Source organism: Sessilibacter sp. MAH3, from assembly GCF_054658275.1.
In genome coordinates this window covers 230687-346029 of record NZ_BAAGIE010000001.1, presented here as the reverse complement: position 1 = coordinate 346029, position 115343 = coordinate 230687, and the positions used below count along the sequence as shown (strand labels likewise).

The following is a 115343-nucleotide window of genomic DNA, read 5'->3' as shown; positions in this document are numbered from 1 at the left end:
ACCCAGAACCTAGAATTCCTTTGACTAAGAACTCGCATATTATCGCCGTAGCCGGTGGCAGTTGCTCAGGTAAAACAACCATGGCTCGGCTGGTAGCTGAACATCTTGGTCCCGAGAACTGTGCCATTATGTATCAAGATTCCTATTATTTAGGACTCGAAACCATTACTAATTATGATCTACCCGAGGCCATTGATTTTAAATTAATGGCCGAACATTTAGATCAGCTGAGAAATGGGCTACCCATTGAAATGCCTTGTTATGACTTTACAACGCACCGCCGTAAAGTTGAAACACAGACATTATTACCAAAGCCAATAATTCTGGTTGATGGGATTTTAATTCTACACGCGCAGCAACTTCAGAAAAGTTTTGACTACAAAATTTTTGTTGAATGTAATGAGCATGAACGCCGACAACGACGTTTAATTCGCGACATTCAAGAACGTGGTCGCACCGAAGAAGAAACACTGCGCCAATTCAACGAGCAAGTTGTGCCTTTACATAATGAACTTGTTGAGCCATCAAAACATTGCGCCGATTTTATTTGCATCGCAGAGAACGATACTCCGCCGGCACAATTAGCTACTGATCTACTCGATTACTGCAAAAAAATAATTGTTTAGTGAGTTCACTTTAAAAGCACTGATTAATCGCTTGGTGAATTAATCGGTGCTTTTAAACCATAAAACCTGCCAACTCTATCCGCTTCAAACACATCAAAATCCCTTGCTAGAAAATTTTCACTTCTCTTCTGTCACTTTAAAAATTCTATCGCGCTATTTTTTCCTACAAACTTATTAAAACCTACAACCGTATTGACCTAAAAATCTGACTTTATTTCGTCGATCTTACTAAATATTTCGGCTTTAAAATAAAGAATGAATCTATCAGTACTTACTCATAAATATTTGTAGAAAATTCTGATGAATCTAGAGTTTCTAGCAACACAAAAATGTATTGTCAGTTTTAAGAATTGGAAATACTAGAAAATATGGACAAATTGCAACTCGAATTTTGAGTTTTATTCCCCAATTAAATCACGGTGGGGCTTGTCAAAGATTTCTGTAGAGTATTCGCACTCAAAAAAACAAGAAAATAAATTAAAGTAACAAATTGGCAGGAAAATAAAATGCTGAATCTAATATTGGGGAAGCCTCTCACAACAGAGCAGTGAGAGACCCATAGAACGTTAAGATGTTAGTGTTTAAATTGAATTAAACTATCACGCTCTAGAATTTCGACCGGCAATTTCACGTCTTTTACCGGCTCGTCGGGATTTTCAATGCGCCACAAAAGCGTATCAAAAGCGGCTTCACCAATTTTACGAATCGGTAAATTGATGGTTGTTAAAGCGGGAGTAACCAAATTGCTCCAATCAATGGCATCAAAACCAATAACCGAAACATCGTTAGGAACAGCGACTCCGTTTTCGTGATATAACCTTAATAAACCAATGGCTAAGGTATCGTTCGCGGCGATTACACAACTAACGGGATTATTCAGAATAGTATCGGCACAATCTTTTGGAATATTAATACCGTATTCCGTGGACACTTCCCAAGCAATTTCAATATCGTTACCGAGGGTACCTAATAGGCCTTTCTTTCTTAATCTCGCCGCAGTAGAACGATCTGGACCCGATAAAATACCAATGCGTTTATGGCCTTTTTCAATGGCTAACTGCGCCTGAAGACGCCCGCCAAGTTCGGAATCGGCGTAGACATTATCAAAACCCACAATGGGCCGCTCCGTGGTTACCACAGGGCAAGTAAGGTTTTGGTCTTCAACGGAATTATCGTGTAACGGACACCAAATTAAGCCTTCAATGGCGTATTCAAGCAACCGGCCAATGCCAATGCGCTCTTCTTCGGCGGAATTTCTGGCATCCACCAAAAATACCGAATAGCCCTTTTTACTGGCAGTATCTACAACCGCTTGAGCCATTTCGGGAAAGAAAGGGTTACATAAATCTGGGAGAACTAAACCTACGGTGTAGGTCTTTCCGGTACGAGTTGCTTTCGCTAATCGATTCTCTTGATAGCCCATCTCCTTGGCTAATTGCTGAATCTTCTCTTTCATTTCGGCAGAAACCGAACCTGTGCCATTTAAAACATAAGAAACAGTTGCCTTAGAAACACCGGCGCGTGTTGCAATATCTTGAGTTGTGATCCGTTTTTTACGCATATCGATAATAGCCGTTTTTTGAATTCAGTCGCTTTTGAGCAGGTTTTAATCAGCCACATCCGTGAAACCTCGATCTACGTAAACAACTGAGATTCACTGAATATTCGTAATTTACACTAAAAATATTCTTAAAAAAATAATGGAAGATGTAATTTTTATAAGTTTAGTCGTTAAAGAACAGCTTTTTAATATTTGAAATAACAAATTGACATAGACCTTTAATCTGGAAATATCTGAAATTGTTACTCAAATAACCTTTCTAAATTAAAAACAATCTGACTCAAAGGACAAGAATTCGTGCCTAAGCTTTGTGAAACACTTAAAAATTCTCGCCTATTCTGAGCACTTATTGAAGCATGCTACGTCAATGAAAATCGTGTAAGAAAATGATTTACCCAAGATTAAAAAATACTTGGCGAACTTAATGAGATAACAGAAATTGAAAATACGATTTCCAATTTCTTCAATATTTCAATCTCTTACCATTCCTGAAATAAGTAATATATCCATATATCGCTATAAAATTTCGGTTAATCAGAGTTTTTTAAATTATTTAGCAACCGAAAATTTGGAAATTTTAGTTTTCAGATCTTTTATGGCGTGCGCATTACCGGCATAAACAGCGGCTTCAAATAAATTTGAAATTTGTAAAATTTCGTCTTTTTTCTCAGGGAATTGCTCGCAAACTCTACGTGTAAAAGCGCGATTATCTTCACCGGGTTTGCGCTCTACACCAAACTTTTTAAATTTACGGGCAAATCGATGGTATTCCCTAAGACCTGGCGCTAAGGGTCTTGGTCGACCACGCCACCAATAAACAAGTGTTAACAAAGCGACGAAACCAGCAAGACCGATGACCAACGATAAACCCGCTGCCCAAGATTTATTGCTGCCAAATAATTTACTAATTAATCCTTCTTGTTTGTCTTGATTGTAGTTTAGAACCCATTTTTGCCAATTATAATTCCACACATCCAATTGACGGCGCAGTTCGTTTAAAATACCAATATGTTTATACGCTTCTATAGACAGCGGATTATTAACGGCTCGTTGAAATACGGCGTCCATTCCTGACTCGATACGACTTGGAGCAACTGCGGAAGTGGGGTCAACTCGCTTCCAGCCTTCACCGGCTATCCAAACTTCAGCCCAGGCATGAGCATCGGATTGGCTCACCTGAATAAAGTCTTGAATGCGTTCACCGCCTTGGTAGCCGGTCACAACTCTTGAAGGAATGCCCGCGGCGCGCATAAAAAAAACAAAGCTACTGGCGAAGTGTTCGCAAAAACCACGCTTAGTTTGAAATAAAAATTCATCAACGGTATTTCTACCCAAAGCAGGAGGTTCTAAGGTGTAGGTAAAGTCACGGGTTATGTGATTTAAAAATCGATTCACAATTTGCCAGTCATCCGTCGCTTCTCGACGCCATTGCTGCGCTAACTCTCGGGTTCGAGGATTAAAATCCTCCGGCAATTGCAGTTCGAGTTGACGAAGCCATGCGGGCAATTCAACGGCCAAATCGTATTGCAGGTTAGATTCAACCGTGTAGCGATAACGCTGATTAACAGCGCCTTTTTTAATCCACGTAAAAGTACGCGTCAGACCAGTCTCTTCATGGGAAATATTGGCTAACGGCAGACTAAAAAGCCACGGTTGATTGGTTGGTTCGAGAATGACTTCGTATTTTATGGTTTCTGATTTGGGCTCAGCCCAACTGTACCAAGGTTGATGTTCTTGCGCGCCCTGCTCTACCCAATCGACTAATTCTGCACCGGGATAGGTTCCCCAGCGACTTGGAACCCAGGCACGGCCGTCGAAATGGGAAAACACCAAACCACGCCAATAAAGATCTCGATTCGCAGGAACATCGCCGTCAAAGGTTGCGGTGAATGCCCGGCCACCACTTTTCGAAAGCTTGCTAAAATCGCCCGGCGACATTGAATTGCTTACACCGGTAGTCGCATTATCTTTAGGTAAGGGTACAGCCCACAAAGAACCAATGCGTGGGAATAATAAAAATAAAATCAACATCACAGGAATGCTTTGCAAGACTATTTTTCCGGCCATAGGAAACGCTTGCGCCATGCTGTTTAAACGTTTGTCTTGATACAATGAAATCTGCGCGGCTAGCAACAAAATTAAACAGAACAAACCGTAGAGAAAATCGAATACCGTCTGTGAAAATAAAAATTGAATTGATGTCGTAAAATAACCTAAAAATATAACCGTAATGACATCGCGTTTTTTATGCATTTCCAACAACTTGAGCATTACCGAAACCATCAGTAACGCCACCATTGGATCTAAGCCATAAAAAGTACCGTATTGATAAAACAGCGCTACGGTAAAACCTACCGCCAAAACCGCTTTAATCCAGCGGTTTGGGAAAATCCAAGCACCCCGGTACAGCTGAATTCGCCAAACTAAAACAGCCACCAAACCAATCATTTCCCATACAGGTAAACGCAGTGAATGCGGAATCACTACAGCAACCAATGACAATAATAACCACGCCATGCAGTTTCTGGGTATATGTTCGATTTTGGCCATGTAAATTAACTTAATCTTTAAACGTGTTTTAACTAAAGGAATCTCTGATTAACTTATTCATGATTTAATCAGAGGGGAGAAATTGAAAATGCGATTTCCAATTTCTTCACAATTTCAATCCCTTACCGTTCTTGAAATTGGCGACACATCTTGGTGTTGCAAAAAACTCTAGGTCAATCAGAGTTTTCTAAATTAAAAAATCCAGCTGAGAGTTCAATCTAAAGAATCGGCTCTCAATAAACCAGTTGTATCGCTAGTGTTTTTTAAGGCTGTTCTGTAAAGCTTCGGCTTCGAATAACGCTAAATGCTTTAAGACGGTATTTAAATGCTGTTGACCACGATCGGGAGATAATTCTACGCCTGGCAATCGCAACCCATAATCGGCGTTATTTTTCTCGGCATCCACGGCTAAGTAGGTTAAACGAGACAGGCGATTTTCTCTGTCGAGTCCGACTAATAAATCCCAATCGAGCCATAATCGTGAATCAACAAAAGCACTGTAATTTTTGGTGAGCATACCTTGGCCACGAGCGTATTGTTTCCAGGCGACGTGTTTTAATGAGTCGCCCTGTCGAAATTCGCGCAAGCTGTTAAAGTCTTCACCGCCATGAATGCTGTGCAGTTTACCTTCGTTTTTATTGGTAATAGCTTGTGGCATGGGGCCGCTGGCCAGCGGTTTTGGATAGGTTAAAATATTTACGTTTAAATCAACCAAGCTCCAACATCGCCAAAGACCCAGCGGATGGCGAGATTCAATGACTAGCCTAGGCGGTTTAAACCAACCGCGGTATTCCGTCGGAATATACACGGTAATTCTTTTTTCGGTATCTTTAATAAAGTCTTCAACAACCACACTGCCCTTTGGCCAACTAAATTGCACGCTGTAGCGATCGACTCGTCCGGGATTAAACAGAAAATTAACTTCGGAAGATTCTCCGCAAAAAACCGGTGTGGCACTTAAAAAGCGAATTTCACTTTGATGAAGATTTTTAAAGGTGTGCAATATACACACATGAAATATCGCTAATAAAAAATACGAAAAAGCTAATGCCAAATTATTTTCGTAATTAGTACCTGCCAACCATACCAACGCAGTTGATAATAAATATCCCCAACCGGCCACGGTTGGTAATATAAAAAGTTTACGCTGTGTAAGTTGATGAGATAGTTGCGCGGGAATATTACGTTCAAGAAGTCGCTCAAATTGCGCGCGAAAGTATCTGCGCGGGTTAAGCGAAAACGTCGACATTTTCCAGTACTCGCTCTACCAATGCGTAACCACTTTGCCCCGAATAGTCTGCGGCATCGCGTACTCTGTGACCAACAACCGACGGCAGAAGAATTTGCAGATCTTCGGGCACAATGTGGCTACGCCCGTGCATTAACGCCCAAGTGCGAGCACAGCGCATTAACGATAAAGCGCCACGGGTTGAGAGCCCGTAGGAAAACTCCGACGAGGAGCGCGTATAAGCAATTAAACGTTGAATATAGTCGAGCAAACTCGGTGACGCTTGCACCTTAGTAGCTGCGGCGTAAATCTTGTCGAGCTTATCAACGGTCATTAAACATTTTAAATCTTTGATTTTGGTTCTGGGATCTTCGCCGGCTAATAACGCCCGCTCTACGGTCGCGTCGGGATAACCCAAACTGATACGCATTAAAAAGCGATCAAGCTGTGATTCTGGCAGTGGAAAGGTGCCATCTTGGGAGCTGGGGTTTTGTGTGGCAATAACAAAAAACGGATGTGGTAATTTTTTCGCTTCGCCATCTACCGTAATTTGCCCTTCTTCCATGGCTTCAAGCAAAGCACTTTGGGTTTTCGGTGATGTTCGGTTAATTTCATCGGCTAATAACAGTTGTGTGAATACTGGGCCGGGATGAAATTCGAATTGTGCGGTGCTTTGGTCGAAAATTGAAATACCGGTGATATCAGACGGCAACAAATCACTGGTGAATTGGACACGAGCGTATTCAAGTCCCAAAACCTTTGCCAAGGTCTGCGCCAAGGTGGTTTTGCCCATACCCGGCTGATCTTCAATTAACAAGTGACCTTTACTGAATAAGCAAGCCAACGCCATTTTTATTTGATGTTCTTTACCATGAACAATCTTACTGATCTCTGCTACCAGTGAATTAACTAATGCTTCCATGAATACCTAATCGTTTGCAGTGAAATCTGAGCGTAAGGATTATCGGCCAGAGGCCTCTGCTCGCCAAACCCAAAGTTTGACAGCTTTTACAATCTTAGTTGCCATTAAGCCGAGAAAGACGTCGTTGAACAAGGAAAAGAGAATGAACTCGTGAGATTTGCGACGAGTTTTGGCTTTTTATTCCACGAATGTTGTGTCTAGAAAATATTTCTTAACCGAAGAACTAACCAAGCCAGTTATAATCGTCATACACTTAAACTCAAGAGGTATAAACTTTGTACAGCGGTAAAATTCCTCCCGTCGCTTGGGCTTATATAGCATTGATCATCGTCTCGATATTACTGCCTATTGCTGTGGGCGTGATGATCACCAAGCTCTATCGTGTATTCCGACCAATTCAGAAAAATCAATTGCAGGGATTGGCCGCCGTTGGTCATAGCGAGCGCGATGGATTTTTTAAGATGGTTTTTATTGGCTGGTTGATCTGCTTGCCAATTTACATTGTGGTTTATCAGGCTTTTGCGAGTTAACGACGAACGCTGAAAAATAAAGAGAAGAGAGAAGAGAGAAGAAGAGAAGAAGAGAAGAAGAGAAGAAGCGAAGTTGCGCCTTATAGACTGCTCTAGAAGGCGCAAATCTGAGACCGAGATCTAATGATTAACCATTCAGCGCTGCTACGCCGCGCTCTAGATCTGTAATTAAATCTTCAATGCTTTCGAGTCCTACCGAAATTCGAATCAAACTTTCTGTGATCCCGGCAGTACGCTTATCATCATCGCTTAAACGACCGTGAGTGGTTGTCGCAGGATGAACGATGGTAGTTTTGGCATCGCCTAAATTCGCCGTCAAAGACATAATTTTGGTGGCATCGATAAATTTCCATGCCTGCTCACGACCACCAACAACACGGAACGATAAAACACCGCCAAAGGCTCGTTGTTGCTTGGCAGCCAGCTCATGGCCCGGATGAGATGCTAGACCCGCATAGAATACTTTTTCGATAACCGGATTGGTTTCAGTGGTTTTTGCGTGCAGCCAGTTCGCCAGCGTTAAAGCATTCGCGCTGTGTGCATCCATTCGTAAGCGAAGAGTCTCTAATCCTTTTAAAAAAACCCAAGCGTTGAAGGGACTCATGGTTGGCCCACAGCTGCGCACAAATGCCAAAGCTTCGTCCATATCGGCGGCATTACCCACAATCGCGCCACCCACACAACGGCCTTGACCGTCTAAATATTTGGTCGCCGAATGTACGACGATATCAGCACCTAAACTTAATGGTCGCTGCAACGCCGGCGTACAAAAACAGTTATCAACCACCAGCTTGCAACCGCCTTTGTGGGCGATTTCAGCCAACCGAGCGATATCCACAACATCACACAAAGGATTCGATGGTGTTTCGATAAACATCAAACGAGTTTGATCGGTAAGTGCCTGCCGCCACTGATCGTAATCTAGAGGATTCACAAAGGTTGTGCTGACACCCATTTTGCCCATGTATTTGTTGAACAAAACCGACGTGGTGCCAAACACACTGCGTGAACAAATCACATGATCGCCAGATTTCAAAAGCGCCATGCACAGAGTAAGAATCGCCCCCATACCCGACGACGTCGCAACTGCGGCCTCGCCACCTTCAAGCGCCGCGATGCGTTCTTGAAACACACGTACGGTTGGGTTGGTGTAACGCGAATAGACATTACCCGGCTCTTCACCTGAGAAACGGTTTGCCGCCGCCTGAGCGGATTCAAACACGTAGCTGGACGTGGTAAAAATTGGCTCGCTGTGCTCGCCTTCTTGGGTGCGACGAATTCCCGCGCGAACCGCAAGGGTGTCTATACCAGCGTCACGCAGAAAGTGTTCATCGTCAAAAATATCGTCAATCATTTGAATAAAATCACTTGGTCATTCGATGTTCAAAACCAGTCTTCAGCGCAGTAATTGCGAGAACCGGTCCGATGGTAAACGCACTCAGAACCGCTCAAAATTCTGCTACATAGACGAGTCGCTGCTTTCGTTATGAATGCCAATCAGCGCGTCTTCTTGACTGGACTGTAAGTTTTTATTCGACATGGCCGAATCATTACGGGCTGCGGCCAACTTGTCGAGATAATCTTGGTCAACGTCATCGGTAATATATTCACCCGTAAATACTGCCGATTCGAACTCTTCAATATTCGGATTACCGTCATGAGAAGCGGCAACAAGATCATCAATATCTTGATAAATCAACCAATCAGCACCAATCTCTTTACGCACATCTTCTTCCGATCGGCCATGAGCAATCAGCTCAGTGGCACTCGGCATATCAATACCGTAGACGTTTGGAAACTTCACCGCAGGTGATGCGGAAGCAAAATACACTTTTGCCGCACCCGCTTCACGAGCCATTTGGATAATTTGTTGGCAGGTGGTGCCTCGCACAATGGAGTCATCCACCAACAACACGTTTTTACCTTTAAACTCTAGATCGATGGCATTGAGCTTTTGACGTACCGATTTTTTGCGTTGTTGTTGGCCGGGCATAATGAAGGTACGACCAATGTAGCGATTTTTCACCAAACCTTCGCGGAATTTAACGCCAAGATTTTGAGCAACCATCTGGCCCGCTACTCGGCTAGAATCGGGAATCGGGATCACCACGTGAATATCGTGATCGGGGCGCTCGCGAACTATTTTCGCGGCTAAACGTTCACCTTGGCGCAGGCGTGACTTATAAACAGAAACACCGTCCATTATGGAGTCGGGTCGAGCAAAGTAAACGTGTTCGAAAATACACGGGCGCAAGCGCGGTGCTTCGGCGCATTGCTTGGAATAAAATTCAGCATCTTTGGTGATAAAAATAGCCTCACCGGGAGCGACGTCTCGCAGCAGTTGATAGCCACTGGAGCTAAACGCGCAGCTCTCAGACGCAATCATGAACGATTTGCCTGCCGAGGACTTTCTGTGACCAATAACCAATGGTCGAATACCGTTAGGATCGCGAAAGGCCACAATTCCGTAGTCGGCGATCAACGCAACTACCGCATAACCACCTCGCACCCGTTCGTGAACTCGGCTAATTGCTGTAAAGATGTCATCGGGGCTGGGCTGGAGCTTATTGAGCTTTTGTAATTCGTGGGCAAAAACGTTTAGCAGAACTTCTGAGTCAGAATCGGTATTGACGTGGCGTAGATCGGTTTTATAGATGTGTTCTTTCACTTCCTCGGTATTGGTTAGATTACCGTTGTGTGCCAATCCAATACCGTAGGGTGAGTTTACATAAAACGGTTGCGCAAGCGCAGGCCCGGAGTTACCGGCTGTTGGATAACGGACATGACCGATACCATATTTACCGACCAAACGTTGCATGTGGCTTGAGCGAAACACATCACGAACCAAACCGTTTGCTTTTTGTTGTGCAATACGGCCATCGTGACAAGTCATGATACCGGCGGCATCTTGACCTCGATGTTGAAGCATAGTCAGCGCATCATACAAATCCAAATTGACATTTGTATGGCCTACAACACCAACAATTCCGCACATAGAACTACCTCTATAAGTTTTACAGCTCAGTCTGAGCTGGTTAGAGCAAATTAAACCAGATCACAGAAAGCGGGTTTTACCCCAAAATCGACGAATATAAACCTTTGATTGCATCCACAATCTCTTTAAACCAGCTTTCCATTTTTAAAAACTGGGGAATCAAAGCCGATTCCTGCCACCAACCGTCTTGGTCGATGGGAATGTAGTCAGGTAGAGTGATAAGGATCGCCAGTATCACAACAACTGCTCTTAATAAGCCAAAGAGTAGTCCTAAAAATCGATCAGTACCGCTCAGTCCGGTAGCATCAACGAGTCCGCTGATTAATAATCTTATGATGCTGCCAACGATAAGCGTGGAGAAGAATAAAATCGCAATCGCTACTATGTCTCGCAGTGATGGCGTTTCAATATGCGGCGATAACACTTCGGCCAGCGGTTGATGAAACAAAACAGCGATTATTAGCGCGGCCGACCAAATGACTAGCGACAAAGCTTCCTTTACAAACCCACGCCAGAGGCTGATCAATCCAGAGATAACCAAGGCTGCAACAATAGCCCAATCGGCCTCATTCATAGCAATTCCAGTGACTTATTTCTCAAACAATACGGGGATTCAAAGTGGCCATACTCAAGAAAGCTCGCGATTCTAACAGAGCGGTCACAAAAATCATCAAAAAGCTGAACTTGCTGCACCGTTATCGGACAAGATTTTCCTCGAATAATGTGCTTGCTTTAGGGTTGATAGCGCATAATTAATGAGTCGATACGATATGCGGCGTCGATTTTTACTTTAATGTCTGAGGCGTCATTGCGATTAATATTGGGACCAACTAGAACGCGGTACACGGTTTTGTTATCGCTTTGAAAAGGTCGAACAAACGCCTTGAAGCCGTCGTCGATAAGCTTTTGGCTGTACTCCTGGGCACGCTCGCTGTTGGAAAAACTACCCACCTGCAAAACCCAGGCTTTTGGCAGGCCATATTCATCGAGTGAGGGGTTTCCGTCGGTTTCGTCAGCAGGTGGTGAAATAGATTGTTTTGGTTCAGAGATTTTTGGCGGCACTGATAGGGTTTCGGAAGAGCTAGTATTAGAGCCAGAGTTTTGCTGAACCAAATTTGGCACGTCTTCCGGTTGTTCTGGGACAGGTTGAAAGAGCTCATCAGGGTTTTCAACCGTGTCGATTCCCAATGGCTTACTTGGCTCTGGAATCGGTTCAAACTCAAATTTCGGAGCAATGGGCACTTGGGTGGTAGTATCAATCTCCGGTTCAACTTCACGAAACAGCAAACTCGGCAAAAAAATCACGGCGACGGCACCAAGCACCGCGGCACCAATAATTCGTTGTTTTACACCACTATCCAACGCTCTTTTCCCTCTTTAAGTTTCGGGTCAATCTTGCTGAAATTTCCGACATTTGACAGCTGGATACATAGCAATTAAACCTCAACATTCAGTGCCCGCATTCCAGCTTCAACGGTGTAGAACGAACCAAAGATATAAAGTTCGACAGGATTGGTTCCGTTATCGCTCAGATGTTCGAGTTTAGATAAGGCGGAGTCCAAGGATGACTTGAAGTCGTTGAAAACAACCAACTCCACCTGAGGATCAAGCTTTGGCCTTAATAACGTTGCTGTGTTTTCCGGTGTAGATGCTCGGCTATTATCTTCAAGAGTTGGCAGGAACCATCCTAAAAACAATCCTGCCAAGGGTTGAAAAATTTCGGCCAAATCTTTATCGGCCATGGCAGCACATAGCGCGAGCCGCGCAACCTTCGGGCTTTTCTCAATACGACTTGCCATACTTCGTGCTGCGGCCGGGTTATGTGCAACATCTAAAATAACCGTCACATTACCAATCTGAACGCGATGATTGCGGCCAGCCAATTGCAAATTTTGAACAGTTTGCACAAGAGCTGGTTCTGCTGGCAATTGACCCAAAAGCGCCAAGCCAGCAATGGCTGAGGCAACACTGCCAATGGGCAAATTAGGAGCCGGAACAGAAATTTCTAGCGTATCACTGGCGTCTTTTTGCAACGATATCTGCAAAATGCCGTCATTAACGGCGTAGCGAAATCCGCTAAAGCAATCGTAAAGCCGAGCACCGCATTGATCAGCATAAGCGCTGATCGACTGAGGAGGATCACAGTCGGCGCAAATCGCCGGTGTGTTCGCTCGGAATATTCCCGCTTTCTCTCGACCAATCGATTCTCTGTTATCGCCAAGCCATTGCACATGATCAATATCAATAGAAGTAACAACGCACAAGTCTGCATCGATGATATTGGTGGAGTCTAATCGCCCGCCGAGCCCAACCTCTAAAACAATAAAATCAACCTTGTGCTCTTTGAACAAGTACAAAGCCGCTAACGTAGAAAATTCAAAGTACGTTAACGAGATATCGCCTCGGGCATTATCGATGGCGGCAAATGCAGAGAGAATATCGGAATCCGTCGCCGAGGCGTTATTAATACGAATGCGTTCGTTATAGCGAAGTAGGTGTGGAGAGGTAAAACAACCAACGGTTTTACCTTGGGCAAGCAACAAAGATTCAAAGCTTTTAACGCAGGAACCTTTGCCGTTAGTTCCAGCAATAGTGACGATTTGCACTGGCTGCGATTTTAATCCAGCAGTATCAATCGACATATTACTGGCAACAGCAGCAATTCGGTTGAGACTCATGTCGATGGCTTTCGGATGGAGCGTTTGCTGCCATTGCAGCCAACCATCAAGAGTCTCGTAACGCATGAACTGAACTAACCTAGAGAAGAATTCTAATTAGGAAGCGATGGCAACGCCGGTAAACTTAGAGAGCAAACTCGCGACTCGATCACGCATATCGTTGCGATGAATGATCATGTCAATGGCGCCATGCTCCAGCAAAAACTCACTGCGTTGGAATCCGGCCGGAAGTTTTTGACGAATGGTCTGCTCAATAATCGCAGGACCCGCAAAACCTGCACGTGCGCCCGGTTCAGCCGCATTGATGTCGCCCAGCAATGCCAAAGATGCCGATACACCGCCATAAACGGGATCGGTCATGATCGAAATATAAGGAATACCTTCTTGCTTTAGTCTCTCAATAACGGCACTGGTTTTGGCCATTTGCATCAATGAAATCAGCGCTTCTTGCATGCGCGCACCACCGGTTGCCGAAAAGCACACCAATGGTATTTTTTCTTTCAAAGCCAACTGTGCCGCACGGGTGAAACGCTCACCAACCACGTAACCCATAGAGCCGCCGTGAAAAGCAAATTCGAACGCTACCGCAACTACCGGCATGGTTTTTAAAGTACCACGCATTGCGATAAGCGCTTCTTTTTCACCGGTGGCTTTTTGTGCTTCGGTTAAGCGATCTTTGTATTTTTTAATATCTTTGAATTTCAAGCGATCAATGGGTAATACATCGGTTGCCAATTCTTCGCGACCATCTTGATCCAAGAAAATATCGAGGCGACGACGAGCGCCAATGCGCATATGGTGATCACACTTTGGACACACATCATTGTTGCGCTCAAGCTCTGGACGGTACAAAACCGCTGCACATTTAACGCACTTTTTCCAGAGGCCTTCAGGTACCTTGCTGGTACCGCGCTTACGCTGAGACATGATTACGTTGGGTTTAATTTTTTCTAACCAACTCATAATTTTTCTGCTTTAAAAATTAACTTTTACTCAAAATCAACACTTGAAGAATCAAGCGCCTAATTATTCAACCGGAAGCAATTATTGCTCGTCGATGGCCTTACGAATAGGTTCGATAAGATCACCAACAGCTTGTGCAATCATTTCTGGACTTTCGTTTTCTAACTCGCCCATTTTGGCAACTAATAAACTTCCTACCACAACGCCGTCGGCACTTTTGCCAATGGCTTTCGCAGATTCACCGTCTTTGATGCCAAAACCTACGCAAATCGGCAAATCAGTCATCGTACGCAATTCATTGATGCGTTGATCAACTTCAGCGATGTTTAAATGGCCGGCGCCGGTCACGCCTTTTAAAGACACATAGTATAAAAAGCCCGAAGCCATGGAGACAATTTTTTCTGCTCGCTCTCGTGGCGTGGTTGGCGCTAATAAGAAAATATTTTCTAATTCGGCGGTTTTTAACTTATCAATTAATATTGGGGCTTCTTCTGGTGGCAAATCAACCGTTAACAAACCATCAACACCCGCGTTTTTTGCGTTTTCTGCAAAAACCTCGGCGCCCATGCGCTCAACCGGATTCGCATAACCCATCAACACAACGGGCGTATCCTGATTAGTTTCGCGAAAACTTTTAACAACAGCCAATGTATTTCTTAAACTGGTTTTATGAGCTAGAGCACGCTCATGACCGCGCTGGATAACTGGACCTTCTGCCATTGGGTCAGAAAAAGGCACACCAAGTTCGATAATATCGGCGCCCTTCTCTACCAGTTTGTGCATGGTTAGCAAAGTTACGTCTGGGTTTGGATCGCCATTAACAATGTAGGTAACCAGTGCTTTGCGGCCTTCGGCTTTGAGATCACTTAAGCGTTTCGAAATTCGATTCATAGTAGTGAATGCTTAATAATATTTTGGGGTAGAAGCAGCTCAATGCAGAGCTGCTCACTGAATATGCAATACGAAAATCAGACGACAATACCGTCGATTTCGGCAACGGTGTGAATGTCTTTGTCGCCACGACCCGATAAGTTAACCACGATTGTGTGATCTGGCGTCATTTCACGAGCCAATTTATCGGCATAGGCAACGGCATGACTGCTTTCAAGCGCAGGGATAATACCTTCTACTCGAGTTAGCATTCTAAAGGCATTAAGCGCCTCCTCGTCATCAATGGCGCCATAATGCACGCGACCGAGGTCTTTCAACCAGCTATGCTCCGGGCCAACACCGGGATAATCAAGACCGGCAGATACCGAGTGGGTTTCGATAATTTGGCCGTCTTCGTCTTCCATCAAATAGGTTCGATTGCCGTGCAAAATACCCGGAATGCCTTCATTTAATGGCGCAGCATGCTTACCACTTTCTAAGCCGTAACCGGCTGCTTCAACACCGTACATGGCTACGGTTTCGTCGTTCAAAAACGGATGGAATAAACCAATTGCATTCGAACCGCCACCAACACAGGCCACTAAAGCATCTGGTAAGCGTCCGGTAAGCTCAAGGCATTGGCTGCGCGCTTCACGACCAATAATGGATTGGAAATCACGCACCAATTGCGGATAAGGGTGTGGGCCAGCGACGGTGCCGATAATATAAAAAGTATTATCAACATTAGTTACCCAATCGCGCATGGCTTCGTTCATTGCATCTTTTAGGGTTTTAGAGCCTGAAGTTACGGGAATAACCTCTGCGCCCAGTAGTTTCATTCGATACACGTTCATTGCCTGACGTTTAACGTCTTCGGCGCCCATGTACACAATACATTCCATACCCAAACGAGCGGCGATAGTTGCGGTAGCAACACCGTGTTGACCGGCACCAGTCTCGGCGATCACACGTTTTTTGCCACTGTGTTTCGCTAGCAGCGCTTGACCAATGGTGTTATTAACCTTGTGCGCGCCGGTATGATTTAAATCTTCTCGTTTAAGATAAATTTTTGCACCACCGGCGTTCTTGCTCCAGCGCTCTGCAAAATACAACGGTGAAGGACGACCCACAAAGTAAGCAAGATCTTTATCGAACTCGGCTAGGAATTCTGGATCGTTCTTTAGACGCTCGTACATTTCGGTCAGATCGTCTAAAGCAGAAATTAGGGTTTCGGAGACAAAACGACCACCGTAAGGGCCGAAATGTCCGGTTTTGTCGGGGAAAGCGGCGTAGTCAACATTAGCTGACTGAACTTTAGCCTGGCTCATAGCAAAATCTCGAAATAAAAATGAATACTAACGAAGTTCAGTTTTAGATTAATTTTGGAATGAACTATCGCCAGGGCGGATGTTTAACCGAATTAATAAACGACATCATTTTAGTGACGTCTTTTTGACCGGGAGAACTTTCTACCCCGCCGCTCACGTCAACGGCGTAGGCTTCGGTGCTTGCTAGCGCACCAGAAACGTTATCGGGATTCAAACCACCGGCCAAAATAAGTGGGTATTTACAATAACGAGGGAATCTCTGCCATTCAAAACTCTGCCCTGTACCACCCGGAACTCCAGGCTTATAGGCATCGAGTAAAAAGCCACTGGCGCCTGTGTATTTATCCATCAAAGCTTCAACTTCTAGCCCTGGCGCCATGCGAAACGCCTTTATGTAGGGTCGAGAGAATTGAGCGCAATATTCAGGGGTTTCGTCACCATGAAACTGCAATAGGTGCAGAGGAACTTTCTCTAGAGTGGAATTAATAACATCAACAGAGGCATCAACAAACAAGCCAACCACAGTGGTAAAAGGACCAACTTTTAAAGCGATCTCTCTGGCAGTGTTAAGATCAACAAACCGAGGACTTTTGGGGTAAAAGACCAAACCAATAGCGTCAGCACCAAGCTCAACTGCTGATAAGGCATCTTCAACATTTGTCAGACCGCAGATTTTGACTCTTGGATTTGCAGACATTAAGAGATGCATTCCTCTAGGTATACAGAATGGGCAGACAACCAAATTATTCGACTATTTACACAGTTGTGCCTCAGAAAGCCGGCAATACTAACAGATTCTCATAACCGAATTCTACGAATAATCACAACAGTCTTTGGTGATTACCCTCAAACGAGAGCATTTCCCGCTCTGTACGAGTATGCGTGTGGGTTATAGATTTTTACTGCAAGTTTATAATACCGCACCCATAAACCGTTATCAGAGGTTAAGCACACAACCGGTGCGGAAACCTAATTAACCTATTCTTAATTAATCCAAGTACCTCTAGAGTTTCTTCTCTATTTTTCTGACAAAGTTTTCAACTTTTGACTGTGTGAGCCTCTCACTGGAGTAGAGCGATAGCATTGTGAAACTGCAATTCTTTGTGCAGGTTCCAACCAATGCTGTTTTAAGAATTCTCCGAACTGGACGCCTTAAAATAAAGAAATCAACCCACCAAGGTGAACCTAAGGTAGTAATTACTTTAACTTCTTTTAAATGCGTTAACTTAGGCGCTATGGGACCAAAATCGGCGGCATGTTGATATGCATAACCAGGAGCCCAAACACGGTCAAACCAACCCTTTAATATTGCAGGGAATCCAAACCACCAAGTTGGAAATAATATAACTAAAGATTGAGCGTTTTTGAGCTGAGCTAGATCTTGCCCAAGAGCTTCGCTATCAAATTGTGGGCCGTAATAGCTTTTCCTTTCACTTGTTGTTAATACGGGATTAAACTCTTCTCTATAAAGGTCTTTGACCGTTACTTGGTAACCTTTAGATTCCAGGTGCTCAACAGACTTCTGAGCTAAGAATTTACACAAGCTGTTATCAAGTGGATGTGCTACAACCATTAAACAATTCACGAATATTTCCCTGTGTCTCTAGCCGAACAACCAAGCGCGCTAATTTGCGAAGTACCTTAAAGGATGGGTAAGAAAGCCCGGTCCTGGAATCGGAGTTGGAATAGCAAAGTGCGCCGGATATTCGACATGAACCAAATAAAGACCGTGTGGAGGCGCAGTAACACCACCGGCGGTACGGTCTTTTGCATCTAGAACTTCTTGCATCCAACCCAACGGTTTCTCACCAGCACCAATGGTTAACAAAACACCAACGATGTTTCGAACCATATGGTGTAAGAAGGCGTTGGCCTGAATCTCAATGATGATAAAGTCGTGCATCACCCCAATATCGATGTAATGGACTCGTCGAATGGGACTGACAGCTTGGCATTGTGACGCTCGAAATGAGCTGAAGTCGTGCTCACCCACCAACAATTGCGATGCTTGATACATAGACTGAATATCGAGTGTTCGCTTATCCCAAGTTACCTTCTTGTTGAAAATACCCGGCCGCGCTGGCGTGTTTTGGATGATGTATCGGTAGGTTCTACTGCCCGCGGAAAAGCGCGCATGAAAACTCAAATCCACGGATTTCGCCCATTTTACGGCAATTTGATCCGGTAATTTTGTGTTAACACCCAGTGTCCAAGCTCGCTCGGGTCGATCAACGGTTAAATCGAAATGGATCACCTGACCGCTGGCATGCACTCCAGAATCTGTTCGTCCCGCACAAACCAAACTTATTGGTTCGTTAGCGATATCACTCAAAGAGTCATGCAGTGCTTGCTGCACGGTTTGCGGATCGTGCGGTTGAATCTGAAAACCTCTAAAAACTGAGCCGTCGTATTCAACCCCCAGAGCAATTCGCCTGACATTAGCAGGTACTGTCATACCGGGTAAAATCTCGCAATTGGGAGAGTACTCTTTACGTGCAACCATGTGACTTGGAAATATATTGATAAAGTGATCGGGAAAGTTATTGAGAAAGCTGTTGATTGGCTGATTGGCGCGATATACCGACAATGACATATCCAATCCTGTAAGACGATTTTGTCGCGCTGCTATAAAAAAATACCCCAGACAAGCTGGGGTATTTTTAATTCAGCAATTTAACAAAAAATCTACGACGGTATTTTAGCCATTAAATCTTCAGCTTCTTGCTTTTGTTGATCGTTACCTTCACTCAAAACTTCATCCAGAATATCTCTAGCGCCATCAGCATCACCCATATCGATGTAGGCTTTAGCAAGATTCAGTTTGGTGTCAGATTCGTCGGTTCCCGCTAAAAAGCTCATTTCGGTATCGAGCTCGTTAAATTCAACTTCAGCCGAATCATCTAGGTTTTCATCTTGAATTGATGCAAGTGCTTCATCAAATACATCGTCAGACAAGTCCTCTAAATCGATGTCTTGTTCTGAAAGCTCAGGAATATCGATCTCAGACTCGGCAACATCAAGATCTTCTAGGTCAGAATCGAGCTCGGCATCGATGGTTTCTAACTCATCATCAATAGCAAGACCTTCATCTAAATCCAATTCAGAGTCTAACTCGAACGGATCATTACCTTCTAAATCATCTAGCTTTTCGTCAGCATCAACAGACTCAAGCTCATCTTCAATGTCAACGGAGGATAAGGCTTCCATCTCTTCATCTAAAGCTTCTAAATCAAGAGAGTTTTCTAGATCTGAAAGCTCCAGCACGCTGTCGTCTTCGATGGATAACTCTGGAGTTTCTTCAAGGCTCACCACCTCGTCGGAGGTGTCACCATCAAGCAAAGGTTCTTCAGCAGACTCATCGGCTTGTTCGTCAAAAGCAAGATCATTGTCAATGTCGGCAAACATGGAATCATCCAACTCGCCGCCATCCATACTTTCAAGATCTAAGCCATCGTCCAAATCGATAGATTCTTCTTCGAAGGCTTCTGTAGTTTCAAAAGAGTGTGGAGCATCAAAAGATTCTGGCGAGCCAAGATCTAAATCGTCGGTCGCAAAATCGAGTTCATCTTCGACAACATCGGTAGGCTCTTCAAAATCTAATTCTAGACTATCGACATCATCTAACGCTAAATCGGATTCATCCTCAGAAGTCTCTGGCTGATCATCCAACGATAAGTCCATTGAATATGGAGCAGATAGAGAGTCATCGGACATATCCAAATCGTTATCGTCCAAACTCGTTTCTACGGTATCGACGGAGGCAGTCGCCTCCTCATCCATATCGAGATCAAGGTCGAATTCGTCAAGTTCCGAATCGGTATCGTCTGTAGTGCCCGCAAAATCAAGAGATGCACCTAAATCGTCAGAAGCAGGTTCAGAACTATCTGCATCTAGATCTAAATTGAAATCAAAAGAGTCGTCTTCTAGATCTGGTGACATGTCTATCTCACCAAGATCCATACTTTCAGGCTGATCTAGTGACAAGGATGCATCGTCTAGATCGCCGTCAAAATCTGTGTCAAAAGAAAGGTCTTCAAGTTCATTTTCACCAAGACTGGAATCAACTTCATGACCATCATCAATGCTCACAGATTCCGTGTTTTCATTGGTAAAATTATCGAAATCCAAATCTAGATCGAACGATAAATCTTCCGCTTCTTGATCCACCACAAGATCTTCTTGTGCTTCATCTAAACTGGAAAAGTCGGAATCTAAATCAAAGCCGTCGGCTTCAGCAACTTCGCTATCAGAGCTTGCGCCAGTAAAATCGGTATCGATATCGAAGCTATCAAAATCGAGATCATCGACCTCTTCGTTTTTGGTGTCGTCACCGGCCATTAGATCGAAGTCGAAGTCATCATCTTCGGTTTCTTGTTCAGTAGACGAAAGCTCGTCCAACAAACCGGATTCAGAATCTTGATCGCTATCACCTAATGCACTGAAATCTATCTCACCAAATCCGTCGGCCTCATTATTGTCGACATCCAAATCCAAACTACTGAAGTCTTCCGAGGCCAAGGCCGCGCCAGCAGCCACCATTCCAGCATAAGGAAGTGCGTTGGTGAATTGTGAGCGCAGTTGGTTGCCACGAACAATTCCTGAATTATCTCCAGATTCGTGAACCTTTTCGAACTGCTGATCAAATTTTTCAAGATTGCCGGATTCTGCGTATACCTCTAATAATTTCACTCTCGCATCAACATTGCCAGGTTCGGCCATTAACGCGCGTTTAAGCATATCTTCGGCTTGATCGTACTTACCGTAGGCGATGTAAATATCGGCTTCCGCGATGACTTCTTCTGGATTGATATTTGCCAAAGCTTCTTGAGAAAGTGTCTCTTCGTCATCAGACAAGTTAGGCTCTGTAGTATCGTCGTTATCCGCTAGACGAACTGTTTGATCATCAAAATCATTAGCAAAACTATCATCATCTGGCATTTCCAGATCATCGATATCATCTTCGGCTCGATCCGATTCGAAAGGATTTACAAGCTCTTCTTCAGCTATCGCCTCTTCTTTTTCGGCTTTTTTAGCCATCATTCGGCGAACAAGCAAAAGCACCAACAACAGCACGCCAAGCAGTGCGGCGCCTACAACGTAAAGATTGTCGAAGATGAAATCTAAAAAGCTAGGTTGCTTTGCTGGAGGCGCGGTAACAACCGTGCGTGGATTTTGTTGCGGTGGCGTTTGTACAACAGGTGCTGGAGCTTCAGAGACTTCAGAGTCGTCACTGACATACTCAGCGCCATTTTCTCCGTCTTCGACATCAGAACCAACATCCGACGAACCATCAACCGATGTCGTGGGCGATTCGGAATTGGCTAACTCATCATCAACGTTAGAAGCATCTTCAGAATTGGTTTCAGAAATATCTTCAGAAGACAAACCAGATTCGTCTGTAGGAATCTCAGCATTAGCGTTATCTGCCGAGGTCAACTGCAAAGCACGCAGCTGATCGTTAGATACAGAGAGCAAGCGCTCCATGGTTTCGATTTGCTGTTCTAAATCGGAAACGCGGCTTTTTAATTCGGTATTCTCTCTCTTTGAAGTATCGAGCTGCTCAAGAGTAATTGCTAACTCATTCTCCAGTGAAGAAACTTTTTGCGAGTCGGCACCACGGGCAGAGCCCGAATCTGAGGTGTTCAACGGGCTTTCATTAACGCCCAAAGAAACTCGGCCTTCAACAGAGGTACTTGTCTTTGATAGTGTGCGAGTTGGTGCAGTGGCACTCAAACCAGGACCATAGCTCTCGCCGGAACTCCATTGACTGTTCTGAAAGGCAACTTCATTTACGGCTTGGGTCTGACTTAATCCGCGCAGGTCCCCTTCAGAAGGCAATCGTAGAACCTGTCCTTTTCTCAACAGATTGATGTTGCCGTTGATGAACGCTTCTGGGTTCAGACGTTGTATCGCTATCATCGTCTGTTGAATGCTAAATTCTGAGCTTGGACGGTGGGTTGCAGCAATTTCCCATAGGGTATCGTCAGACTGAACCGGGCCGAAGGTACCGCCCTCGCCGCGATTAACCGGCGCAGCGCTGGTGTTAGCCGCTGCCGTCGGAGATGTAGATCTTGTTACAGGAGCTGCCTGCGAAGTGGTGGTTGTTGGAGCAGTCGATGTTCGCGGCGCTTGAGTAGTTTGAGTATTGCGAGTAGCCGCGGGAGCTTGCACAACTGGACTAGATTGAGCACTAAAGACCGGCAAATCGAGCAGCAAAGTGTACTCTCGAAGTACGCGACCGCTTGGCCACTGACTTTCTACCAAGAAATTTAGGAACGGCTCGCGAACAATTTCAGTAGAAGTTACTTTTACGATAGGGCCCGAAGGATTATCTAAAACAACCTTAAATCGAAGATTATTTAGAAAGAAACTGCGATCGACCCCAAGTTTAGAAAACTCTTCGTTTGAAGCAATACCTACCAAAACTTCCTGATCGGTAAGATCACGAACTTGAAGCAATCGAATTTCAGCATCCAAAGGCTGATTCAGTGTTGAATTGACCTTAATCTCACCAAGACCTAACGACAGTGCTTGTTGAGACAGGCCAACACCGAGAAAAAGAAAAGTTAACCCCAGCTTACCAAGACGCATTGGACGCCCCTTTTGTTGTATCCATAGCTTCCCGACTAATTACAAATTAGCTTCAGGTGTGTTGTTTGAAACGCGAAAAATCACACCCAGGCACATACCTGTGGAATGAAAAGTTAAAGTAATTTCTCAGATAAATCTCGAATTCGCATTCACTTATACACGTAAGTATTCATTATAAATAGGATTTTCGCAATATTTGAGAATTTAAGCGTGGGCAAAAACGGTTGTTTCTTGCAATTATGTTGACCTAATGCACATTTTTTCAATGTCGGCCGATGAAGCTACTGCCCGGTATGAATTTTTAAATTTTTCGTAGCTAATTAATGAGACTCAAGACTCGTAATAGAAATGTCAATCGATTTGGTAGATATGCTTGAGTACTTTTATCTCAAGCATATCTAAATACATCCACTAAAAGTTATAAAGCCACTGCTTAACGGCTTTCGACTAGGATGCGTAGCATTCTTCTTAACGGTTCAGCAGCACCCCAAAGTAATTGGTCACCAACTGTAAATGCGTTTAAGTACTGATCACCCATACTTAGCTTACGCAAACGACCCACAGGAATATCCAAAGTACCGGTTACTTTAGTGGGTGTAAGTTCAGCCATGGTGGTAGCGCGATCATTCGGAACGACTCGACTCCACGCATTAGAGTTTTCGATTAACGCTTCAATGTCAGACAAATCAACATTTTTAGTTAATTTCAGCGTAATTGCTTGGCTGTGACAGCGCATCGCACCAATTCGAACACAAGTACCGTCAATTGCCACCGGAGTTTGTGTTGCTAAGATTTTGTTGGCTTCTGCTTGAGCCTTCCACTCTTCTCGGCTTTGGCCATTATCGAGTTGAGTATCAATAAACGGTAATAAGCTACCTGCCAAAGGATGGCCGAATTCAGCGGTAGGGAATTCAGCAGAGCGCATTGTTTGAGCAATTTTCTTGTCAATATCTAATATAGCACTTGCAGGGTCATTCAACAGGTCAGAGACCGAATCTCTTAAAACACCCATTTGAGCAATGAGCTCACGCATGTTTTTAGCGCCAGCACCACTCGCTGCTTGGTAGGTCATAACACTCGCCCATTCAACCAAACCTTCTTTGAATAGACCGCCCAAACCCATCAACATCAGACTCACGGTACAGTTACCGCCAATGAAGTCTTTTACGCCATTGGCCAAACCATTTTTGATAACATCGGCGTTAACTGGATCTAGAACAATGATCGAGTCTTGAGACATACGCAACGCAGAAGCGGCATCGATCCAGTAGCCTTTCCAGCCAGCAGAACGTAACTGCGGATAGATTTCTTTTGTGTAATCTCCTCCTTGGCAGGAGAGAATTACGTCCATATCTGAAAGAGCATCAACAGACATTGCGTCTTGTAGCGGTGGAATCTCCTTACCAATATCAGGCCCCTTACCTCCGGGGTTTGATGTCGTGAAGAAAATTGGCTCGATGTCCGTGAAATCGTTTTCGGATAACATTCTTTCTACAAGAACAGAACCAACCATTCCTCGCCAGCCAACAAATCCAACACGCATAGTTTTAACTCTCTCAAATAACATCAATAGATAAAAAAGGGGCGCAATTTTAGCACCTGTACTTGCTTGCGGCTATGAATTGTAGGCGTTGAATGTAAACACTGGGCAATTTGATCATCACATTTATTGATAAATAGGCAATCAAAAAATGCTCAGTACAGATAAAGACGCTAACCACGCAGCCCTTTATTTCATCGAAATAACTGCACTTTTGGGTAGATTTTAGCTTTCGAGCCAAACCTCATCGGCCCACTGCCAGATCGACTCCCAGATATCTCCGCTAAAATCTTGGTCTTCTATTCGCCAAAACTCCACTTGATCGGCAAGCGTCACAACGTAGAAACCGTCCTCAACTCTGCACAGGGGCAAAAGATCTCTGGGTAACCCCAATTCCCAGGCTTGCGAAGCCATTTCGGGCAAATAGGTATGCAATTCAGGGTCACTGAGAGTAACCGGCTCGATTGATCCAACCTCCATGTGACTTACAGAGATTAAGAAATCCCTGAACTCGGCGGGAAAAGACACCAACATTTCTTCTTGGGCATCGACGATATCATCCATAGTTGCCTGAGGAATCGGTAATAAAGTGCTTTGAGAAATGTTGGCCAATTTCTCTAAAACATCTTCTTTCATAATCATAAGTAGAACTTTCTTGCTGGTATAAGAGATTAAAGGGAATAGAAAACTCTGATTAACCCGGAAGCTTTCAGGTCTCGGATTAAACCTTAGATGCGTTAATCAGAGGTTCCTATGAGTTTTGTACAAAAAATCGATAAGCTCAGAAATCCAACCTTGAGATAACAGGCTTCGCAAGCTAAATGAGCTTAAAAGGACGACTGCAAATTACAAATTAAATAAAAGCGAATGTAAACAAGCCTATTTACCTGAGATTCTGCAAGAGCAAATTCGCACTGAATAAACGCAGCATTGAATCTGAACCAACCAGAACTTAAGAACTAGACCACGCACAGCGGTAATCACAATTTTTAGTGCAAACACTATTGGAACCTCTGATTAACGCATCCATGATTTAATCAGAGAACACATCCTTGTGTCGCGAGAAACTCTAAGTTAACCAGAGTTTCCTATTTTTAAAAGTAGGCCGCATCCAAGGAGAATTCTGTTAAATTGGCTGGTCTTACGCAATGTTATACAAACGTTAAGAGTTTTAGCTAACGTTGCTGAAATTTTTTAAAAAATAAACAGTCGTTTTAAGCATCAAAAAGACGGGTAATTTATTCACTCTCTTTACCTTCAAAGGCAGGTCTCAAACAGCGAATTGGAAGGAATTTCCCTCTTCGAAGAGTCTTCAAGTCAGTTAATCAGCAGGTGAAGTATTAAGCAACCACTATAAAAGTTATAAAAGACCATAAAACTGGTTGTAATCGTTCAAACAACTAATTACTTTCTGTCAGTGAAACTCTTCAAAACCGATTTGCTTAAATACTGGAACAATAAGGCGTTGACTATGGAACACAAAGTGCCAGCTACAGGTGACTCAGGTAGCAGCGAAGATAAACCTCAGCGATTCTTGGTAATCGAAGATGAAAAAGACATCGCCGACTTAATCCAATTACATTTAAGCTCAGCTACCACCCATGTCGAGAGTTCCCAAGACGGTCTAGAAGGACTCAGAAAGGCGACTACCCAGCGCTGGGATCTTATTATTTTAGATTTACAGCTTCCGTCAATGGATGGTCTGGAAATTTGTAGACAACTACGCAGCAATTACAATTATGTACCCATTTTAATGCTGACCTCCCGCTCTACCGAGCTCGATAGGGTACTTGGCCTTGAGTTGGGAGCAGATGATTATCTCACCAAACCTTTTAGCATTTTAGAGCTCAACGCGCGCATTAAAGCACTTTTACGTCGTGTAAACATGCTAAGCGACCCTAATCATGATTCCGGCGATGTCATAGTACGCGGCGACCTTATTCTTGATAAATCACGCAGAACCGTATCGTTAAGCAACAAACCTGTTGATCTCACGGCTAAAGAGTTCGATTTATTGTGGTTTTTCGCATCTCACCCAGGAAAAGCCTTTACGCGACTAGAACTTCTACAAGAAGTTTGGGGCTATGGTCATGAAGGTTACGAACATACTGTTAACTCTCACATTAACCGCTTGCGCGGCAAGGTTGAGGCTGATCCGGCAAACCCACGCTTTATTCACACGATTTGGGGTGTGGGCTATCGCTTTGAAGTGAAAGATGCTTAACTGATCATTCTTTAAACACGCCAAACCACAGCACACAGTAAGGAATTAGTGATGTTTTCTAAACTGCCTCTGCACGGAAAACTAACGGCAATGTTAATTGCCTTTACGCTTTTCGCCACAGCATCAATTCTTGCTCTCACCCTCTGGAGTAACAGCCAATATCACGCTGAAATTACTCAATTGCTGAACAAAGAGCTGGCTAGATACATCATTGAACACCAAGAAGCCTTATTTGATAAAGACGGCGAGGTGAGAAAAGAAGCTCTCACCGACACCGCCATGCATACCATGATGATTAACCCGCTGGTTGAGGTCTACCTACTCGATCCAAACGGAAAAATTTTGGGCCACGCGTTACATACCGACGACGTTCAACTTACGCGAGTAAATCTTTCTCCGGTTTCGTCTTTTTTAGACGGCAAATTAAACGGCCCCATTTACGGAGATGATCCCAGAGTGCCCAGCCAACAATGCATATTTTCGGCGGCACCCGTATTTTTAAATGGCGAGTTAAAAGGCTATTTGTACGTTGTCTTATCTAGCCAATCCTTCCAATCTATTGCCGAACAACTTACAACCAGCTACATCTTAAAAGTCAGCTTGGGTATTGCTGCCGCGTTGATGATCGTAATGGTTATTAGCTTGTACATTGGCTTTAAACGCATCACCAAGCCACTTAAAAATCTTACCGAACAAACTCGTACCTTTTTTACCGAAGAGAAATGCGCGCTACCAAAAGATAAAGGTGTTCTTCCCCAAGATGAACTGCTTGCCCTAGAGGCAAGTTTTGGAGTGATGCAAAAACGAATTAAAGATCAGTTTAAAGAAATGCAGCAAAGTGAACATTTGCGCAGAGAGCTTATCTCGAATATTTCTCACGATTTACGTACCCCGCTGGCATCCATTCAAGGCTACATTGAGACGGTCATATTAAAGCTGGATCGACTCGATAATCAGCAGAAGAAAGACTATCTAAAAATTGCGCTTCGACACAGTAAACGCTTGGGCAAATTAATTTCAGCGCTGTTTGAGCTCTCTAAACTCGAAAGTCGCAGCATGGCCGTTGAAAAAACACCGTTCTCGATTGCCGAGCTCATTCATGACATTGTCCAGGAATTCGACCTACACGCCGCGAGAAAAGGCATCACGTTTAAACTCAATCAAAAAACACCTAACCTTTTGGTGATGGGGGATTTGAGTCTAATCGAAAGAGTTTTTCAAAATCTCATCGATAACGCACTGCGCCATACACCCGACGGTGGGCAAATCAACATCAATTTATCTGAACGAGAGAATTCTGTTTTGGTGTCAATCCAAGATACCGGAGTTGGCATTGCCAAGGATGAAATTCCGTTTATTTTTGATCGCTATTATAAAAGTTCGAATTCCGCATCGAAACAGGCAGGTACTGGCTTGGGCTTGGCAATTGTGAAAAGAATTTTGGAGCTGCATAACAGTACGATCAATGTTAATTCAGAACCCAACAAAGGTGCTTGCTTTACCTTTCCTCTTCCACTGGTTGCCGCGTAATCAGTAACTGTATAAATCAACCAGAAGTTGCGGGGCGTGAGCCGTTCGCTCCCCGCATTTGCCGGTGTCGCTTTAATAACTCAATAAAATCAACGCATGGAATTGGGCGGCTGAAGAAATATCCCTGATATTCATCACATCCAAACTCGCGAATAATATCCAATTGGTCGTTCTCTTCAACACCTTCTGCAACTACTTTTAGTCCCAATAACTTACCCATATTTGCCATGGATTGAACCAAGACCTTATCGCTGCGATCGACGCTGATATCGCGCACAAAACTCTGATCAATTTTTAAGGTAGAAACAGGCAAGCGTTTTAAATAACTAATGGAAGAATAACCCGTACCAAAATCATCCAAAGAAAAACTGATTCCTTCTTTACCCAGCATGTTCATCGTTTCGACGGTATCATCCACGTTACCGATAACAACACTTTCTGTCACTTCTATATCGAGAGTCTTTGGCTGTATTGGAATGTGCTGCAATATACTTTTTACATCCTCCACAAAACTTGGATGCCTAAATTGTCGAGGGCTGATATTGACGCTCAAACGCATCTCTGGAAACCACAAAGACGCGGCCTGCCAGCTTTGAAGATTGCGACAAGCCTCCTCAAGAATCCATTTCCCCACCTGAACAATTAATCCCGAGCTTTCTAATATTGAAATAAACTCACCGGGACTTCGATAACCTAATTCAGGATGCTTCCAACGCAGTAACGCCTCCGCGCCGGTCAAAAAACCCGTCATAACATCTACTTTAGGTTGGAAAAATAGCTCAAATTGCTCAAGCGCCAGCGCTTTATGAAGCTGCGTTTCTAACAAAATTAGCTTACGAGAATATTCCGCCATGGTTTCGTTAAAAAGAGCAATGCCGTCGCGACCGGTCTCTTTAACCTGAAACATCGCTGTGTCCGCATAGCTCAGCAGCTCATGAACACTGACATTACCATCCGGAAAAATAACCGCCCCAACACTTGCGGTGATGCGAAGCTCTAAATCTTTGTGAAAAATAGGTTGTGATATTTGTGCACGAATATTTTCACCAATTTTAACGGCTTTTTTCTCGGCGCTAGCAAAACCAGTGTCTAAAACCGTTAACACGGCCACGAATTCATCGCCGCCCAAGCGCGAGACAACATCACCTTCGCGTACACAAGCAGAAAGCCTTCGAGACACTTCTTGTAAGACGATATCGCCCACGGGATGACCTAAAGAGTCATTAATATTTTTAAACTGATCTAGATCTATAAATAATACTGCACCGAAATAATGATGACGTGCGGCGCGATGAATTTCGTTTTCGAGCCGATCAACCAATTGAATACGATTCGGTAAGGTTGTTAAAGGATCATGGTAGGACATAAATTCGATATCAGCGTCTTTCTTTTTACGGTCGCTAATATCCGACGAAACAACCAATACAACAGGCTGATTTTCATAACGCAATTTTACATAATGACTCTGCCAAACTTGCGGATTACCAAAACTGTCAACCCAACATTCTTCAGCTACAAAAATACTACGCCCTTCTTCTAAAACTGTACGATCATGCTGGGCCACACCAAGCAGCTTTTCTGCGTCTTTATCAACCACTTCAGAGAATTTTTTGTTACACACTTCATCAACAGACAAACCAAATGTCGCCGACCACGCCGAATTCGCATAAAGAATTTGTCCATTCGCGTTGCGAACACACAAATACACCGGTAAACAATCAATTAATTGACGAAGATGCAATTGGTGGTGCGCAAGTCGATCTTTTAGATGACCTTCAGATTTAATGACAGAAGCGAGTTCTGACAGCAAATGATTCGCAGAATTTGCCAAATCACCAAAGCTGTCTTGCCGGTTATCAAAACTTGCGATCCGATGATTTTGTGCATCGTTTAAACTCAAAGAATGCAATTCGTCTGCGAGTTTACGTGCAGGTTTAGAGTAATAGACGTAATAAAAATACACCAACAACAATAACAATAGACAATCCAATAAAACCTGAACTATAAAATCAGTAATAGCCGCCTTATACAACGGTGTATAAACACTATTCTGATCAATCTCAATGGACAAATTACCAAGATATTCGGCATTAATATCAGAATCCGTATAAAGCAGATCCCTTTTGTACAGAACGTATTGATCACCCAACAATTGCGTAAACCATATAAAAGCATTGTGCTCGTCACTGATACTTATGTACTCATACACAGGTCTGTTTAAAGCGTCGGTAATGGTGAGCGAATGAATATTACTATTGTAGGAAATTTCACTGACTTGAAACTGAGATGCACCTTCTTCGGAGAGAATTAATCGATTGATTATCAAAGATTCTATAAGCGGTAATGTTTGGTTAAACGTATCGAACCACTCTTCTCTTTCTTGCGAGAATGTTCTGTTAACCTGATACATCGCCGAGACGATAACAACTATCAAAAATAGAAGGACACCCAAGCCAATAACACGGGAATTATCATAGGACGCTAAACCAGATTTATTGGGGCTTTCCATTACAATTTTCTTCCACATTCTCCTAAACTAAGAAAGGGAGTCTGTAGCCTGAGCCGCTAAGATACGCAAAGACGAACAGTATGTTTTTCAAACCCTAAACACTTATATTTCGGAACGATTTATTCACATTTAGACGTAATTATATTTTTTTTATAATTACAAGAAAATAGTATAGTTAAAGATACTTAAACATTTCCAGCCCTTAAAATAATTTACGCGGAATATTCGTATTTATTCATCAAATATAAATTTTAAACCCAAGATTCTTTGAAAAAACAGACATTATAGGGTAACCCTTAACAGCATTTTTCTTGGTGTCAATTTAAACTCAACACAAACCTGTAAAAAATAGCATTGTAATTCGCTATAGGAATCTCGAATTATCCTCTCCATGATTCAATAGGAGAATAGAAATCGAAATGTGATTTCCGATATCTTCGTAAATTCAATCACTTATAGTTCTTGAAATTGGCGATACATCCATTTTCAGCTGAAAACTCTGGGTTAAACAGAGCTTCCTACAAATACAGACTGTTAGATAAGCCTAAAACAGCTAAATCTAAATCAGAAAAATATGCATTACCTGTTAATAACCCTTTTAATAAAATGGAGAAAATATCGATTCGTATCACGTTAACTATGAGCAATATCATTACCCATCTTTAATAATAAATACGCCACCAATCTAAATCTTCGAAATAAGAAGTTTCAGGCTTATAGACGACACGAATTTTATTGTAGGGACATTTGGGGTTACTCAATAGATCTGAAGCAAAAACATTCTGTTTGTCTTGGCCAAAAAGGCAGAAGGTTTTACATCAGCCAGATATTTTTTAGCAACCGCTTGTAATACAAGGCCTGAGCAATAAAACAAGGAATGAACCAATCTACCAAGAGAATCAGCCAAAAAAGCAACGTTGATACTTCGGACCGGCTGATTTGCCATTGAATTAAAAGATTAAAATTGAAAATACGATTTCCAATTTCTTTATTATTTTAATAATTTATGAGTGCGAAAATTTTCGATAAATACTTGTAGTATCCAAAACTCTCGCAGTAACGGAAACTCTCAATTAAGCAGAGCCTCCGTTAAATAGACGTCACAGCAACATCTAAATAAGCGACTAGCGAACCGGCTCAATAATTTTAACAACTTCATCAGTTAAATAAGATTCATTAGAGCTTGCGGGCAAATCTTTCGACCAAGGCATAGCACCCATTTCTAAATCGCTGGTATTACTATCAGCTATGCTTGATGATTCTCGATCCAGTTTCAAATTTACGAAATCAAATAAATTTAAATCCGCCAATTGCGAAGGAGCCACTCGTTGCAGTGCGCCAAAAATAGTTTCCGTACGCCCGGGGAATTGTTTATCCCACTGTTGTAACATCGCTTTGATTGCTTGACGTTGCAAATTTTCTTGTGAACCGCACAGATTGCACGGAATAATTGGAAACTCGCGCAGTTCTGCCCAAGCCTCTAAATCGCGCTCACGACAATAACTCATCGGCCGAATAATAATATTACGCTTGTCATCGGCCAGCAATTTTGGCGGCATAGAACTCAAACGTCCACCGTAAAACATATTTAAAAATAAGGTTTCCACGATATCGTCTTTATGATGACCCAAGGCGATTTTAGTCGCGCCAATTTCTTCTGCAAACCCGTATAAAGTGCCGCGACGTAATCGCGAACAAAGACCGCAGGTTGTTTTTCCTTCGGGAATAACTTCTTTCACAACACTGTAGGTATCACGTTCGATGATATGAAAATCGACACCAATCTTTGATAAGTATTCTGGGAGAACATGTTCCGGAAAACCCGGTTGCTTTTGATCAAGGTTTACGGCGATTAAATCGAAGTCGATAGGGGCTGTTTTTTGTAACGCCATAAGGACATCAAGCATAGCGTAGGAGTCTTTACCGCCAGACAAACACACCATGACCTTGTCACCCGCTTCGATCATGTTGTAATCGATAATGGCTTGCCCAACCAAACGGCGCAATCGTTTTTGCAGCTTGTTAAATTCCAAACGACCTTTACGATCACTCACCATTGTCATATCAATTAACCTAATTCATTAAGAACGTGTTTCAGCGTAACCTTGCTAGCGAGGACTGCAACCCAAGACTGCAACCCAGGACTGCAATCGACAACACTCGCCCAAATCGGCTGGCATTGCGAGCCACGCCGGATACCTATATTCGCGTCCGAGCATGACTAAAAAGCCGGCTATTTTATCGCTATTCACTGCCAATGCAACGACCAATACAACGACCAAACCTTAGCAATCACGGTGCAAAGATTTCTTTGTTAAGCCAAGATCCCTACAATAGCGTGATTTCAAAATTTTTAGGTATGTTATGTCTGTACAAGACCCGCAAAAACTCGCTGAATCTCTTATTCAAAGAGATCAAGAATTTCTATGGCACCCCTACTCTAACGCCCTTGTTCCGTCACCGGTATATCCGGTTGAGCGTGCCGAAGGCGCTGAAATCACACTGGTTGATGGCAGAGTACTGGTAGACGGCATGGCCTCTTGGTGGTCTGTTATTCACGGATACAACCATCCTGAATTGAATCAAGCATTAAAAACGCAGATCGATAAAGTCTCTCATGTTATGTTTGGCGGCCTAACCCACCAACCCGCGGTGGATTTGGCCGAAACTCTCGTAAACATGACGCCCACTGGATTAACACGAGTATTTTTCAGCGATAGCGGCTCGGTTGCCGTTGAAGTAGCCATCAAGATGGCTCTTCAGTACTGGCAGTCTCAGGGTAAAAAATCCAAACATAAATTGATGAGTCTTCGACGCGGCTACCACGGCGATACCTTTGCGGCCATGTCTGTATGCGATCCCGAAACTGGAATGCATCATATTTTTTCAGAGATTTTGGTAAAGCAAGTATTCACCGACTCACCCAGCGTGAAATTTAATGAGACCTTTGACGAGTCACACCTAAAAGATTTTAAAGAAACCATTATAAAAAATCGTGATCAACTTGCGGCGGTTATATTAGAGCCTATTGTACAAGGCACCGGAGGCATGAATTTTTATTCCCCCGAATTTTTAAAGCGCGTCAAACAATTGTGCGAAGAGCACAATGTTTTATTAATTGCCGATGAAATTGCCACCGGATTTGGTCGCACCGGTAAATTATTTGCCTGCGAATACGCCGATATTACACCCGATATTCTGTGCTTAGGAAAATCTCTAACCGCAGGTTACATGACTCTTGCTGCGACCCTATGCACCAACGAAATAGCTGAAAAAATTTGCACCGGTGACGTTCCTGTTTTTATGCACGGCCCAACATTTATGGCCAATCCCCTGGCGTGTTCCGTTGCACTAAAAAGTTGTCAACTGCTCCAACAACAAAATTGGCCAATGCAAGTCGCGCATATTCATCACATAATGATTCAAGAATTAACGCCCGCTAAATTCATAAAAGGTGTTAGCGATGTTCGATCGCTCGGTGCAATTGGTGTGGTAGAGTTGGAAAATCCGGTTACGTTACACGACGTACAAGACTGGTTTGTACAAGCCGGAATTTGGGTTCGACCTTTCGGCAAACTGGTTTACATTATGCCGCCACTGGTCATCAGCGAAAATCAATTGCGATTTTTATGTCACCAACTGTTAACCGTAGTCGAAAGAATTTGTGCGTCTCAACAATAAAAACGCCAGAATCGAGACCAATTTAAGGGATGTCTAATTAATCTATAGGAAACTCTGATTAACCTAGAGTTTCTCGCGACGCAAGGATGTGTCGCCAATTTCAAGAACGGCAAGTGATTGAAATTGTGAAGAAATCGGAAATCGCATTTTCAATTTCTGTCCTCTGATTAAATCATGAATGAGTTAATCAGAGGTTCCTAAAGAAAATCGCGTTGACTTAGTATTGACGCAAAATGCGGTGCTAATCGCTACGCTCCGATTCAACTGTAGAAAAGTTGATCAGAGATTTCTCGAACTTATATTCCCGGAGTCTTATTGAGTCATGTTTAATTTGACTTCGGCCTTAATACCACAACCGCCGTTGTACACGGTTAATGTTTTACACATACCGTTTAATAAAGAAAGTTCTGATTTATCTTCACAAAAAGACACAGATGAATGACCACGATCTGACTCTTGGCCACAAAATGATTTTAAAGGACAAGAGCCAATCATAATATCGACGGCTAATAAAGGCTCCGGCTCTACGGTTACAGTCAGAATTAACTGAAATTCTGACGTAAACTCCTTCAAAGATGACGCTTTAACACAGGTACTTTCGCAAGAATAATTAGAGTGTGAAGTCTCCGAGTTAACGCCAGACACTTTCAGTTTTGCACCGGTGCAATTAGTAATTTTGACATTTAATAATTTCGTGTCTATGAGCTCGGCAACAACTCGAAATGCATTACCCTGCTGTTCTCTTGACAAACCTCCTGCGAGCATATGACCTAAAACATGATTGGTTAAACCTTCATTGGTGAAATCCGAAGGATTTAACTGCACAGTGAGTCGCCAAGGTAAAATTCCATTCTTATGTTCACCCAATGAAATTGCGTTAATACGAGAGGGAATTTTTTGAACGATATTTTTTGGAACTTGGTAATCTTCGTTAATGGATATTTCCACCATAGAAATATCGTCTTGCTGCTCGCCATCCGGTTTGAATAATTTAAAAGCATCCATCACTGCATCAAGCGGTTTTAACGCAGATGTTGTCACTGATGCTTCTAAATTATCTTCACCAAATTGCTCGCCCGTTTCATCTTGCGCCTCAATAACACCGTCGGTAAACATTAACATGCGAGTATTTTTTTCTAGCGCATATTCAACCGTCGTGCTATCAAACTCATTACCTGCGAGTACACCCAAAGGCATGTGTTGCGATTCTATGCGTTGTACCAGTTGATTATTGGCATCAAAGATTAAAATATCGTGCATGCCACCGCTCCACACACGCATAAAATCTTGTTCGGCACTAAGTTCAAGAATCACTGCACAACAAAACATATTGTCGGGCAAAATATGCAGTAATTTACGGTTCGCCTCAGCAGCAATTTCTGCAATAGAAGCACATTTGCTAGACATCGCATAAAAAATATCTGAGACCGGCATACAACCAATGGCCGCCGACAAGCCATGTCCTGTGAAATCACCTAAAAAAATGTAGGTCGAACCGGTTGCATTAATTGAAGCCAGATACAAATCACCACTAAAAGTGGTCATGGGTGAAATATATGGGCGGACAAAATCAAGCTGAGCCATAGCCGGATTAATAACATTGGCAAATACGTGCTCAACCACAGCGTGTTCACGCTCAACCATATCTTGGTGAAACTGTAGCTCTTTATTTTTTTGATTAATATTAGAGGTCAGTGAATATAAACGACGGTGTGCGTTTAATCGGCAGATTAGAGCCGTCTTGTTAAGAGGCATTGAAAGATAGTCATCACCGCCGGACGCAAAACATTGCTCCAAGGTCTCATCATCATCCATGGATGTGATAAAAATTACCGGCAAATAAATATCTTTAATGGTTTTTTTGATAATACGGGTAGCATCCAGACCGCTCATTTCTGGCATTTCTACAGCCATTAAAATAGCGCACAGATCTTCATGCTGTACAACCATTTCAACCGCCTCAGATCCATTTTTGGCTTCTATACAAGTAAAACCAGAATCTTTTAAAAGGCGCTGTAGAAAATGACGGTTCGCTTCGACACCGTCAGCGATCAGGAGCTTCAAGTATGTCTCCAGCGCTAGAGTATTTCGAATTGCTTATCAAAGTGAGCAACAATTAATATTTTTTTGATCTGCTCAGAGCAATTCGTCAACTTAATATCAACGGCCTGATCGGCGTAATATCTTTTCATGTTTATCATCATACCCAGCGCAGAACTGTCAACATAGCGGGTATGAGCAAAGTTTAAAGTAATATTATGAAGATCATGGTCTTTGGCTGATTCATAAGCAACTCTAAACTCACGACAATTTTCAAATTCAAAACGCTCATCCATTAGCAAGTTAAGTTCACCATGCTCTTGGTCAAATTGACACTCTATAGGCATACACTTTCTCTTTATTAAGTCCGTATTTTCGTTAAGTATTCGTGTAAGTTTAAATCTTTTTTTCGAGAACCCTGTTCGTTCAATAGAATAAATAGTCCGATCAAAAGTTGCTTTTCAAGTATTTAATAATAAAAACCCATTTTCTAAACATCAACGTGCAGTTATCGGCTTTTATTAGAAAAAATTTACTGTTTAGCAGCTAACAACCTGGATTTAATGAACAAGCTGTTAACATCATCAACATTACACTTCCATAATAAATTTAAAACGTTCAAAAACTGTTTTAAGTTCCAACTTATAGTCATGAATACTTATAGCCAAAAAACTTATAGGAACCTCTGATTAACTCATCCATGATTTAATCAGAGGACAGAAATTGAAAATGTGATTTCCAATTTCTTCACAATTTCAATCACTTACAGTTCTTGAAATTGGCGACACATCCTTGTGTCGCGAGAAACTCTAGGTTAATCAGAGTTTCCTATAGTCATTAACGCTTAGAGTCATGAAAACTGAGAGTCACAAAGGCCGTGTATAAATATATCGCACATTACTAAAATAGACGTTATGCCTATTTATTAAAGTGGATAAAAATACAATCCGACGTAATTTACAGATAATTTACGACTCAACTGCTTATAACCAAATTTCAAAACCGTCCTGCCATTTAAATATATAGGACAAAGAACCTGTTCTATTTGAGGTTTTAAAAAGAAGTAACCTATGACTAAGCGCATTGTTTGACGTGTATTAACTCAGCGACTTAATAAGATGGAAATTCCAACAAGGCGGGGATTATATCTATTTTCATAATTTATGCAGCTCTATTGCAACAACTCGCAACCGTGCAACATTGTGTTGTCTATTAGCAACACAATTAAATATTATAGAATTTAGGCGATTTACATCATAAAGAAATAAAAAAACTTAATTTCGTCAAAAATTGACGGCAAATACACGAATTTGTTTTAAGCACTAAAATTTCAATAATCAAAAAATCATCTTTCAGTAACATTTAAGCTTAAAAACTAAGAATATAAAGAATAATTTTGTTCAAACAAGAAAGAAAAAATTACGCTACAGGACCAAAGAAGGATATATAAAATAATTATAAATATTAAAAATTATAGAATTTATTTTATTTAATAATGTAGCGAATTATTCTCATGGCAAATGTTTTGATCAAGAACTTAGGTTCAATCATTAAAACAGTTGAGCAAAGAATGCTGAATTAATAAGAATAATAAGAAGAAACCGAGATAAATCCGCGTTTTTTGCAGAAATGCATTTGTATCGACGCTTTCTATGCAAAGACCTTCCTGTGCAGAAACCCTTTAATACAGGGGTCTTTCAATACAGATAAGTTATTGAAATCACACAGAAATTGAAAATCGACTTTTCATTTTTAAACCTCCGATTCAATAACACATGCATTAATCAGAGGTTTAAAAAACTGGTTGATTATCTATCGATAAGGCTTATAGCGCCTGAATCGCTTCAGCCACAGCATCGCCCATCTCCGAGCAAGACACAATCGTGCAGCCTTCAGACTTAATATCGCGCGTTCTTAAGCCTTTATCTAACACCGCATTCACCGCTGCATTAATTTTTGCCGCGCTTTCTGGTGCACCCAGCGAATACTGCAACATCATTGCCGCAGACATAATGGTTGCCAGTGGATTGGCAATGTTTTGTCCAGCGATATCTGGCGCTGAACCGTGACAAGGCTCGTAAAAACCAGCGCTACTTTCATTCAGCGAAGCCGAAGGCAACATGCCGATAGAACCGGTCACCATAGACGCTTCATCGGATAAAATATCGCCAAACAAATTACCCGTAACCACCACATCAAACTGCTTTGGACGAATCACCAGCTGCATGGCCGCGTTGTCTACGTACATGTGCGTAAGTTCTACCTCTGGATAGTCTTTAGCGACTTCTTCCATGATTTCACGCCATAACACGGTAACTTCTAGTACGTTTGCTTTATCGATAGAACACACGCGCTTATTGCGAGTTTGTGCCGCTTGAAAGGCAACGTGAGCAATACGACGAATCTCAGATTCGCTGTATACATCGGTATTGAATCCTTCTCGCTCGCCCTTGTCGTTGATGCGAATACCGCGCGGTTGGCCAAAATAGATGCCGCCGGTTAACTCACGAATGATCAGAATATCCAAACCCGCTACCAGTTCGGGCTTTAGCGGTGATGCATCCACCAACTGTGGAAATGCATTCGCAGGACGGAAGTTGGCGAACAAACCCAAATCGGAGCGAATATCTAACAAGCCTTGTTCTGGACGCAAATGACGCTCGGTTTTGCCATCCCACTGCGGGCCACCCAAAGCGCCAAACAAAATACCATCGGCCTTACGAGCCTTTTCGCGAGTTTCTTCAGGATAAGGATGACCATACTTGTCGTAGGCGCGACCGCCTAACATGGCGTAGTCAAACTCCAAACCTAATTGGTCTTTCTCGTTGATTACCTTCAGAACCTTCTCGGCTTGGGCAACAATCTCGATGCCGATGCCGTCGCCTTCAATAATTAATACATTCTTACTCATAACTTGCTCTCTATTTTCAGCAGCTTTATTCAGTTGCTTACGCTTTGATCATGCCAAACACCCAAGGGGTGGTTTGCTTCGCTTTTTCTTCAAAGGCACGAATTGCATCGGCTTCTTGTAGCGTTAAACCAATATCGTCTAAACCGTTAAGCATGCAATGCTTGCGGAACTCATCAATTTCAAAGGAAAACGACTCGCCACTTGGTGTAGTTACGGTTTGAGCAGCCAAATCGACGTTCAGACGGTAGCCTTCGTTGGCGTACATTTCTGCAAATAACTGATCAACTGCTTCTGCCGGTAAAATCAGCGGTAAAAGACCATTTTTAAATGAGTTGTTGTAGAAAATATCAGCAAAACTTGGCGCGATCACACAACGAAAACCGTAATCGTCCAGCGCCCAAGGAGCGTGTTCACGGCTAGAACCACAACCAAAGTTCTCTCGGGCCAAAAGCACCTGTGCACCTTGGTAACGTGGGAAATTCAGTGGAAAATCTGGGTTTAACGGGCGATGCGAACAATCTTGATCCGGTAAGCCCTCGTCCATGTAACGCAATTCATCGAACAGGTTTTTACCAAAACCCGAGCGCTTAATGGATTTTAAAAAGTTCTTAGGAATGATCATATCGGTATCAACGTTGGCTCGATCCATTGGCGCGACCAAGCCATCAACTTGTGTAAAACTCTTCATCTTAGAACTCCTTAAAACTTACGTACGTCTACAAAGTGACCAGCAATTGCCGCAGCAGCTGCCATGGCAGGACTCACTAAATGTGTTCTACCGCCGTAACCCTGACGACCTTCAAAGTTTCGGTTAGAGGTAGAAGCGCAATGTTCACCGTTACCTAACTTGTCGGCGTTCATGGCCAAACACATCGAACAACCCGGTTCACGCCATTCAAAACCCGCTTCAACTAAGATTTTGTCCAAACCTTCGGCCTCTGCTTGGGCTTTTACCTGACCAGAACCCGGTACCACCATGGCTTGAATAACCGAGTCTGCGACTTTTCGGCCTTTAGCAACTTCAGCCGCTTGGCGAATGTCTTCAATACGAGAGTTGGTGCAAGAACCAATAAATACGCGATCAACCTTGATATCGGTAATGGCTTGGCCGCCCTGCAAACCCATGTAGCTCAAAGCGCGCTCAATGCCGGATTTTTTGACGGGATCGGATTCAAGCTGCGGTTCTGGAACCGAAGCATTGACGGGCAGAACCATCTCGGGAGAAGTCCCCCAGCTGACCTGCGGTAAAATTTCGGAGCCGTTAATTTCAACAACCTTATCGAACACGGCATCGTCATCACTGACCAAGGTGCGCCAGTAGGTTTCGGCTTGATCCCACTGCTCGCCTTTTGGCGCAAAGTCGCGACCCTTAACGTATTCGATGGTTTTGTCGTCAACGGCAACCATACCGGCACGTGCACCTGCTTCAATAGCCATGTTACACACGGTCATGCGACCTTCCATCGACATATCGCGGAACACTTGGCCGCCAAATTCCATAGCGAAACCAGTACCGCCAGCGGTACCAATCTTAGCGATAATCGCCAAAACCACGTCTTTGGCACTGACGCCTTTACCCAGCGTGCCATCCACCTTAATCAGCAGATTTTTCATTTTCTTGGCAACCAAACATTGGGTCGCCATTACGTGCTCCACTTCACTGGTGCCAATACCGTGCGCCAAAGCGCCCAAAGCGCCGTTGGTGGCGGTGTGTGAGTCACCACAAACAATGGTCATACCCGGTAAACAAGCGCCGCTTTCTGGGCCAATAACATGCACAATACCTTGGCGAGTATCGTTGATTTTGTACTCAACCACGCCAAATTCATCGCAGTTGTCATCCAAGGTCTGAACTTGAATCTTAGACACGGAATCTTCAATACCATCAACGCCCTTGGCGCGCTCAGACAAGGTCGTTGGTACGTTGTGATCTGGCGTCGCCAGAATGCTATCGGCACGCCACAAGGGGCGACCGGCCATACGCAGTCCTTCAAAGGCTTGAGGTGACGTTACTTCGTGAACAATGTGGCGATCAATGTAAATAAGCGCGGAGCCATCATCTCGATTTTGCACAAGATGAGCTTCCCATAATTTGTCGTATAGCGTCTTACCGGCCATGGGTTTCTCCAAAAAATCAGGCGAATTATTCTAACTTGCGGTTATTGTATGAAGAGAATTACCATAAAACAAATTCATATATTTTATATTTTGCATTACCAATAGGAATGCATGAGGTAATCTCGTGGATACACAGCTTCTTAAAGCCTTTTTGACCGTTGTTGAGACAGGATCATTCTCCATAGCGGCGCAACAACTGCACATAACTCAACCCGCGGTGAGTAAACGAATTGCCCTGCTAGAACAACAACTTAACTGCACCTTATTCGATAGAATCGCACGCAATATTAACCTTACCGAAGCGGGTAAAGCGTTAAGACCCAAAGCAGAAATGATATTGAGAGAAATAGAAGAAGCAGAAACGTTGATTACCAATTTATCGGGTAATATTGGTGGTGAGCTAAAATTAACAACCAGCCATCACATTGGTTTGCATCACTTGCCCAAGTATTTAAAAACATTTGCCGATCAATTTCCTCAAGTAAAACTCAATTTAGATTTTAAAGACTCTGAAATTGCGCTTCAGCAAATCTTACATGGCGAAACAGAATTGGCAGTAGTCACACTAGCCAATCAACCACATCCCAACATAGAAGAAACACAGGTTTGGCAAGATCCATTAGAATTCGTCTGTGCTCCAGAACATCCCATTGCAAAAATTGAGGATTTAAAACTCAAAGACTTAAGTAAATACCCAGCAATTCTTCCTGAACTAAATACCTATACCACTCAAGTGGTAAGCCAATTATTTGCCTCAAAAAACCTGCCCCTAGAATTACGTATGGCAACCAACTATTTAGAAACCATAAAAATGATGGTTTCCATTGGTTTAGGCTGGAGTCTATTACCCAAAACAATAACAATGGACGACAATCTAAAAATTCTCTCGCTAAATTCAGTTCATGTTCATAGAAGGCTCGGCTTAATTCACCACAAAGAGCGAACGCTCAGCAACGCTAGCCAAGCATTTTTAAAGCTGTTTAAAGAGACTGGAAAATCAAACGTCTTGCTTTAATGTCATAGAAGTTACTGATAAACGCTTCTATATTTTATTTGAGAGCAGAAATTGAAAGTACGAAACTCTATTTCTGTGCCATTTCAATCGTCTATTGTTGGTTGTCAAAATCAGTTGCTCTTAAAATCAACTGCTCTTGAATTCAGCTGTTCTTAAAATTAGCAACTACTTATTGTGTTACCAAAAACTCAGATTATTGTATTACCAAAACTCAGATGAAAGCTCTGAATTAATCAGAGATCCTTTTATATTTTTATATCGGCACTTAAATAAAACGAATATTTCACAGAAAAATCCAATAAAAAGCTCCACAATAAACGCATATATTTCTTAAACTGGTTAAAACTCTTGCTCTTGTAGTATGCAAAACACACGGGCCATTGAAAGACTCAAGCTATTGAGTGATTAAGGAACTTAAAATGCTTTCTGTTAAGAACGTTTCAAAATATTTGCTAACACCTTTACTGCTAACACCTTTCACTCTGACGACTGCACACGCAGATACCATTCTTGGTGTTTATGCCGGTATCGGTAATTGGAATCCAGAATACAGTGGTGACATTGGCAACAGCGCGCTGAATATTGAAGAATTAGGCTTCGACGACGATAACTATTCCTTTGGCTACATTGCTCTAGAACACCCTATTCCGGTATTACCCAACATTCGCTTACAACGAACCGAAATGGACACCAGCGAAACCGCCACTCTTAATCGTGCTTTTGAGTTTGACGATATCACCTTTAATGTCAATGAAACCGTCGCAACAGATTTAGACTTAAGCCACACCGATGTTATTTTGTATTACGAAATTCTCGATAATTACGTTTCTGTAGATTTAGGTATAAATGCCAGAGTATTTGATGGTGAAGTAACCGTCACCGGTGAAAATAGCGGCAGAGACACCTTAGATATTGATGCAACATTACCCATGCTGTACGGCAAAGTGCAATTTGATATTCCAGCAACGGGATTTTACGTTGGTGCCGATGCCAGCTTTATTGATATCGATGGCGACTCTCTCAGTGACATAACCCTCAGAGGTGGTTACGCATTTGATAGCGTCGTCGATTTAGGAATAGAGTTTGGTTATCGCATTATCGAACTGGAACTCGACGACCTTGATGATTTTAATACCGACATTGAAATCGATGGTTTTTACGGCGCTGTGACTTTTCATTTTTAGACGTAGCTTTTCACTTTTAACAGATACGTTAAAAAATCGCAAAATTCAATCGCCCCAAAATAAGATGCTCGATAATTTCGAGCATCTTGAACAAGATTAAAAACCATTCATAAACTCGCACAACATCTTGTTGCATATCAAACAAAGTTATACTGCGTTACTTTACAAATTATCTTTCGCGACCTTCTCTAAAATCACATACAACTCCCTAAAAATATCGTAACAAATAAAGTGTTGCGTCCCTTCCAAAAGCTAAGCCCTTGAAAATACATAATAATTACTGAGCAAGTAGTCATCCACACAGAGTTGAATGACCTCTCCCAATCAATAAAAGGCATAGCCTTTGCTGAACTGGTTTGTTAAAAGATATAGGAACTTCTGATTAATTCATCCCTGATTTAATCAGAAGACAGAAATTGAAAATGCGATTTCCAATTTCTTCACAATTTCAATCACTTACCGTTATTGAAATTGGCGACACATCCTTGTGTCGCTGAAAACTCTAGGTGAATCAGAGTTTCCTATATGCAAACAGTTTAACAAAACCTGCGGATTGCTCTTAATGAAATTACACATTGAAAGAGACATTGCGACTCGTATTCTAGAAGATTTTAATATTCTGCTCAGTAGCAACAGCAAAAATTCGTGGCAAGAGCAATTAAAACTTGCGGGACGTATAGAAGTTAAATTTTCTGATTTAACCAATGAACTCTTAGCATTACTTGTAGAACTCTACGCCAATAAAAATGCGACCAAATTCGCGGTCATGACATCCTTGCTAAATTCACGAGGTCAACCCTCCTTTGAAAGCAGCGATTTAGAAGAATTTCTAGCAAAACTCATTCAATATCTTTGCGATGATGCAATTAGAGGCTGGTTATTTTTATTAGACGGCGGTGGTTCACTACTGCCCTACGTCATTAGCCGCATCGATTACACACCCGGCGGTCAAGACGATCAGCCAAGAATACTTATAGAAATTAAAGCCAACACGCGTGGCAAACTTGCCAACAATCAAATTATTATCTCAGCACGTGATCTATCAAATTTGTCGGCAGCAGAGATTTTAGCCGAAAAAGGCTATTTAAAAGAAAGCCCAGAACTTATTGCCGAATTCGACCAAAGCAATATCAAATACCAACAATGGCGCAGTGATTTTGGCGAGCAATTCTCAGCGCTTGGTACCGGAATTTATGCCGAAGACCCAAGTGCCAATCAGCGAAAAACAGATTGGTCACAAAAAACACGGGTTATCTTATCAACATCAGGCAGTCCGGCCAGAGTTGTTAACGACGAAGCCATTTTAACCCAGCGCGAATTAACGTTAAATCAAGCCAACACGGTATTAAAGCCTTTAACTAAAAAAATCGACCGAAACTCGCCTTTTTCGCCAAGTACCGAAAAAATTATCGAACACCTTCAAACAACTTTTTCCGAGAACAGCTTTACCGAAATTCCGATGCATGGGTTTATTTTAATGTTTCACCTAGAACTGCATCATCATCTTTGGGTTCATGTCGATAATATCGAACCCTACCGTTACCAACCCGAATTAAAAGATAAATTAGTACTTCCTACCGAACATGTCGAATTAATTGATATTTTAACCGCCGAAATGGAAATATTAATGGAAGACATCGTAGAGGGAAAATCTGGCGGCACTACCGTATTGTGCAGCGGCCCACCGGGTGTTGGTAAAACATTAACCGCAGAAGTTTATGCAGAAATTATTCGCCGACCATTGTACCGTGTTCACTCAGGCCAATTAGGTTTGAATGTAGCCGAGATGGAAGCTAATTTAAAAGATGTATTAATTCGCGCGCAGCGCTGGGGGGCGGTTATGTTAATTGATGAGTCTGATGTCTACATAAAACGCCGCGACGACAATTTAACAATGAATGCTGTTGTGGGCGTATTTTTGCGCGTACTGGAATATTTTAACGGTTTGTTATTTATGACCACAAACCGAATCGATGATATCGACGAAGCCATAATTTCACGCTGTATTGCCATGATTCGTTACCAGCAACCCAACGAACAAGAACGCGCAAAAATTTGGCAGGTAATGTCACAACAATTTGGACTAAACCTCACCGAAGACATGTGCGAAACACTTTCAAACCACTTTCCTAAAACCAGCGGCCGCGACATCAAAGGTCTCGCCAAACTCGTTGCACGATTTTGCACCTATCGAAATATTGGCGCAGATATTAATATATTTGAACACTGCGCGAAATTTAGAGCAATAGATATCGCCAACCCAAACGATTAAATTAAACTGGTAAAAATTTTGCCGTTAATCTCAAAAAATGAGTCTATAAAAATCAATTGAATTAAAAATTTTTATCCAACACACTTACAGTGAAATCAATCTTACTGTGATATCAATCAGATTTTTACCACTCCATACGCAATATACTGCATGTTTATATCAGCGAACATAAGGTAATAGCAATGCGATGCTCAAATTGTGATAGCGGTATATCTTATTATTTTTTAGAGGAAGAAGGCGTTGAAGAAGGCGGAGAATTTGAATGCCCGTCTTGCCAAATTCAACTAAGACATATTGTTGATGAAGGAACCTATAACGGTGCTCAAGAAAAAAAGTTGGAAATTGTCGATGACGACTAGGGCATTTGATTTAATTTTTTAAAATTTACTTATGCCATTTTCTATCTAAAAATACATCACTTTCTCTTAACAGCTCTGCATCGATTATGTTCCAAAAAAAACGACATAAAAAAGAGCTATTGGTATAAACACTCAAAGCATTGTGGTTGTAAAACACCATTTTAGATATCTGTGTACAAGTGAAGTTATAACAACCGAATAAAGGAGATATTCATATAGTACAAAATACCGAATCTTATTAGTCTCTGTAGTTCAACAATAATAATTTGGGGAACTACAATGATGACCGCGCACACATTTAACGACGAACATATTACTTGGCAATCTTTTGGTGATTTTACTCCGGCATTTTATTTTTCAATTCTTAACATTGATGAAAAAGCCCGTATTGCCGATGTTTTGTTTAAATTGCCCGCAAAGCAACAAATTGTTTTGCATCGCCATGTGGCTTTGAATCATATCTTCGTTATTCAGGGTGATCACTTTATTTATGAGCCTGATGGAAGTGTAAAAGAAAAACGTGTAACCGGCAGTTATACTGTCTCACCTGCCAATGAAGTACCTCACAGAGAAGGTGGCGGCGATATTGATACGGTAGTTTTTTTTAGTATACGCCCAGGCGCACAAGAAGTATTGTATGAATTGCTGGACGATGACGGCGCATTGTTAGATACCGTTACGTTTGCAACGCTTGTAGCAATCAATGCAGCCAAGATGGAACAATAACCTTTAAAGTCTTTTAACGTTGAGAATTTTTTAACGTTAAGAAGCTCTGATTACAGTAAAGCCTCTGTTAATCGGAGCTTCTTATGAATTAGTTTAAGATACTAGATCAATCCATATTTAAAACCAATTCGAGCAAGCTCAATGTCGTTTTTTACACCCAGTTTTATTTTGATCTGATAATGATAGTTATGAACGGTCTTGCTGGAAATTGACAAGGCATCTGCGATGGCTTGGGCATCCAATCCATTTAATAACATTTGCAGAATTTCAAATTCTCTTGGGGATAATTCTCGAATAGGATTTGCAGGCTCTGTTAACAGCGCTATTGCTAAATCGGATGATATATCTGGGCTTATAAACTGTTGTCTTTTAGCAACTTTATAAACCGCTTCAATAATTATCTCTGCTGGGCTACTTTTGGTTACATAACCTAGTGCACCGGCACGAATGGCTTGACTGATAAATATTGGATCACGGTGCATTGAAAAAATCAAAATACGAACATTACCGTCTTTTCGAATAAATCGTTGTAAAAGCTCTATGCCGCTAATATCAGGCAAACCAATATCCAACACAATAACATCTGGATTTTTGGATTTCCAAATATCAAGCGCTCGTTGCGCGGTTTCGGCTTCACCAATTACCGTTAGATCCGGTTGATTTTCGAGTAATCGTCTGTAACCGGCTCGAACCACCGCATGGTCATCAACCAACAACAGAGTAATTTTATCCATAGGTTTGACCTGTAGTATTGGCATTGAGTTTAATCTTTGCGATTACGCAAACACCGTCGGTTTTATTTTGAATAATCTCAAATACGCCACCCAATGCCGCTACCCGTTCTCGCATGCCTAGAACACCATTGCCCGCGTTAGTTTCGTCAATATTTAAACCACAGCCATTATCGTTGATGGTGATATCAATCTCGTCGCTGCTTTTTTTAATTGAAATAATGATTTTTGTTGGTTTGCCATGCTTTAGAGCGTTAGTCAGCGATTCTTGCACAATGCGATATATCGTCACATTGGTATTATCGTCCAAGCCATCAAGTTTTCCATCAACCTCAAAAATAATACACAAATCAGGTAGTCGTCTTTGCCAACTTTCCACCAGGTAATCTAGGCTGGATTTTAATCCAAACTCCGTCAATCCTTGAGGCCTCAGTTGAGAAAGAAGATTTTGCAAATTAGCCATTATGTCTGATGTGTTCGTTTTTATTGAAACAATTGCCGGTAAGGCTTGTGGATCCGTTGATTTTAAGCGAGACGACAAAAACGTTGAATCTGCCGAAATAGCCGTTAACAGTTGGCCAAATTCGTCGTGCAACTCTCGGGCTAAATAGCGACGCTCTTCTTCTCTTACGGTGAGTAAACGTTGCGCTAAAACTCGTTGCTCGGCCAAAGTACATTCTAATCGACTGGTAAGATGATCAAAACCAACGGTAATTCTTCTTAGTTCTCTTAATTCTGGTTTGGGCATTCTAGCAGTTAGATCGCCGTTTTCTAATAAACTGATGGTTTTTAATATTTCGTCGGTTGGCTTAAGTGCTTTTCTAACCGGCAAATAAATCAATAAGTTCAAAAGCAGAATGCTCAATGTCATAATAAATACAACACTGAGCTGTTGCCAGATTTTGTTACTTTCATGATTTATATTTGGATAGGTGATCAGTTGTCCAACGACGACACCCGAATTACTGGTATGCAGTGAGCTTTCTGAACGCATATTGATATCAATGAGTTTACTTAGTCCCCAAGATATAATTTTTGGTGAAGCACTCTCGTCACCAAAACATTGATCAATAACCGTTTGATTAAAAATATTTTTAACTTCTGTACAGACACCCATGGCAGACGCAATGTCTGAAATTGAGGTTAAAGAGATATCTTCAAGACGATCTAAACTGAATTGGAATGATCCTTTAGTTCTTGTTACTTCATTTTTAAGAAGCTGCACTAAGGTATTGCCAGATTGCATAATATTCGATTGAATTCGTACCTTAGCCTGATAAAAAATCACCACCGACGCACACAAACAAACCAACAGCGCGAACACAGTAACCCGAACCATAAGAACTCTTACTAAATTCACTTCATTACCTTCGCTGGGCATGACCGATTCGCCGATATTGTGATTCATTGATTAAGGGTCTCTTCTGAACTTTGCGATGATTTTAGGCAATAAAGCGCTGTACCGCCGATATGAATAATACTGAGTCTTGTCTTGATCGTCACCTAAGTGAGTAGTATGAATTTTTCCCTCTATACTTTAGGAAATCTTCCTTTAATCAAACTGAGCAACTAAAAAGCTTAAGAGTTTCTAATATAAGTTGTGTTATCTGATGAGTATTTTTATGCGATCATTCATCTTGTAGGATGATCTTTTATGAATAATGACCGTAAATCGTCACATACCGAGATGTTTACCAAAGCACCGATTAATCGAGACTTTCTTTTACAAGACCAGACGGATGCTGAAAATGTAATCGTTGATCGCAGGTTTTAGAAACAACGGACTCATTTAATTCTAATACACCTAAAATCAACCACTGCGCTTTATGTTTTTCTTTTAACTCACCTTCGGCAACACTAATGTTCCATACGAGTTTGTTATTTGTGTAGTGTTCGACTTGTAATTCATCTCGAAAATCATCTTGATCAACTCGGCTAATATTTTCGTCAGCGGTTAATTTTAACCAAGTCGGAAAACGCGGATTTTCATTGGCAGTATTATTGAATCTGGCAAGATTATCCACGGGACGATATTCTATTCTAGACTCTTCACCGCTAACTTCACGATCTGCTCTAGAAAAATCTTTTTGCAACCGTAGCATGGTTCCCCATTTACTGATGGGCGGCAGCGCGCCAAGCTCTGGAGCGTTATCCATTTCGAGATCAAGAATATGTCGGCTTTTAACACCACCTAAAGAATTCATTACGAATAAATTAATGCTCGGAATGAATTCTTCACGGTTTTGATTTGGAAAAAATTTAATCGCCATACCAAAAGCGCGTTTGTGTTTTTGCAAGGTGCCATCTAAAGCAACCGAGGCGCGAACAATTACCGGTACGTCGATACCTTTTTTTAATAATCCCGTGTATTCGGAAGCTTTCTGAATTCGCCAAGTTCCCGAAAAACAAATGCCATTGGCCTGAAAAATTTTTTGCCCTTGAGGAAAATCGTACAAATCGCCACTGAAGCTAAGGCTGCGCCGCGCAGCTTGCAGCGCTAGGTTATCGGCTGAGTCACCAGATTGCCCGAACAGTTGTTTAGTTAAGGTGTAATAAGGTAATTGTTTATAAGGATCAGAAAAAACTTCGGTATAAATTTTCTGAAAACTGGCGTTTTCTGAAGAATGTGCATTTATCGGCGTTGATTCACGCTCTGAAGCACCAACGCCGGTAGTTAGGGTTGCAGTGAATACTAACAACCAGTACCAATTTCTAAGTTTTCTGAAATGTTTAGAAAACAGCATATTTTTTACCTTTCTAAATTGCATAATTCCAACTGCCCCTTACTTTAAGGTTATCCGATATGCAAAGAGCAGACATACTTAAAAGCACGCTCAATCGAATGCAACATATTGATGCGCCCAACCAAATTTTGGGCCGCAGTCAAACCATCGGCTGTGTGGCGGTAGAGATCACACAAAGATGCAACCTGGACTGTTCACTATGTTATTTGTCTGAACACTCTCAGTCGATAAAAGATATTCCTCTGGCAGAAGTGTTTCGGCGCTTAGATATGGTTGTTAAGCACTATGGGCGCGGAGTGAACGTTCAGATTACCGGTGGCGATCCCACGTTGCGCAAGCACAAGGAGCTGATCGAAATCGTAGCCTACGCAGCAAATATTGGCCTTTATCCAGCATTGTTCACCAATGGCATTGCCGCTACTCGAAGTTTGCTAGAAAAGCTGGCTGAGGTCGGTTTAAAGGATATTGCCTTTCACGTTGACACTACACAAAAACGCCCTGGCTATAGCAGCGAAAGTCAGTTGAACGAAATACGTGCTGAATACTTAGAAAGGGCTCGAGGTTTGGGCTTAATGGTGATATTTAACACCACGGTACACAATGATAACTTTCACGAACTGCCAGAGATCTTAAAATTTTTTCGTGACAATGCCGATGTTATAGGTCTTGCATCATTTAATTTACAAGCCGAAACAGGCCGTGGTGAATGGGGTTCTCGTGAGGCGATTGTCAGCCAAGCGACCGTTAAACAAACCATCGAATCCCTAGCGGGTAAACAATTACCTTGGGAGGCCGTACGAGTTGGTCATAAAGATTGCCACAGTTATCTGCCAACCTTGGTGACTCATGGCGAAATATTTCCGGTTGTTGAAGACAGCCGGTTGGTAGCCGATTTTTTAGCAAATTTTGCTGAACTCACCAACAGACAGTATTCAAACCGCCGTGAACTAATTGCAACGGCGCTAAAAACAGTGTTAAAAAATCCTGAATGGTGGGGCCGTGCCTTAACGTTTGGTTGGTATCACGTTAAAAATTTAACGAAGGCAATGCTTTTAAGTAAAGGCCAAGTTCATCAGTTGACTTTTTTTATTCAGAACTTTATGGATGCTAGAAATCTCGACGCCGATAGAGTTCACGCCTGCTCGTTTATGGTAATGACTGACGAAGGCCCCGTGTCCATGTGCGAGCACAATGCCAAGCGTGATAATTATATTCTTAAAACGCTTGAGGTCACCAACGAGAAAGGGCAAATCGAAATCTACGAGCCGCTCTCTAAACCAGAAACTACGCGTTCAAAAAATTCAGACATAAAATTGTTAGATACCGTTGAGATCTTCTAATGAACACTTCAAGAATTAACTTTTATTCAAAATTTTTCGTATTTATTAGCGGAATTATTTTATTGTTTAACAGCGTATTTGCTTTTTCCGAAGATAAAAAAAGCTTTAGTGCCAGCGATTACCAAGCTGCTATGCAATCTTGGGCACAACTGTTAAATACACATGTGGATGAACAAGGTCGAATCGATTTTCGAACAATTGCAGAAAATCCGCAGTCGCTATCGGCCATTGTTGAAGTTATAGAAAATTACGGCCCGCAGACGAATCCGTCTGATTTCACCCAGACAAATGCGATTTTGGCGTATCACATTAATGCTTATAACGCTCTTGCTATGAATGGCGTTATCGAACGTGGTATTCCCAAAGGCTTTACCAGCACGCTAAAACGCGCGTCTTTTTTCGTGTTAAGAAGCGTGGTTGTAGATGGTAAAAAGACCAACCTGTACCAATACGAAAACAAAGTCATTCGTCCACTAGGAGAACCCAGAGTGCATTTTGCACTAAATTGTATGGTTAAAGACTGTCCGCGATTACCGCAACAACCTTTTAGTGCAGAACATTTAGATAAAGAACTGGATGCTGCCGCCCATGAATTTTTCGATAAACCGGTGCATTTTCGCTTAGATTCAGAAACGAAACGCGCTTATGTTTCTGAGATTTTAAAATTTTATACAGAAGATTTTGTAGAATCGGGTAAGAAAAAAGATTTACCGATTTATATCAACCAATATTTGAGCGAAAAAATTCCACAAGACTATAAAGTAAGTTTTATCGATTACGATTGGCATATTAACCAACAACCGTAACCATCAATATCTTGCGATCGCAAGACATAAAAAAAGGAACTCTAGATTAACCTAGAGCTCCTTACTTGATAGTCAAATCTCTTCGTGAGTAAATTAATAAACCATTGGAACCTCTGATTAACCTAAAAATATTTAGGAACCTCTGATTAACCTAAAAATATTTAGATTATTATTTGAGAATACCGTTTATCAATGAATAATCTAATATATGGACAACTTGGCATTGGCAGTAAAATATTAACGCAAGTGTTAGATATTGGTAAGACAGTTCAAATAGAAATCATTAACAACATTAAATTTCACCCGTCTACTCTCGACAAACCACTGATTTTAATTGGTTCCGGCAGCGGATTTTCAGGCTTAAGAGCCCACTTAAATTATCGAATGCAGCGTGGGAGCGATTCGAACAATTGGTTGATATTTGGCGAGCGATTTTATTCAAAAGATTATTTCTTTAAAGAAGATATAAACACTTGGCAAGGTAACCAATGTCTCACTAAAGCACATTTAGCTTTTTCGAGAAGTACGGAACAAGAAATAATTAACGCTAAAAGTTACGATCCAACTGTAGAAGTCAATACCGGTTACATCACCGAAGTTATACAAAATCAAATTTCAGACATTCAAAAATGGTTAAATCAAGGTGCTAGTATTTATGTGTGTGGCAGCCGAGAAGGAATGGGGTTAACGGTAGACGCGGTTTTACGCGAAAAACTGGGTGATGAATTACTTGCGCAGCTTCAGAATTTGGGACGTTACCGAAAAGATATTTATTAACTCATGAATTAATTCAACATAGTGTTGGAAACTCTGGATAAATCAGAGTTTCCTAAATTTATTGAAATTCCTCGTTTAGTCTCGCTTGAGCATTTTTAAGATTCATCGAATCTAACAAAAAATTTGCGTATGGTGTATAACCACGAACCGTAAGATGAGCATTATCCCAAATAATGGGCCCTTCCTTTACGAACAAATCACAGGTTTGTTTATTTCTATCACAAAAGAATTCGCTTTTTTCAATCCAAATTAAATCATTTTCATTATCGACAAGTGCTTTTAAACTGTCTGAAATTCTCAAGCGATCAAAACGCATATTAGAATAGGCAAGCCTTGCAATACCTGAATCGTTGTTAACCAGCCCTTGGGTTTTAAAACTGAATGAAGAGAGATCTTCGAACATAACCGAACCCGTAATAAATACAGGTTTTTGTGAATACTGTTTAAGTGCCTTTGTGAATTTAAGGCCGTTTTTATAGGTAGACTCCTGCCATTTAGCCGTGACTAGAATCACATCAGCGACATCAATCAAGTCAAAACTCACATCTTCATCAAAACAAACCGTATCGGTATGAAAATCGGATTCGTTCATATCGCGCATACATTCATCGTCGAAATAAACTTTGCGAACACTCATACTTGGATCTTCTAAATAACTTAAAGCCAGAAAAGCATCTTCCGCGAATGAATCTCCAAAAATAAGAATATTGGTGCAGCCACCGGAAATATCGCAGTAGAAATCGGTATCCGATGGATAGTATTTAACGCGATAGTTACTCACCAATGTCTTTTCAGCCTCAACATCAACCAAGGGCACGCCGCCATTTTCAACCAATCTTGTACTGAAATAAGTAAGGAAACCTTCTTTTTTATGGGCAACAAAACCAACCACAAGCGTGACCATGACGCATGAAAGTATCGCGGGATGGATAACAATTGCTTTTAATACCTGCTTATTTCGTGAAGGTTTCTCGATGTATCGGTAGCTTAAATAAGACAGCGCGACAATTAAAGGCAGGCTCAATAACTTGTAAACTGCGACATTCTCCGCGTCTGCATGGTACTTAATCGCTGAAAATATTGGATTATGGAACAGATACAGTGCGTAACTTATGAGTCCAATGCTCACAAATAAACGATTGCTTAAAATAGATTTAGCAAAGGCGGTATATTTACCAAAAAATATGATCACACCTGTGCTGAATACAGGCACAAGTGTCCACCATGAAGGGTGATTAATTTGTTTAGTTAAGAATATTACCGAAGCAAGTAGCGCCAAAATTGCCACCAAAACCAATGATTCTATCAAAAACTTATGGTTAAACTGAAACTGCTCGGCTCGATTGGTTTCATACACTGCTATCAATGATCCCAGTAAAAACTCCCAACCCCGGGTATGAAATGAGTAAAAAGACAGACTTGGATTTTGTTCAGTTAACTGTACGGCTCCGTAAAAAGATAACAGTGCAAGTGAGATTAAAATCACATATTTTTGGGTAGTTTTGGCAAAAATCACCAACAAGAAAGGAAAGAAAATATAAAACTGTTCTTCAACACTCAGACTCCAAGTATGGAGCATAGGCGCATTTTGGTTAAACGGATTAAAATAATCGGTTTCTAAGTAGAAAAAATAATTCGATAAGAAGGTAAAAGTTGCTACCAAACTTTGTCCGACATTTTTTATATCTGCCGGAGAAAATGTTGATGCTATACCGATAGTTAATAGAGCTGTTGCCAATAATGGTGGAATAATTCTACGGATACGTCTGTCGTAAAATTGGATAAAAGAAAACTCGCCTTTTAAACATTGTTCATAGATTATTTTCGTTATAAGGTAACCGCTGATAACAAAAAAAACATCAACACCCAGAAAACCGCCACTAAAAAAACCAAATCCAGCATGATATAAAATCACCGGAACTATGGCTAAAGCTCTTAGTCCATCGATTTCAGCACGATATTTCAACGTATAAAGTCCTTTAATTGAAAGCAGGTCACAGTTTTAAAAGCTTTAGAATTTAATAAATTCTGGACCACCTCGTATACATTCCAGAATATTTTATGATTTCGTGTGCAGAAAAAACTGCCCGATCCCAGCGTTACAATGAGTATAACGTTGGCTTCAGCAATAATAAGCTCTTGGAATAATTAAAAAATTACAGTTTTAACTGCTAAATTCGGTTGAATCAAAATAATTGAGCGTAGGCGCTCATACAGATATCTAAATATTGTTTAAGCAGATTTATATCGACTAATAACGAAAATTTATATTCGGCACAAATACAGTTCATACTTTAAATACTCTGCCTCGTAGATACCAATCAGAGCACTTAACATCTACCTTATTTTTAAGATAAAACCAGCCCACTGTTTGTGTTACGAAAAATCTATCTTGAAGTATTTCTACACATCAAATCCACAAATGTTAAATCGTTTCTAACAGATATCTTCTAGGTCTTTTTTAAAAATAATTGGAGCAATTTATTGTATTTTGTCATAAGAAAATTTGATAAATTTCTCGGTGCTTTTTTCATGAAAAGCATCACAAATTTAGAAATTTCCATGCTGTTTAGTATCGAATAAATACTTTTTGTCGCCTAAATCAACTCTTAACTTTCAAAAAAATAACCAAGTAAATAAGTCAGAATGAATAAATTCAAGTCACCCAATATCATCAATCTAAGCCGTTAATTATCTACAACAAGTTCTATTATTTTCATAAATAACGAGCGTGGATAAATTTGGGAAATACGAAAACTTTTCGCTGCAATAGATAGGAGACTCTGATTAACCTAGATTTTTTGGCAACACAAATATGCGTAGGTAACTTCAAGAGCAGTAAGTGATTGAATTTTTGAGAAACTAAACATCTTATTTTCAGTTTCTTCTGCTGATTAAATCATGGGTAAGTCAATCAGAAGTCCCGATAGTTATTAAAAACTTCTTTCTTAACAACTTCTTTCTTAACAACTTAGGATTTGTCTGTATCGAGGATTTTTAAGATCGGCAACAAATAAATTCGTGATTAAATTAAAACTTTTAATAAACTTTACAATTCAATCTAAGTAAAATAGAAGTAATTTTTTGAAGAACATATTTATTACAGCGGGTTAAATATGTAAAAAAAGCCCATGGGTTACATGAGCTTTTTAAGAGATTTCAATAAGTTGCGTTCTGGGTTTAACGCACTTTTATTCCCACTCAATCGTCGCCGGTGGCTTGCTGGAAATATCGTAGGTGACTCGCGACACGCCTGAAATTTCGTTGATAATTCTGCTAGAGACTTTTTCAAGCAAATCGTAAGGAAGATGAGCCCAGTGCGCGGTCATAAAATCCACAGTTTCAACGGCACGTAATGCAATAACCCATTCGTAGCGACGGCCATCGCCCACAACGCCAACGGATTTTACCGGTAAGAACACGGCAAAGGCCTGACTGGTTTTATCGTACCAACCAGAATTTCTAAGCTCTTCTATAAAAATTGCGTCGGCTTCACGCAGAATGTTTGCATATTCTTTTTTAACTTTACCGAGAATACGCACACCCAAACCTGGGCCGGGGAACGGATGACGAAAAACCATCTCGTGAGGCAAGCCAAGTTCTAAGCCAATTTTTCTAACTTCGTCTTTAAAGAGTTCGCGCAGTGGTTCAACCAGTTTTAACGCCATATCCTCTGGTAAACCGCCAACATTGTGATGGGATTTAATCACATGAGCTTTGCCGGTTTTCGCCGCGGCTGACTCGATAACATCGGGATAAATAGTGCCTTGAGCAAGCCATTTTACGTTTTCAATTTTGGCGGCTTCGTCGTCAAAGACTTCTATAAAGGTGTTACCGATAATCTTGCGTTTTTTCTCGGGATCATCAACACCGTCTAAGCGAGACAAAAATAATTCTTCGGCATTGGCGCGAATCACTTTTACGCCCATATTTTTGGCAAACATGTCCATAACCTGCTCGCCTTCGTTTTTACGTAACAGACCGTTATCGACAAAAACACAAGTTAGCTGGCTACCAATGGCTTTGTGTAAAAGTGCAGCAACTACGGAGGAGTCAACACCACCCGACAAACCGAGTAACACATTATCGCTGCCGACTTGTTCTCGCACGCGAACGATAGCGTCTTCAACGATATTTTCAGCCGTCCATAACGCATCGCAGCCACAAATTTTCAAAACAAAGTGCTCAAACAGCCGCTTGCCTTGTTTGGTATGGGTCACTTCTGGGTGGAACTGCAAACCATAAAATGGTTTTTCGATATGAACCATTCCGGCTATTGGACAGGAATCGGTGCTGGCAAAAATCTCGAAGTTTTCAGGCAAGCCAATAACTTTGTCGCCGTGGCTCATCCATACGTCCAGCAAGATATTACCGCTGTGATCGATATGATCGGAAATGTCGTGAATAAGCGCATTGCTCTTCTCGATTTTTACTTGAGCGTAACCGAATTCACTTTTGCTGGAGCCTTGAACCTTACCGCCCATCTGTTCGGCCATGGTTTGCATACCGTAGCAAATACCCAAAACCGGAACATTGAGATTGAATACCAGCTCTGGAGCTCGAGGTGAGTTTTCTGCCGTAACCGACTCGGGGCTGCCTGCGAGAATTACGCCCTTGGGGTTAAAGTGCTGGATATCTTCATCGCTCATCTCCCAAGAGTGGATCTCACAATAAACACCAATCTCTCGCACGCGACGAGCAATCAGCTGTGTGTATTGAGAGCCAAAATCTAGAATCAGTATACGTTGCGAGTGAATATCTCGGTTGGTCATAGAAAAACCCCAATTACGATAACCTCAAGCACCAGTCTTGAGAGTACGTTGTGTTCAATAAACTCTTCGTGAGAAGAATTAAAATTTACGCGTTTAAAAACAAAACGGGGCCCTTGTTAGGGCCCCGATCAATCCCGAATTATATACTTATCGGCCGCCAATTGGGTAGTTCGGCGCCTCTTTAGTGATTTGCACGTCGTGAACGTGACTTTCACCCATACCGGCTGACGTTACTCGAACAAATTCTGGCTTGGTGCGCATTTCTTCGACGGTGCTCGACCCGGTGTATCCCATCGCAGAGCTCAAACCACCCATCATTTGATGAACAATAACTGACAAAGGACCTTTATAAGGAACACGGCCTTCAATACCTTCTGGAACCAGTTTTTCTACCGCGCTGCCATCTTGGAAGTAGCGATCGGAAGAACCTTGGGTTTTGGACATTGCTCCCAATGAGCCCATACCGCGATAGGATTTGTAGGTTCTGCCTTGGAACAGCTCGACTTCACCGGGCGCTTCCTCGGTTCCGGCAAACATTGATCCCATCATTACGGCACTTGCCCCAGCAACAATGGCTTTGGCAATATCCCCAGAGTAGCGAATACCGCCGTCGGCAATAACCGGTACGCCGGTGTCTTTGAGTGCTTCGGCAACATTTGCAATCGCCGATATTTGCGGAACACCCACACCGCTAACAATACGAGTGGTACAAATTGAACCGGGGCCAATACCAACTTTTACGCCATCGGCACCAGCTTCTACTAGCGCTAAAGCTCCAGCAGCGGTTGCCACGTTTCCACCAATGACTTGAAGGCCTGGGTAGGTTTGCTTGATTTTTCGAACTCGGTCTAACACATTTTTTGAGTGACCGTGGGCGGTATCAACAACAATGACATCTACACCAGCATCAACAAGCGCGGCTACTCGATCATCGGTATCAGGACTGGTACCGACAGAAGCACCCACCAACAAACTCCCCTCCGCATCTTTTGCGGCATTCGGATAGGTTTCGGCCTTACTGATATCTTTAACGGTAACCAAACCGACCAGTTTAAAGTCATCATTTACGACAAGCACCTTCTCAATGCGGTACTTATGCAACAACTCACGGATCTCGTCAGATGAGGTGCCCTCTTTGGCTGTGATCAATCTTTCTTTTGGCGTCATGATGCTGGAGACCGCCGCATCCATATTGGATTCAAAACGTAAGTCTCGGCTGGTCACAATACCAACAAGATCACCATTTTCGACTACTGGTACACCAGAGATATTGTTTTCGCGAGTCAATCTGACCAATTCCCGGATGGTTGCATCGCCAGAAATGGTAATCGGATCTTTAACCACACCCGCTTCAAACTTTTTAACAGCACGCACTTCGCGAGCTTGCTGTTCAATCGTCATGCTCTTGTGAATAATACCAATACCGCCTTCTTGAGCCACTGCGATTGCTAAACGCGCTTCGGTAACGGTATCCATAGCAGCTGACACTAAAGGAATATTCAGCTGAATAGCACGGGTTAAGTTGGTTTTTAATGAAACATTCTTTGCGGTTATCTCAGAATAACCCGGAACCAATAGAACATCGTCAAAGGTTAGTGCTTCTTGACTAATACGTAACATAGAAGCTAGAACTCCTGCATGATGCGGGTTTTACAACAATGGTTATTTATTGTTCAAAATCCGCTTGGGTGAAGCTTTATATTTTTACAGCTGAAAAACAGCATACTTAAGGGCGTATTTAAAGTTCTTAGGTTTTAACCTTATTAATTAACGGAACAATTAACAGAACGTTCAACGCAGAATTCAGGTACAACACATCTAGCATTCGATGAAAGTCATTCATCTAAAAGCTTAGATAAAAAATGCCTTTTCGTCGTCATCACCTTAAATTCCTGAGCTTTCTGACAATTCGGTCAGGATGAGCTTGTGCAAGATGATGATGTCTCGAAATTAAAAACGCGCAATTATAATGATGTGGCCAGCAAATGCCTAGGATTAGCTGCGCTCTTAGAGTTTTTACTTTTAACTAAAGTCTGAACTACCCTAGAATGCGCAGATGACGACTTTTACTACTACGCAAGCCAACACCAGTACCGCCGAACGAACAGTTCTCTCGGTCAGCCAACTTAATCGTTTAGCTAAGCATACTTTAGAACAATTACCGCTATTTTGGATTGAAGGTGAAATTTCAAACCTTAGCAAACCTTCTTCTGGCCATTGGTATTTCACACTGAAAGACCAAACTGCCCAGGTTCGTTGCGCCATGTTCAAAAATAGAAATCTGGCGGTAAAGTTCAGGGTTGAGCACGGTTCTAAAGTGGTTGTTCGAGCAAAGATTAGCCTTTATGAAGGTCGCGGCGACTACCAGCTAATCGTTGAGCATATAGAGGAAGCAGGACTTGGTGATCTGCATCGTCAATTTGAACAATTGAAACAAACACTGAATGCAAAGGGACTGTTCGATAGCAGCCACAAAAAGCCTCTGCCAGAATTGCCGTTGCATATTGGTGTAATTACTTCACCCACCGGCGCTGCGGTAAAAGATGTGTGCTCCGTGTTGCGTCGTAGATTTCCTTCTATTCCCGTCACGATTATTCCAACCGTGGTTCAGGGAAATGGCGCTGCGGCAGAAATTATCAAAGCGCTCTACTTAGCTCAAGATTGCGGCCTGTTTGATGTTTTATTGATCACACGTGGTGGTGGATCTCTCGAAGATTTATGGTGCTTTAATGATGAGCAATTAGCGCACGCTATTTATGACTGCCCTATTCCGATTGTTAGTGCTGTTGGTCACGAAATAGACTTTACGATTGCTGACTTTGTCGCCGACGTAAGAGCGCCAACACCGTCTGCTGCCGCAGAATTAATTTCTCCAAATCGCATCGAGTATCTCAACTATTTTTTGGGCTACCAGAAACAGTTAAGCAATGTTGTTTTAAGTGTCATCAAAGAAAAACATACTCAAGTAAAACAACTTCGAGCGCAGATAAATCACCCCGGAGAAAAGCTCCAGAATCAATCACAACGGCTGGATCATTTAGAAATCAGAATGCAGAGCGCTCTACAGTCTCGTATTCGTTCCGAAAAACAAACCGTTGCTCAACTGGTAAAAAACTTTAAACGTATTAACTTGCATAGCGAAATTACTCGCAAACAAGAGTTGACGGCTAAGTGTTCGAAAGAATTAACTCGTAACCTAAACATTAAATTGAACAAACTAAGAACCGAGACGATAAATATTGCCCAAAGACTCAACGCCGTAAATCCTTTGGCAGTGTTAGAACGAGGGTATTCAATGACGACATTTAGCTCGGGCGAGGTAATTACCGACAGTGAACAGGTTGCAGTTGGCGACGACGTATCGATTAAATTGGCCAAAGGAAGTATCGCCTGTACCGTCAAAACTATCGATTAGCTCTGTGCAGAAGCTTTCAATATGGGAACACTCAATACAATTAGGCCCCCAACATAGGAATCCCAGTATAGAAACCTCCTACCAATACAGTCATGATTTAACTGGGGGATGGAAATCGAAAAGCAATTTTCAAATACTTATCCAGAAAACTAAAAACTAAGCTCGATCTCTACTCTAGTGTTGTACAAAGCATCAAATTATTATTCAGCAAATAAATGAGCTATTTATGCAGGATATTTGGAACAGTATTCATTGGCAACCAACCATAGGCGATCCCAGTCTGGCAGGCTGGTCAATTGCAATCCTGTACTTTATTACCGCTGCAATGTCAGTAATGGTTTATCGAAATGCCCAGTTCATTTTTACAACCCGTATTAAATCTCAAGCCCGATTATGGATGGCAATTGCACTACTTTTGTTTTTGCTGGGTATAAATAAACAACTCGATTTGCAAACGTTATTCACAGAAATAGGCAGGGCCATTGCAAAGCAAGGCAATTGGTATAAAGATAGACGATCGATTCAAATAATCTTCGTTGCGGCTGTAGCGGTGCTGGGAACCATTGTAACCATAGCTATGCTGGTTGCTTACCGTAAATCGTTTAAAAATAACTATTTAGCCTTAGTAGGAATTGTTTTTTTAATATCCTACGTATTGATACGAGCATCTTCTTTTCATCATATTGATAAACTTATTCATTCTAGACTACTAAGCCTACAATTTAATTGGCTGTTTGAATCTGTGGGAATCCTTCTAATTTTGGCGAATTCGCTATACCTGCAATACAAACCCAATAATCACTTACCTTCAAAACAACATCCAAACTCTCGTCACATGTAAATAAAGGAATCTCTGATTAACTCAGAGTTTCTAGCGGCACAAGGATGTGTTATCAACTTAAAGAACGGTAAGTGATTGAAATTGTGAATCGCATTTTAAATTTCCGTCCGCTGATTTAATCAGAGATGAGGAAATCAGAGGTTCCTATAGTCTCTGACACAGCCACAATTTGCCCTTAATTTTTCTGATACATTTAACAGCTTATCCAGAAGCCTAACTTTGCACACTATTAACCAAGCAAAGTATGTATAAATTGCATAGAGGCTAGCTCGCAACTTTATGATTAAAATGTTTTTAACCTGCATTCTTATTCAGCTAAGACTCGTATCTTATCGCCTACCCTTGCTTCGTCAGAAAAAGCACTATGAGTGCGGAGTTGCATGCTTGGTTATGATGGCTTGTTACTACGGTAACTTTGTTGGGCTGCGTCGTGCACGCAAATTTTTGCAAGCCCAAGCCAACGGCCTTAGTGTGCGAGAAATTATTGAATGTTCATGCAAGTTTAAATTGGTTGCCAATGTAAGAGAATTAACAGTCGATCAACTCTCGCAATTAAAAACGCCATCTGTCTTGCATTGGAACAAAAATCACTTTGTGATATTAAAATCCATCAATGACAGGGAAGCGGTCATTCACGATCCAGCGGCAGGCATTGTTAGAATAGTTAATCAAGATCTTCAAAATTATTATTCCGGCATAGTAATCGACTTTGAACCGATAAATAGTTTTGAATGTGAATACCACAAACTTGCATTGAAAAAAACATAAAAAAGCGCGTCCCTCTTTTCCCGTCAATACCCGAATATACCCACCTAATACCAATGAGTAAGCCTAAAATGGTTAGCTCTAGGGTAACTACTCAAAAAATTACTTTTTTATCCCCTACCCAAGAAGGTCTTCAATAGTTTAGTCAAAACACGTAATCTTAAGCGTAAATCTATAGGCACAGTGTTGTTGACTTTTCTCGGATGGAATCGTGTATACAAGTCAATTGGATCACTCATTAAGATACTAGCGTCGGCTTCTAAAGATTTGTAAATACCTTGTAAACTAATGAGTTAGTCGACACGTCATAACCACCTATGATTAATCGCATTACATCACTCCTAGTTGATGTTCATATGTTTGATATATTCGATAAAAGCAAATTATTAAACCAATTCCATCAATTAAGAATTAAAGCAAGCAGAATTGATAATTTTTAATTATATTTAGTACCGATTAATATAAGTTACATCACAACTGCGCTATATTAGCGTCTGAAAAGTTTCGCAGTAGTAAACGCAAGGAAAAGGGTTTATTTAAACGAGGTTATGTCAAACAAAGGCTCAGTCATGAAATTCGGTCCGTTTCACTTGGACCCAACCACCTGCATTCTCTATCGAGAAGGCACCGAGCTGGCAGTAGAACCGAAACTTCTTGAAGTTTTACTGTATTTGTTAGCCAATCGTGATAGATATGTTCCTCTATCGGAATTACATGAAGAACTTTGGGCTGGACGAATAGTAACCGACACCGCTGTAAGAAGAACCATCAGTAAGCTTCGATCAATTCTAGAAGACGACACCAATAATCCTCAGTTTATTAAATCACTGCCCAAGCGCGGCTACAAAATAGTCGCAGAAATAGATTTCTGTAGTCATGCTCCGGGAACAGACGTAAAAGATGTTGATGAAACTTCCGAATTAACGTCGCAAATAGACAATAACTCCGAAAATAAGCAACTAAGCGAAAACGAACAACTTACACAAAATAATCAACACACTGTAGACACATCAATAATTAGTGCCGCAACGCCTTCGGAATACCACCGTACTGAAGCCATCACAAAACCCCAAATTGAAAAACAAACAAATCACCTACTAGAAGCTCGTGGTGGTTTTGTAAATAACAACGCAAATAAAAAAGTAAATCGTAAAAAAAAGAAACTGGGAATATTTCTAGCGTTTGGTTGTGTAATTACGTTGGCGGCCATACTAATACTGGCACAAAACTCAGAAATCATAAACCTAACGGGCAAACTCAAAGAAAAAATCACCATAGAAACAATAGAAACCTTCCCTTCTGATAAGTCATCGATGGCTGTTTCCGATGACGGTACTCAACTCGCTTTTACGGCAAGAATGTCGGAACAAATGGGATTTCAACTATTTATTAAAGATTTAAATACCGGATATATAAAACAAATTTCAAGACCTGAAGAATCAGTAATGAGCACGGTTTTCTTACAAGGCTCTCGTGAAATTGGCTATGTATCTTCAGAAAATGGAGGCTCCGTAATAAAGATTAAAAGTTTAGACAACGACTCCCCAGAGCCCACAAAAGAAATCTTTAAATCAGACAAACGTTTACGGCAACTAGATCACGGATTTAATGAAGATACGTTAGTAGTGACGGAACATGGTGTAGATATAGGAATTCAAAAGACCTTTAGCTTTAACCGAAATAACTCAAAGATCGCTTCTGAGATATTATCAAGTGATGCTATTGGAGCGTACAAATTTAACTGGGAATATTCTCCATCCAGATCACGGGCTTCATACTTTTCAATTAGCAATAAAACAGCATTCACGGTTACAGTTCATATCCTGGATTTAGACTCACAAACAGAAGAAATAATTGGTGAGCACGTAGTTTCTACTTTAAGTACTAACCTCATATATGACTCTGTTTGGCTAAACGATGACACTCTTATAATTAACGGGTCTCAAAAAATAATTGCCTTAGACGCAAATACCTTAGAATCTGAAGACCTAATCAAAAATGGCCGCAATCTATATCATAATGTTACACGAGCAAGTGATAATGAATTTTTAGCTATGCGTTATGAAATTCCAGAAAAATATACAGTTGGCCTAGATACCGAAACCCTTGCCGAATCAAGTCGTATTCCTGACCCACTTTATGCCGGAATTGTAGGGTTCGTGTTAGATAATGATTATTATTACATTCAAAATAACGAAGATTTTACTTCCAAGGAAATACTTAAAGTAACACCAAATAAAGAGTCAAAAATTATATATGATTCACCCAACTTAGGTTATATTTTAGGAATATCGAAAGACAATAACAAATTGATTGTCACAAAAAATAGACTAAATGACATAATTATAACTAACTTAAATACAGGAAATATAGATGCAAGTATACCAACGGAAGATAATTTAGTTTCGATACAGTTATCAACGGATAGATCAAAAATTTTCTTTACAAGCCAATTATTTGATGTCTGGCAGGCAGGCTACATTGATATAGAAAGTGGAGCATCACATATTATCGGAGAAAACATTTCCCTTATTCAAGAATCCAGCGATAAAGAAAGCTATTACATAATCAAAGCAGATCGAAGTATATATAAAACAGATAAAAACCTTAAAATATTAAAAAGTTACAGTTTAAAGATACCTTCCGAAGTTATTTTTAGATTCCGAGGAGCACAGATTAAAAGCGATATTTTAATGTGGAGCACCTACGAAGATAACAACCTCGTACTACACACATTTAATTTCTTAACTGAAAAGAAAACTTCAAAAAAACTTTCATCAATATTAACCGCCCCATTCTTTGTACTTTCGAATGACGGGAAGAAAATATATTATCGCGATGCCAAAAGTCGTCTAGAAATTATCGATAAAATTACAATAAACTGACCACTCTTAGGTTGCCATTTTATATAACGTAAACCTTAGATTATTCAACATTCGATAATAAATTAATCTGAAATTAACTGAGCGAAAAAAAAGTTATTTTGATAAACTTCTAATATTACTTTTTATCACATAAAACAATTTACTTTGAGGTTAAAATGAAAAAATTAAGCGCTTTACTGGTGGGCCTAACTCTAACCATTAGCGGACAATGCTTTGCCGAAACATTCCAAAAAACAGATGATATAAATTTATTTGACTTGGGTATTGGACCATCAACTCAAAGTGGCTGCGAAAATACCGATTTTAGTACTTGCCCTAGCCGGCCTTAATTAAATATTTGATCTTTGCATTTACGAAAGGGAGTAAATCAGTAACACTTATTCCCTTTCATGAGCATTAAGTAATATTTAATAGGCTTAAGTTACTGAACTCCATATATTTTTTCTAAAAAACCTGTCTAACTCAGCGTTGTTTGTCGGTTTACTTCGTTCTGAAGTACTACTCCTACTCTTTAAGAAATCAGTAAAGGTTGTCTTGTTTAATTCGATTTAAACTTGCTCAAGCGGTTTTGGCTTAAAGTCACAAACTCTTAGTTCCAACAAGATATTCTGTTATTAGTTAATAATTTTCGAATAATTAATTCTTCTTGAAGAAATTCTTTTGTTTCTGAAGCCTTGCCATAATCGAATATATCCGTACAGACAATTTTTTATACGTAAAAATTGGATACAAAAATAAACTCCTATCAAAACACCAACTGACTTTTTAAATTTCTGATCTTGGCTTATCTATAACAAACTCCACTACAGTATCTTTAGACATTTAGTCACGCACCACACTTAAAAGAAATACATAATTAAGCACTTCTAACACCATAAGAATTTACCTAAAAATAAACCTATGCAGCACAATATATAACACTAAAGAATTAATTTTTAATTTTTATTTAAAAAATATTTTTATATACGAATAAAATCTTAGGATACTGTTTGATATGCAAAAAAAATAATACTAATATGAATGTTCAATATTTATTAAACGGAGAAAAGACATGAAAAAATTGGTTTTTTTGGTGTGTTTATCAGCTATTTTTTCAAGCGCTAGCAGTTTTGCAGCAACCACTCAAAATCTAGAAACTAAAAACTGGTTCGACTTAGGAATTGGATCAGGCCCATCTACTCAGGTATTTTGTGAAGGCCCACCGGGAAGTTGTCCAGATCAACCTTAAGCTGAAGTAGCTGTCGAGAGGTATATATCAAAACCTCTCGACAAAATAGGTATCAACAAACGAGCTAGCAAAATCGAGAGAACCAACAGGCTCGATGATTTACTTGTTGATGACGAAACCCACTCAAACCTAAAGATCTGCAAGAGCGGAACGTGTCAATATAGACGACATTATCAGAAGTCGCTTTCTTCCTATTAAGAGGCAATGGAATTGCACTTTTGACGTTCATTATAGTAGTAAGAACAAACTTTTCTATTTGTCTGTGGTAATTCAAAAACCGCCATTTGACATCGCCGAGCAACTCTTATTTCTACTTACTCTACCAAAATAACCTTCACTAGTTTCATTGATTTCAGCATAACCGACTTAATAGTGTTTAGGGAATTTACTAGTTAACAACTGTTTCCGTAGATTAAAAAATAAGCGTTAGTTTTCGGCTGTATTTTAAATATTTTCGGCGTGACTGATCAGGTGCACCAACGACAATATGCATGGCAGCCCCCATTTTGTTGTCTTGACATTAACTACTTTATCCATTCTACATAGATTTTGAAGCAGTCTCTAAAGTTATATCAGTGAAATTCAACACAAATAGAAACGACGATTCAAAAAAGGCTGAACAACGTCGATCAACTGAGGTTCACAACAGGAAAAAGCAGAGAAGAAATGAGTACAAATAACGAACAGTTATTTTCAATCAAAATCGAAGTAATGAAATCCGTTTTCAAATACAAACCGATCAAATAACGGCTACGGCCGTGTATCGAAAATAATTAATATTTGTCATTTGATAAATTAAATATCAGCAGAATTTTTAGGTGTTCTTGTACGTAATGAATCTGGAGAATTTGATTCAAACGCATATTTTATGAGCAAAATGTCGAATATGATCGGGTTAGGGAGTAGCTCTAAAAAACACAATAATTTTGGTTATAGTAGAATCTCACACAGACTGCTTTTTAACCAAATTATTAAAAAATTTCCATACTCAATAAACTCTACGTATCTGTTTAGAGTAAGCCATAAAGTTGATAAGTAGAGAATGCTGGAAATTAAAAAAATTTGGAATGTCAGTTATAAAACCTATAACCTGATATTCAAAAAGTGTAATTATTACAAAAAATAATTTTAGATAATGCTGTTTATGCAGGGTTTACATAAACAAACGGATAGAAGCCCTGTTTACAATTGAATATTATTTATACTTTTTGAACAATATTAACCCAAAAAATTATAACCAAGCTATAACCTAAAACAAAAAATTTAATAAAATCAAAATCTTACAAGATAGCAATATAACTTTTTAGATAACTATCAAAACTTACAAGCAAATCATCCAGTCATTATCGCTAGTTCGCACCTACAAACGTACGATCTTTTACATCGAAGACACAACGAAAGAAAGATAGTAATAGTAGTGCTGTTCAACCACTGATAGTTTCACCCCCACTGGTAAATCTAACAGTCCTGTCTTTCTCAGTTGAGTCAAACCCAAATTAACCGCGAAAAGTAGTTTTGCGAAATCAGCGAGGTAGACGCAATGGATCAGCTAGAGAATTTTGTACGCTCGTTCGAAAAAGTTTCCGATTTGGAAGAACTCAACTCTGTGTTCAAGGATATTTGCACTCAGTTCCAGTATGTGAGTTGCGCCTTGATTAGTACGAGTGAAACAGTCGAGGAGATTAAGTCTGATCAAACTATTGGTGTGATCAGCTCGCAATTAACTCATTGGCTTACTACTCAATCTCAACACCTAATTCGTTCTTTAAACACCGGCTCGTGTCCTGTTTATTTGAAAGATGTTAAGTCCGCCATCAAGTCGCCTAATGGATTCGCAATTGCTTTAGGTGGTAGTAATTACCAACGCTCCATTGTTCTTGTTGAATTCGGCGATGAATACACTTATGAACTTATTGAGAAAGTCTCTTGGTATTGGTTGATTATTAGCCATTACGCGTTAGGCGCTTTGAGCAGATGTACTGCAAAAATGTCCGTCAACTTTACGCCTCGCGAAATTGAATGTCTTCGTTGGGTATCTAAGGGTAAAACCTCTTGGGAAGTAAGCCGCATTCTTGGAGTTAGTGAACGAACTGTTAACTTCCACATTCAGAATTGCATGAAGAAGACCAACAGTGTTAACCGTCAGCAAGCTGTTACTAAAGGTTTGATGGGCGGGATTATTTAGTTTAATGCCTTATCAATTACGGCCTTGCAAACGATAACAAGGCTGTAATCTAAGTTTATGCTAGCTCGTTTAAACACCCATATCTCTACTCAAGGAATTTAGATTATGAATGCCAAAGTTAATTTTTCTACACACTCAGAATTTCTTGCTGCCAGAGTCGGCTTAAGTCAAACAATTACCGTTGGCCGAGCCGCAAATAAAGAAGATGATTCTAAAATATATGATCGAAGTGAAATTAAATCTCTTGCAGCCCTTGAAAGTATTTTTTTGAGCTGTTCAAAGCCTGTTTCATCGAGCATCAAATAGTCGACCGATCAAATACCCTTCGATAACTGTTGATTACGTTTTTAAAATTTACACATGGTAACTCTGTAAGAACCACTCTGTGTATAGATAAGTAAACGAATTGCGATTATTGAATGTCTGAGGTTAGATTACTGGTTTTGAATCTGACCTGATGAATATACACACGCTTAAAAATTACACCAGTGTAGAAGCTTGGGAACACCACTGGCAAGGTATTTACCGGGCGCACTTTTTTGCGGCTCGTCAACGTTTAGACGCCGTTTACAATACACATTTTGCAAACCTAAAAGCGGTGAGTAAGCGTCACTGGCAATATCGCTCAGATGTTCCGAGAGATCTTTTGGCTTTGCCTAGAAGTTTATGGATACAAACAACCAAGTTACTTCCTATTGGTAAACATAAGTTATCTGCGCAAGCAGAATCTAAGCTCTCACAAAAAGAATTAGCCGTTCTAAAAATTATTGAAGATGAGCTGTTGCATGTTAATCAACTGCAAGAGTTGTTCTCTCAGCACCTATTAAAACACCCCTCTATCAACAAATCCGAATTATCCGAGCTAACGGCTACTCTTCGAAAGCTTCCTCCGGAACAATCGGAAGCCAACTTATTAAAAGCCATTAACCGTCTGCAAATTCCCCAAGAAGGTGGTCGCGAGTTTGTTATGTTTCTCGCAGTTGGTGTGTTGGGTAGAGGCGTTGTCGACAAGGCAGCTTTTGGTAGCGCCGCGGCTCTGGGTTCTGCCGCTGCCACGAGTGTGTATATCAGTAAACAATCTTTTCTCGCAGGACTTTGGCTATCTTGGACAGGCGTACCAGGTTGGGTATCTGTGATTGGAGCAATGGGGGGCTTAGGGTCCGCGCTTCTGATAGCACCGCTGCTGTCGCCGCTTACTGAATATGGTGTCAATCGCTGGCGAGCAAAGAAAATCCTTGCCGAAATTATTGATCAAACAGAAAACCGCGCGGCTATTGCTGAAAAAGATTTAGCAACATTTGCAGGACGAGTGGGAATATACGCACAGTTGATTCCTGATTTGCTACAGGTGATTAAGCATTTGCGTTGAACAAGACCAAACGCTCTTTGGCGAACTTTCGTAACCCAGACAAAGAAAAAATACTCAAGCAAACACCGAATAGGCCAGAATTTCAGGCGACACACAGAAGTGTCGCCAATTTCAAGAACAGTAATTGATTGAAGTTATAACGAAATTGGAAATTGCATTTCAATTTCTAACCTGTGGTTAACTCTGTAGCTCTCTTAATACCAGTGCAGGCGGAACAGTTACCGTTTTACGGCAAGCAAATGCCCCCAAAAGACCAATAAAGAATGCGCCTAAGATTGGCCCAAACACCCATAACAATGGATGTATTCTGGAAGTCGCCTCAAACACTAATGATTGAAGAGCAAATAAAATAAGTTCGGCACCGAACGCAGCGAGTAAACCCGAGGCAAATCCAAGTAGGGAAAACTCCAACCATAAACTGCCGACAATTAACTTACGACCGCTGCCTAAAGCGCGCAAAATACTCGATTCGTGTAAACGTCTAGCCATACTGGCGCTGACTGCTGCAATCAATACCAAAACACCGCCGAGTAATACAACCCACAAGACCAACTCCACCCCTTGACTCACCTGCGTCACGATGGCTTTGATCCGTTCGATAATCCGATCGATTTCTATGATGACTATCGTAGGGTAACGTCGTAGAAATTCGTTAATAAACCGTTTGTCATCATTGAGCACAAAGACACTGGTAAGATAAGTAGGTGAATAGTCATCTAATGCCCCTGGTGAAAATAAAAAGTAAAAATTGGGTGTTAATGCATTCCAGTCTACTGTGCGAATACTACTAACGCGGGCCTTTAGCTCTAAACCACCCAAGCTAAAGATCAGTTCGTCACCAAGCTTAATACCAATTTCTTGTGCGGTACCCGCTTCAACCGATACGCCATTTTCTCCGTCAACACTCTGCCACTGATCCCACCATTGGCCTTCAATAATGTTGTTATCTGCTGCCAAAGAGTCGGTCCAACTCAGATTGAGTTCACGACGCAGCGCGTTGGAAAGATCGCGATCTTCTTCGCTAAAAGTTTCGCCGTTTTTCCCCACCAAGCGACCTAAAACCATAGGATACAGCGGGTTAAATTCGAATTGCTTAGCGGTAAACTCTTCGATCAACGGTGCTCGCTCATTAGCACCAATATTTAAAATAAAGTGATTCGGCGCGTTTTCTGGCAGTTGCAGGCGCCATTCATCGATAAGGCTGGTTCGAACCGTAAATAAAACCATCAGTAACATGATTGCACAGGAAAATACAACAATTTGAGTGGTGCTATGGCCGGGATTACGTTGGAGATTGGAGATTGCTAAGCGCCAAGTACTCCCCGCTTTTGCGCCTAATTGACCGCTGGATCGCAGCATCGCTAGGCTTAGGCCAACCGCCACAATTAAAATGGCAATCAGTCCAACAATAACTGTTACCGTTAATTTTAGGTCTTGGCTGTAAATGGCAATTAAAAGAATCACTGCCGACAAACCAATCAATGCGCGAGTGCGCACACTCAGCTGTTCGATGTTGATTTCTCGGCGTAATACTCGAACCGGCGAAATGGTCGGTAACGGCCAGATGGGTGGAAGTGCAAAACACAACAAACAAATTAGACCGGTAAAAAATCCTAAGCCGTAGGCTGTCCAAGAAGCTGGCAACAACTCAACGCCAAATAAAGACGACAAAGACGACGCAATTAACTGATGTAAAAACTCGCCTGTAATTAAGCCCAGCGCAGAAGAAACAACACCCAACATGAGCATTTGTGTGAAGTAAAGTTTTCTAACTTTTGGCGCTCCGGCACCTAAACTTTTTAGCAACGCAACCGTATCAACATGTTTTTCGGCAAACTGCTGGGCGGCAATGGCAATAGCAACGCCTGCTAATAACACACCGATCATTCCTGCAAGCATTAAAAAGCTTTTACCGCGATCAAGCGCAGAACCGATGCTGCGTTGCGATCCTTGCAGGGTTCTGAACTGAAAATGTTCACCCAGCTCGGGCTTAATTCGTTGCTCGAATTCGTCGAGAGAACCGTCCTCGCCTGCCAACAACCATTTATAAAAAATTCGACTGCCGGGTTGGATAACACCGGTTGATTCAACATCGGCGTAGTTCATCAATACTCGTGGGCCGGTAACAGAGAAACCCTGTTGCGCATCTGGCTCATGAATAACGACCTTGCTGACTTTAAAGTCTCTGTTACCTACCGCAAGTGTATCGCCTAGTTCTATATCCAGTATGGGAAGTAATCGCGAGTCAACCCAGACCTCACCGGGCTCGGGAATACCATCGGCAAAATAAACATCGTTGCCGAGTCCAAACGGCACGTCACTGACTTCCAAATCACCTCGAAGTGGATAGCCGGGAGCAACAGCCTTGATGGAGGCAAGCTGCATGTCATTTTCGGCAAACACCATCGAGCCAAACTGGGCGGTAAAGCTTTGCTCTAGCGGCAGATCAGACACTAAATCTTGCCACTGCTCTGGAATGGAAAATCGACCGGTAACAACTCGATCGGCTGCTAAATAAGCATTGCTCTGGCGCTGTAAAGATCGATCCATTCGATCGGCAAATACGGCGATGGCAGTAACTACAGTAACCGCCAAAACGATAGCAGCCGACAAAACTCTTAACTCACCACTTCGCCAGTGGCGCCACAGAAATTTCGCCGCCAGCTTCCAGTCACTCATTCGCTCAACTCCACTCGAATTTCATCTTCATCGACCGACAAATCGGAAGTAATGGCTCCAGCATCTATGGTGATTTGCCGTAAACAACGATTGGCGAGACGCTGCTCGTGAGTAACTAGGATTAGCGTTGTACCCTGCTCGCGGTTTAGATCAAATAGCAGCTCAATGACCGTGGCGCCGGTGACGCTGTCAAGATTTCCGGTGGGCTCGTCAGCAAACAACACCTTCGGCTCACTGGCAAAAGCTCGCGCAATAGCAACGCGTTGCTGCTCTCCACCGGAAAGTTGTTTGGGATAATGGGCAACTCGGTGACCAAGTCCAACCCGTTCCAAATAATTGCGGGCACGTACCTCGGCATCAGGAGCGCCGTGCAACTCTAGCGGCAGCATTACGTTCTCAAGTGCTGATAATCCTGGTAAGAGCTGAAATGACTGAAAGACAAAACCAACCGACTCAGCGCGGACTTTCGCACGGCCTTCTTCATCCATGGCGGTTAAATCCTTTCCGTTCAGCTCAATGACCCCTGAAGTTGGAACATCAAGACCGGCGAGTAGCGCTAACAAGGTGGACTTCCCCGAACCGGAAGCGCCCACAATGGCAACGCTGGTGCCTTGTTCGACTGACAGGGATAAGTTTTCGATGATGGTTAATTGACCATCAGAGGTGGTAACAGTCTTGTTAATTTGCTGGGCTTTCAGAATACGCAAGACCGACTCCTATACGCACTAATTAATAACATTTTTAGTAATAATGACCTATTCAAAGCAAGTTACTGTGACTACAGAAACATTCGCCAAGTTCTATATTTTCCTACAAGCAGCGCAAATTGAGGTTGAGCTCTCCATTTACGCATTATTATTGAGTCTATCTAGACTAGCTATCTATAAAGAACTTTCGTCTAATTCGAAAATCAGAATGAAGGAACCTCTGATTAACCCATTTACGTTGCTACAAATGCAAAAGCTCATAAACGAGTCATTCACAGGACTCAAGCAACAAATTCAGTTATCGATAACTCTAGAAATACGAACGTTATGACCAAAACTAAGACTCCCACCAGCTTAATACCGTTGCTATACAAAACCATCATTGGCGGATGGTTGATGTTGATATCGGCAATAAGCAGTGCAGAAACATTGGTAATAGTCGGCGACAGTATTAGCGCTGGTTACGGCATAAACCCCCAAAATGGCTGGGTCAGTTTATTATCGGAAAAACTTCAACTCGAAGAGTCGGGTTATCAAACAATTAACGCGAGCGTTAGCGGCAATACAACCGGCGACGGATTATCACGTTTACCCAAGCTGCTTGAAACCTACTCGCCTGAAATTGTGGTCATAGAGCTTGGAGGAAATGACGGCTTACGTGGTTATCCGCTTAAATTGATGGAAACAAACTTAACAAAAATGATTCAACAATCGAGAGATGCTGGAGCCAAGGTACTATTGTTGGGTATTGAGATTCCACCCAACTACGGGCAGCGATATACCGATGAATTTCGCAACGTCTATCAACGTGTGGCCGAAAATGAAAATGTTATTTTAGTACCATTTATTCTCGAAAATATTGCAACGCAACCTGATTTAATGCAAAACGATGGAATTCATCCAACCGAAGAAGCTCAAGGTTTATTACTGGAAAATATTTTACCAGCATTAAAATCTATAATAGTAATTGACTAACATCAAATATGTGCTAACGAAATAGTAAAAATATACGCTTAGCAATTTTGATATTTGAATAAATTACGGAAGAAAATTATTTTGAAAGGCGTTTTACGAGAAATAATTCAGCCCATCCATAGGCAATTTATATTCGTGCATTAATATATCAGGCAACACCTGTATACATTTGCTCATCTCTAATTCGAGAAATAACCGAATAACAGCTGTGTTCCAAAGCCCATACAAGAGTTTCTTGCCAGCGCTGTGCTTTTTCTGTATCTGAACTATAAGCCCAAAGGTCAACAACTAATGGTGTTGGTGGTTGAGAACCTTCTTGGCCACTTTCTACCCACTTGCGCTTTAAATCGATATAGATTTTATTCCACACACGTGGTTCTGGACAAATTTGCTGCATGCTGCCCTCCTATAGAAAACCGAAAGTCACAGGTTTATACAGTTGCTACAAATTGGTGGCAGGAATATTAAACGCAGTCAAAATGAAAGGAAAGAAGAAAATATGACAACAATACTTCAAAATGATGACAAAAAGTTAAACGTTCGTTCTTTATTAGATAATTAACCCATGTAAATCAATAAATTAAAAACAAATTTGAATAAAACCTTAAAAAAGAAAGGATTTAACAAAATTCTGTGAATTTTTTATTGCAACAAAAACTGTATTTTCAATGTATACACATTTGCAATCATTATTTTATCACTAGTATTACTATTTAAATTAAATGCAGAAATTCAAATATGTTTTACCATTAATAAAATAAAAATTAACTCATTAAAAACATACAAGGGAAAAAGTCTGATAACTACAATCGGTTTTTTTTGCATTATTCGCAGCAATCAATAGAAATAAGTTATCGCCATTTTTAAGAGCCTAGTTATAAAAAACCAAGACTCTTACCACCAACAATTCATATCAGATTACCGTTACATCTATCAGTAGTTTCAGTAGGAGCTTATGATTAACACTTTCATGAGTTAATCAAAGAGCAGAAATTGACGGTGCAATTTTCAATTGCTTTATAATCAATACGAATTTAATTATAGGAACCTCTGATTAACCCATCCATGATTTAATCAGAGGACAGAAATTGAAAATGTGATTTCCAATTTCTTCACAATTTCAATCACTTACCGTTCTTGAAATTGGCGACACATCCTTGTGTCGCGAGAAACTCTAGGTTAATCAGAGTTTCCTATATGCAATACAAATTAAACAGAATGCAATCAACCAGAAACTCTCTATTACCGGCCACTAATTAAACTCTCTTTAAATTTAGCAACATACGTTTGGATGCGCGCCGTATTCTCAGGCCCCATTCGAATCATAAACTTTTCAAGTGGCGTCAATTTTTCTAACTCGGGATCTTCAAAAAGATACGCCACGGATTTGGACGTTAACTCTATAGGCCCAGGATAAACAGGTGCCTTTAGAATATTATCCAACGCCAAAATTAACGTATTATCAAAATTCTCGGGAGGATAGCCGAGTTGCCCATAGGTTTTTTCAAGCAAAGGTCTGAAATAATGAAATGTATCTGCAAGAGCACTCGGAGAAATAATTTCTAAACCTGCAATATAAGAATCAAATCGAGAAAAACCTTTCTCATCTAAAAAATAACGATTATCAATTTTTTTCACCGGAAAGGTAGTTTTTGGTGGTTCTACTGAAACCACACCACGAATTAATTGCCCTTGTGATAACCCGTCGACAACGGTTACCCAACGCTGGAATAATTCCGATGAACTTAACCACAGTATTTGTTGTTCGCTAAAGCCGAGTTCTTGAAAATAATTGCGAATAAAAGGATCTGCTTCAGTCAACGGTGGCAATGGCGCTCGCACCTGCTCCGGCGCTTGCAATTCAGGTGTTTCTTCTTCACGTGTTTGCACAGGAATATCCGGTGTTGTTACGGCCTCAAGCGGTGCAAAATCTTCCCTCGAAGATTCGACATCAGGTATGGCCTCGCTACCTACCGAATTTGTTGTATTGTCGTCCGGCTTGCCAGTTAAATTTAGATACACGAACCCTAGCACTGCTATCAAAAGTAAAGCCGCAATAATTAAAAAGATAACGTTAAAAGACGATTTTTCTGATACGTGATTATTTTTCAAAATCGATACCTAAATATTTTTACCGTTTATGTATACGGGCAATTATCCTGAAAGAAAACCGATAAAGGTTCAATACGAACAAAGCATTAATACTTCTGGAACCCTAAAAATTTCTCCGTTAATTTGTGATTTTTTAACAGTGAATATGGTCAACAGCATTTTTAATGCTCCTTACACGTTTTTTAATTTTTAGGATTTAAACACACCATACGCAACTGAAGAGACTCACGTGAACGAAATTCGTTCACATCAAGATGATACGCACAGTGTGCCTGTCGAATATTTTTATCGGGCCAAACACGAGTATCTACGTTAAACGCGATTGCATCAAAAACATCTTGCGGACTTGCTACAGGGGCAACCGTCAGCTTTAAATGTTTTTCACCGACGATTCTTTGCGTAAGAATATTAAACTCACCATCAAATAAAGGTTCCGGGAAATTCTGGCCCCATGGCCCTAATTCAGCCAAAGACCTTGCAGTCGCCAAATTAAAATATTCGACCTCAAGTAATCCATCCGAAATAATGGCAGCTTCCAACGCATCTGCATCAATCAGTTGTCGAACTTGCTCATCAAACATCAGCGCGAACTGCGCGTAGTTTTCATGTTTAAGCGTTAATCCCGCCGCCATGGCGTGTCCGCCAAATTTTTCAATTAATCCAGGATGTTTGGTAGCAATACTGTCAAGAGCATCGCGAATATGCAAACCCTTGATGGATCGTGCCGAGCCTTTTAACTCTCCAGTTTGGTCCGATTGCGCAAAGGCAATTACGGGTCGGTGAAAACGGTCTTTGATACGCGACGCTAAGATTCCTACCACACCTTGGTGCCAATCCGCTTGATACAGACACATTCCCCAAGGCAACTCGGTGTTTTGTAACTGGTCTAGGTTACCTAAAGATGCCAAAGCTTCTTGTTGCATAGCGGCTTCTATAGAGCGGCGATCCTGATTTAAATCGTTTAATTCCCGAGCCAACTCGGTTGCTTCGGTGTAGTCGTCGCTCATTAAACAACGAATACCTAAACTCATATCGTCTAATCGTCCAGCGGCATTAATACGTGGCGCAATTGAAAACCCAATGTCACCGGATGTTAAATTTCGACCATTACGACCAGCGATTTCTATCAACGCTTGAATTCCCGGACGCGCCTGTCCGGCTCGAATACGCAGTAAACCTTGATGCACCAAACGCCTATTCAGAGAATCTAAGCTAACCACATCGGCAACTGTGCCCAACGCAACTAGATCTAAATAATTTGCCAAGTTAGGCTTCACAATGTGCTGATCTGCAAACCAATTCAGAGTGTCTAATACCGATCGAACCTTGCTTAACACATAAAAAATAACACCCACTCCGGCGAGATTTTTACTTGGAAAAGTACAGCCTGGCTGATTCGGATTCACAATCGCATCGGCACTTGGAAGACGGTCTCCAGGAAGATGATGATCGGTAACCACAACTTTAATGTTGTGCTCTTGCGCTCGATTTACACCGTCTATTGATGATATGCCGTTATCCACCGTAACAATAACGTCTGGCGATCGCTGCGCAGCTACCTCAACAATTTCTGGGGTCAGTCCATAGCCATAATCAAAACGATTAGGCACCAAATAACCGACATCCACGGCGCCCATTGCGGTTAATGCCAGAACTGCCAGAGATGTACTGGTCGCACCATCGGCATCAAAATCACCCACAATTAATATTTTTTGCCGGCAAATAATCGCTTGAGCTAAAACCTCTGCGGCCTTATCAATACCCAATAAGCTCTCCGGCAACGGCAAATTATTGAGCCCATAATCGAGATCACTGGGATGAGTGATTCCACGATTTGCCAGTAATCGCTGCATCAATGGCGAATAATTCGACAATGAACTGTCTGGTTGAATTAACTTTCGTTTGATGACGGTATTTACAGTGCTCAAGGTATTAGATCTTCAATTATTTACGGTAGAAATTAAGAAACATTTAACAACAGTCGGCGATGAATTTCATTGCCAATATCCGCGTTAAAATTCTCCACTAAGGTTACGAATTTATCTATTTAGCGATTTTAATTGTTCAGCACAATTTTCAAGCTTTCGCTTGTTAGAAAAAGTATTTTTGCAGCTACTGGTATTTTTCACCACTTTACTTGCACTAATGAGATACACGAAGTTTGTGAGGCAAATGCTTAATTAGGCGTCTCTCTGAGAGTGTTACAGCTGAGCCGCCCGCAAGTAAGAGCATCGCCGCGCTTCTGTTTCAGACTGATGACCCAATACATTAAGACAAGGATTACCGCTACCACCAGCGGACTCTTCAATATCTAGGAGGGCACTCAGTGCGCTTTACCCCTCATTCGATGGTTATTCTCACCGCGGTTTTGTGTGCTGGTTCAAGCCTAAGTCACGCAACTGTTGTTAAACAAAGTAAAGGCGATTTTGAAGATAAATTTCGCCAGCTCGATGAAATTCTGCCAACACCTAACGTCTACCGTAGTGCTTCCGGTGAGCCTGGTATCGACTACTGGCAGCAGCAAGTTGATTACAAAATTGATGCTGTTTTAAACGAAGACAAGCGCACCCTTAGCGCAAAAGAAACCATCACCTACCACAACAATTCACCTTACAACCTCAAATACCTTTGGATTCAATTAGAGCAAAACCGCTTTAAACCTGAATCTATTGCCGAGCGCACGCTGGATTTCGCTGGAGAAGGACGTAGAGGCCCCGGTACTCGCGCCGCTGAAGGTGGCAAACCTGCCGGAGTATCGCTGGGCGAGCTTCGCCGTCAGCAATTTTACGCCGATAATGACTTGGGCTATCAGTCTCTAGAAATTACCGACTCTGAAGGCAACAAGCTTCCGTTTATCGTCAACGGCGCGCAGTTACGCCTAGATTTACCTAAAGCTCTAAAAGGCGATGAGTCGCTTACCTTCAATATCGACTACACGTTTAATATCGTCGAAGAAGACGCCGTGAGCGCTCGCGCCGGCTATGAACACTTCCCAGATGACAAGCGCAAAGGCGGCAACGACATCTTTCTGCTCGCACAATGGTATCCGCGAGTTGCAGCCTATTCCGACTACGAAGCATGGCACAACAAAGAATTCTTGGGCCGTGGTGAATTCACACTGGAATTTGGTGATTACGACGTTTCTATCACCGTTCCTGCCGATCATATTGTCTCGGCAACCGGTGAGCTGCAAAATTCGGCTGATGTTTTAACCAAAACCCAGTTAGATCGTCTTGAGCAAGCTAAAACCGCAAAACGCCCGGTATTCATCGTTACCGAAAAAGAAGCCCTTGAGAACGAAAAAGCAGGCACCAGCGATAACAAAACCTGGCACTTCCAAGCTAAGAACGTTCGCGACTTTGCTTGGGCATCGTCTCGAAAATTTATGTGGGACGCTAAAGGCTACCAACAAGGTGGTGAAGACATGCCAGAAGTATTGGCCATGTCTTTCTACCCTAAAGAAGGCGGCGATCTTTGGAAAAAATACTCAACAGAAGCCATTGTTCACACCTTAGAAGTCTATTCTCGCTTCTCTTTTGATTATCCATACCCTGTTGCCCAGAGTGTTAACGGTCCTGTAGGTGGTATGGAATACCCGATGATCACCTTTAATGGCCCAAGAACAACCTGGAATGAAAGTGATAATTCTCGAACCTACACTCAAAAGGAAAAACGCTTCTTAATTGGTGTGGTGATTCACGAGATTGGTCATATCTACTTCCCAATGGTGGTGAACTCTGACGAGCGTCAATGGACTTGGATGGACGAAGGTCTAAACAGCTTCCTAGACGGAATTGCTGGTCGCGAGTGGGATCCGAATATTCCATGGCAAGTTGAGCCTCGTGACGTTGTTGATTACATGAAATCGGACGTTCAGGTTCCGGTAATGACTCAATCAGACAGCGTTTTGCGCCTAGGACCAAACGCTTACACCAAACCTGCGGTCGCCTTAAACATTCTTCGTGAAGTTATTTTGGGTCGCGAATTATTCGATTTCGCCTTCAAAGAATACGCACAACGCTGGAAATATAAGCGCCCTACTCCGTCGGACTTTTTCAGAACCATGGAAGAAGCGTCGGGTGTTGATCTCGACTGGTTCTGGTACGGTTGGTTTTACACCACCGATCATGTAGACATTTCCATCGATAAAGTTTCTAAATTACGTTTGGATACTTGGAACCCAGACGTTGACCTTGAGCGCCTACGCCAAGAAGAAGCCGATAAACCGCCATCACGTTTTGTTGAAACCAACAAAGCCGAAGGCCGCGAATTGTGGATCGACAAAAACCCCGATATTCGTGATTTTTACGACGAAAACGATCGCTTTACGGTTACAAATAAGGAACGCAATAAATACCAGCAAGACCTTGCCGACCTAAAAGATTGGGAACGTGAAGCACTGGCTCGGGCGGTTAAAGAAGACAAAAACTATTATTTGATGGAGTTTTCTAACATCGGCGGTTTAGTTATGCCAATTCTTCTTCGTTTAACCTATGAAGACGGCACCGTTGAAGATCAATACATTCCTGCGGAAATCTGGCGTCGCTCACCCAAAGCGGTACGCAAACTGATTGTTACCGAGAAAGACAAGCTTCTTAAGTCTGTTGTTGTTGATCCGGGTTGGGAAACCGCCGATGTGGATGTTGAAAACAACCATTATCCACGTCAAATTATTCCTTCACGTATTGAAGCATTCAAAGACGAGAAAGATGAGCATCCAATTGCGCGTGATATAATGCACGACATCAAAACCAAAGTAGAACCACCAAAAGAGAAAAAGCAAAAGAAATAATGTTGCAACATTAAAAAGAGTTTGAACCCAGCATTATTTAATTACACCCTATAACGCCACTTTTTAGTGGCGTTTTTTCAATGACTTATCGTATGAAACTAAAACAATTTTCTTCTTTTATATTACTGATATTAACCACAATTATTGCTGTAACTCAGGTTCAGGCGCATCAACAGAAGTACGCAATCACCACCATTGAGTTAAACCCAAGAACGGAAAATCTAGAAATAATACATCGCTTTCTAGTGCACGACGCAGAACACGTAGTGAAACAACTCTTTAAACCTACCGCCGATTTTAATAAACAGCCAGAAACGCAAAAAGCTTTCGCCGATTATGTAATTGAGAGCTTTAAAATTAAACTTCAAGATCAAGAACCCGTTTTGGTTAACGTTGGCTTTGAATCCGACGAGAAATATTTTTGGGTCTACCAAGAAGTAGAAAAACCCGAAGCGATTCAGTTTATATCGGTTAAACAAACGGCTTTACAAGAGATATGGCCAAAACAAACTAACTTAGTCAACGTAGAAGGTTTTGGCAAAATCAAAAGTGTTGAACTGAAAAAAGGCAGCGATTGGCAGTTAATAACATTAGACAAAAACGACCAATAACAGACGTAAATTTCTCTATTGGATTTAATTTATTCGTTTTAATGTTAGCGTAGGATGCACATTCTGTTCTCCTCTCATCAAACTTTGACCAGTGATTTTAGCTCTGTATCGACTCGATTTTGAAATTCCACCAACACATCACCTTCATAATTTTGGGCATTGGCAACCACATTTAGCCAGTGTTCATAGTTATCATGAGCTTCAAACACATTTACATCAGACAGATCAACGTCATCCAGCAGAGAAATTTTGTTAAATAAATTAAGTTTCAGAGAAAATGCAAATATCTTTGCCGTTTCGTATATCGCAAGATTAGAGTCAGTACTCAGCATCTTCTTGAAATACGACTCATACAAGACTTTAGTTAAAACAATGTCATCTACCTGTACGGACTCGGCTTGTTTAAAAAATTCATACCAGCGTTTGTCTTGCGGTCGCACAAACGTTAAAAACACAGTTTCTTCTAAAAAGAACGACATCATAGACTCAATAGCGCTCTTAGATTTCAAATGCTTTACCATACGCTGAAGCGCGTAATAATCTGGCAAATGACCTGAGGAGTTATATAAGAATTGACGAACAACACCCCAGTAGTTTTCGACATACTTGTCAGGCAGAGCGGTAAGCTGGTCTTTTATAAACGAATGCGTCTCTGGATTAAGCGTAGTATCTTGTAATTTTTCATTTAACTGCTGAAAAGTGTTTTGGCAAACTTTCTTAAGAGCCTGGTTTGAAAAAACACTTTCAATTGCATTATTTTCAAGCTTAATCAATTCAATTATTACTGGTGCACGTAACAATACATCAATAGAAAGTAAATCCATTAAATTAAAATTAAATTCTCTGTTTAAGATCCAAAAAACTTCTACAGTAAATGTTTTATTCACATACAAGTCAAAAAAATGCTTAATGCTGGTCAATTGATTAGAACTAATAGACAACTGGCTCTCAATCCAATAATTCCATTCTACGTCATTGTAATCCTCAGATTTTACCAAAGCATTTGACCTACCGCTTTGACAGGCCAGCAGCGCTGAATTTAAATTATCTTGTTTAAAATAATAACCCACTATCGCCCTATCAATAACCGGCAACGACGTTGACTCAAATACGTTTGGGTATAGATCATCAACTTCCGAAACTTTTGAGGAAAAAGATTTCAGCGGTAAATCATTAATGTTCAACGATAAAAATCGACTTAAATGGCTTTCGCTATAGCAATCAAAATTAAAGGATTCATCGGTCATTTCACTCCAGTGTTCCGGCAATTTGAACACATCGGCGAGCTGTGTTTTACACTGATCTAAAGCTTCGCGAATGGGAGAATAATTCACTAAAAATTTAGTGTAATTCCAGTCTGCGACCGTTATTGTTTCAGTGTTATAAATTTCCGCAAGTGCCTTAAAGACTGCATGAACATCTGATTGCGTAAGATTGGGGCCGTTAATGGTTAACACACAGGGCATAATGGAGTTGTTATGTTCGTTTTCCAGTAATAAAACATAGCCTTCTGGTACGCCTTGAGAATTCTGGGATTTAAATATCCAAAAAACACGTACCTGTTTTAACAATCCGTAAAACGGTACAGAGACCATGCTGCAATCTTTCGCAACAGCCCCGCGCAATGTTGAATACAAAGCCGGTACTTCTTCGAGTAGGATATGTCTCGAAGCAACTTTTTCTTGAGTTGCATTATAAATTTGCGTAGCTGTAAGTACGTGCTTGGGAATAAATTGATTTAAGGTGTTATTGGTAATTTTTTGCAGCTGACCAAAACCTTTCTTTTTAGCAATATTTTCAATAATTGGTGCTAAATAAAGGCGAAAGTGATCATCAAATACATTTTGTATTTCTGTGGGCGAATAGTGTTTGCAAGAAAAATGTATCAAACCAGCAGCATTAATGGCTTTTCCGTTTTGATCGTATAAAAAAGGTGCTAAACGAATTAATTTTTTACTATTGTGATCAAATCGATCATCCAGATTTTTTAAATAAACTAAATCTTGCTCGATAGATTTAAGTTTTTTTAAATGACGCTTAAGCTTCGCGGCCTCTTCGGTTAACAGTTTATTAAGCGCTTGAAGTTTATCTTGATCGTGCCTGCCGGTGACGCTTTCCGAAAAGTGGATATGGCAACAGGTCAGCTTTTCGGTGTGACTGCTCTGTACAGACTGGCCCTGAGCTCGCAAGCGCTCAATGGCTGCGCGAAAAACAGAAACAAAATTTCTGTTATACAGAGCATTGGCCGTTGGAAAACTGGGAAACCGTTTTATTAACGGCAGCAACAAATTAAGAATTTCCGAACTTTGCGTCAAATTCATAGCGACCTCATGTTGTTCAAACACGAATAAGCGAATAATAACCCAGCAAACTTAGCGCCATAATCTTGTACTTTCGGTACACAAAAACCTCAAACCGATTACAGACGCTTTTAATCCAACATGAATACAATTTATATCAGATACTGCTACAGATTATTGGCATGAGTGCGGTAAAACAACTTAAATTCTTTTTTTAGGGGATCACTAAGCAAAAGTGCGAAGCAGATAAGTGTTGCAACGTGATCCTGAACCACGGGATCAGGCAACAATCTGGGAAATTCTCACAGGACACCGTCTTCTGTTGAAAATCTACAAACAAAGAAACTTGAGCGATCAAGAAGAGACTGGATTACTGGATTACTGGATTACTGGATTACTGGATTACACGGAGAAATTAGATTGAAAGTGGCCAGAAGAGTCCTGGCCACATTGAGCGGTTTTTTACTAACGGATATTCGCAGACATAAACTGTTGTACTGCGGAAATATCATTCGCTAGTACCTGATACTGCTCCTCACGCTCGAACAAATCGACCATGTGATGCGGTAATTCAGGATTTGCAATGCCCACCGCTTTGTTGACTGCCTCAGGGAATTTTGCAGGATGTGCCGTCGCCAAACAAACCATGGGTGTTTCTGGCGATTGATTGTTTTTACGTGCTGCTTGCACGCCAATCGCCGTGTGCGGGTCTAGTAAATATCCGGTATTTTCAAACACATCAGCAATAACCGTGGTGGTTTCTTCGTCATCCAAGCGATAACTGGAGAAACCCGCTTTTAGCTTAGCGAATACGTCATCGGGAAGCGTAATTGGCCCTGATTTAAAGTCTTCCATAAGTTGCTTGATTGCAGCACCGTCACGACCGTACAGGTCAAACAACAAACGCTCAAAGTTGCTCGAAACCATAATGTCCATTGATGGCGATAGAGAATGAACCAAACTTTGCTTACTGTGATCGTTATTGGCAATACAGCGATGCAAAATGTCGTTCTGATTGGTTGCAACAATCAATTGCTTAATGGGCAGACCCATTTGTTTGGCAAGATAACCGGCAAAAATATCACCAAAGTTACCGGTCGGCACCGAATAAGAAACCTCACGGTGCGGCGCACCCAACGCTAAAGCCGAGTAAAAATAATAAACAATTTGCGCCATGATGCGGGCAAAGTTTATTGAATTTACGGCAACCAATTGGCGGCCATCTGGCAAGAATGACTGATCAGCAAAACTGGCTTTCACCATGTTTTGGCAGTCATCAAAATTACCTTCAAGAGCAATGTTATACACGTTGTTTTCGATAACTGTGGTCATTTGTCGACGCTGTACATCGCTGACACGTTGATACGGATGCAAAATGAAAATATCAACGTTTTCGCAATGACGACAACCTTCGATGGCAGCTGAACCGGTATCGCCAGAAGTTGCACCCATTACGACGACTTTTTGATCGCGCTTTTTCAAAATATGGTCAAGAAGATTGCCTAAAAACTGCAACGCAAAGTCTTTAAACGCAAGGGTTGGTCCTTGGAACAGCTCTAGAACCCATTCGTTTTTACCCAATTGCACCAAAGGCGCAATCGCATCGTGACGGAAAGTCGCGTAAGACTTATCGATCAAACCTTTAAGCTCTTCATCGTTTAGCGTTTCGGTGACGAAAGGCTTCATTACCTTAAACGCGAGTTCTTGATAGCTTAATCCGGCCCAAGATTGAATCTCTTCTGCGCTGAATTTGGGTAAGGTTTCAGGCACATAGAGGCCACCATCACTGGCTAGGCCTGTCAAAACCACATCTTCAAAATTAAGCGTTGGCGCCTGTCCGCGCGTACTGATGTATTTCACAACTTTTTTCCCAGAAAATTAGATTACTTACCCAGTGATTCCATACGAATTTGGAAGACTTCACCAACCACTGACGATAGGTTTTGAATTTTCTCCACAGCTCGCATTAAATCTTTTTCCACAGCTCGGTTGGTCAGCAAAATAATTGGCGAGGTTTCGATAGATTCGGGCTGTTCTTTTTGGATCAAAGCTTCAATGCTGACGCCTGCATCACTTAGAATTTGCGTAATGGTCGAAAGTACGCCCGGCTTATCCAGTGCATTTAAGCGAATGTAGTAAGAGGTTTGCACTTCTGAAATCGGCAGCACTTCAAAGTTATTCAGCGCATTGGGTTGGAAGCCCAAATGAGGCACTCGGTGCTCGGGGTCAGCGGTTAAAGTTCTAGCAAGATCGACGATATCGGCAATTACAGCCGAAGCAGTTGGCTCAGCACCCGCACCTGGCCCGTAATACATAGTTGGGCCAACGGCATCGCCTTTAACCATAACCGCGTTCATAACGCCATCAACATTCGCAATCAATCGCTCTTTTGGAATTAATGTTGGGTGAACTCGCAACTCAACCGCATCGCCAACTTTACGGGCAATACCAAGGTGTTTAATGCGATAACCCAACTCTTGGGCGTATGACACGTCTTCGGCGGTAATTTTGGTAATACCTTCGGTGAATACCTTGTCGAATTGCAACGGCATACCAAAGGCGATAGACGCCAAGATCACTAACTTATGAGCAGCATCGATGCCTTCAACATCAAAGGTAGGATCTGCCTCGGCGTAACCTAACGCTTGCGCTTCTCTCAATACGTCATCAAAGGCGCGGCCCTTGTCGCGCATCTCTGTCAAAATAAAGTTGCCAGTACCGTTAATAATACCCGCTAGCCATTGAATCTTGTTGGCAGCCAAACCCTCTTTGATGCTTTTAATAACAGGAATACCACCAGCGACGGCGGCTTCAAAGGCTACAGTGACGCCAGCTTCTTTAGCGGCTGTAAATATTTCGTTACCAAATTCAGCGATTAATGCTTTGTTTGCCGTCACAACATGCTTGCCATTGGCGATGGCTTGCAAAACCAAATCTTTCGCAATGGTTGTACCGCCAATCAATTCGACAACAATATCAATTTCCGGGTTGGTTACTACCTCAAAAATGTCACGAGTAACATTAAAGGCAGAAGTATTACAGTTAGGGTTATCTCGTCTGGCGCCAATTTGTGTAATGATAATTTCACAACCTGCACGAGCGCTGATTTCAGTCGCGTTTCGAGTTAAAACATTAACAGTGCCACTTCCTACGGTTCCTAGACCGCAGATACCAACTTTTACCGGTTTCAAAATTAACTTCCTCTGGATTAACGACGCCTTCATGATGAGTGAACATTTACCTTATTTGGCGCCCGAAAAAGGGTAGGCAACATTACTTAGGCTGAGTTGCTGTGTCAAATTTAACACTGATTTATCGCGCTATTAGCTCGTCTCACGACTCTTCCAAACCTAGTCTGAGTCTTTCAAATCAGCCAGCTGATTTTTAGCTTCGATCCATTGCGACATAAATTGCGTTGACCGATGATGATGATGGCGCAACATCAAACTAACGAAATTGCCATTACGATGCTGAGCTAAATTTTCTTTGAGGTAGATTAATCGGGTAACTAGCTCATAACCCCAGTTTGGCTTTTTGTTGTAATACTGATCATAGGCATCGCAACGAGAATGAGCGCTGATCCAAAAATCTTCATCGGTATAAAGCCGAACGGCTGCATTTATAAACTCGGATTCTTTATCAGCGATAACACCTGGCCAAAGTGTCTCTTCCAACATCATCGATTCAGCACCAACTGTAGTGCTCACACTGGGTGTTGCAGCCATTGCAGCCAACACTAGCTTTCCTTTTTGCCCAGCACCAAAACGCAATGGCGCAAGACAAACACGAGCACGAGACATCGCTAAAAATGCGTCTTCTATCCAGCCGTGCACATAGAAACCCAATTTTTCATTATGCAGTTGTTTGGCTTTTGCCGGTAAATAGGCACCGTAAATATGAAGTTTAGCATTGGGAATTTGCGCTCTAATGCTTGGCCAAAGCTCTCTGAGCCACAACACAGAATCCCAATTGGGCGGATGTCGGAAATTACCAATAGAGATGAAATCGGTTCTATGTTCGTATCCGAGCATCTTTGCTAGATGAGAGTTATCGGGGTTTATGTCACCGGCACCGTATCGCAAAGGAAGGTTCACTAACCAAGACTGAGGAACTTGATAGTGGCGTTGCAATAAATCAAATTCGTCGCGTGAAATAATTAAGGATGTATCGCACCGGTGAATAGAAGCAATTTCACGAAGTGCTTTCTCGGTGTTTAAGTCAAGTTTAGAACCGTTTGTTAGTGCTTTTTGCCGAGCTTCTCGTAAGCTGTGCAAGTCTTCCGTATCCAAAATTCGTATCGCGTCTGGGCAATTAAGATCAACTCGCCATCCAAATTGCTCTTCCATCATATAACGATCGAAAATCACAACATCAGGCGACAAATCTGCAAGGTACAAATCAAAGGAAGAATTGTTTACGTCAATAGCTGAAGTTTGAACACCAATGCTCTCAAGCGGGAAAGATAACTCCGTCTTTTGTGCAGGGCTTGCGAAATGAATCTCTTCACTCACAGATTGCATAAGTCGAATGATTGCGAGCATCTGCTCACCGGCGGCTGAAGCTTTAGGCTCTGGCCACACCCAACCAATAATTAACACTCGACGAAATGCTGTTTGCTGTAGTCCACTCAATGTCGATCATTCCTTGCGCCAAGATATTAAAGAAGCCTTTCGCTGTGGCAATGTATTCAATAGGCAGTTTAATCAGACAATGTGTATTTTAGAATACAAAATAGTGCGACATGATTAGTCAGGACTGGGAAATCAATAGACCAATTAAACGGGTGATTCGCTAATTTTAAACAGAACAAGCCCAGATCAATGAAAGCACGCGCTGGCCTTAACGCAAAAAAGCCCTTAAAGGGCTTTTTTGAAGAACGATAACAGCTTTTTCAAGGCTTAGTTGGCAGAAGCAACACCAATACGCGCCGCTAACTCTTTAGCAGGTAAGTAACCGGGTAGCAAAGTACCATCGTCTAACAACAATGCAGGCGTGCCACGAACACCAATGCGATTACCAAGTGCATAGTGATCGGCAACTGGGTTGTTTTCACAAACATTCATAGCAATTTCTTCACGAGCCTTCAGTTTGTTCATTGCTTTTTGCTGATCGTCCGCACACCAAGCCGAAGCAATTTTATTGTATGACTCTGAGTTTAGCCCGCTACGTGGATACGCTAAATAACGAAGTTCGATACCCATTTCGTTCAATTCAGCCACTTCTTGATGCAAACGCTGACAGAAACCACAATCAACATCGGTAAATACGTTCACCACCCCTTTTACTTCACCTTTTGGTGAGTAAACAATCGCATCGTCGTGATTCTCGTCTAGGCGGTGAGCCAACTCTTTACGATACTCTTCGCGCTCTACTTCTTGTAGATTCACAAAACCACCAGCAACCACCTGATACATGTCAGTTGCAAGCACGTATTGGCCATCAGCACTTACGAAAAGCGTAGGGCCATTTTCAATTTTCGCTTGGTAGAGTCCATTCACCGGACTCTTCTTAACAGACTCAACAACCAGCTGCGGACGAGCTTTGTTAATGCCGGAAATTACAACCGATTCAACTTCTTTGGAAACAGACGTGTCTAACTCTTGAGCAGAAACAGTCATTGCAGCCAATGAAAAGGTAAGCGCAGACAAAGTTGCACCTAATACTTTATACAATTTTAATCTCGGCATAGACCGTGTCATTAGGGCTCCAAGACTGTGTTTTACGTTAAGAGAATTCAAGCTGCACCTCGTCCATAGTGTTTATTTATCATGAGCAAGCCTGTAAAAGACTATAGATATATTTTTACGGTTATTAACAATCGATAATTCGAGCTATTGGAACTCATGTTATTAACGAGGTTCCAAAAATTTTCCGCAAAAATTGTTTTTTTTCAAATTACTTATTTTCTTAAATTTTAGGCACAAAAAAGCCGACATAAAGTCGGCTTTTTAGAAACATCAACCTGTAACTTAGTTGAGTTTTTCTTTGATTCGAGCAGCCTTACCAGTAAGGTTACGCAAGTAGTAAAGCTTAGCTTGACGAACATCACCACGACGCTTAAGGCTAATGCTATCAACCAATGGGCTGTGAGTTTGGAAAGTACGCTCAACGCCAACGCCGTGAGAAATCTTACGCACGGTGAATGCTGAGTTTAAGCCACGGTTACGCTTACCAATTACAACGCCTTCGAAAGCCTGTAAACGCTCACGACTACCTTCTACTACTTTCACTTGAACAACTACGGTGTCACCCGGTGAAAACTCAGGAACATCTTTTTTAAGCTGTTCGTTTTCTAGCATTTGAATAATTTTGTTAGTCATTTTTTGCTCCTAACTCTTTATCGGTGTAGCTTCTCAGCTAGACCATCAATTCAGTTCTCATCAAAAACCACCGACCTAGCGGATGAGTCTTTGCGAAAATATTCTTAAGGTTTGCTTATCGAATCTAAATCGCTTGCTTGCGAGAGATATTCTTTCAGCAAAGAATTTTCTTCTTTACTGAGCTCCCTCTGCTTTAATAAATCTGGTCGTCTTTCGTAGGTTCTGATTAAAGACTGTTTTAAGCGCCACTTTCTAATACGCTCGTGATCCCCAGACAATAAGACTTCCGGAACCTGTTGCCCTTGATACAACTCTGGCCGAGTGTAATGAGGACAATCCAGCAGGCCATTTGCAAAAGAATCTTCATTTGCAGACTCTTTATGACCCAGCGCTCCTGGAATTTGGCGAATTAAAGTATCTGCCAAAACCATTGCCGGTAATTCACCACCGCTTAGTACATAGTCGCCAATCGAGATTTCACTATCGACGTAGGATTCAATGAATCGCTCGTCAATGCCTTCGTATCGGCCAGCAATTAATACAAGATTATTACTGACAGAACTTAGGTTGATAACATCGCCTTGATCTAATGGTTTTCCTTGAGGACTCATATAAACAACCTTTACGGGTTGTTCATCTTGTCTTGCCCAATCGAGAGCCGTTTCTAGTGCTCTTTCTAAAGGCTCAACTTTCATGAGCATTCCAGGACCACCGCCATAGGGACGATCATCAACAGTTTTGTGGCGATCTTGCGCAAAATCACGAGGATTAAAGCAGCGCAAATCCGCAAGGCCATCTTTGATTGCTCGAGACGTAACACCGTACTGCGTAATAGCGTTAAACATCTCTGGAAATAGTGTCACAACCGCGATTCGCATAACCAATCCGTAGCAGGTAATCTTGCGAGCAAGATTACTCGACTCTCTTTCCAAGGACTTCTAAAAATCTGGGTCCCAATCAACCAAAATCGTACCTGCATCAAGGTTTATCTCTAAGATAAATTGCCCGGGCAAATACGGTAACAGCCGTTCTCGATCATCAAAACTTTGTGCATCTGGCATAACAACAAGTACGTCGTTAGAACCAGTTTCAATCAGTTTTTTTACCACCCCTAGATCCACGCTCTGTAAAGAACCTGAATCGGCGTCACCGGCTTCAGCATTAACATGGGTTATCACTCTCAAACCCATCAACTGACTCCAGTAGTATTCGCCGTCTTCTAACGGTGACAATTGCTCGCGATCGATAGCGATCTCAACACCAGCCAATAACTCTGCGGCATCGCGATCGTCAACGCCCTTAATGTGAGCAATTAGACCTTTGCCGTGATTTTGAAACTCATCACACTCAAAGACCTTTACACCATGACGGGTTTTTAACCACCAAGGTGTGTATTGAAAGATATTTTCTCTGGGCTCGGTGTCAGACAGAATCTTAACCCAACCCTTAATTCCGAATGCACCGGCTATACGGCCAACCGGAACCAAACCAGACATACTCAGCGCGCGCTCAAAAAATTAAGCCGCAATTGCTGCTTTTTGAGATTCTTTAACCAATTGGCTAACGCGATCAGACATTTGAGCGCCTTGACCTAACCAGTATTCAACTCTTTCGTTGTCGATACGCAAACGAACTTCTTGACCACGCGCAACTGGGTTGAAGAAACCCAAACGTTCGATAAAACGACCATCACGGGTGTTACGTGAATCAGTTACAGTCACATGATAGAAAGGACGCTTTTTAGAACCGCCACGAGCCAAACGAATACTTACCATTTAAGATTCCTGTTTTTGTTAAGCTGGACTTTGCCTCACGGCAATGCCACACATTTATGTCTAATAGAAGATAGTCTTCTGAAAGGTAACTCTTGAGTAAGAATTTACCCAAAAATTTAAGGCGCGCGATTATATTTCAACCGCGCGCCAATGTATAGAGGAGCCAGAGAGTTTTGCGGCTATTTACCCATACCAGGAGGTAGGCCACCACCACCGGGTAAACCGCCAAGCATGCCACCCATGCCGCGCATCATTTTCGCCATACCACCGCCCTTCATTTTCTTCATCATTTTCGCCATTTGCTTATGTTGCTTGAGCAAACGGTTCAAATCTTGAATGTCGGTACCGGAACCCATGGTGATACGGCGTTTACGTGAACCATTAAGAACGTCCGGATTACGGCGCTCTTCTGGAGTCATGGAGCCGATGATAGCTTCCATTTGCTTGAATTGTTTGGTGACATCCGCTTGCTCGGCCATCTTGGCCATACCACCCATTCCGGGCAGCTTTTCAAGCATGGATGCCATACCACCCATGTTAGCCATTTGCTGGAGTTGATCGCGTAAATCCTCAAGATCAAATTTCTGACCCTTTTGGACTTTTTTAACCAATTTTTCAGCTTTTTCTCGATCGACTTTTTGCTCGGCTTGCTCAATAAGTGACATAACGTCACCCATGCCCAAAATACGAGAAGCAATACGTTCAGGATAAAATGGCTCAAGCGCGTCAACCTTTTCACCCACACCCAAAAACTTGATGGGCTTGCCGGTGACATGGCGAACCGAAAGGGCTGCACCGCCACGGGCATCACCATCGGCCTTGGTAAGAACAACACCCGTTAAAGGTAGAGCATCATTAAATGCTTTTGCGGTATTAACGGCATCTTGACCGATCATCGCGTCGATCACGAACAAGGTTTCGACAGGATTAATTGCGGCGTGCAGATCCTTAATTTCACCCATCAACGCCTGATCAATATGCAAACGACCAGCGGTATCGACGATTAGCACATCGAAAAACTGACGCTTGGCATGAGCAATGGCATTTTGTGCGATGGTTACCGGTTTCTCTTCAGCAGTAGAAGGGAAAAACTCAACCTCAACCTCACCCGCAAGAGTCTCCAGCTGTTTAATCGCTGCTGGACGATAGATGTCGGCAGAAACAACCAACACCTTTTTCTTTTGTCGTTCTTTAAGAAAACGCGCCAACTTGGCAACAGAAGTGGTTTTACCAGCACCTTGTAAACCCGCCATCAAAATTACAGCAGGCGGTTGTGCGGCCAAATCCAAGATCTCGTTGGACTCGCCCATGGTTAGGACGAGTTCGCGCTCAACAATTTTTAGAAATTGCTGGCCGGGATTCAACGCCTTGGAGATTTGCTGACCAAGAGCCTTAGAGCGAACCTGTGATACGAAATCTTTAACTACCGGCAGCGCAACATCTGCCTCAAGCAACGCTTTACGAACTTCTCGTAAGGTCTTTTGGATGTTGTCATCGGTAATTTTTGCCTTACCAGTAATGCTGCGTAAGGATTGCGTGAGTCGATCAGAAAGATTTTCAAACATAAGATGCAGTATGTTGTGATGATTACACGAATAAAATTGGCCGCAGAGTATACCCAATGCTTAGGGAAATGCACGACTAATCCTGATTTTGAGGCGTTTTCTGCTCAGTTATGCGTATCACTTGTAGATACAGGACTAATGTCTGTAGAAATTTACAAACTTTGTCCCTTCTAAATGCCGCTTTCCTGTGACACACTCTCGTCTTTGACGAACTTTTCAAGTCTGAGAGTGATTTACAAACTGTAATGTCAAGCTTCGCCCCCAGTATAGCTGCCGTGTTTCTTTACTTAGTGTCTGGCGGATATATCTCACTTCAAATTGCAAAACTTAAGAATGTCCAAAAGTCTTGGCTAATCACCGCCTGTTGTCTTGCCGTTATCGCCCATGCCCTAAGTATTTATCACTTGGTATTTGCCGAAGACGGCTACCGACTGGGATTTTTTGTCGCCCTGTCGTTGATCACCTGCGTAGTGAATTTTTTAATCGCCATCAGCGGCTTGCGACTACCGATATTAAATTTATTTGTTTTCCTGTTCCCTTTTTCAGCCTGTGTGATTATTGCCGCCTTATTGGCAGAAGGCCCAGTTACACCGTTTAACAATATTCCACACGGCCTGTTTATTCATATTTCGCTGTCGGTTTTGGCTTATAGCCTTTTGATGATCGCAGCTCTTCAGGCTATTTTACTGGCATGGCAAAACCATCAGCTACGCAACAAGCATGCAACCGGTCGAATCCGATTATTACCTCCGCTCCAAACCATGGAAACCTTACTGTTTGATATTGTTTGGGCGGGTGAAATAACGCTTACACTCTCGATCGTTTCTGGTTTTATCTTCTTAGAAGATATGTTCGCGCAGTCGCTGGTGCACAAAACTATTTTGTCGATCTTTGCCTGGCTGCTTTATGCCACATTATTGTGGGGCAGACACGTCAGAGGTTGGCGCGGCAACAGCGCAATTCGCTGGACCCTCTCGGGCTTTTGCTCACTAATGGTGGCATATTTTGGAAGTAAATTGGTTATCGAATTAATTCTTCATAGAAGTACTTTATAACGGTAAACAGAGACTATCGTCACTGCCACTCTTGACTAATCAACACAGGTTTTCCCCGCTTGAGCGATATACCCATTAGCACCCTTTTTGGCATTCTTGCTTTTTTAATTGTTCTCTCAGCTTTTTTCTCAAGCTCAGAAACAGGCATGATGTCCATCAACCGCTATCGACTAAAACACGCCGCCAATAAAGGTAATAAAGGCGCTAAACGTGTTGCCCGCCTACTCGATCGGCCAGATCGTTTAATTGGCGTTATCCTAATTGGTAACAACTTAGTCAATAATTTTACCGCAGCGTTGGCAACCATGATCTGCTTACGCTTATACGGAGAAGGCTATATCTGGGTAGCCAACATAATCCTAACCGTCGTCGTATTAATTTTCGCAGAAGTAACCCCAAAAACCGTCGCCGCACTGCACCCTGAGCGCGTAGCCTATCCTTTTAGCTGGGTTTTACAGCCGCTACTTAAACTGTTTTATCCAATTGTGCTGTTGGTTAACTTCCTATCCAACTCTTTAGCCCGCGTGTTTGGCGTTGACCCCGACAAGGCTCCAAAACAAGATCAGTTACATCCAGACGAACTCAGAACCGTAGTTGACGAAGCCGGTGACCTAATCCCTGATCAACACCAGGGCATGTTGCTTAACGTACTCGATCTTGAGAAGACCGTTGTCGAAGATATTATGATTCCTCGCAATGAGGTAGTAGGCCTTGATCTTAATGACGATATCGATCACTTGATGAACATAATTCGCACCACCGACTACACCCGCTTACCTGTGTATGAAGGCGACATCAATAATGTTATTGGTACCCTGCACCTGCGCCATGCATCACGCATTATTACCAGTGAAGGCAGCACGGTCACGCATGCAGCGATACGCCGTTACACCAGAAAACCCTATTTCGTGCATGAAGGCACACCACTGAGTAATCAGCTTCTAAACTTCCAGAAAGAAAAAAGCCGCATGGGAATTGTGGTCGATGAGTACGGTGAAGTTCAGGGATTGGTAACTCTAGAAGACATTCTCGAAGAGATTGTTGGCGACTTTACCACCAATACAGCCGAAGACTCTTACGAAGAAATTACCGATGTAGGCGAAGGCTGGTTTGAGATTGATGGTTCTACGTCAATTCGTGACATTAACAAGCATTTGGGATGGAAATTACCGACCGAAGGTCCAAAAACCCTGAACGGGCTTTCGGTTGAATTCCTGCAATCCATCCCTGACGGGTTGATCAGCTTCAAACTTAATGGCTATATATTCGAAGTCATCGAACTGAGTGACAAGGTTATTGTTAAGGCAAAAGTCAAAAAATCCAAATCCAAGAAGCCTCTAATTTAATACCTCAATTCAATGAGAGCTTTGAGCACAGCAAGGATGCACAGCCAAATCCAACAAGCATAAATCATCGAACTTGACTAAAAATTGGCTATCACGCAATTGCTTTTTGGCTTCCGGCTAGATCACGGATGAATCAATCATAGACATCTGCAAAGTGCGCCTAAAACTGAAGCTCCTACCTAAAACTGAAGCTCCTATAAAAACGGATTCAGTTTTTTTGCCCGCTCACGGCAATGCTCAAGCACGGCTAACTTATTGTCATCGGCCATTCTTCCCCACTGCGAAATCTCCGACCCCGTTCGATAACAGCCAACGCAGACGTCTTCATCGTTTAATACACAAACAGAAACACATGGCGAGTTGATTGGCTTAGCTCGGGCACCAGTATCTGATGAATCTTGACTTGGTTTGAATGATTTAAAGGTCATTTGCTTACAGACGGCGTAGGTTGTGGAATCGATCCGAGTTATAACACACTATCGAAACTCTGTTCACGCTTGAAGAGCTTATCTGGCAAAATCGGCGAACACAGCATTGATCTTAAAAAAGGGTTACCTAGTCAGTAGGTTCGCTCCGGGGCTTGATGTTCACGAGTTAAATTGACGTCAAACCCGTATTGCATCAAATCCACCAGTATCCGAGCTGTAAGGCCCCATATTTCATAGCACTCAAACTGCCAAGCTGGCGCCCAGTGATCTTTTCCAGCACGATGAAAAATATCTGTGCGCGTTCTTAAGTCTTCTCTTAAAAAACTCAAGGGTACCAAAAACACCTCGTCCAACTCGTCTTGATTAGGAATCAACACCGGCAGCGTTTCTATGATGCCGACCACCGGAACCACATTAACACCCAATTTCGACGCTCGAAGTGGCAGGCAGCCCATAAGCTCCACGGCACTGGGCTCTAAACCAATTTCTTCGTGGGTTTCGCGCAACGCTGTGGCAATTAAATTGGCGTCTTGGGGCTCCCACTTTCCACCGGGTAAAGCAACCTCCCCTGCATGAGACTTCAAATGACTTGCCCGTCGAGTTAACACCACTGAATAATCGTCACCAAAAGGTACTAATCCGACCAAAACGCCAGCATTTCGGATGTTTTTTTGCTGAACAAGCAGATTTTCGATAGAAAGCAAATTTTGCTTAAAAAAATTAGGCATAAGAAATATTTGTTATCTAACTCCTAGAAATTAACGATGATCAAGTGAATCATCAATGACTACCTGTATATGAATGATAGACGTCATAACAAGAGGCCAAAAATCCTTTTTAAAATGGCGAAAACGTTTTTCTATATAAGAAATTATTATTTAGGTCGCCAATTTCTGATTGATAGTATCAGGAATTGTTTAGTTCTTCTGGCTTCTTATAGCATTTGTTTACAAAGGACTGACACAAAGCCAGTATAGGAAATCACAAAGCGAGGCGAGCAATGCAAAAAGATCTACCCGATTTCGACACCTTAATGGAGTTAGCGAAAAACGATCCAACAGCGTTTGAGGCTCTTCGTGAGCAATATATTAACGCTGTCATCGAAAACTCTCCTGTAAATATGCAACGTCGCTTACGTGGATTGCAATTCCAAATCGACGCCAAACGTAAGACCAGCAGTACGCCGATGAAAGCCTGTATCACGCTGTCGGCTATGATGCACGACAGTTTTGATCGTCTGCGCCGGGTACTCAATGAGGGCCTAGACGATTTACCTGTAGAAACAAACCCAACAATCAGTGCAAAAATTTTAGCATTCGAGACCACAGCTGCCGCACAATAATTTAAGATATACTGCAAAACCTTTCTTTGGATTTATTTCATGAAATTTTGCAGTAACTGTGGCGCCAAAGTCAGCATTCAAGTTCCTGCAGGCGATGACAGAAACCGTCACGTCTGCATTGAATGCGAAACCATTCATTATCAAAATCCCAAAGTTATTACCGGTTGTCTACCCGTATTCGAAGACAAGATCCTACTGTGTAAACGCGCAATAGAGCCGCGCGCGAATCTATGGACCCTGCCAGCGGGTTTTATGGAAAACGGTGAATCTATAGAAGAAGGAGCATTACGAGAATCTTGGGAAGAGGCGCGTGTAAAAATCAGCAACCCATCTTTGTACCAAGTTTTTAGTGTTCCCTACATAAACCAAGTGTATGTGTTCTATAAAGGCGAGGTCGCTAATCAAGACTTTGGTCCGGGGCCAGAATCGTTGGAAGTTGAACTGTTCGATTTCGACCAAATCCCTTGGGATAAGCTCGCCTTCCCCGTGGTTCGAATCACTCTCGAAAACTATCTGACTGATTACTCGAACAATGTCTTTCCCGTGCATAACGATATTGTTACATCCAACAACGGCTAATTCCTTTGCAAATAGTCACTTTAATCGACGTGAAATAGACGGCCCTTAAGCACGAGTTATTTATTAGCTCAATCGACACATCAGCAAGCAATTATTCAGGAACGGGTTAGCAACAATAATTGGACTAAAGGTCCGCAAGCGTTAAAAACGGCAGCACTTGATAAGCGGGCTCTTCATAGGGATGAGCCTCGATCATTTTTAACACTGCCGTTTTAATCAGCGCCGCCTCGCAAACCAGCTCTAATCGAAACTCCGGCACTCGCTCCAATTCGCCCTCTTGCCCTAAGTATGGTTGGCTATTTGGCAAAGGCAAAAACTGCCCCTGACCTAGCACCTCCCAACAGCAACAGGCGTAATCGCCAATTCTTCCAGCCCCCGCATCAAATAATGCAGATTTAACGGTTTCTTTGGACTCACTGGGAACATAAACAATGATTTTATACATAATCAAAAATCAACTTATAAACCACCAACAAAAAAGCCTACCACGCAACCGCAGTAGGCTCTTTAGAACAGTACTCTTTTTAGAATAGTACTGAATTTAGAATAGTGCTAAATGTGTTAATTAAGAACCTAAAAAGCTCTGCACCATGGATATCATCACACCAGCGGCAACCGCAGAACCAATAACACCCGCAACGTTTGGCCCCATGGCATGCATAAGCAAAAAGTTGTGTGGGTTAGACTCAAGACCAATCTTGTTGGACACACGAGCAGCCATGGGTACCGCAGACACACCGGCAGAACCAATCAACGGGTTAATCTTATGCTTGCTAAATTGATTCATAAGTTTAGCCATCAAAACACCCATTGCGGTGCCAATACCAAAGGCCACAATACCTAACGCCAAAATACCCAAGGTTTTAGGATCTAAGAACTTGTCAGCCGCTAGCTTAGAGCCAACCGAAAGACCCAAGAAAATAGTGGTGATATTGATCAATGCATTCTGGGCAGTATCGCTCAAGCGATTAACAACCCCACATTCTTTCATAAGATTACCGAAGCAGAACATACCTAGCAGTGGCGCCGCTGATGGCAGGAACAATGCGACCAAAATCAAAATCACAATTGGGAAGATGATCTTTTCAGCCTTAGATACTTCGCGCAGCTGACTCATAACAATTTCGCGTTCCGATTGCGTGGTTAACGCACGCATGATCGGCGGCTGAATCATTGGTACCAAAGCCATGTAGGAATAGGCAGCCACAGCAATCGCCCCCAGTAAATCTGGAGCCAGCAAAGACGCAACATAGATCGCGGTTGGGCCATCCGCGCCACCAATAATACCAATGGCCGCAGCATCTGCGATGGAAAAATCCATTAGACCGGCGGCGTTTAAGCCCACAGCACCAAGCACTGTGGCAAAAATCCCAAACTGAGCGGCAGCACCCAAAAACAATGTTTTAGGATTCGCCAATAACGGGCCGAAATCCGTCATTGCACCAACACCCATAAAAATTACTAGGGGCGCAACACCAGACGCAATAGCAACCGAGTAAAAGTTATACAACATGCCGTTGGTGAAACCAAAGTTCTCCGCCGTTTGCACGGCCGCCAAGTGAATTTCGGCGGTAGAATTCCCGTAAGCCGCTTTTAATAGTTTAAGATTTTGCCATTGCTCAACACCTAAAGCCTGAGCCATGGCTTTTAAAACTTCAGGATCACCACTGGCAATGGCAGCCTCGGCAGCCGAGAGCGCCAAGTCAGCCCCAGGAATATTGGCTAAGATTCCACCAAAACCGATTGGAATCAGCAGTAGTGGCTCAAAATTTTTCTGAATAGCGAGATACAACAACAGCATTCCAACCAAGATCATAATGATCTGGCCGCCGGTCATGTTGTACAAACCGGAGTCTTGCCATAGGGCTAGCATACTTTCCACGTGTAACCTCCGGTTTAGGCGAGGCTGAGTAAACAGTCGCCAACAGCAACCGAATCACCCGCCTTAACATCAATAGTTGTAACCGTACCGGCTTTTGGCGCAGAAATATTGGTCTCCATCTTCATAGCTTCCAAAATTATAAGCACCTCGCCCGCAGCAACGGCTTGGCCGGGTTTCACAACAATCTTAACAATGTTACCCGCCAGAGGCGCTGCTACTGGCTCACCACCGCTTACAGGTGCCGGAGTTGCCGCGGATGCCGAAGGCACTACAGCACCACCAATCGGCGCCAATGACGAAATATCTCCACCTTCAGCAACGGCAACGGTATAGCTCTTACCGTCAACGGTGACGGTGTAAATCTCTTCGCCAGCTTCATTTTTAACAGGCTCAGGCACACCCGGCTTAGGTTCAAAAGCAGAAGGATTATCACGATTTTCAAGGAATTTAAGACCAACTTGCGGAAACAAAGCGTAGGTCAAAACATCATCGATCTGACCTTCGCCTTTGGTCAACGCAATGCCCTTTTCAGCGGCAAGCTCTAGTAACTCGGTTTTTAACTTGTCCATTTCAGGCTCAAGTAAATCTGCCGGACGGCAAGTAATTGCTTCGGCACCATCCAACACGCGAGCTTGTAGCTGGACATTTACGGGGGCTGGAGTTGCACCATATTCACCTTTGAGCACGCCCTGAGTTTCTTTAGAGATCGATTTGTAACGTTCGCCAGTCAGCACGTTCAGCACCGCTTGAGTACCCACGATTTGAGAGGTTGGAGTTACCAAAGGAATAAAACCGAGATCTTCACGAACTCTAGGAATCTCTTCTAAAACCGCATCAAATTTATCGGTCGCACCCTGGTCACGGAGTTGGTTTTCCATGTTGGTGAGCATGCCACCGGGAACCTGCGCCGTTAAAATTCGTGAATCTACACCACGAAGCGAACCTTCAAATTTCGCGTATTTTTTACGAACCTCGCGGAAATACGCTGCAATTTCTTCGAGTAAATTCAAATCTAAGCCGGTATCGCGTTCGGTTCCTTCAAGAATGGCCACAACGGATTCGGTTGGACTGTGTCCATAAGTCATCGACATAGAAGAAATGGCGGTATCAATGTTATCGATACCTGCTTCGATACATTTCAATGCAGTAGCGGTTGATAAACCAGTTGTCGCGTGGCATTGCATATGGATTGGAATCGAGCAAGATTCCTTCAAGCGCTTAACCAACTCATAACCATAATAAGGTTTTAAGAGGCCCGCCATGTCTTTAATGGCGATCGAATCGGCACCGGTATCTTCAATACGCTTCCCCATATCAACCCACATTTCTAGATTGTGAACAGGGCTTAGCGTGAACGAAATAGTACCTTGAGCGTGCTTACCAACATCCTTAACGGCTTTAAGAGCAGTCTCTAAGTTGCGCATGTCGTTCATTGCGTCGAAAACACGGAATACATCTACTCCATTCACTGCGCAACGCTCAACAAACTTGGTTACAACATCGTCGGCGTAATGGCGATAACCCAAAATATTTTGACCACGAAATAGCATCTGCATGGGAGTTTTAGGCATAGCTTTTTTCAGCTGACGAATTCGATCCCAAGGGTCTTCGCCCAAATATCGAATACACGCATCAAAGGTCGCGCCACCCCAGGTCTCTAAAGACCAAAATCCTACTTGGTCGAGTTTCTCGGCAATGGGTAGCATGTCATCTAAACGCATACGCGTTGCAAATAACGATTGATGCGCATCACGCAAAACTACGTCGGTAATTCCTAGAGGTTTATTTTCGTTAGCCATAATGTTTCTCTGAGCTTAAGTATTCAAACAATCGAGGCAATCAGCGCTTACGATGCTGATCTAGTGCCGCTTGAATAACTTTAAATAGATGAGGGTCGACAGTGGCAGAAGCAGAAACTTCTGTTGAAGGTTGTTTTTCGGTAATCACGGGCGATGGCTGGAATTTGGCTATCACCGATGACATTACATTCATCGCAACCACCAGTAACGCCAAAAACACCATCACCGTTCCCATACCGAACAACATTAAGTCGAAACCCTGTTGTAATATCGAATCAGCCATAAGATCTATACCGACCTGCTTAATCAACTAAAGGAAACACTCGGAACTCGTTGAAATTATTAATAAAACAATCGTTTTTCAGACAAGCAAAAGACTCCCGCAGGAGTAAAAAGCCCCGTAAAATTTGTTTCAATTACAAAGAGTTAGAGCATCGAAAGTGTTCAGTCAATGTAGCGACGAAAAAATTTGTAGGCAAGTTTGCCCCAGAACTACAAACCCATTATCCAAAACTGAAAAATAAATTATTCTTATAGATCAAAGAGTTACATACACAGCCTGAAATTAGTACAATTCTTCATAGAAGCGTAATACAAGACATCTGTAGTTAACTCTATTTGTAACTACAAGGTTTATGAAACATAAACAGCTTATAAATCCACCGAATAGCAAAGAAAAAGAAACTAAATGTTTCCAAATTCGTTAAATAATCCCTAATTACGCACAAAAAGAAAAAATCTCTCCTAGAGCATGCTATTCAACGTCGTAGGATTTCAAACCCTTAAATAAAGAGGCTATAGAATCTAATTCGATTACAATTCGCCTTTCAAAATCATTAAGCGCACTGATCACATTCACATTGTCACAGAGTTACGCACTTGCTAAACAATCTCGCCAACAACAAATCTCGATCGCCAAAAGTCCTACTAGCACCGATGGAAGGTGTCGTTGACTTTCATATGCGAAAAATACTGACGGAAATTGGAGGCATCGATGGCTGCGTTACCGAATTTATTCGTGTAACCAATCACGCTCTCCCGTCACGAGTTTTTCTCAAACACTTCCCAGAGATTCTTAGTGATTGTGAGACCGAACACAGGGTTCCAGTGTCCGTGCAGTTACTTGGCAGCAATCCCGAGGCAATCGCCTTAAACGCGGTTAAAGCAAGTAAAATAGGTGCTAAAACCATCGACTTAAATTTTGGTTGCCCCGCCAAAACAGTCAACAAAAGTGAAGGTGGAGCAATTCTTCTAAAAAAGACTGACACCTTATTTAAAATTGTCAGCACTACCAAACAATCTCTACCTCAAGGCGTTAAACTTTCCGCGAAGATGCGCTTAGGTTATGAAGAAAAAATTGGCTTTTTAGAAAACGCACAAGCCTTAGAAAGCGCCGGCGCCGAAGAACTGGTTGTACACGCACGCAGTAAAGTCGATGGGTATAAACCGCCTGCCTATTGGAGCTACGTTAAGGCAATTCAGGAACAACTTTCTATTAATGTCATCATTAACGGTGAAATTTGGACGGTTGACGACTATTTTAAGGCGCGTGATCAAAGTGGTTGTGTTGATGTAATGATAGGCCGCGGCTTACTTGCCAAACCGGACCTCGCACTGCAAATAAAATGCGCCCTAAATGGTGAACCTATCGAAGCAATGCCTTGGTGTAAAGTTGCACACTATGTATTAAGGTATTTTTTGCAAACAACCTATACTCATCCCAATAAATTTTTAGGTAACCGACTAAAACAATGGTTATCGTATTTAAAATTAACCTATCCAGAAGCTCATGTACTTATGGAAGATATAAAACGCAGTAGAGACTTCGACTTTATTCATAACCGATTACGAATAGAAATAAACAACAATAAAATTGATGCAACAATTTAGAAGCCTCTGATTAGCCACAAAATTACTGAATTAGAATTTACTGCGTTAAAAAATAAAAACCACGAAACAAAAAAACATCACAGAACACAATAAACCAGATGTTTTCTATTATAAAATTAGCCTTTTAAGGGCATATATTTGCAATTTAAATATAAATCTTTATACATTATAATTGCGCCCTCAAAGATTGGTTAAATCTAAACCAATTCAGTTTTAAAGAGTGTTTTACATAAAAATAAAACCAATAATATCAATACGTAATAATAGAGATAATTAATACACGCTTTTTACTTTAACTACAACTCAACAGGTACCCGCTATGACCATGGTATTTCCGGCTACAGAGCCATCAACCCTACCTGTAGTGGGCAGCGACCATCGCTTTCCCGTAAGACGTATTTACTGTGTTGGTCGAAACTATTCCGACCACGCCATCGAAATGGGTGCCGACCCAAACAAAGAACCACCCTTTTTTTTCACCAAACCTGCGGATGCTGTGGTTCCACCCAATCACCCTATAAAATATCCCAGCAAGACCGAAGAACTGCATCATGAAGTGGAACTGGTAGTTGCTCTTGAGCGCGGCGGCACGAATGTTTCAGTTGACGCCGCAACCGCAATGATTTTCGGTTACGCTGTTGGTTTAGACCTGACTCGACGCGACCTGCAAAAATCTGCCAAAGAAAAAGGACACCCTTGGTGTACAGCAAAAGCGTTTGATCATTCTGCCGTGGTTGGCGCAATAACCTCACATAAAGATTGCGGACATCTCAACGAAGGATTAATTACCTTAAAAATTAACCAAGAGTTAAAACAATCTGGAAATTTAAATCAAATGATTTGGCGAATTCCAGAAATCATTTCTAAACTCTCGGAATATTTTTCACTGCAACCCGGTGATTTAATTTTTACAGGTACACCAGCCGGAGTTGGCGCACTAGAGCGTGGCGATAAGCTAGAAGCTAAAATTGATAAGCTATCGGTACTTGTGACACACGTCGAATAAATAAAAAAAAGCCCGGGGAGTACCCGGGCACAACTACAAGCGCTACAACAAGACGATGGATATCAAATCTCAACTTTACTTTAATAGCTTAACGCCAAATCAGATATCTAAAATTTTCTATCGAAGGCTTTAAGTATTTTCATCAATTAAAGCCTTTAAATAAATCTCACAAATCTAGAATATTAAATCTCGGAAAATTTTCTTTAACTTACTGACATAATATCCAACTAAAAGAAAAATATTACGAGCGCAGCCTGCGAAAACCTTGATGATTCCCTGCATCAATACCAGCATATTTTTGGTACATGCAATTCTTTAGAGGTTTAAACTCGTTAAACGATACATCTAGAAAACTCTAAAGCATCTTTTATACGGTTACATATTTTGATGAGCAGCTTGTGGTAACAATTATTTTATTATTTTAATAAACATCAACAAACAAAACTAAAATTTTTTACTAAATTTTATTAAACAATTTAAATACTATTAAATAAATCGTCTTAACACTTAAAAAAACCTTTCGCATTAAAACACTTTATTTAATAAAACTTCTAAACCTAATAAGAATTTTTATTTCAACTCCCTCGGGTAAAAAATTACCCAAGGGAGTTTTTATTTAGCTAGCAGCTTCTTCATCCTTAGGTGCTGGCGCCTTAGCTTTCGCTGGAGCTTTTGCACGAGGAGCAGATTTTGCAGCTTGCGGCGTTGTTACTGCCGCTTCAAACTTTTTTATTTCTGAAAATGCTCCATTAAAGAGTTCTGACATTTTTTCAGAAGTATCAGTCATCAGAGCGTAGGTTTCTTTTGCGCTGGTCATCATTTTTTCTTGAAGACCTTCAGCGTAAGATTTTTGTGTTTCATAAATACCAGCCAAATCTTTCTGAGACGCAAGATCTTTCGCGTACTCGATGCTGTCATTCATTACACCGGTTAGAAGTGAAGTTTGCTTTTCAGCAAATTTTTCTAAAACCTCAGCATTGATAGTCATCATTTCACTGAATGGTTTAGAAGCTGTCTGCGCTTGTTCTACAATTTTATCAAACATGAGTTTCTCCTGGTACCTATTAGATGCTAAACGCCATTATTGCTAAACGCTTTCAATGCATAACATTTTTGTAATGCCGCGCCTTGATGCTGCAGCGCACAATAAAACTGTGATGATAATAGGAGGAACGTATTTTTAGGTCAACCACTTTTTGCTGCTTTGCAGCAAAAAGCACTTACAGATTTTAAATAAGAGAGAAAACTCTTATTCCTCAGAGTTTTTATCAGCATTGTGCTTGGAGATTGTTCGCCAAAAATCCATATTCTTCTCAAACATTTGGCCAAAGATTCCAATAGGAGAAGTATCTAAGATGTTGCGCATAACACTTTGCATAGCATCTTGTTGCTCTAGGAAATTCGCCATGCTTTGCTCAAGATACATGCGCAAAAACACCTGCATGTCTGAATCGTAAAAGCGGATTAACTGCTTAAGTACTTGATTGGTAAGAACAGATTGCTGATCGTTAGACTCCTGCTCAGAGATGATCTGAAGCAGAATACTCTTGGTGAGATCATCCTCGGTTTTAGAATCAATGATTTGAAACTCATGATGCTGCATCACCAAAGTCTTGATGTACTCCAAGTTGATGTATTGGCTTTGAGAGGTATCGTACAGTCGTCGATTTGGGTACTTTTTGATGATAATCACTTAGAGTCTCGCACAGTATAAATATCAGTGAGTATAGCGACTTTAGCTAAGCTGGACAAAAGAGACTCAAACATGCCTCAATTAGTCAATTTGTGGGTAGAGCTGCGGCGCGATAACGCTACCGCAGCATAAGTGATAATAAGCACTCAATCGGCTTATTCAGCAACCGGTTCGGCTTCAGGCTTAACAGGTGCTTCTATTTTCTCAACACGAACTTTCACATAGCTGCCGGGCGCGGCTTCAAGGGATTTGTATTGTGCGTTACCGGGTTGTTTTGGTGCATCAACCTGTTCGCCAGATAACTCTGCCAACCATTCGCGCCAATCCAACCACCAAGAGCCTTCTTTTTGTTTGGCGCTTTTTAGCCATTCATCAGAGGTTTTTGGGTTACGGGTGTTCACCCAGTGGTCGTATTTGGCATCATCCGGCGGATTCACGACACCGGCTACATGCCCAGAACCGGCCAGTACAAAACGAACCTTGGCTTTTGTGAGTACTTTGATACTCTCGTAAGCGGCTTGCCATAAAACGATGTGGTCGTTAGAGGTAGCAAGCGCGTAGGTTGGAACGTCAATCGCGCCTAAATCAACCTCTACACCATCGACGGATATGGCATTAGGTTCTTTAATGCGATTATCCAAATAAGTGTTGCGTAGGTAATACAAGAACGCTTTTGCAGGAATATTGGTAGAGTCGGAATTCCAGTACAGAATATCAAATGGCAGTGGGTCTTTGCCTTTTAAATAATTATCAACAAAGAATGACCAGAATAAATTGTTTTCACGCAATAGGCTAAAGCAGTAGGCGAGAATCCGTCCGTCAAAATATCCTTTGGTATTCGCGGATTGTTCCACCAGCGTATAGGATTGTTCGGAAATATAATTTCCGGCTTCGCCGGGTTCAGAAAAATCAAATAAGGTCGTGAGTAACGACATTGAATTTAATAATTTGCTACGCTTTTTCTTTAATACAGACGCAGCAACACCTAATACCGTACCACCAATGCAGTATCCAAGCGCATTTACAGAACTCACACCCGAGATTTCTGCGCAGACTTTTAACGCTTGAATAACGCCGTCAACAACATAGGAGTCGAAGGTTTTATCTTTATGGCGTGCATCCGCATTCACCCAAGACATAATAAATACGGTAAAACCTTGATCAACCAACCACTTCACCATCGATTTCTTTTTGTCTAAATCAAGAATGTAGTATTTGTTAATAAACGGCGAAACAATTAATAACGGCTTTTCGTGAACTTTTGCTGTGCTCGGCGAATATTGAATTAACTGAAATAAATCATTTTGGAAAACCACATCGCCAGGTGTCGTTGCCAAGTCTTTGCCAATTTCGAAGGCATCAATACCAACCTGCCCGACTTTAAAGGCTTCAAGCGGACTGTTTTCTAAATCGCGAACAAAATTATCAATACCGCGAGCCAGACATTCACCTTCGGTTTCGAGAATATCGCGACATACTTCGGGATTGGTTAACGCATAATTGGTTGGCGATAGAGAATTAATGTATTGGCGGGTAAAAAATTTAACCTGTTCGGCGGTTTTATTGTCTTCGAATTCGAGTAAATCAACCATGTTTTGCATGGTTTGCGAATTCAATAAATAGGCTTGTTTAAAGTAGCTAAACATGGGATTGGTATCCCACTGATCATCTTTAAAGCGACGATCACCACGAGGTGGCTCAACTACCGGAGCCGGTTTTTCGCTGTTCATAAATGCTTGGGCGGTGTTTTGCCACAGCTTCATTTGCGATTCTAAAAATCGCATTTGCTCTTGCATGATTTTGCTAGGATCAACCTTAACACCACGCGAAAGCACATTCATAAATTTGTCAGCATTGGTCAGTGGATTAATTTCAGCTTTACCACCGGCAAGGAATCGCATCATAACTTCATTGGCGATCTCGTTGAATAAACCTCTATACTTGTCAACGTATTGCAATATTTGTTGTTTCTCAACTTGATCCATTACGAACACTCCTGATTTGTTAGTAGCGCTATTATGTTTATGGGAAACTCTAATTAACCCAGAGCTTCTATCGATACAAGGGTGCATCGCCAATTTCAATAACAATAGGTTATGGAAATTGTGAAGAAATTGGAAATTGCATTTTCAATTTCTGTCCTCCGATTAAATCAGAATAACATTAACCAAAGGCTCCTCTAAATTAAGCGATAGGCTGCTAAGTCTTTGAGCACCTAAAAACTCGCAGCTGTTATCTGGCCAGCAAGCTGCCGAAGTTTCAGCGTTTTGTGTTACCACTGTCACTTGAGCTGGCATACTTTTCCATAAACTCTTGGGACTGTTTGACGAAATTCTGATAAAGGTCAAACATTGGGTGTGTTTCTTTTCCCCATTCTGACTTCATGGTGTTGAAAAAAAGCTGCTGAAAACGATCCACTCCGGTAAAACCTAACAACTCCCGGGCCTCTTCGGGTGTTAAATCAACTTCAATGTGTACCTTCATATGCCACCTCTTTTTGCCGACTTTCTTTAACAACTCTTTCGTAACTGCTTTTTTTAAACTACTTTTTTAAACTACTTTTTTAAACTACTCGCTTTAATTAACTGTTCTTTTTAACGACTTTTTTTAACGACTCTCTTTATCGATGCTGTTTGATGATAAATCAAACAATTTGCCGGTTGCTTTATTGAACCTATCAACCGTTTGTACTTATAAGATAAGCGTTTACTGAACCCAAAGAAACTACATCTGTACTTGGGTGATCAATGCCTTCTACCGAATCACTTGTTTCGCAAAAAAATTAGGCATATTTATTGGGTAGTAATCTTTGGATAATCCTAAATGCGGCAGATGCCATGGAGAGATTTGAGTTAAAAACAATCCGTTAAATACGACTTGTTCTGTTAAATACAAGCTGTTCCATTAAAACAAATTGCTGATAAGCAAATAAAACTGAATAAAGAAACCCCTGACTAATTCCATTACAATTTAAGCAGAAATAAATCAGAGATTTCTAAGCTGTTATATAGCGTTAAAGTGCTCGATATTAAAATGCTTATCGAGCAGTCCAAGCACCATCTAAAACAATGGCTTGCGCCGTCATATTACGTGCTACCGGTGACAACAGAAAATCAACCGCACCGCACATCTCTTCGATACTGATGAAGGATTTTTTCGGCATAGGTTGCAACATAATATTGTTTACAACCTCTTCTTCAGAAATGCCGTGCTCACGAGCCTGATCGGCGATTTGTTTTTCAACCAACGGAGTTTTAACGTAGGCAGGGCAAAGTGTGTTGATGGTAATATCGAACTCCGCCACTTCTAGGGCGATTACTTTCGAAAACCCAATTAAACCGTGCTTTGCCGCAACGTAAGCACTTTTAAATGGCGAGGCGATTAAAGCATGAATAGAGCCGACATTAACAATACGACCAGAGCCACTTGCCTTCATGCCCGGTAACACTTCGCGCGTTAGCATGGCTGGGCCGGTTAATAAAATATCAATCAGCATTTTCCAGCGATCAACCGGAAACTCTTCCAATTTTGATACGTACTGAATACCGGCGTTGTTTACCAGTACATCCACCTTACCTGCGGTAGCAACAGCGGCTTCAATGTCTTCTTGCTTGGTTACATTTAAAGCAAAGGGCATAGCAATGCCATTTTCGCTTTGAATTTCTTCAACAACTTTGCTTGCCGCATTAATATCAAGATCGGTAACCATAACTTTGTGGCCATTCGCCGCAAGATGTTTGGCAATACCAGCACCAATACCGCTACCGGCACCCGTAACAAGAGCAAGTGGTAAAGTTGAGTCTTTAAAAACTGAATCTGTCATATCTCCCCCGAGAGATTTGGCTCATGAAATATAAAATCGGTTAGCAAGTGTTAGCTTGCGATATTTATCGAGAACAGCCAGAAATGTAACGATAAGGTTTATTTATTGTTATAAAACAAGTCTCGATGACGTTGGTGCCGGTCACGCATCATCAACACTTATAGGAACCTCTGATTAACTCATCCATGATTTAATCAGAGGACAGAAATTGAAAATGCGATTTCCAATTTCTTCACAATTTCATTCACTTACAGTTCCTGAAATTGGCGACACATCCTTGTGTCGCTAGAAACTCTAAGTTAATCAGAGTTTCCTATAACTTATTCGTCTGTTTAGACAGAGTTTTGTTCAATCAAATCAACCTTAAGATTGAGCCTGTGTGTTACAACAAACTCTAACCACAAAAGACTCAAACTAGGGTTGATTGTTTGGGACGCCATTAAACGTCACTAGCTTTCGGCTGAGCTGACTCCGTATGTGATTGCACGATGGGTAATTGCATCAACAACCACTGCGGATCATCCAATGGTAAATCATGCCCTGCGGTTGGGTGAACCAGTAAATTAGCACTATAGAAGCTCGCCAAGATATGTGAACACCGACTAGAAACAAGCTGATCGTGCTCACTAGTAATAAACGTAACTCGGCATTGTTGTAAAAGTTTAGGATTTACAATCGGTGCGGTTGCCGCCATAAACAGCTGCCGCAAGACTTGTTTAATTGCTACGGGGCGACGTCTGGCTATTTCTGACCATAGATCATGTACCCGCCTCACCTTATTCTCTTGGTTACTAACCACTGACAAAATCTTAGATTCGCGAATCGATGCACGATCGGTGGTTACAAATGCAGCGAGTAATTTTAAGGCTTTAGAAAAATTCAAACGATGGTGAATGGAACATAGGCGATTGGATGAATTCACTGCCGTTACCGAGACAATACGTTGATCAACACTGGCCCACTCCAACGCAATTAATCCACCCAGCGACACACCCAAAACATGAATTTGAGTAAGATTTTGGGTTTGCTCGATCAAAAACTCGACAACCTTGCGTGTTTTAACAGGCGCATCTCGATCGCTAAATCGACCAAAGCCAGGCAGATCGATGGTTACCACCGGTTCGCCTAACAGTTTTTCTGCTTGCTTAGGCAAACCACCCCAGTGGCCAGTTTCTCGTGCAAGGCCGCGCAGCCAAACCCATGTCATAGCAATTCCTGATACCAAAGATTAATTGCCGATTGCCACAAACTGTCGCGGTTGTGCTCGTTCGGTAACCACGCCGAACTACTCGCCGCAGCATGCAGAATAAATTGCAGCAACATTTGATGATCGCGAACCGCACGGCGCAAGCGATGCGGAACCATTGGATGAAATAATCCAAGTCTAGAAAACAATTGGCTAGGACGCTTACGAACCCAGTTCCATGAGCCCAATTCTAACGTAAGCGGTAAAAATAACTGCTTGTCTTTCACACGTTTGTGCAGGTAATCCCAAATATCGCCATGGGTTAAATAATGGTTCGATTGCGGCTCAAAACGGTAGTTGTAATGGGGACAGGTTCTCTGCCACAACAACTTTAAAGCCATCACCTCGGCCAACTGGTCAAAGGGCTTACGTCGATACGCGTAAGGAAACCAAAGCCGGTCTTCAAAACCAAAACCTGAGTGAACATCCAGACTGATCACCAAGGGCCGCTTGATAGACTCTGCGTCTAGTATTCGCTCTAAGACTTGATTTTCAGTTTCAAGCTGCTCGGTTTTACCTCGAAACCAAGGCCAGCGGCGACTCCAACGTTGCCCACCCGCCAACCAATGAGCATGAAAGCCGTCAGTATCAACAACATCCAAGGGCGCGTTACGATTTAAATCAACACCGTTTCGGTTACAGCGGCTGCGTAGGTACATTCCCGAAGGGTTCACAATCGGGACAACGGTGAGACTGATATTGTCGAGTAGATGATTTGCCGACTTATCCCAAGCCAAACGTTCCGTAAACGATTGCAAAAATCCCAAAATCACCTGGCTGCCAATACGCTCAACCCCATGAACACCGCCGGTGATGATTACCGCTGGGTTTTCAGCGGCCGCATTGCCGAAATGCAGCGAATAAAGAGGCAAACTCAACTCAGCAGTGAGAGGAATTTCTGCTTCAACCTGTACTTTAAAACAACCGCTGTTACGCTTGATGATATCTTCCAGCAAAACCAGCTCAGGTAAATGCACTTCAACTTGCCGTTGGATATTTTTGGCACGATCAGGCACAAGGATTTGGGGCCTAGTTTTTGCCCACTTCGATTTAATACAGTCGTGCAACGACAAAGATACCTGATTCAACGCATCAATCTCTCAACGAACAACCTATGCTCGAAGTATAGTCAATGGGTTTGATTCAAACCTTTCCGGTGACAAACCCAGCGTAAATTTCTATCATCGCGGCTTTTTAGTCCGAAGTTAGTCGGAACGAAGTTTCATTCAGAAAATTGGAGTTGGTTTTGTCTGCACCTCAATATGCTATTGGTCAACGTTGGATTAGTAATGCCGAGAAAGAATTAGGTCTGGGAGTTGTCATTGAATTAAAAGATCGTCGCGTGACGGTCACCTACCCCGCCTGTGGCGAAATCAGAACCTATGCAGAGCGCAACGCACCGCTGACTCGTGTGAAATACGAAGTGGGCGACACTATCTACGACCTAGAAGACCAAGCTTGGCAGGTGCAATCGATCACCGATCACGGTCACATCATCTACAGCGTTAAAAACAGCGCAGGCGACGCCGATCAACTGAGCGAAGTCGAACTGAATCCGTTTGTTCACTTCAGCGGCCCACTTGAGCGCCTTTTGGCGGGCAATCTCGACAAACCTAAACACTTTCAATTGCGCCTTAACACGCTTGATCACCTGCAACGCATACAAAGCTCAGGTGCCAGCGGCTTGATTGGCGCACGGGTTGATTTTCTCGATCACCAAATGTACATCGCCAACGAAGTAGCCAATCGTTATGCGCCGCGGGTATTGCTCGCCGACGAAGTGGGTTTGGGTAAAACCATTGAAGCTGGCTTGATTATCCATCACCAATTGATCAACCAACGCGCCTCACGGGTATTGATCACACTTCCAGACAGCCTTGTTCACCAATGGCTGGTCGAAATGCTGCGACGCTTTAATCTTAAATTTATTGTCATGAGCGAAGAGCGCGCTGAAGATATTGAAGGCAGCGAAGGCATCAATCCGTTTGAATCGGCACAATTGGTGATATCACCACTGAGTATGTTCACCAAGAATGAAGAACGACTCAACCAAGCCTGCGCAGCTGGCTGGGACATTTTGTGCGTGGACGAAGCCCATCACCTGCATTGGAACGAAGCCGGTGCCAGCGATGATTACAACGCGGTTGAAGACCTAGCCTCTTGCAGCCAAAGCCTGTTGTTATTAACCGCAACCCCAGAACAATTAGGTGTTGAGAGCCACTTTGCCCGTTTACGATTACTCGATCCTGATCGTTATCACAGCCTAGAAGCCTACCGCGAAGAAGAACAACGCTATCAGCCGGTCAACCAAATCATACAAACTCTTCTAGAAAAAGGCGGCGCGCAAACTCTGGTCAACGATGCCAAACTGCAAGCAGATCTGGTCGAATTCGTCGAACCCGACATGGTGAAAGACTTGGTGGCACAAATTCAATCGCTGGATGATGAACACGAGATCGAAGCCTGTATTTTTGCCCACGTTCGAGAATTATTAGATCGCCACGGAACCGGCCGGGTTCTATTCCGTAATACTCGATCCAGCGTCAAGGGTTTTCCGAAACGTGTTTTGCACACCTACCCAATGGCACTGCCTGAAGGTTGGAATGCGG

The 115343-nt window shown here is 41.9% G+C and carries 90 protein-coding genes (1 of these 90 cut by a window edge); 31 read left to right on the top strand and 59 right to left on the bottom strand.

From position 1 onward, the window contains the following. Positions 1-20: 20 nt before the first annotated feature. Positions 21-626 (top strand): uridine kinase, encoded by a 606-nt coding sequence (gene udk, locus ACYQ2C_RS01385; protein WP_460048559.1) that lies wholly within the window; start codon positions 21-23, stop codon positions 624-626. A gap of 574 nt (positions 627-1200) precedes the next feature. Here the strand turns inward: udk and ACYQ2C_RS01380 are convergent. The 4 genes from ACYQ2C_RS01380 to ACYQ2C_RS01365 form a co-directional block, all read right to left on the bottom strand. Beyond that, positions 1201-2187 carry a LacI family DNA-binding transcriptional regulator gene (locus ACYQ2C_RS01380; protein WP_460048560.1) on the bottom strand — a complete coding sequence of 329 codons (987 nt, stop codon included), beginning with the start codon at positions 2185-2187 and terminating at the stop codon, positions 1201-1203. 549 nt (positions 2188-2736) lie between these two features. Further along, positions 2737-4737 (bottom strand): transglutaminase TgpA family protein, encoded by a 2001-nt coding sequence (locus tag ACYQ2C_RS01375; protein WP_460099292.1) that lies wholly within the window; start codon positions 4735-4737, stop codon positions 2737-2739. A gap of 253 nt (positions 4738-4990) precedes the next feature. Further along, on the bottom strand, positions 4991-5986 hold the full coding sequence (locus tag ACYQ2C_RS01370) for a DUF58 domain-containing protein (protein WP_460099289.1): 996 nt from the start codon (positions 5984-5986) through the stop codon (positions 4991-4993). Continuing rightward, the gene (locus ACYQ2C_RS01365) at positions 5967-6887 is read right to left on the bottom strand and encodes an AAA family ATPase (protein ID WP_460048564.1); all 921 of its coding nucleotides are present in this window, start codon (positions 6885-6887) and stop codon (positions 5967-5969) included. The genes ACYQ2C_RS01370 and ACYQ2C_RS01365 overlap by 20 nt, the downstream gene beginning before the upstream one ends. 275 nt (positions 6888-7162) lie before the next feature. On the opposite strand from ACYQ2C_RS01365, the gene ACYQ2C_RS01360 reads away from it, so the two are divergent. Then, complete coding sequence (locus ACYQ2C_RS01360; RefSeq protein WP_460048565.1) at positions 7163-7417, top strand: hypothetical protein; 255 nt, start codon at positions 7163-7165, stop codon at positions 7415-7417. Between the two features lie 127 nt (positions 7418-7544). Here the strand turns inward: ACYQ2C_RS01360 and ACYQ2C_RS01355 are convergent, their stop codons facing one another. From ACYQ2C_RS01355 to ACYQ2C_RS01290, 14 genes are all read right to left on the bottom strand, one after another. Further along, positions 7545-8771 (bottom strand): O-succinylhomoserine sulfhydrylase, encoded by a 1227-nt coding sequence (locus ACYQ2C_RS01355; protein ID WP_460099284.1) that lies wholly within the window; start codon positions 8769-8771, stop codon positions 7545-7547. A gap of 105 nt (positions 8772-8876) precedes the next feature. Further along, positions 8877-10412, bottom strand: a complete 1536-nt coding sequence (gene purF / locus ACYQ2C_RS01350; protein ID WP_460048568.1) for an amidophosphoribosyltransferase — start codon at positions 10410-10412, stop codon at positions 8877-8879. 76 nt (positions 10413-10488) lie between these two features. After that, positions 10489-10986: a CvpA family protein gene (locus ACYQ2C_RS01345; protein WP_460048569.1), complete on the bottom strand. Its 498-nt coding sequence runs from the start codon at positions 10984-10986 to the stop codon at positions 10489-10491. 158 nt (positions 10987-11144) lie between these two features. Beyond that, positions 11145-11774 (bottom strand): SPOR domain-containing protein, encoded by a 630-nt coding sequence (locus ACYQ2C_RS01340; RefSeq protein WP_460099280.1) that lies wholly within the window; start codon positions 11772-11774, stop codon positions 11145-11147. A 74-nt stretch (positions 11775-11848) separates the two neighbouring features. Next, positions 11849-13156, bottom strand: coding sequence for a bifunctional folylpolyglutamate synthase/dihydrofolate synthase (locus ACYQ2C_RS01335; protein WP_460099277.1), 1308 nt, complete (start codon positions 13154-13156; stop codon positions 11849-11851). Positions 13157-13186: 30 nt separating this feature from the next. Beyond that, on the bottom strand, positions 13187-14053 hold the full coding sequence (gene accD, locus ACYQ2C_RS01330; protein ID WP_460048574.1) for an acetyl-CoA carboxylase, carboxyltransferase subunit beta: 867 nt from the start codon (positions 14051-14053) through the stop codon (positions 13187-13189). Positions 14054-14134: 81 nt separating this feature from the next. Continuing rightward, positions 14135-14944, bottom strand: coding sequence for a tryptophan synthase subunit alpha (trpA, locus tag ACYQ2C_RS01325; protein WP_460048576.1), 810 nt, complete (start codon positions 14942-14944; stop codon positions 14135-14137). 77 nt (positions 14945-15021) lie between these two features. Next, complete coding sequence (gene trpB / locus ACYQ2C_RS01320; RefSeq protein ID WP_460099273.1) at positions 15022-16251, bottom strand: tryptophan synthase subunit beta; 1230 nt, start codon at positions 16249-16251, stop codon at positions 15022-15024. Between the two features lie 64 nt (positions 16252-16315). Beyond that, positions 16316-16948: a phosphoribosylanthranilate isomerase gene (locus tag ACYQ2C_RS01315; RefSeq protein ID WP_460048578.1), complete on the bottom strand. Its 633-nt coding sequence runs from the start codon at positions 16946-16948 to the stop codon at positions 16316-16318. 306 nt (positions 16949-17254) lie between these two features. Further along, complete coding sequence (locus ACYQ2C_RS01310) at positions 17255-17836, bottom strand: NAD(P)H-dependent oxidoreductase (RefSeq protein ID WP_460048579.1); 582 nt, start codon at positions 17834-17836, stop codon at positions 17255-17257. A 39-nt stretch (positions 17837-17875) separates the two neighbouring features. Beyond that, positions 17876-18706 carry a tRNA pseudouridine(38-40) synthase TruA gene (gene truA / locus ACYQ2C_RS01305; protein WP_460099407.1) on the bottom strand — a complete coding sequence of 277 codons (831 nt, stop codon included), beginning with the start codon at positions 18704-18706 and terminating at the stop codon, positions 17876-17878. A 230-nt stretch (positions 18707-18936) separates the two neighbouring features. Next, entirely contained in the window at positions 18937-22842 is a 3906-nt protein-coding gene (locus tag ACYQ2C_RS01300) for a FimV/HubP family polar landmark protein (RefSeq protein WP_460099268.1), read from the bottom strand. Positions 22843-23275: 433 nt separating this feature from the next. Continuing rightward, positions 23276-24385 (bottom strand): aspartate-semialdehyde dehydrogenase, encoded by a 1110-nt coding sequence (asd, locus tag ACYQ2C_RS01295; protein ID WP_460099265.1) that lies wholly within the window; start codon positions 24383-24385, stop codon positions 23276-23278. Between the two features lie 222 nt (positions 24386-24607). After that, positions 24608-25024 carry an SMI1/KNR4 family protein gene (locus ACYQ2C_RS01290; protein ID WP_460048584.1) on the bottom strand — a complete coding sequence of 139 codons (417 nt, stop codon included), beginning with the start codon at positions 25022-25024 and terminating at the stop codon, positions 24608-24610. Between the two features lie 829 nt (positions 25025-25853). Between ACYQ2C_RS01290 and ACYQ2C_RS01285 the strand changes: the two genes are divergently transcribed. Further along, on the top strand, positions 25854-26606 hold the full coding sequence (locus ACYQ2C_RS01285) for a response regulator transcription factor (RefSeq protein ID WP_460099261.1): 753 nt from the start codon (positions 25854-25856) through the stop codon (positions 26604-26606). 51 nt (positions 26607-26657) lie between these two features. Next, positions 26658-28136, top strand: a complete 1479-nt coding sequence (locus ACYQ2C_RS01280) for a sensor histidine kinase (protein WP_460099259.1) — start codon at positions 26658-26660, stop codon at positions 28134-28136. Between the two features lie 16 nt (positions 28137-28152). Here ACYQ2C_RS01280 and ACYQ2C_RS01275 read toward each other — a convergent pair whose 3' ends face one another. Next, entirely contained in the window at positions 28153-30645 is a 2493-nt protein-coding gene (locus ACYQ2C_RS01275; protein WP_460099256.1) for a sensor domain-containing protein, read from the bottom strand. A 1124-nt stretch (positions 30646-31769) separates the two neighbouring features. Further along, positions 31770-32702, bottom strand: a complete 933-nt coding sequence (gene ttcA / locus ACYQ2C_RS01270) for a tRNA 2-thiocytidine(32) synthetase TtcA (RefSeq protein ID WP_460099404.1) — start codon at positions 32700-32702, stop codon at positions 31770-31772. Positions 32703-33009: 307 nt separating this feature from the next. Here ttcA and bioA point away from each other — a divergent pair, with 307 nt between their 5' ends. After that, the gene (gene bioA / locus ACYQ2C_RS01265; RefSeq protein ID WP_460048590.1) at positions 33010-34326 is read left to right on the top strand and encodes an adenosylmethionine--8-amino-7-oxononanoate transaminase; all 1317 of its coding nucleotides are present in this window, start codon (positions 33010-33012) and stop codon (positions 34324-34326) included. A gap of 312 nt (positions 34327-34638) precedes the next feature. On the opposite strand, the gene ACYQ2C_RS01260 is transcribed toward bioA, so the two are convergent. The 5 genes from ACYQ2C_RS01260 to leuC all read right to left on the bottom strand — a co-directional run bounded on the left by ACYQ2C_RS01260 (position 34639) and on the right by leuC (position 41395). After that, complete coding sequence (locus tag ACYQ2C_RS01260; protein ID WP_460099252.1) at positions 34639-36390, bottom strand: SpoIIE family protein phosphatase; 1752 nt, start codon at positions 36388-36390, stop codon at positions 34639-34641. A 14-nt stretch (positions 36391-36404) separates the two neighbouring features. After that, complete coding sequence (locus ACYQ2C_RS01255; RefSeq protein WP_460048593.1) at positions 36405-36713, bottom strand: STAS domain-containing protein; 309 nt, start codon at positions 36711-36713, stop codon at positions 36405-36407. 1478 nt (positions 36714-38191) lie between these two features. Continuing rightward, the gene (leuB, locus tag ACYQ2C_RS01250; protein ID WP_460099249.1) at positions 38192-39277 is read right to left on the bottom strand and encodes a 3-isopropylmalate dehydrogenase; all 1086 of its coding nucleotides are present in this window, start codon (positions 39275-39277) and stop codon (positions 38192-38194) included. Between the two features lie 37 nt (positions 39278-39314). Continuing rightward, positions 39315-39965 carry a 3-isopropylmalate dehydratase small subunit gene (leuD, locus tag ACYQ2C_RS01245; RefSeq protein ID WP_460099246.1) on the bottom strand — a complete coding sequence of 217 codons (651 nt, stop codon included), beginning with the start codon at positions 39963-39965 and terminating at the stop codon, positions 39315-39317. An 11-nt stretch (positions 39966-39976) separates the two neighbouring features. Further along, complete coding sequence (gene leuC, locus ACYQ2C_RS01240) at positions 39977-41395, bottom strand: 3-isopropylmalate dehydratase large subunit (protein WP_460099244.1); 1419 nt, start codon at positions 41393-41395, stop codon at positions 39977-39979. Between the two features lie 124 nt (positions 41396-41519). Here leuC and ACYQ2C_RS01235 point away from each other — a divergent pair, with 124 nt between their 5' ends. From ACYQ2C_RS01235 to ACYQ2C_RS01215, 5 genes are all read left to right on the top strand, one after another. After that, positions 41520-42410 (top strand): LysR family transcriptional regulator, encoded by an 891-nt coding sequence (locus ACYQ2C_RS01235; RefSeq protein ID WP_460099242.1) that lies wholly within the window; start codon positions 41520-41522, stop codon positions 42408-42410. A gap of 419 nt (positions 42411-42829) precedes the next feature. Then, positions 42830-43594: a TIGR04219 family outer membrane beta-barrel protein gene (locus ACYQ2C_RS01230; protein WP_460099239.1), complete on the top strand. Its 765-nt coding sequence runs from the start codon at positions 42830-42832 to the stop codon at positions 43592-43594. Positions 43595-44156: 562 nt separating this feature from the next. Continuing rightward, the gene (locus ACYQ2C_RS01225) at positions 44157-45866 is read left to right on the top strand and encodes an AAA family ATPase (RefSeq protein WP_460099236.1); all 1710 of its coding nucleotides are present in this window, start codon (positions 44157-44159) and stop codon (positions 45864-45866) included. Positions 45867-46048: 182 nt separating this feature from the next. Then, entirely contained in the window at positions 46049-46225 is a 177-nt protein-coding gene (locus tag ACYQ2C_RS01220) for a hypothetical protein (protein WP_460099230.1), read from the top strand. A gap of 279 nt (positions 46226-46504) precedes the next feature. Then, entirely contained in the window at positions 46505-46951 is a 447-nt protein-coding gene (locus ACYQ2C_RS01215) for a cupin domain-containing protein (protein ID WP_460099228.1), read from the top strand. 101 nt (positions 46952-47052) lie between these two features. On the opposite strand, the gene ACYQ2C_RS01210 is transcribed toward ACYQ2C_RS01215, so the two are convergent. From ACYQ2C_RS01210 to ACYQ2C_RS01200, 3 genes are all read right to left on the bottom strand, one after another. Beyond that, the gene (locus tag ACYQ2C_RS01210) at positions 47053-47685 is read right to left on the bottom strand and encodes a response regulator (protein ID WP_460099226.1); all 633 of its coding nucleotides are present in this window, start codon (positions 47683-47685) and stop codon (positions 47053-47055) included. After that, the gene (locus ACYQ2C_RS01205; RefSeq protein WP_460099223.1) at positions 47678-49090 is read right to left on the bottom strand and encodes a sensor histidine kinase; all 1413 of its coding nucleotides are present in this window, start codon (positions 49088-49090) and stop codon (positions 47678-47680) included. The genes ACYQ2C_RS01210 and ACYQ2C_RS01205 overlap by 8 nt, the downstream gene beginning before the upstream one ends. A gap of 298 nt (positions 49091-49388) precedes the next feature. Then, a complete protein-coding gene (locus tag ACYQ2C_RS01200) occupies positions 49389-50426 on the bottom strand; it encodes a hypothetical protein (protein WP_460099220.1) in 1038 nt (345 codons plus the stop codon). Positions 50427-50485: 59 nt separating this feature from the next. Here ACYQ2C_RS01200 and ACYQ2C_RS01195 point away from each other — a divergent pair, with 59 nt between their 5' ends. From ACYQ2C_RS01195 to ACYQ2C_RS01185, 3 genes are all read left to right on the top strand, one after another. Beyond that, a complete protein-coding gene (locus ACYQ2C_RS01195) occupies positions 50486-51766 on the top strand; it encodes a radical SAM protein (RefSeq protein ID WP_460099217.1) in 1281 nt (426 codons plus the stop codon). Beyond that, positions 51766-52572 carry a DUF547 domain-containing protein gene (locus ACYQ2C_RS01190; protein ID WP_460099214.1) on the top strand — a complete coding sequence of 269 codons (807 nt, stop codon included), beginning with the start codon at positions 51766-51768 and terminating at the stop codon, positions 52570-52572. The genes ACYQ2C_RS01195 and ACYQ2C_RS01190 overlap by 1 nt, the downstream gene beginning before the upstream one ends. Before the next feature lie 192 nt (positions 52573-52764). Beyond that, the gene (locus tag ACYQ2C_RS01185) at positions 52765-53349 is read left to right on the top strand and encodes a ferredoxin reductase domain-containing protein (protein WP_460099212.1); all 585 of its coding nucleotides are present in this window, start codon (positions 52765-52767) and stop codon (positions 53347-53349) included. Positions 53350-53407: 58 nt separating this feature from the next. Here ACYQ2C_RS01185 and ACYQ2C_RS01180 read toward each other — a convergent pair whose 3' ends face one another. From ACYQ2C_RS01180 to guaB, 3 genes are all read right to left on the bottom strand, one after another. After that, a complete protein-coding gene (locus ACYQ2C_RS01180) occupies positions 53408-55315 on the bottom strand; it encodes an acyltransferase family protein (RefSeq protein WP_460099209.1) in 1908 nt (635 codons plus the stop codon). 1225 nt (positions 55316-56540) lie between these two features. Beyond that, positions 56541-58121, bottom strand: coding sequence for a glutamine-hydrolyzing GMP synthase (guaA, locus tag ACYQ2C_RS01175; RefSeq protein WP_460099207.1), 1581 nt, complete (start codon positions 58119-58121; stop codon positions 56541-56543). Positions 58122-58268: 147 nt separating this feature from the next. Continuing rightward, the gene (guaB, locus tag ACYQ2C_RS01170) at positions 58269-59741 is read right to left on the bottom strand and encodes an IMP dehydrogenase (protein WP_460052573.1); all 1473 of its coding nucleotides are present in this window, start codon (positions 59739-59741) and stop codon (positions 58269-58271) included. Between the two features lie 436 nt (positions 59742-60177). On the opposite strand from guaB, the gene xseA reads away from it, so the two are divergent. The 8 genes from xseA to ACYQ2C_RS01130 all read left to right on the top strand — a co-directional run bounded on the left by xseA (position 60178) and on the right by ACYQ2C_RS01130 (position 70809). Beyond that, positions 60178-61536 carry an exodeoxyribonuclease VII large subunit gene (xseA, locus tag ACYQ2C_RS01165; protein ID WP_460099203.1) on the top strand — a complete coding sequence of 453 codons (1359 nt, stop codon included), beginning with the start codon at positions 60178-60180 and terminating at the stop codon, positions 61534-61536. A gap of 226 nt (positions 61537-61762) precedes the next feature. Beyond that, entirely contained in the window at positions 61763-62377 is a 615-nt protein-coding gene (locus ACYQ2C_RS01160; protein WP_460099200.1) for a hypothetical protein, read from the top strand. 279 nt (positions 62378-62656) lie between these two features. Then, positions 62657-63145 carry a cysteine peptidase family C39 domain-containing protein gene (locus tag ACYQ2C_RS01155; protein WP_460099198.1) on the top strand — a complete coding sequence of 163 codons (489 nt, stop codon included), beginning with the start codon at positions 62657-62659 and terminating at the stop codon, positions 63143-63145. A gap of 566 nt (positions 63146-63711) precedes the next feature. Next, positions 63712-66027, top strand: coding sequence for a winged helix-turn-helix domain-containing protein (locus tag ACYQ2C_RS01150; RefSeq protein ID WP_460099195.1), 2316 nt, complete (start codon positions 63712-63714; stop codon positions 66025-66027). Positions 66028-67078: 1051 nt separating this feature from the next. Next, positions 67079-67255 carry a hypothetical protein gene (locus tag ACYQ2C_RS01145; protein ID WP_460052563.1) on the top strand — a complete coding sequence of 59 codons (177 nt, stop codon included), beginning with the start codon at positions 67079-67081 and terminating at the stop codon, positions 67253-67255. Positions 67256-68795: 1540 nt separating this feature from the next. Continuing rightward, positions 68796-69440, top strand: a complete 645-nt coding sequence (locus tag ACYQ2C_RS01140) for a helix-turn-helix transcriptional regulator (RefSeq protein ID WP_460052561.1) — start codon at positions 68796-68798, stop codon at positions 69438-69440. A 105-nt stretch (positions 69441-69545) separates the two neighbouring features. Continuing rightward, positions 69546-69746: a hypothetical protein gene (locus tag ACYQ2C_RS01135; RefSeq protein ID WP_460052560.1), complete on the top strand. Its 201-nt coding sequence runs from the start codon at positions 69546-69548 to the stop codon at positions 69744-69746. A 151-nt stretch (positions 69747-69897) separates the two neighbouring features. Next, the gene (locus ACYQ2C_RS01130; protein ID WP_460099190.1) at positions 69898-70809 is read left to right on the top strand and encodes a hypothetical protein; all 912 of its coding nucleotides are present in this window, start codon (positions 69898-69900) and stop codon (positions 70807-70809) included. Positions 70810-70986: 177 nt separating this feature from the next. On the opposite strand, the gene ACYQ2C_RS01125 is transcribed toward ACYQ2C_RS01130, so the two are convergent. After that, on the bottom strand, positions 70987-73488 hold the full coding sequence (locus ACYQ2C_RS01125; protein ID WP_460099187.1) for an ABC transporter permease: 2502 nt from the start codon (positions 73486-73488) through the stop codon (positions 70987-70989). After that, a complete protein-coding gene (locus tag ACYQ2C_RS01120) occupies positions 73485-74189 on the bottom strand; it encodes an ABC transporter ATP-binding protein (protein ID WP_460052593.1) in 705 nt (234 codons plus the stop codon). Before ACYQ2C_RS01120 ends, ACYQ2C_RS01125 begins: the two co-directional genes overlap by 4 nt. A gap of 333 nt (positions 74190-74522) precedes the next feature. On the opposite strand from ACYQ2C_RS01120, the gene ACYQ2C_RS01115 reads away from it, so the two are divergent. After that, positions 74523-75170, top strand: coding sequence for an arylesterase (locus ACYQ2C_RS01115; RefSeq protein WP_460099184.1), 648 nt, complete (start codon positions 74523-74525; stop codon positions 75168-75170). A gap of 148 nt (positions 75171-75318) precedes the next feature. Here the strand turns inward: ACYQ2C_RS01115 and ACYQ2C_RS01110 are convergent, their stop codons facing one another. From ACYQ2C_RS01110 to recJ, 3 genes are all read right to left on the bottom strand, one after another. Then, positions 75319-75567 (bottom strand): hypothetical protein, encoded by a 249-nt coding sequence (locus tag ACYQ2C_RS01110; RefSeq protein WP_460052554.1) that lies wholly within the window; start codon positions 75565-75567, stop codon positions 75319-75321. Positions 75568-76412: 845 nt separating this feature from the next. Next, the gene (locus tag ACYQ2C_RS01105; RefSeq protein WP_460099182.1) at positions 76413-77282 is read right to left on the bottom strand and encodes a DUF3014 domain-containing protein; all 870 of its coding nucleotides are present in this window, start codon (positions 77280-77282) and stop codon (positions 76413-76415) included. A 182-nt stretch (positions 77283-77464) separates the two neighbouring features. Beyond that, positions 77465-79210 carry a single-stranded-DNA-specific exonuclease RecJ gene (recJ, locus tag ACYQ2C_RS01100; RefSeq protein WP_460099179.1) on the bottom strand — a complete coding sequence of 582 codons (1746 nt, stop codon included), beginning with the start codon at positions 79208-79210 and terminating at the stop codon, positions 77465-77467. A 398-nt stretch (positions 79211-79608) separates the two neighbouring features. Between recJ and ACYQ2C_RS01095 the strand changes: the two genes are divergently transcribed. Both ACYQ2C_RS01095 and ACYQ2C_RS01090 read left to right on the top strand, forming a co-directional pair. After that, on the top strand, positions 79609-82074 hold the full coding sequence (locus tag ACYQ2C_RS01095; protein ID WP_460099177.1) for a M1 family metallopeptidase: 2466 nt from the start codon (positions 79609-79611) through the stop codon (positions 82072-82074). 80 nt (positions 82075-82154) lie between these two features. Continuing rightward, a complete protein-coding gene (locus tag ACYQ2C_RS01090; RefSeq protein ID WP_460048131.1) occupies positions 82155-82685 on the top strand; it encodes a DUF6702 family protein in 531 nt (176 codons plus the stop codon). Between the two features lie 77 nt (positions 82686-82762). Here ACYQ2C_RS01090 and ACYQ2C_RS01085 read toward each other — a convergent pair whose 3' ends face one another. The 10 genes from ACYQ2C_RS01085 to ffh form a co-directional block, all read right to left on the bottom strand. Next, complete coding sequence (locus ACYQ2C_RS01085) at positions 82763-85006, bottom strand: hypothetical protein (protein WP_460099174.1); 2244 nt, start codon at positions 85004-85006, stop codon at positions 82763-82765. A gap of 444 nt (positions 85007-85450) precedes the next feature. Beyond that, positions 85451-86845 (bottom strand): threonine synthase, encoded by a 1395-nt coding sequence (gene thrC, locus ACYQ2C_RS01080; protein ID WP_460099172.1) that lies wholly within the window; start codon positions 86843-86845, stop codon positions 85451-85453. Positions 86846-86868: 23 nt separating this feature from the next. Next, the gene (locus ACYQ2C_RS01075) at positions 86869-88176 is read right to left on the bottom strand and encodes a homoserine dehydrogenase (protein WP_460048134.1); all 1308 of its coding nucleotides are present in this window, start codon (positions 88174-88176) and stop codon (positions 86869-86871) included. A gap of 159 nt (positions 88177-88335) precedes the next feature. Then, positions 88336-89616, bottom strand: a complete 1281-nt coding sequence (locus ACYQ2C_RS01070; protein ID WP_460099168.1) for a glycosyltransferase — start codon at positions 89614-89616, stop codon at positions 88336-88338. A gap of 267 nt (positions 89617-89883) precedes the next feature. Next, a complete protein-coding gene (locus ACYQ2C_RS01065; RefSeq protein ID WP_460048136.1) occupies positions 89884-90684 on the bottom strand; it encodes a DsbC family protein in 801 nt (266 codons plus the stop codon). Between the two features lie 270 nt (positions 90685-90954). Continuing rightward, complete coding sequence (gene rplS / locus ACYQ2C_RS01060; RefSeq protein ID WP_460048137.1) at positions 90955-91305, bottom strand: 50S ribosomal protein L19; 351 nt, start codon at positions 91303-91305, stop codon at positions 90955-90957. Positions 91306-91409: 104 nt separating this feature from the next. Next, positions 91410-92183 carry a tRNA (guanosine(37)-N1)-methyltransferase TrmD gene (trmD, locus tag ACYQ2C_RS01055; protein ID WP_460099163.1) on the bottom strand — a complete coding sequence of 258 codons (774 nt, stop codon included), beginning with the start codon at positions 92181-92183 and terminating at the stop codon, positions 91410-91412. 60 nt (positions 92184-92243) lie between these two features. Next, the gene (gene rimM, locus ACYQ2C_RS01050) at positions 92244-92801 is read right to left on the bottom strand and encodes a ribosome maturation factor RimM (protein ID WP_460048140.1); all 558 of its coding nucleotides are present in this window, start codon (positions 92799-92801) and stop codon (positions 92244-92246) included. Positions 92802-92822: 21 nt separating this feature from the next. Next, entirely contained in the window at positions 92823-93080 is a 258-nt protein-coding gene (gene rpsP, locus ACYQ2C_RS01045; RefSeq protein ID WP_460048142.1) for a 30S ribosomal protein S16, read from the bottom strand. Positions 93081-93259: 179 nt separating this feature from the next. Continuing rightward, a complete protein-coding gene (gene ffh, locus ACYQ2C_RS01040) occupies positions 93260-94645 on the bottom strand; it encodes a signal recognition particle protein (RefSeq protein WP_460099158.1) in 1386 nt (461 codons plus the stop codon). Between the two features lie 245 nt (positions 94646-94890). Between ffh and ACYQ2C_RS01035 the strand changes: the two genes are divergently transcribed. Together ACYQ2C_RS01035 and ACYQ2C_RS01030 are read left to right on the top strand one after the other, a co-directional pair. Continuing rightward, entirely contained in the window at positions 94891-95700 is an 810-nt protein-coding gene (locus ACYQ2C_RS01035) for a cytochrome C assembly family protein (protein ID WP_460048145.1), read from the top strand. A gap of 59 nt (positions 95701-95759) precedes the next feature. Continuing rightward, positions 95760-97046, top strand: coding sequence for an HlyC/CorC family transporter (locus ACYQ2C_RS01030; RefSeq protein WP_460048146.1), 1287 nt, complete (start codon positions 95760-95762; stop codon positions 97044-97046). 194 nt (positions 97047-97240) lie between these two features. On the opposite strand, the gene ACYQ2C_RS01025 is transcribed toward ACYQ2C_RS01030, so the two are convergent. Both ACYQ2C_RS01025 and ACYQ2C_RS01020 read right to left on the bottom strand, forming a co-directional pair. Continuing rightward, positions 97241-97474 carry a DUF1289 domain-containing protein gene (locus tag ACYQ2C_RS01025; protein ID WP_460048147.1) on the bottom strand — a complete coding sequence of 78 codons (234 nt, stop codon included), beginning with the start codon at positions 97472-97474 and terminating at the stop codon, positions 97241-97243. A 131-nt stretch (positions 97475-97605) separates the two neighbouring features. After that, positions 97606-98202: an NUDIX hydrolase gene (locus ACYQ2C_RS01020; RefSeq protein WP_460048148.1), complete on the bottom strand. Its 597-nt coding sequence runs from the start codon at positions 98200-98202 to the stop codon at positions 97606-97608. Between the two features lie 272 nt (positions 98203-98474). Here ACYQ2C_RS01020 and ACYQ2C_RS01015 point away from each other — a divergent pair, with 272 nt between their 5' ends. Beyond that, complete coding sequence (locus ACYQ2C_RS01015) at positions 98475-98816, top strand: DUF3135 domain-containing protein (protein ID WP_460099153.1); 342 nt, start codon at positions 98475-98477, stop codon at positions 98814-98816. Between the two features lie 39 nt (positions 98817-98855). Next, positions 98856-99395, top strand: a complete 540-nt coding sequence (locus tag ACYQ2C_RS01010) for an NUDIX hydrolase (protein WP_460048152.1) — start codon at positions 98856-98858, stop codon at positions 99393-99395. Positions 99396-99519: 124 nt separating this feature from the next. On the opposite strand, the gene ACYQ2C_RS01005 is transcribed toward ACYQ2C_RS01010, so the two are convergent. From ACYQ2C_RS01005 to ACYQ2C_RS00990, 4 genes are all read right to left on the bottom strand, one after another. Continuing rightward, on the bottom strand, positions 99520-99840 hold the full coding sequence (locus ACYQ2C_RS01005) for an NGG1p interacting factor NIF3 (RefSeq protein WP_460099150.1): 321 nt from the start codon (positions 99838-99840) through the stop codon (positions 99520-99522). Positions 99841-99960: 120 nt separating this feature from the next. After that, positions 99961-101268: a sodium ion-translocating decarboxylase subunit beta gene (locus tag ACYQ2C_RS01000; RefSeq protein ID WP_460048529.1), complete on the bottom strand. Its 1308-nt coding sequence runs from the start codon at positions 101266-101268 to the stop codon at positions 99961-99963. 23 nt (positions 101269-101291) lie between these two features. After that, the gene (gene oadA / locus ACYQ2C_RS00995) at positions 101292-103076 is read right to left on the bottom strand and encodes a sodium-extruding oxaloacetate decarboxylase subunit alpha (RefSeq protein WP_460099147.1); all 1785 of its coding nucleotides are present in this window, start codon (positions 103074-103076) and stop codon (positions 101292-101294) included. A gap of 40 nt (positions 103077-103116) precedes the next feature. Further along, positions 103117-103359 (bottom strand): OadG family protein, encoded by a 243-nt coding sequence (locus ACYQ2C_RS00990; RefSeq protein ID WP_460099144.1) that lies wholly within the window; start codon positions 103357-103359, stop codon positions 103117-103119. Positions 103360-103955: 596 nt separating this feature from the next. Here ACYQ2C_RS00990 and ACYQ2C_RS00985 point away from each other — a divergent pair. Both ACYQ2C_RS00985 and ACYQ2C_RS00980 read left to right on the top strand, forming a co-directional pair. Continuing rightward, complete coding sequence (locus ACYQ2C_RS00985; protein ID WP_460048157.1) at positions 103956-104966, top strand: tRNA dihydrouridine synthase; 1011 nt, start codon at positions 103956-103958, stop codon at positions 104964-104966. A 319-nt stretch (positions 104967-105285) separates the two neighbouring features. Beyond that, positions 105286-105972 (top strand): fumarylacetoacetate hydrolase family protein, encoded by a 687-nt coding sequence (locus ACYQ2C_RS00980; RefSeq protein ID WP_460048158.1) that lies wholly within the window; start codon positions 105286-105288, stop codon positions 105970-105972. Between the two features lie 616 nt (positions 105973-106588). Here the strand turns inward: ACYQ2C_RS00980 and ACYQ2C_RS00975 are convergent. From ACYQ2C_RS00975 to ACYQ2C_RS00945, 7 genes are all read right to left on the bottom strand, one after another. Continuing rightward, entirely contained in the window at positions 106589-107017 is a 429-nt protein-coding gene (locus ACYQ2C_RS00975; protein WP_460048159.1) for a phasin family protein, read from the bottom strand. Between the two features lie 204 nt (positions 107018-107221). Further along, complete coding sequence (gene phaR / locus ACYQ2C_RS00970) at positions 107222-107665, bottom strand: polyhydroxyalkanoate synthesis repressor PhaR (protein WP_460048160.1); 444 nt, start codon at positions 107663-107665, stop codon at positions 107222-107224. A gap of 155 nt (positions 107666-107820) precedes the next feature. Beyond that, a complete protein-coding gene (phaC, locus tag ACYQ2C_RS00965; protein ID WP_460099139.1) occupies positions 107821-109650 on the bottom strand; it encodes a class I poly(R)-hydroxyalkanoic acid synthase in 1830 nt (609 codons plus the stop codon). A gap of 274 nt (positions 109651-109924) precedes the next feature. Continuing rightward, entirely contained in the window at positions 109925-110149 is a 225-nt protein-coding gene (locus ACYQ2C_RS00960; protein WP_460099136.1) for a hypothetical protein, read from the bottom strand. A gap of 553 nt (positions 110150-110702) precedes the next feature. Beyond that, the gene (locus ACYQ2C_RS00955; protein ID WP_460099133.1) at positions 110703-111488 is read right to left on the bottom strand and encodes a 3-hydroxybutyrate dehydrogenase; all 786 of its coding nucleotides are present in this window, start codon (positions 111486-111488) and stop codon (positions 110703-110705) included. A gap of 439 nt (positions 111489-111927) precedes the next feature. After that, a complete protein-coding gene (locus ACYQ2C_RS00950) occupies positions 111928-112695 on the bottom strand; it encodes an alpha/beta fold hydrolase (protein WP_460099131.1) in 768 nt (255 codons plus the stop codon). After that, a complete protein-coding gene (locus ACYQ2C_RS00945; RefSeq protein WP_460099128.1) occupies positions 112692-113750 on the bottom strand; it encodes a DUF2817 domain-containing protein in 1059 nt (352 codons plus the stop codon). The genes ACYQ2C_RS00950 and ACYQ2C_RS00945 overlap by 4 nt, the downstream gene beginning before the upstream one ends. A gap of 230 nt (positions 113751-113980) precedes the next feature. On the opposite strand from ACYQ2C_RS00945, the gene rapA reads away from it, so the two are divergent. Beyond that, on the top strand, positions 113981-115343 hold the 5' portion of the coding sequence (rapA, locus tag ACYQ2C_RS00940) for an RNA polymerase-associated protein RapA (protein WP_460099125.1). Its footprint extends 1487 nt past the window's final position; 1363 of the gene's 2850 nt are visible here — the first part of the coding sequence; it begins with the start codon at positions 113981-113983; the stop codon falls past the right edge of the window.

Coding starts and splice junctions, on each gene's coding strand:
- ACYQ2C_RS01375 (WP_460099292.1), bottom strand. CDS start 4,737: ATGGCCAAAATCGAACATATACCCAGAAACTGCATGGCGTGGTTATTA.
- accD (WP_460048574.1), bottom strand. CDS start 14,053: ATGAGTTGGTTAGAAAAAATTAAACCCAACGTAATCATGTCTCAGCGT.
- ACYQ2C_RS01065 (WP_460048136.1), bottom strand. CDS start 90,684: ATGACACGGTCTATGCCGAGATTAAAATTGTATAAAGTATTAGGTGCA.
- ACYQ2C_RS01015 (WP_460099153.1), top strand. CDS start 98,475: ATGCAAAAAGATCTACCCGATTTCGACACCTTAATGGAGTTAGCGAAA.
- ACYQ2C_RS00955 (WP_460099133.1), bottom strand. CDS start 111,488: ATGACAGATTCAGTTTTTAAAGACTCAACTTTACCACTTGCTCTTGTT.
- ttcA (WP_460099404.1), bottom strand. CDS start 32,702: ATGGTGAGTGATCGTAAAGGTCGTTTGGAATTTAACAAGCTGCAAAAA.
- truA (WP_460099407.1), bottom strand. CDS start 18,706: ATGACAGTACCTGCTAATGTCAGGCGAATTGCTCTGGGGGTTGAATAC.
- rpsP (WP_460048142.1), bottom strand. CDS start 93,080: ATGGTAAGTATTCGTTTGGCTCGTGGCGGTTCTAAAAAGCGTCCTTTC.
- ACYQ2C_RS01345 (WP_460048569.1), bottom strand. CDS start 10,986: ATGAATGAGGCCGATTGGGCTATTGTTGCAGCCTTGGTTATCTCTGGA.
- ACYQ2C_RS01010 (WP_460048152.1), top strand. CDS start 98,856: ATGAAATTTTGCAGTAACTGTGGCGCCAAAGTCAGCATTCAAGTTCCT.
- leuD (WP_460099246.1), bottom strand. CDS start 39,965: ATGAAGAGTTTTACACAAGTTGATGGCTTGGTCGCGCCAATGGATCGA.
- ACYQ2C_RS00960 (WP_460099136.1), bottom strand. CDS start 110,149: ATGAAGGTACACATTGAAGTTGATTTAACACCCGAAGAGGCCCGGGAG.
- ACYQ2C_RS01380 (WP_460048560.1), bottom strand. CDS start 2,187: ATGCGTAAAAAACGGATCACAACTCAAGATATTGCAACACGCGCCGGT.
- ACYQ2C_RS01355 (WP_460099284.1), bottom strand. CDS start 8,771: ATGATTGACGATATTTTTGACGATGAACACTTTCTGCGTGACGCTGGT.
- ACYQ2C_RS01290 (WP_460048584.1), bottom strand. CDS start 25,024: ATGATTATGAAAGAAGATGTTTTAGAGAAATTGGCCAACATTTCTCAA.
- ffh (WP_460099158.1), bottom strand. CDS start 94,645: ATGTTTGAAAATCTTTCTGATCGACTCACGCAATCCTTACGCAGCATT.
- ACYQ2C_RS01005 (WP_460099150.1), bottom strand. CDS start 99,840: ATGTATAAAATCATTGTTTATGTTCCCAGTGAGTCCAAAGAAACCGTT.
- leuC (WP_460099244.1), bottom strand. CDS start 41,395: ATGGCCGGTAAGACGCTATACGACAAATTATGGGAAGCTCATCTTGTG.
- rimM (WP_460048140.1), bottom strand. CDS start 92,801: ATGTCTGGTTTGGTTCCGGTTGGCCGTATAGCCGGTGCATTCGGAATT.
- ACYQ2C_RS01125 (WP_460099187.1), bottom strand. CDS start 73,488: ATGAGTGACTGGAAGCTGGCGGCGAAATTTCTGTGGCGCCACTGGCGA.
- ACYQ2C_RS01215 (WP_460099228.1), top strand. CDS start 46,505: ATGATGACCGCGCACACATTTAACGACGAACATATTACTTGGCAATCT.
- ACYQ2C_RS01145 (WP_460052563.1), top strand. CDS start 67,079: ATGAAAAAATTGGTTTTTTTGGTGTGTTTATCAGCTATTTTTTCAAGC.
- ACYQ2C_RS01210 (WP_460099226.1), bottom strand. CDS start 47,685: ATGGATAAAATTACTCTGTTGTTGGTTGATGACCATGCGGTGGTTCGA.
- purF (WP_460048568.1), bottom strand. CDS start 10,412: ATGTGCGGAATTGTTGGTGTTGTAGGCCATACAAATGTCAATTTGGAT.
- ACYQ2C_RS01285 (WP_460099261.1), top strand. CDS start 25,854: ATGGAACACAAAGTGCCAGCTACAGGTGACTCAGGTAGCAGCGAAGAT.
- ACYQ2C_RS01230 (WP_460099239.1), top strand. CDS start 42,830: ATGCTTTCTGTTAAGAACGTTTCAAAATATTTGCTAACACCTTTACTG.
- oadA (WP_460099147.1), bottom strand. CDS start 103,076: ATGGCTAACGAAAATAAACCTCTAGGAATTACCGACGTAGTTTTGCGT.
- ACYQ2C_RS01150 (WP_460099195.1), top strand. CDS start 63,712: ATGAAATTCGGTCCGTTTCACTTGGACCCAACCACCTGCATTCTCTAT.
- ACYQ2C_RS01190 (WP_460099214.1), top strand. CDS start 51,766: ATGAACACTTCAAGAATTAACTTTTATTCAAAATTTTTCGTATTTATT.
- ACYQ2C_RS01085 (WP_460099174.1), bottom strand. CDS start 85,006: ATGAATTTGACGCAAAGTTCGGAAATTCTTAATTTGTTGCTGCCGTTA.
- ACYQ2C_RS01115 (WP_460099184.1), top strand. CDS start 74,523: ATGACCAAAACTAAGACTCCCACCAGCTTAATACCGTTGCTATACAAA.
- ACYQ2C_RS01195 (WP_460099217.1), top strand. CDS start 50,486: ATGCAAAGAGCAGACATACTTAAAAGCACGCTCAATCGAATGCAACAT.
- ACYQ2C_RS01155 (WP_460099198.1), top strand. CDS start 62,657: ATGATTAAAATGTTTTTAACCTGCATTCTTATTCAGCTAAGACTCGTA.
- ACYQ2C_RS01140 (WP_460052561.1), top strand. CDS start 68,796: ATGGATCAGCTAGAGAATTTTGTACGCTCGTTCGAAAAAGTTTCCGAT.
- xseA (WP_460099203.1), top strand. CDS start 60,178: ATGACGACTTTTACTACTACGCAAGCCAACACCAGTACCGCCGAACGA.
- ACYQ2C_RS01280 (WP_460099259.1), top strand. CDS start 26,658: ATGTTTTCTAAACTGCCTCTGCACGGAAAACTAACGGCAATGTTAATT.
- ACYQ2C_RS01300 (WP_460099268.1), bottom strand. CDS start 22,842: ATGCGTCTTGGTAAGCTGGGGTTAACTTTTCTTTTTCTCGGTGTTGGC.
- ACYQ2C_RS01000 (WP_460048529.1), bottom strand. CDS start 101,268: ATGCTAGCCCTATGGCAAGACTCCGGTTTGTACAACATGACCGGCGGC.
- ACYQ2C_RS01185 (WP_460099212.1), top strand. CDS start 52,765: ATGAATAATCTAATATATGGACAACTTGGCATTGGCAGTAAAATATTA.
- ACYQ2C_RS00950 (WP_460099131.1), bottom strand. CDS start 112,695: ATGACATGGGTTTGGCTGCGCGGCCTTGCACGAGAAACTGGCCACTGG.
- ACYQ2C_RS01160 (WP_460099200.1), top strand. CDS start 61,763: ATGCAGGATATTTGGAACAGTATTCATTGGCAACCAACCATAGGCGAT.
- ACYQ2C_RS01025 (WP_460048147.1), bottom strand. CDS start 97,474: ATGACCTTTAAATCATTCAAACCAAGTCAAGATTCATCAGATACTGGT.
- trpA (WP_460048576.1), bottom strand. CDS start 14,944: ATGAATCGAATTTCGAAACGCTTAAGTGATCTCAAAGCCGAAGGCCGC.
- ACYQ2C_RS01090 (WP_460048131.1), top strand. CDS start 82,155: ATGACTTATCGTATGAAACTAAAACAATTTTCTTCTTTTATATTACTG.
- ACYQ2C_RS00975 (WP_460048159.1), bottom strand. CDS start 107,017: ATGTTTGATAAAATTGTAGAACAAGCGCAGACAGCTTCTAAACCATTC.
- guaB (WP_460052573.1), bottom strand. CDS start 59,741: ATGTTACGTATTAGTCAAGAAGCACTAACCTTTGACGATGTTCTATTG.
- ACYQ2C_RS01130 (WP_460099190.1), top strand. CDS start 69,898: ATGAATATACACACGCTTAAAAATTACACCAGTGTAGAAGCTTGGGAA.
- bioA (WP_460048590.1), top strand. CDS start 33,010: ATGTCTGTACAAGACCCGCAAAAACTCGCTGAATCTCTTATTCAAAGA.
- ACYQ2C_RS01315 (WP_460048578.1), bottom strand. CDS start 16,948: ATGTCTGCAAATCCAAGAGTCAAAATCTGCGGTCTGACAAATGTTGAA.
- trpB (WP_460099273.1), bottom strand. CDS start 16,251: ATGAGCCAGGCTAAAGTTCAGTCAGCTAATGTTGACTACGCCGCTTTC.
- leuB (WP_460099249.1), bottom strand. CDS start 39,277: ATGAGTAAGAATGTATTAATTATTGAAGGCGACGGCATCGGCATCGAG.
- ACYQ2C_RS00990 (WP_460099144.1), bottom strand. CDS start 103,359: ATGGCTGATTCGATATTACAACAGGGTTTCGACTTAATGTTGTTCGGT.
- ACYQ2C_RS01205 (WP_460099223.1), bottom strand. CDS start 49,090: ATGAATCACAATATCGGCGAATCGGTCATGCCCAGCGAAGGTAATGAA.
- ACYQ2C_RS01035 (WP_460048145.1), top strand. CDS start 94,891: ATGTCAAGCTTCGCCCCCAGTATAGCTGCCGTGTTTCTTTACTTAGTG.
- ACYQ2C_RS01020 (WP_460048148.1), bottom strand. CDS start 98,202: ATGCCTAATTTTTTTAAGCAAAATTTGCTTTCTATCGAAAATCTGCTT.
- ACYQ2C_RS01275 (WP_460099256.1), bottom strand. CDS start 30,645: ATGGAAAGCCCCAATAAATCTGGTTTAGCGTCCTATGATAATTCCCGT.
- ACYQ2C_RS01220 (WP_460099230.1), top strand. CDS start 46,049: ATGCGATGCTCAAATTGTGATAGCGGTATATCTTATTATTTTTTAGAG.
- rplS (WP_460048137.1), bottom strand. CDS start 91,305: ATGACTAACAAAATTATTCAAATGCTAGAAAACGAACAGCTTAAAAAA.
- guaA (WP_460099207.1), bottom strand. CDS start 58,121: ATGACCAACCGAGATATTCACTCGCAACGTATACTGATTCTAGATTTT.
- ACYQ2C_RS01200 (WP_460099220.1), bottom strand. CDS start 50,426: ATGCTGTTTTCTAAACATTTCAGAAAACTTAGAAATTGGTACTGGTTG.
- ACYQ2C_RS01365 (WP_460048564.1), bottom strand. CDS start 6,887: ATGGAAGCATTAGTTAATTCACTGGTAGCAGAGATCAGTAAGATTGTT.
- ACYQ2C_RS01335 (WP_460099277.1), bottom strand. CDS start 13,156: ATGCGTTACGAGACTCTTGATGGTTGGCTGCAATGGCAGCAAACGCTC.
- trmD (WP_460099163.1), bottom strand. CDS start 92,183: ATGCGAATCGCGGTTGTGACACTATTTCCAGAGATGTTTAACGCTATT.
- ACYQ2C_RS01370 (WP_460099289.1), bottom strand. CDS start 5,986: ATGTCGACGTTTTCGCTTAACCCGCGCAGATACTTTCGCGCGCAATTT.
- ACYQ2C_RS01255 (WP_460048593.1), bottom strand. CDS start 36,713: ATGCCTATAGAGTGTCAATTTGACCAAGAGCATGGTGAACTTAACTTG.
- ACYQ2C_RS01110 (WP_460052554.1), bottom strand. CDS start 75,567: ATGCAGCAAATTTGTCCAGAACCACGTGTGTGGAATAAAATCTATATC.
- ACYQ2C_RS01135 (WP_460052560.1), top strand. CDS start 69,546: ATGAATGCCAAAGTTAATTTTTCTACACACTCAGAATTTCTTGCTGCC.
- phaC (WP_460099139.1), bottom strand. CDS start 109,650: ATGGATCAAGTTGAGAAACAACAAATATTGCAATACGTTGACAAGTAT.
- asd (WP_460099265.1), bottom strand. CDS start 24,385: ATGCGTGTTGGATTTGTTGGCTGGCGAGGAATGGTTGGTTCTGTTCTT.
- ACYQ2C_RS01225 (WP_460099236.1), top strand. CDS start 44,157: ATGAAATTACACATTGAAAGAGACATTGCGACTCGTATTCTAGAAGAT.
- ACYQ2C_RS00980 (WP_460048158.1), top strand. CDS start 105,286: ATGACCATGGTATTTCCGGCTACAGAGCCATCAACCCTACCTGTAGTG.